Genomic DNA, 115,343 nt, shown 5'->3' on the forward strand with positions numbered 1-115,343 from the left:
GGGCTAGAAGATACAGGGGCAAATACAACCTTGAATTAAATGGAATATGGGTAACGTTCCCCTACAGTATTCTTCATCTGGAAAACTTAGAATCGCAACTAATAAATCAAACAAATCATGAAAAGTCAGCCGTGTAATTTCTAATGGCTGACTTTTCATTTTAAGCAAAAAGAGTTTCTTAGATACATTCATGGTTCTTCCTGACAAATTACTTGGAAGAGTTTTCAGGTGTTTGTTGAGTGTATTTCTATGCTTTCGTCAATAAAGATCATAATCGTGGAAATTCTCATTTTAGGTAATATTTATTTGAAATTCAGAATTGTCTATGCTATGTTTATCCTATACAACTCGAATGGAGGGTTACGTGTGATAGATTTTTCCCGATAAAGAAAGTAATGCAGACAATGCAGTTTTCTATTCAACTCTGCCTGTAAACAGAGTAATCGGGATTGACATGCCTATCTACGTATACCTTGTTACTTATGTAAGAAGTGAGAACCTTCTCCTAAAGAAATTCGGGGGCAGTTTTTTGCTTGCATATATGGTCATTGGGTATTCTATTTCCGGTTACGTTCAGCACAGGCAGCGATATGCCTGTGCTTTTTTGTTTATTTCGTAAAAAGGAACAGCATTGTTATAGCATCAATAGTAAACGGATCAGAAGAGGTTTTGCGTTGAGTTGAAAGAGGCCGGTTATGGGTTCCTCAAGCTTAAACGATCAGACAGACGAATGAGAAAGAGCGGGTAATGAGCGTAAGATGCTAAACTTAATAATGCAAATAAAGGAGAATAGATATATGACACGTAAGAGTAAAAAAGAACGCGTATGGTTCATTACAGGGGCAAGCAAGGGTCTTGGATACGCATACACCTGTGCTGCACTGGAAGCAGGGGATAAAGTTGTAGCTGTCGCAAGAACCATTGACAAATTGGAAGAGCTAAAAGATAAGTATCAAGACAGGGTATTGCCAATGAAACTCGACGTTACAGATAGGAACGCCGTTTTTTCCACGGTCACAGCAGCAATGGAACATTTCGGGCGGCTTGATATCGTGGTTAATAACGCAGGTATAATGGTTTTAGGTATGATTGAAGAACTGAGTGAAACTGAGGCCAGGAGCCTGATGGAGACCAACTTCTTTGGTGCCCTTTGGGTTTGTCAAGCAGTGATGCCCTACTTACGGTCTCAAGGCTCTGGACATATCATACAAATTACGAGTATTGGAGCCTTGATTTCGGGTCCTATGTCTGGCATGTACAGCGCAAGTAAATTTGCTTTGGAGGGGATGAGTGAAGCTTTAGCCAAAGAAGCCGCTCATTTCGGTGTGAAACTTACCATGGTGGAGCCTGGCGGATACTGGACGGACTTGTACACAACAATGGGTTACAGCACCCCATTGGACTCGTACGGATCTCTTCGGGAGGAATTGGCTAAACAGTATTCCGAAGGCTCGATCGACAGTGATCCCCGCTTGGCGGCAGAGGCACTCATGAAACTAGTAAATAGTGATAATCCTCCTCTGCGGCTTATCCTTGGTAGCGTGGTCTACGACTTGGCTATGAATACATATAATGAGCGTATGGCTACTTGGGAGCAATGGGAAGCAGTGAGCCGCGCCGCTGAAAAGGGGATTCCTGCACCTGAAGGATATGGGGTCCAGAAGGATTAAAACCTGCAACCAGCTTCAAACGAAAAGTTCTTTTCGTAATTTTTTCGATTATCGAGAATGCACTAAATATTTTTTCATCAGATGTTATGATATATGTGAAAGCCTTGATGAATGAAGCTCTTGTGTTCGTAGAAAAGGGAGTTATTCAAGAGAAAAAGGATGTTTTTATTATTAATGATTAGCACTAGGTTAACAATTGCTTCTCGCTGTAGTCTTCACGTACTCGTTTATAGAGGTCTTCAGAGACTCTTTTAGTAGGAATTAGAGTAATATACTCAGATTAGTTAATAAAATAAAGATATCAATGTGTATAGGTAAGCGATTCTGGAATGAGACGTTATCTACAAATCGTATTTAGTTGAGTCCCAGAAAAGAGATGAAACTGAAGTATTGATGAGTATTCATTTATTTGTTCAGAGGAGGTTAACATGAGCTCAGTAGGAACTCACATTAACACATTTCACGACGCATCCGGATTAATCACTGTATCGGTATTTTCACATAGAGGGAATCCTGCACAATCGCATTGGACAAATGAGGAAATACTAGTCGGTGATCCAGACATGATTGCCATCGGCGGCGGCGGTAGAGCCACGAATATTCCTGACGGTGCTTTTTTAACGGCTTCCTATCCAAATGGTGACCTATCTGGGTGGGTTGTTAGCTCCAAAGACCACGAAGTATCAAATCCACACGAGCTGATCACTTATGTCATCGGAATGAAGATAGCAGGGCTAAGTAGACAGCAGTTAATGGATTCAATATTCATCAGTCAGGCAGATAGTGGAGTTGCTCCCCATCCAGAAGCTGAAACCGGTGTTCCTTCTAATGATTTTGTCCTCATCGGCGGGGGGTTCAGGGTCGACTGGCATGGGGCTGGGAACATCGCAACAGCTTCCTTTCCTTCGACAGAGTTTTCTTGGAAAGCACGATCTAAGGAACACAGGATTCCAGACCCTTCCAATATCCGAGTGTTTGCCATTGGTATCCGACGAAATCTTCCAATTGGGTCGGTCATGATAGATATCAGAAAGGCCACTTCTGGACAGTCTCCTCATCCTGCAGCTGTCGCAACCGTGGCGCCTGGTTTCGCCTTGGTTGGCGGTGGAGCTGAAGTTCACTGGAATGGGGTTGGGAATCTTCTCTGGAAGTTAGAGCCCTCTACTTCACTAAGCCAGAGTTTCAGTGTAGCCTCTAAGGACCATGTTCATTCAGATTCGAGTACTATTACTGCTTTCGCAATGGGAATTCGAATCGGCTAATCCCGAAAATCGTTTTGATTGATTATTTCCGGACTTGTCAATAACCCTGTTGAGGATTCGAGTTGACTGAATACTTTATCAAAGAGTGAACGCAACTTTTTGACTCAGCAAGACACATAACTCAACTAAATCTCGAACCCAATGCTTACAACCTCAATTATCACATCTCAAAGGATTTGATGTTAAATGCAAAACTCCACAATAATAAATAAGCGGAAGAAAATGTTATACCCCCTGTCAATTATGGTTTTAATTGTTGGCTGCTTGTTTTTTTTGAATCTTCTTCATTCTAAAAACTACAAGCTTGCTGAAGAGCAATCCCAAGATTGTAAAGCAGCTGGAGAAATACCTGCAGTATCAAATACTTGGAGTGGGTTAGGATTTACAGTAACATGCAAAACAAAAGACACTTTTTAGATGGTGTTAATCAGATAATTTTATAAAAGGTGTGGCTTATGCTACACCTTTTTCCGTTTTGGAGTAAGCCTTCTATGAAATTTCTATGCTATCTTTGCGGAATGAAGATGGGTATTTGCTTCTAAGAAAACCGGCTATAAGTTAACCAGTTAAACAGGGGCCTCTTGTTGTTAATTTTTGAAGAATTAGAGATGTTGACACCTTCATGATGAAATTTAACAGCTAACAAAAAATAACGACTTTGTAAATAAGGTGTTAAATGGTTATTCATCGGTAGGGAATTATCTTTGGGATGATAGTGATTTTGTAAACCTTCCTATTATCTTAATGGAGTTGCATGTTAGCAGGTATAGGAATGGCAATATTCATTTTTGGTGGTACAACACGTTTGCTGCGAGTCAAGGATCAAAAAATGATGACCCATGTTTCTCTTCATCCCTGGAAATTAAACTCAATAATAAAATTGAGTAAGATCGCGAAATTAACGCGATCTTTTTTGTTTTGCAGGGAGGTTATGTCATAAGTACGATTTTAGATTTAGCTATTGCCATTTGCTTAACTGACTGTGTTTCAAGTGCTTCGCAACGGATTATTAGTCAAATTAAGCTGATGGAGCATGCCACAGATCAAGTACAAAGCAAGATGAACCGTTTAAAAAACATGGCCTTTGGCGGCGGTGCTTTTGCAGTAGGCGGAATCCTGGGATTTAATTTGATTGCTAACGCGGCAGACGAGGTTGTTACTAGAGCTGGTAACTTGCAAGTGATCATGATTGGGATTATAGCACAGAAATTTGGCTTATCGAGGAACGGTCTTTCGTTCTGAAGGTAGTAGTGAAGTATATATTAAGCATGAACGAAGAAAAAACGATTGGGTTCAAACGAGATATGCACATATAAGGGTAAAGTCTAGTGTAAAGAAAAACGAAGAGGTTTCAAAGGCAAAATTGGGCGAGAGGAGATACCGGTCAAGTAACAGCTTTTCATTTACATTTTGAAACACAGGAATCTTCGAAGGAACTTGTACAATGATAGCTTGCTATTAGGAATTGAACAAGATAAGATAAAAGGGATAAAGACCACTGCGTTCTTTGAGCGGGTGGACTACTTATTCACCCTCTTGTAAGGGAATGGAAATATTGGAGGTATATACATATGAAAAAAGGTCAAATTACCCTAGAAAACGGGAATAAGGTTGTTATTGAATTCTTTGATAAAGAAGCTCCTGGCACCGTTGCAAACTTCGAAAAGCTAGCAAATGAAGGCTTTTACAATGGTCTAAACTTCCACCGTGTTATTCCAGGATTTGTTGCACAAGGCGGTTGCCCGCACGGAACAGGAACTGGCGGTCCTGGATACACAATCAAATGTGAAACACAAGGCAACCCGCACAAACACGTACGTGGAGCATTGTCGATGGCACATGCAGGTAAAGATACAGGCGGCAGCCAATTCTTTATCGGCTATGATGCATTCCCACATCTAGACGGCGTTCATACTGTATTTGGACAAGTTATTGAAGGTATGGAGCATGTGGACAAAATCAAGCAAGGCGATAAGATGACTGAAGTGAAGGTTTGGGAAGAATAGTTGCAAGTCAATCATAATGAATCCCCTAGTAAAGGTGTTACTCTTTGCTAGGGGATTTATTTTTGCTTTCTTTTTTACAGATGGTCAGTTAAATATGAAATTCATTTCATCTTTTATAAAAAAAAGCCTATTTATCTGGATTAGTTACAAACTATCGTACCTCAATCCTTCCGACATTATATTAAATCCCTCCTTTCTACCTTTTAAAAATGAGATAAGAGATTTTAGATTTCGAATAAAAGCTGTCATTTTTTCTTATTTCAAAAAAAGCTTATTTTTTGTAAAAAAGTATTATTCAATCTAATAATTTTTATTGTTATTTACATATATACAATAAAGTTAGAATTAAGTTGAGAATAATAAAGAAATCAATGTAATTATTCACAAATTATGGAAGGGGATAAACATGAGTGTAACTTTCACAGCATTGGGGGAACTGATAAAGAGGAAAAGAATTGAAATGGGAATTAGCTTATCGGAATTAGGGAGAATGATAGGGATTAGTAAAGGAGTTTTATCAAAGATTGAATCTGGAGATACGAAACGTCCAGAGCTACGGACATTAAAACCGATTGCAGATACTTTAGAAATTCCTTATGAAGAGATCATTGAGTGCTATGTTGAAATAGAACATCGAATCGAAGTCTTAAATGATATATTGCAATTGTGTATTGAAGTCTCAAGTTCTTCTTTGACGACTAAGGTGGCAATGAAATTTCTTGAAAATTCTAGGGAAGAAACATATGTATCATTAGAGCAGGTATATAATCTTGCCAATCAAGCTGTAAACAATGAATTTAAATTGTCACTGTACAATACAATTATTAAATATGCAAGAGCACACGGCATTCCCATGTACATAGCAAAACCGTCATTACAAAAATACTTAATCGAAAGACAGGATTTAAAAAATATGGAGGAATCATTTAAAATTGGTGAAGAGGTTGTTCACTATGCAGATTTTTTGACTGAAGAGGAGCGGATCATTTTATATTGTGATCATCTTTTTTGTGGCAGTTAATATAACCATACTATTAGTTAGCAGAAGAAGCTGGAAAATTCCTGTTAAGAACAGTTATTATAATCCATTCTCTAAAAACATAGAATTGCTTATAGATAGTTTAGGGAATGTTCGATCTGCGTTATTAGTAATTAGCAGAGCAAAAGAAATTAGAATGAATATATTTTGTTGCTGATCATGTTGACACTGAATCATTCATAAAAATTACCAATAGATATTACTCTAAAATTGAAATCTTTTATTGCGGCAGTAAAAAACTATGGAAATAGAAGTTGACGGATGGGACAAAAAAGAATTAGAGTCTAATTTGTTACAATCATTAGTTGAAGACTGTGGTATCGAAGACGCTAGGGATTTATTAGAAGATTTTAAGGCGGATTTAGAAGATTATATGAGTGGTTTATCTATTCCAGAAGAGAGTCCTTAGAAGAAAAATTCAGTGTTCTTGATGATATTATTGAGCCATTAGAAGTCTATGAAGAAGCTGGAATTCATGGATATATTGATCGATTAGAAGATTGCATTCAAGAATTAAAATATACAACGAAAAGACCGTTATAAACGGTCTTTTTTAATGTTATAAAATTCAGGTTTTAATTAGTTTTGGTTACATATTATGTAGTATTATGCAAATTAAGATGATAAATCAATAATCTAAGTCTTGGATAATGGATTAGCGATCCTTCCAAACTATACATATCATCTTCACTTTTTTGCTACTTATTTGTCAAATGGAACCACTTGTATAAGAAAATTAAATATGAAAAGTTTCCATGATATATTTGGTTTATGGAGCGGAGGGTGCATATGCAAATCAAATTAAACATCGATGAGAATGTAAAGGAAACAGAAAGTCATATTCACAAATGCGTATACAAATGAAATTGAACAAATTATGAGGTATTTTGAGTCTTCTAACACAGAAGTAATTGATGGTTATTTACAACAGCAAATCTATATGTTGAAAATTACAGATATTTACTTTGTTTATTCAGAAGGGACTAAAGTTTATTTTTCAACTGATGAGTATGAATATGAATCAAAGCGTAAATTATATGAGCTGGAAGATTTATTAAAAAAGAACTTTGTCCGTGTCAATAAATCAACGATTGTAAATGTGCCTAAAATTGTCTCTATCAAGATGGATAATTAGGGATGATGCAGCTTGTGATGGACAATGGATCAACAGCTCATGTTAGTCGTATGTATTTAAAATTATTGAAGAAGCGGCTAGGAATTGGGAGGGATTCGTAATGAAAAAAATAATCCAAACTTCATTAATAGGGGCGCTTTGGTTAAGTACTTCTTATATCATTATGATAATTGTTTTATTACAAAATCCAACCAGAGTAATTAATGGGCAAGAGCTTCTGGTGGAGTCTCTTTTGGCAGTATTTCTAGGAGTGGGTTGTGGTCTTATTACACTTATTTTTTACTTAGATCGTTGGCCATTTGTAGTAAGTCTATCAATACATTATGTTGTGGTCTTACTACTTGTACTTATTTGTGGTGCAATTGGAGATTGGTATGAAAATCCAGCTGAGAATCCAGTCAGGTTTCTTATGTTTATTGTTATTCAATTCATTATTTATATCCTTGTCTGGGCGGGGGTATATTGGATGGATTTAAAAGAGATAAAAAACACTAACGATCAGTTAAAGAGGAAATAATTCCAAATCATATCCTGATCAAAAGAATGCAGCAAAAGGAATCATTCGACACCTTCAGCTGAAAACTGTAATTTTAGATTCGCAGCTAAAAAATCAAATAATGATGACAAGTCAGCCATGGAATTTCTAAGGGCTGACTTGTCTTTATAAGAAGATGGGTCCCTGGGGGGAATTTTAAACTATTCCTAGTAAATTTTTTTAAGAAGTTGTCAGATGTTTGTTAAGTGGTATTTCTATACCTTCGTCAATAAAGATCATATCGTTGAAATTGATAAAACTCATTGTATTTCTAATCCAATAGAGATTAGGTTCAATTTTAAACAAATGGGTGGCAGGTTGATCATCAAAAGTGATAATAAAATGCGGAACATGACGGCTGACAGTAAAGCTTGTTTGATATTCATCATTAAGCTGATAAGTACCTTCTATGCTATCTGTCCTGTTTATTCCCATGATAGTAGGGTGTTTTGGTGCTATAGGTCTTTCCATGTTTTGAGGAAAGCTCAAGAATGATAATATTTGTTGTTCATACATAGGGCTTATCTCTTCATTTGTTAAAAGAATGATTATTTTTTCATTTGTCAAAGAATATAAGCAATGGGCGGAGTATCCTACTTCCCCACCAGAGTGACCAAAAGAGTCGTCTTGAATTACGAATCCGTAGCCATAATTGTTAGATAAAGGGGAAGGGAGTAGAGCACGTTTTACCAATTCGGGGGATACCAGTTTTCCTTGAATAAATCCCTTTAAAAACTGAGCAATTTCCTTTGCTGTAGAGTAGATGCCACCATCACCATAGAAGCCGCATAGTTTATCAACATAATGAAAGATATCATCTGTTACAGCCATATATTTTCGATTGACATAATCGAAAAGCTTTCCGACAGCAATTTGTTCAGCGTTTGGTTTCGTAGTTGTATGTGTAAGGTGAAGAGGGGCTACAATCATCTTATGTAGATAATCCTCATAGGAGAGATTGCTTATATACTCGATAATTTTTGCTAATAATACATAGTTTGTATTGGAATAAAACGATCCGCTGCCTGCAGGGAAGTATGGCTCTTTGGTATGTAAGATTTCTTCAATGTCTGTTACTGAAGGATTGCCTATATATTCTGGGATGCCGGATGTATGTGTTAATAAGTGTTCAATAGTTACATTTTTATAGGTAATCGTGTTAAACCATTTCGTCAGTTGATCTTCAAGATTAATAGCTTTTGTGTCTATTAATTGCAATATCATTACGGCGGTATACATCTTACTTAAAGAAGCAATATCGAACAGTGTATTTTCCGTTATAGAGACGAAATTATCTATATCTTTATAACCTAATGTAAGGCTAAGGCTTTCGTTATTACTTGTCTCTACATAAAGGGCACCATTAAATTGTAATTTTTGTAACGTAGAATAAATAGTATTGTACATATTTTAGTCTCCTTATTAAATTAGTTATCTAACATATTTAGCGTGAGGAAATCACAAGAACTCTTTTATGGCGATTTCCTGTAATTTCTTTGTGATTCGTTCTAATTCATTAAGCTCTGAAAGCGTCAGTTTAGAAAATAAACGATCAGCCACAGCTCGTTCTACATACTCCTGCTTGTGGAAATATTCCCATCCTTTTTTATCTAATGTAATAAATATTTCACGACGATTATCTGGATTAATAGTACGACGGATTAACTGATTTTTCTCCATCTTAGAAATAAGCTGACTTACTGCGCTAGAGCTAACATTCATTTCTAAAGCAATTTCACCTACAGAAATTTTTTTAGCATAATAAACAATATCTAGCAGCACAGCTTGTTGTGTTGTAACAGAACTAGCTAGAAGTTTTTTGTAATATTTGTAAATCAAACGGTTGATTGCATAATCGGCTTCATTAATTTGTTTTACTTGGGTGTACAAATCCAAACAGATCATCCTTTAATATGTTAGTTAACTAATATAATAGCGAATGATTTAAAAAAAGTCAATTTTCTGTCATTATATAATATAAAAAAGAAGTTTCTTTTAATTAAGGATAGGGTATCTAGGTAGGAAGTAATTCGCGTCAGTAGCTTGTTCAATATGTCCACAATTTGAGTCAGGTGAACGTATCCGAAATGAGGTGACGAAAGAAATAATATCATGTGATGCTTTTGTTTTGCTTGATATAAAATAACCAAATCAATCTGTTAGTGCTACTGAAGCAAAGGTTATTGGTAAAGATTTACTCCTTATTGTTTCACCCACCTTAAGTTCCCTTACAATCAAACTTTAAATAAAATTTTCTGTAACCCAGGCTGCAAGTAATGGATTAAAACCCTTACATCCTAGTAGGGTAAAAAGGAGGCCTATTGATATGAAAAAATGTAATACTTCATTTGTATTATCTTTACTAGCAAATATAGGATTTTTACTATTTATAATCGCAGATTTTTGCTTTGATTTCGGACATGTTTATTGGTTACAGTGGGGATTACTTTTTAATTTTTTGAAAATGGTTTACTTTACTTCCCTTATGTTTACTTTTTATGAATATGTAAAGGGGGTAATTAATAAATCCTTTATTAGTGGTGTTACACTGAATATTTTCGGTTTTATTCTTTACTTAATTTATAGGAGTAGTTTATAGCCTAAAAAGAATGTTGACTGAGCAATCAGCAAAACTAATCCAAAAAAACGATTCGAAAATGGAAACTACCCGCCTCCTTGTATATATGGAAAACAGGTAGTCTCGATCCCGTTATCTATCTAAGTAATAATAGTGTGGTTTATCTGCGTGTTACAATTGGTTTTTATAAGCCAGCCTGTATGAAAGGCTAAACTGTTTAAGTCGAATGTTTGTTAAATACAACATAGAGGGACTACCTATCATTCTGCTATCAAAATGCGGCACTAATAATTATAAACATCAGAATCAACATCAATGGTAACAGTGTTATTGCTGTCGCGGGTTACTTTTGCGTGATCCTCCTGAGGGATAGAAAATTTATTGTTAGGGACAGGGGTGCCATCGACTTTAATGTTTGAATAGATGGCTCGATTTTTTCCCGTATTATTATCGGATACGACAGTAGAAAGTAGCTTCCAATTGGAGATTTTAGGTATATTCAATTTGTCAGCAGATTCAATGATGGTGATGGTGTTTGTATCGCCAGGTGCAGTGCATGCCCGCTCGCTGCAAATTGTGGTACCGTCCAGTTTCATGCGAACTTTTCCATTATAGTTATACCACAAATAAAGGTTTACATCGGAACCTGGCTTATATGCATTGCGATATTGTCCTTCTTTGTAGTTTGGATCGAAAACATCGCTTTTATAGGCTGTCCAAGCAGTGGCAGACGTTTTTTGCTTTACGATGATAAGAGGTTTCCAGCCTGTTTCCGTTTGCGATTTACCAACATTGGTATAGTAGCTTAATCCCATATCCGCTACCCATGAACCGATTGCTCCGCTTGTATTAGCCAGATAGAAAAAACCGCCATAATTGTATGCTGCCACTTTTTTATCAACCATCGAATCATGCGGGAGTGTAAGCTTTGTACTTAAATAGGTTCCACTTTGCGTGATTTCTTGCTTTCCACCAACGCCATCTGCTATAAAATCAGATGCTATCCCTTGTAATGGAGGCAGTTTAGAAGAGAGAGTCTCTGCTTTTCGGTTATCTGTATCAAAGATGATTAATTCAGGATTTGCAGAAGAGGCTTCTTCATATACATAAGATACTCCGTCCTCAAAGGCAATATAGCTGTATGTAGTATCTAATGCCTCAGCCCGTAAGCTGTTTTTTTTGTTCTTTTTTTCCTGAGAAATAGATTCCTTAGCTCTTTCAATCATTTCATTGACTTTAGAATCAGAAATGGTACTTGTTTCCTCATGTACGACCCCAATGTTTTTTCCATTTGTGCCTGTCCATTCTTTAGAGTCATCTGTTGCTGCAAATGCGGAAAATGACAAAAGGGGGAGACTAAGAAGACAAATCATGGTTATGGCTAGGTTAGCTTTTTTCAAAAACTTCAACTCCTAACATAATTTTGTTTACAGATACAATATATTACAAAAATTCAAAAAATAAAATAGATTTTATTGCTATGTGATGATTTTTATTATACTAAATTATTTCTTAAAAAATGATTGACAATAGCCTTTAAAGATTACTATAATACTAACAAATCAAACAAATGTAAAAGTTGTGATGAGGACAAGTAGAAGATAAGAAAGAACGATAGAGAGCCGTCCCGTAGAGCTGAAAGGATGGTCGTTATTTCCCTTTGAATATCACCTCGGAGCTTTGTTAACGAACGATCAATATATCGAGTAGGTAACAACGGAATGTCCACCGTTAAAAGGAACTAAGTCTATTTTTCAGACTTGATAAGTGTCTGCTTTTCGTGAGGAAGGCAGAAAGCTGAGTGGTACCGCGAAACTCTCGTCTCTGCAATCAAAATGTAAGTTGATTGTGGAGACGAGAGTTTTTCATTTTAATTTCATAAATAAAAAGCATTGATGAGGAGAAGTAGGGAAAGGATTAATGTGCAGAGAGCTGTCCCATGGCTGAGAGGATGGTCATTACGCCTTTTTTGAATATCACCTTTGAGCTTTGTTCCTGAAAGGACATCTGCCATTTGTCAGAGTAGGGAGCAACGGAAAATCACCGTTATCTGATGAGAGTCCATATAGACTTGCAGAGTCTGTTTTTCGCGAGAAGACAGAAAACTGAGTGGTACCGCGTATATCTTCGCCTCAGTAACTGATAGTAAAGTGTTTTAAATGAAACACTTGCTTGGTTGCTGAGGTGTTTTTTATTTTAAATAAAATAAGGAGTTGAGCTGGACAGTCTTTTCTTTACGGGGTTGATTACAAAAACACACAATTTCATAAAAGGGCTCGGTGTATTTGAAATCAAATTACAAGCCACTTTTTGGAACGTAGCACTTTTAATTCCTAGTATTCAGGGATGTAAACTTATATTTAGACAGGAGGGTGCACAATGGAAATTGAGATTCAAGCTACCGGCAAAATTGATCCAAATCATCTAGATAATGAATCATAGTGAGGAGAATTAATATGCAGAAGTTATCAAGAAAAGATTTACTGTTAGTAAGCTTTATGGTGTTTTCCTTATTTTTTGGAGCAGGAAATTTAATCTTTCCCCCTTTCTTAGGACAGTCAGCGGGAACTAACTTTTGGCAAGCAATGAGCGGTTTTATCATCTCTGCTGTTGGGTTACCTATCTTGGGAGTTGTTGCAGTAGCAAAATCTGATGGTTTGCACAATTTGGCAAAACGAGTACATCCTGTTTTTGCTTTTATCTTTACTCTTCTTATCTATTTATCAATTGGTCCTTTCCTTGGTATTCCACGTAATGGAAGCTTAGCCTTTGAAATGGGAGTGGCTCCTTTTTTACCAGTGGAATGGCAACAAACTAGCTGGGTTCTCTTTCTCTATACACTAGTGTATTTTTCCATTGCCTTTTGGCTTTGTTTAAATCCGGCTAAGCTCTCTGATCGATTTGGCAAGGTGCTAACACCATCGCTATTAATTTTACTTACAGGTATTTTCATTTATAGCTTATTTAAGCCTATGGGGTCTTTTACTAGTCCAATTGAAAGTTATACACAAACACCGTATTTCAATGGGTTTTTGGATGGGTATTTAACGATGGATACCATTGCTGCACTTAATTTTGGGATTGTCATTTCAGTAACTCTGAAGCAAAAGGGAATTAAAGAGAAGAAATCATTAATTGCAACTACTGTCTATGCGGGATTAATTGCTGGGGCGATACTAGTCTCGATCTATGTTCTACTGGGTTATCTAGGAGCGGCTAGCTCTTCGATGTTTGGAGTGACCGAAAATGGAGCCCAAACATTAACAAATGTGGTGTTGTATTTATTTGGTAAACCTGGAGTAATACTACTGGGTCTTGTATTTTCGTTGGCATGCTTAACTACATCGGTTGGACTTATCACTTCATGCAGTCAATACTTTACATCGCTTGTACCGAGAATCTCGTACAAGATGTGGGTGACTATACTTGCACTAACTAGTATGTTTTTTGCTAATATGGGCTTAAGTGGAATTTTATCAATTTCTGTGCCGATATTGTCTGCAATCTATCCGTTAGCAATTGCTTTAATTGTATTGTCGTTTACGAATGACCTGCTAAAAGGCGATTCCATTGTCTACACATGCAGCATGCTGTTTGTTGGAATTGTGAGTATTGCTGATGCTTTTGGTCAGGTAGGGATTCATTCTCTAGCTTTTGACCGTGTGCTGAGTTATTTGCCGCTGCATGAAAAAGGGCTTGGGTGGGTTATTCCGGGAATCATCGGTGCGCTGATTGGATATGTCATTTCATTTATAAAAAAGAAAAACACCAGTTTGGCTCCCCAGCCTACAGAATGAGCATTTCAAAAAAACAATTCCAGTCCGTAGCGGACGGGGTTGTTTTTTTGTTTTTGAATGAAAACATGGATAAAAATATACGGAGAGAAAAGAGGGAAGTTTTAATAAATATACAATTATCGAATTATTTTTTTAGTATAATTTAACATAATACTTGCAGGATTATCCAATTTGAAGTTAAATAATAGTAAAACAACAAATTACTAGTACGAGAAAAGGAATTTTTTGAGATAGAAGCACTCTTGTTTAGAATTTTTTAAATTTGGTTTTTATTTCGAAGTGAAAAATTATGATGCCTCAAGGTAAGTTTTTCATCTGGCGAAAACATTCATGGATGAATGTGTCACTAGGATAGTTTAGAAAGGTGTTGGGAGAGTTGAAGGAAAATCAAAATTCGTTTATTTCATTATGTCCCGTTTCATCGAGGGATAAAAATATTATTTTCAATCTTATGCCTCTATATTTACACGATTTATCAGCCTACACCAATAATCTTACCATTGACCAACAAGGCAGATTTGTATATGAGAATTTGGACCTTTACTGGGAAAGGGAGGCTCTGCTGCCTTATCTCATTAAATCTGAGGAGGATATCGTCGGCTTTCTGCTGCTTAATCGACCACCATTTGCCCCAACAGGTACAGATTTTTATGTGAATGAGCTGTTTATTCTCAATTATTACCGGAGAAAAGGGTTTGCTAGAAAGGCATTAAAGCAATGTTTTACAGACAATTCTGGGAACTATATGGTCGTGCAGATGATCAATAACAAACCAGCGATTTCATTCTGGCATCGACTGTATGAGGAGGAAGGGATTGTTTTCGAGGAAACGCAAGACGTTTTACAAGATGAACCGTGCTTACTGCAAAAATTCACAATCTAATTACGATTAAGGAAGGTGGCTCATAACTATCATGGTAGTCTTTAACAATAGAGTGAAGGAACAGGAACAATTTTGGCTGTCTAAGCTTGGCGGTGAGTTCATTCCTTCTATGGTCCCTGCGGATTATCCTTGCGTCGGTCAAACTATCTGCAAGGCTTCATTTCAAGGAATTGTTGAACAAGAAATAACAGACAGGCTCATTCAGGTTTGTAAAAACTCTGATTTGCTGTTGTATACCTTTTTGCTAGCAACAGCAAACATTTGGCTACATAAATATACCCAGCAAACAAAAATTTGCGTAGGTGCACCAAATCTTTCACCATCAACTAGGCTGATCCCGATCGTCTCGAATCCGGCCCCGCATCTAATCTCCAAGCAATTTATTATGGCTGTAAAGCAGTCTCTTGCGGAGTCATACAAAAATCAGGATTATCCGCTTCATCATATTTATGAAAAATTGGATATAAATCCACAGGGTTCAGCCTCTCCATTTATCAAGCTAGCTGTAGCTCTTGACAGGATACACGACCGAGATTTTGTTGTGGCTCAAGAGGTAGACCTTCTCTTATTTTTTACAAAATCTGATCACTCGCTTCAAGTAACTCTTCATTATGATAAGGCAGTTTATGAGTCACGGACATTGGAACGATTTTTTTCTCATTACATAAATATATTGCGCGCAATTGTCACAAACGTAAATATTGCCATCAGCGAGATCGAGCTAATGAATGAAACAGAAAAGGCTCAGCTTACTTCTTTTTCTCGAACACTTGAATCTTATTCAACAGATCATTTGGTTCATCAAGTATTTGAGAAAAAAGCTGAACGTTATCCAGACAAAGTAGCTGCAGTCTATCAGGAACAAAGGTTAACCTATCGACAGCTAAACGAAAAAGCAAATCAATTGGCGCGGCACTTACGAGAAAAAGGAATGGAACAGGACGAGGTAATTGCTCTGATGGTAGATCGTTCCTTAGAGATGATCATCGGAATATTAGGTATTCTCAAGGCAGGAGGTGCCTATCTTCCAATCGACCCTGAAAACCCTTCCGAACGTATAAGCTATATCCTTGCCGATAGTCAAGCGCGTTTCTTCTTGACTCAAAAGACAGGAGGAAGCGGTATAGCATTTGAGGGAGAAAGAATAAACCTAGATGAGGATGAGTTGTATGTAGGTGAAACGAATAATCTTACACCAAGTCAGACGCCGGCACATCTGTTATATGTCATCTATACTTCAGGTACGACTGGCAAGCCAAAGGGTGTAATGGTAGAGCATCGGAATTTAATTAATTATGTAACTTGGTTTAATAAACAGGCTAGCATTACTCAAAACGACAGTACAATGCTCTTATCTTCTTATGCATTTGATTTGGGATATACAAGTCTTTTTCCAGCATTGCTTAATGGATGCACCTTACATATTGTACCAAAAGATACATATCTGCACCCTGACAGCTTATTGAATTATCTAAAAGAGGAACAGATCAGTTTTATAAAACTTACTCCATCTCTATTTTCATTGCTGATACAAGCCATCGACGACGTACATACGCCTTATTTGCCAGCTTTGCGTCTAATAGTGACAGGAGGAGAGCCGATTCAGCCTATTGATGTTTATACATTTCATAGCTATTTTCCTCATGTAGCCGTCATGAATCACTACGGTCCAACAGAAGCTACAATCGGTACGTTGGCTGGGCAAATTAACTTTGATGAATGGCATAGATTTGAAAAACGTCCGACTATCGGTAAACCAATATCTCAAGCGGAGGTTTTAATCGTCAATCAGGACTTGCAGCTTGTTCCTATAGGAGTACCTGGTGAATTGTGCATTGCAGGAAAAGGACTTGCACGCGGTTATATTGGTCAGCCTGCTTTAACAAGAGAAAAATTTATTAACCATCCCTTTCATTCAGGTGAGCGTCTATATAAAACGGGAGATTTGGCACGGTGGGATGAGACAGGGAAGGTTGAGTTTTTAGGCCGAATGGATCAGCAGGTAAAAATCCGAGGCTATCGGATTGAAGTGGGAGAGATTGAAAAGCATATAATCACTCATCCGTCCATCCATGAAGCAATTGTACTGTCATTCCCTAATGATCAAAACGAAAATGAGCTATGCAGTTATTATCTTTCGGATGAAGAAGTGGGACAAAGTGAGCTTCGTCAATTTCTACAACAGAAAGTGCCTGATTATATGATCCCTATGTTTTTTATCCGAATAGAAAAGGTTCCTCTCACAGCAAATGGCAAAATCAATCGGCATGCTTTACCTAAACCAGATGAATGTAAGCTCGATCAGCATTCCTACGTCGCTCCAAGCAGTGAGATGGAAAAGCAACTGGCATTAGTATGGAAAGATATTTTAAAACGAGAGTTTATAGGGGTAACGGATAACTTCTTTCAACTGGGTGGACATTCACTAACCGCTATTAAATTAGCCCATAAAATCGGTAAAAAATATGGGATTCATGTCACATTGAATGATATTTTTCTGTATTCTACAGTTCGTGATCAGATTGTAATGATTGAGCAGTCAGAACAAAGAGTAGAAAGACAAATTGAGATTTCACAGAGAAGAGACTATTATCCACTCTCTTCTATGCAACGACGTTTATTTTTATTAAATCAATTTGAGGGCGTAAAGACAGCTTACAATATGCCTACGATCTGGCGGTTTTGCGGGAATTTAGATCTAAGAAAGCTGGAGCAGGCGTTTCAAACGCTGATCGACCGTCATGAAGCATTGCGTACATCGTTTCATGTGATTGGTCATGTACCGATGCAACGCGTTCATTCTAACATCAACTTTTCTCTATCATTTCAAGCAAAAACAAAATTAGAAGAGAAGCAGGCGATTGAGTCATTCTTCCAGCCTTTCAATTTAGAAGTGGCACCCTTATTTCGGGCAGGGGTAGTATCGCTATCTAATGATGAGTATCTTTTGATTGTTGATATGCATCACATTATTTCGGATGGAATCTCAATAAGCATACTAATGGCTGAGCTTGAAAAGGCTTATCGCGGCCAGAGTTTGCCACCATTACCGATTCAGTATAAAGATTATGCGGTATGGCAACAAAAGTGGGAACAATCAGAAGAGTATAAGCGACAAAAACAATTTTGGCTGACACAATTTTCTGATGAGCTCCCTGTTCTAAATCTGCCAACAGACTTTATACGCCCAAAAATCCAGAGCTTTAAGGGGGATATCGTAACCGCTGCGATATCAGGAAAACAATTCAATGCTATTAAACAGCTCTGTCAAAAAAACGGAGCGACCCTTTTTATGTTTTTACTCGCTGCATACAACATCGTGCTTGCAAAATATAGCAATCAGGAAGATATCGTTGTTGGAACGGCAGTGGCCGGGCGAAATGTCAGCGATCTGGAATCTGTAATCGGCATGTTCGTTAATACATTAGCAATTCGAAATAAACCAGTGACAAGTAAAACATTTACCGGTTTCTTAGAAGAAGTCAAGCAACAAACCATTCAGGCGTTTAACCATCAGGATTACTCTTTGGATGAATTGGTAGAGAATCTCGTGCTATCTAGAGATATGGGGCGAAATCCATTATTTGACACGATGCTAACGCTTCAGAACTATGAGAAACAGACCGTTGAATTAGATGGAATTACAATCAGTCCAATCATGAAAGAGCATGATGTTGCTAAATTTGATATTACGGTCGTCGCTGTAGAATATGAGGATCAATTACAGCTTTCCTGGGAATTTTCCACTGATCTCTGGAAGAAGGAATCAGCGAAGCAGATGGTAAAACATTTTATAACGGTTATGGAAAAAGTTTCTATGAAACCTGAGATAACCATTGGCGAAATAGAAATTTTATGTGAAGAAGAAAAAAACGAATTGCTAGCTATCAATCGTCAAACGGCGATTTCCTATGACAAAGAACTGACTATCATGGATTTGATTGAATGTCAGGTGAATTTGCATCCTGATCATATTGCTGTTGTATCGAATGGGAAAAAACTGTCATATCTAGAGCTGAATAAAGCAGCTAACCGACTTGCTAAGTATCTGCTCTTTAAAGGATTGAAGCGAAATCAACCTGTTGGTGTCATGATGGATCGTAGTCCCGAACTTATTATCAGCATATTAGCTATTTTAAAGGCTGGCGGTGTTTACGTACCAGTATCTACGAATTATCCCACAGAACGAATTGAATACATGTTAGAAGATAGTAAAGTTAGCTTGATAGTCACCAATCAGCATCCCCTGCCAGAGCTGCGCTTTGAGGGTGAATGGATTCGTGTAGATGAAGTAGCATCAGACGAAAATGATGACGATTTCACAAAGCTTACGAATGCAGATGATCTTGTTTATATCATTTACACGTCTGGTTCAACGGGAAAACCAAAAGGGGTCATGATTCAGCACAGAGCCCTACATCATTTCGTCATTGCCATGAATAAAGAATTCTTAGATGAAGTCAGTTATCAGGATCGTGTACTCATCTCTACAGATATATCGTTTGACGTTAGTTGCTTTGAGATTTTTCAGGCGTTGATAAACGGTGCAACACTTGTTCTTTTTAATGGACATAAATTTGATGTGACGCTTCTTGCAAAAACAATTCGGGAAGAAAAAGTAACGTTAGCTTACATACCACCAGCTCTGCTTAACCAGTTGTATGAGACGATCGCTGCTTCATCTGATCATTATGCATTACATAAAATGCTTGTTGGTGTAGAACCAATTAAGGATGAGGTGTTGGCCCGATATCTGTCTCTTCATCCTAACATGCGGATCGTCAATGGATATGGACCAAGTGAGGCTACCATTTGTTGTACCGCTTACCGCTATGAAAAAAGCGAGATAACAGGCAAATATGTATCCATTGGTAAACCGATAGGCAACATGCAGGTTTATATTCTTGATTCTGAGCTTCATCTGGTTCCAAAAGGTGTAACTGGTGAACTATGGATTTCAGGAGAGGGGTTATCTCTTGGTTATTTGAATCAGGCAGAGCTGACAGAAGAACGTTTTATAGCAAACCCCTTTGATTCTAATACCTTAATGTACCGAACAGGAGACAAAGCAAAATGGACAGAGGGGGGAAATTTGGAGTTTCTGGGTAGAATCGATCATCAGGTGAAAATTCGGGGTTACCGGGTTGAACTGGGTGAAATTGAAACTCTTCTGCTGCGTCATCCAGAGGTTAAAGCGGCACTGGTTATGACTAGAACAGATGCTTATGAAATTCCATATTTGTGTGCGTATGTTGTCTTTCAAAATAAGGATTGGATTTCAGCTTCAGATGCTACACAGATTCTGCATCAATGGCTTGCTGCTTTTTTACCTGATTATATGATCCCTAGCTTTTTTATTGCAGTAGATGAATTCAAGCTAACCCCAAATGGCAAAATCGATCGAAAAAGCTTGCCTGAACCAAATGGGAACGCGCCTCGAAATGAACAAAGCTACTTGGCGCCGCGAAACAGCTTTGAAAAGCAAATGGTACTGTTGTGGGAGGAAGTTTTAGAAGTTAAGCCGATTGGGATTATGGACAATTTCTTTATGCTGGGAGGTCATTCACTCAAAGCGTTTGTGCTGGCAAACCAGATTACGCAGCGTTTTGGGCTCAGCCTGCCTTTGTCCGATTTATTTAAGGCTCCGACTATTGCAGGCTTATGTGATCATTTACAGAAGCGAGAGGCTGTCCTGGGCAAAAATGTCATTCTGCTTAAAAAAGGAAACAGTAATGTCCCTCCATTATTCTTGATTCACGGTCAAGGAGGAGGAGTTATAACATTCACGCATTTAGCGCGTGAATTAGGGTGTGACTGTAGCGTTTATGGTATTCAAGCTGTTGGTTATGAGGGGGAAGCGGATGCTCTGACAACAGTTGAAGAAATGGCTGCTCACTATATTGCCTCTATTCGACGGATTACGTCAACAATGCCTATTCAGCTAGTTGGTTGGTCCTTTGGAGGTCTGGTTGCTTATGAAATGACTAAACAATTAGAGCAACAGGGAGAACAGGTCGAATTACTGGCTATAATTGACTGTCTGCCGCTGCTGGATACTGAGCGCATTTCGATAGACCAGAGTTATAAAGAATTGGACGCTGTCATTTTATATGCGCTTCTAAATGGGATAAATCAGGAGGAATTGGCAACAGTAGCGGAAGAAGAAAAAATGAGATTTTGCTGGGAAGAGGCATGCAAACAAAAATTGTTTCCCGACGAGGAGTATCGACCAGAGTTACTGTCTAAACTACGCATTCATGCAACGAACGGTTTGTCTATTCACAATTATCAGCTTTCTGGGCAGATTAGCACTGATCTGCACCTATTTCTTGCTTCAGAAGAATCGATACGGCATCAGGTTACCCCGAACAAAGAGGCGGCACGTTGGGAGCCATTTACTACGGGGCAGATAAGGTCAACATATTTTTCAGGGGATCATTACACGATGCTTGAAATGCCGCATGTTCAGCATATGGCTAAAATCCTTAACGAGCTGATGATCTGAGATAGAAGATGGTATTCTACTTATTAGGTGGAAGATCAATTTGGAAAGCAGCAGCGATTAAGCAGATTTATAAATACTGAAGGTGAGGGTGATTATTTTGACCGTTACGAATGAATACTATCCGCTTTCGCATCCCCAAAAACGAATCTGGTACATAGAAAAAACTTATCCTCACACCTCCATGTACAATATCGGGGGAATCGTTCAAATGAATGGCTCTGTTGATATTGCTTGTCTTACTCAGGCTATCAAGATTTTTATAAAAAAGCATGATGGGTTAAGGCTGCATATGCATGAAAATGAGAGTGATGTAAATCAATACATTGTAGAGCTGGATGATATTGAAGTACCTTTCTATGATTTTAGTCATTCGGAGCATGCCGAAGAAGAGGTGCTGAAATGGGCTGATACTGAGTTTAAACAGCCCTTTGTTCTAGTTGATCGTCCGTTATTTTCTTTTGCTACTTTTCGAGCTCATGAGAAATATACTGGATATTTTGTTAAGTTACATCATATTATTGCTGATGGCTGGTCTATCAATATTATGACAAATCAAATCAGCAGTATTTATCTAAAAATAAAAAATGGTCAAGATTTATCGGAAGAGGTTGAGTACTCATACGTAGATTTTTTGCAGCAAGAGGACAAGTATTTAACTTCCTCACGTTTTGAAAAGAATAAGAAATATTGGAATGAAAAATTCCATTCGCTCCCCGACAGCTTTTTGAATAAAAGCTCAGATCAGGTAGAAGGAAAGAGAAAGAGTATTGAGCTTGATCAAGACCTGTCAGCTCGTATAAATACGTTTGCTGCTAGTCATAATCTATCGCTAAATTCCCTGTTTATCATGCTCGTTTTACTCTATCAGTACAAAACGCAACAAAATCATGATCAAATACTCGGCATCCCCGTACTTAATCGTTCGGGAAATAAAGAAAAAAATATCTTTGGAATGTTTACGAGCACCATGCCATTTCGCATGGTGCTAGAGGATACGGAGACATTAGTAGGCTTATCTAAACGGATTCATAATGAAATGCTAAGTAATTTTTTTCATCAAAAATATCCGTATGATCTTTTGATTAGCGACTTGGAGCTGAAGAAAAAAGGCTATGACAGCCTCTTTCAACTTTGTGTGAATTATTATGGAACAAGACTAGTTAATGAGCTGGAAGGGATTCGTTTAGATAATCTGGAGTTTTATAGCGGGTATCAGGCTTATTCATTGCAGCTAGTCATAAAAGAATGGTCGAGTAAGAGCAAAATTACCTTATTTTACGATTACAAAACCAGTGATTATACAAATGAAAAAATAGAAGAAATCCACAATCGACTGATGTACATGCTTGAACAGCTCTTAGAACAACCAGAGAAGTCGATCAAGGAGGTTTCTCTTTTAAGCCTTCAAGAAAAACATGATCATTTGTATGGTCGAAATCAAACAGATGCGTTTTATCCAAAAGATAAGCTGATACATCAGCTTTTTGAGGAACAGGTAGCATTAACGCCTGATCGTGTGGCTGTATGTTTTCAAAATAACACCTTCACCTATCGTCAGTTAAATGAACAAGCCAACAGATTAGCACGCACACTTCGTGCAAAAGGTGCAACGCCAGATCAATTGGTTGGTATTTATATGAGGCATTCGTATGAGATGATTGTGGGCATCTGGGCGGTTTTAAAAGCAGGAGGGGCATACGTGCCGATCGACCCTGATATTCCGCTTGATCGTGTTTCATATATTTTGCAGGATAGTCAGGCCAAGCTTTTATTATCAAATGAAGATGTAAATATTGAAGGCTTCAAGGGAGAGGTTATCCGTCTTGATGATCCAGAAAACTATTCTTCAGAATCGCAAAACCTTGCAATCCTTAATCAAGTAAGTGACTTGGTGTATGCGATTTATACCTCTGGCTCTACAGGAAAACCAAAAGGAACATTGATTGAACACAGAGGATTGGTCAATTACATCCACTGGGCAAAACAAAAGTACATACAAACTCAAGATGAAACCTTCGCCCTCTATTCTTCCGTAGCCTTTGATTTAACGGTTACTTCTATTTTCGCTCCGCTTTTAAATGGAAATCAGGTGATTGTATATGTCGAGAATGGCTCTGAATTTGTACTAGATACAATACTTCGCGAGAATCGTGTCAATATTCTTAAACTCACACCAGCACATCTTGCTTTAATTAGCAGCAGGGATAATCACAATTCCGTCATCAAACGGCTTATCGTTGGTGGAGAAGACCTGAAGGCAACACTTGCTGCTAAAACCTACGAAAGCTTCAGCGGAGATATCTGCATTTACAATGAGTACGGTCCGACAGAAACAGTAGTGGGTTGCATGATCTATGAATATAATCCGCAGATAGATCGAATGGGTTCGGTGCCAATTGGTCGTCCAATCCATAACGTACAAATCTACCTGCTCAATGATGATTTACAGCCTGTACCTGATGGTGTTACAGGAGAGTTGTATATTTCTGGTGATGGAGTTGCTAGAGGATATTTGGCTAGAGAGGATTTAATGAAGGAGCGTTTCTTAGACAATCCCTTTAAGCAGGGATATCGTCTGTACAAGACGGGTGACCTTGCCCGAATGCTGCCTTCACAAGAAATAGAGTATGCAGGAAGAATTGATGATCAGGTAAAGCTAAAAGGATATCGGATTGAATTAGGGGAAATTGAGAACTGCTTAACTAGTTTCGCATCTGTAAAAGAGGCTGTGGTCATTGATCGATTAGAGGAGAACGGGCATAAATATCTGTGTGCATATTTGATTGCAGATAAAGATATTTCCATCGTTGAGATGCGTTTAAAGCTAGCAAGCAAGCTCCCTTCCTATATGATTCCAACGTATTTTGTTACGGTTGATAAATTTCCTTTAACCTCAAATGGAAAAATTGACCGCAATCAGCTTCCCGATCCGCTTGCTACAAATCGTGCTAATCAAGCAGGAAATAAACCGGCAAACGATACAGAAGAAATCGTAATGAAAATCATGAAAGAAGTACTGCAGACAAATGAAATTACAGTAGATTCTAATTTCTATTTTCTTGGTGGAGATTCGATAAAAGCGATTCAGGTTGTTAGTAAGTTAAACCAGATGAATCTGTGTGCAACCGTGAAAGATATCATGACTTTCCCAGTGATACATGAGCTTGCAGCAGCAATTGAACTGAACCAACAGCCTGTGGCTCCCCAAACTGTGATGAGCGGTACAATTAAACCGACACCAATCACCGCATGGTTTTTCTCACAGAATCTAATTAAACCCGAGCATTGGAATCAATCTGTTCTGCTTCAACTAAAAAAGACATTTTCAACGGAACAAATAAGTAAAGTACTCACTAAAATTGTCCATCATCATGATACTTTGCGACTGAACTATGATGGGAAGGCAGAAGTCCTCTACTATAATCAGAAGCATTTAGCTAATCCAGTGGATGTTCAAACCGTTAATTTGATGGGAATGCCTATTGATCAACAGCTCGAAAAAATGAAACAAATGGGTGAGCAGGTGAAAAGCAGTCTAGATCTAGAAGAGGGATTATTGCTAAAGGCAGTATTGTTCCAGTTAGATGAAGGGCAGACAAGGTTGTTGCTCACGGCACATCACTTAGTAGTTGATGGGGTTTCGTGGCGGATTTTATTAGAAGATATGGGAGTTCTTTTCGGCTGTATAGAAGAAGGACGTGATTTGCATTTACCAGCAAAAACTCATTCGTTTCAAAAATGGGCGGAGGAGCTGGAGGCTTATAGTAAAACAGGAGCAGTAAGCTATGAGCAATACTGGAAGAAAGCTCTCGGGGTTCCGGTATTGCAAAATAAAGCAAAAAATGAAGCAAAGGAATCCTTGCAAAATGGTGAAACACTGCATGCTGAGTTTAGCATAGAGTCAACGGAGCAATTGCTGCGCAGCGCCAACAGAGCATATCAAACACATGCACATGAGCTCATCATCATGGGAGTATGCTTGGCAATCAAATCCGCAATGAATGAAACAAACATCGTGCTTGAGCTGGAGGGGCATGGAAGAGAACAGTTGTTTTCTGATCTCGATGTATCGCGTACTATTGGATGGTTTACGTCAATGTATCCCGTCAGATTGCAGCTCCCTCAGGGGGATATTGCTCAGGTAATAAAAGACCTCAAGGAACAGATCAGAACTGTGCCTAATAAAGGCATCGATTTTGGAGTTCTTACCTATTTGACAGGTGCTCTTACCCAGCCTTCAGAAAAGCGAATTCGCTTTAACTTTTTGGGCGAGGTGGACAATCAAGTGGACAACCAGTACCTTACTTTAGCACATGAGAATACGGGAACAGATATCTCCTTAGAGAATCCAATGACATACCTCATAGAAATTAATGCCATGATCAAAGAGAAAAAATTACATGTTGCTCTTACCTACAATCGGAGCAACTATCAGCAAGTAGCCATGAAAGAATTTCTGGATAATATCATCATGAGCACAAACGATATTCTCAAGCATTGCTGTCAGTCAGAAGAGATACGAGATTTTACCCCTTCTGATTTTACTACTGTTACTCTCACACAAGATGATCTTGATGATTTATTCGGATAAGAAAGGAAACGAAACAGATGAACATGAAAAAATTGTTAAGCTTCCCCATTTTTCTGACATGGGTGCTTTCCTTTATTCTCTTAATGTATCCAGTTACTCAAACCAGTGCAGCTACTCTTTCTCTGTCATCACAAAGATTAGAGCAGATTGAGGAGTTCATTACAAAACAAATGAATACGGCTGAAATTCCTGGTCTACAGGTCATCATCGTGGAAAAAGACAAAACCATATATCAGAAGGGTTTTGGCTACGCAGATATTCTGAGCAATAAGCCTGTTACAAATGAAACGTTGTTTGAACTGGGATCGAATAGCAAGGCTTTTACCGGTCTTGCCATCTTAGAATTAGCTGATAAAGGGTTAATTGATTTGAATGACCCGGTAACAAAGTATCTTCCTTGGTTGAATCTTTCCTATAAGGGAAAGATTCAACCAATTACGATCAGACAATTCCTTTATCATACAAGTGGAGTTCCGGTCAAATCGATAGGTTTTCTTCCAGAAGGTAATGAAGAGGATGCACTTGAAAAAACGGTGCGAACATTGCTTTCACAGGAACTGAATCGTGAACCTGGTACAAAGTATGAATATGCGACTATCAATTATGATGTGTTAGGATTGGTAATAGAAAAGGTCTCTAAGCAATCATTTGAAACCTATATCAAACAAAATATCTTACATCCTCTGGAGCTTTCACATACATATGTTGGTGAGCAAAATGCTGATCAGACTCAAAAGGCCACAGGCTACAAGATAGGGTTCACGGAGCCTCAACATTACAATCCGCCCAGTTTCCGGGGAAATACGCCAGCAGGCTATCTCATAAGCAATGGAGTAGACATGGCTCGGTGGATGAAAATACAAATAGGGGCAACTGGCACAGGTAGTTTTAATCTTGATTTAATAAAAGCATCTCATGAGCCAGATCGTAAGGTAAAACCTAGCAGTAATGGGTCATCATATGCAGCGGGCTGGGAGGTTTATCAAAGTGGAGACGGTGAGATTTCCCACTCTGGAAGCAATCCAACGTTTAGCTCGTTTATAGTAATACGTCCAACTGAACAAATCGGAGTAGCTGTATTAGCCAATATGAATAGTAACTATACAGTTAATATCGGGCAGGGCATCATGAATATGCTTCTCGATAAAGAGGCACCTCCCATTCATTCCGACCTGAATAAAAAGCTCGACCAGCTGGCTTTTTCCATTATTTGTGTAGTTGCTCCGGTTTCTTTAGCAATTCTTTTTTTACTAGGCCGTATCTTTCTTGAATTAGGGAAAAAGCAACGAAAGCTTCAAGTGACAAAAAAGAATGTAATTGTAGGCCTACCGTTCCATCTGTTGTTGTTATGCATATTTTCGTTAACCATTTTTTATTTGCCGAACCTGCTATTTATGGAATTAACTTGGGAATTTATTAAAGTGTGGATTCCAGAGACGATTATGCTGGCTGTATATGGTGTTGCAATAGCATTTGTTCTCTATTTATTTTATTCATTACTTCTCTTGTTCTCTAAAAAAAAACAGGAAAACATTTATTTTTCCTTGATCGTTCTAAGCATTGTTAGCGGTTTTGGAAACGCCTTTATTATCTTCATTGTAAATGAAGCCTTCGTAAGAACGAATAATTTGGTTAACGGTTTATTGTTTTATTTTATCATCGGGATTTTTATGTATGTTGTAAGCCAAAAGATACTTCGTTCACGTCTTGTGACATTAACCAATCAGTTAGTTTATGAAAAACGGATGGAATTGGTTGAGAAAATGCTTCAAACTAGCTTTAGCAGTTTAGAACAAATAGAGCATGGACGTATTCAGGCTACACTAAACAATGATACAGAGGTTATTAGTCGAGCAATCAATATTATTATCACTTGTGTGACTAATCTAATCACTTTAGTGTGTTGCTTTATTTATCTAGGAGTCATGAATTTTTATGCATTTGTACTTTCCGCTCTGATCATCGGGCTTGTTGCAGCGATCTATTATTTGATTGGGGAGAAGGCAAATAAACTGTGGGAGAAAACACGTGATATTCAGAATGTTTTCTTCAAATTTATCAGCGATATGACTAGTGGATTTAAAGAACTGACCTTGCATAGAAGGAAACGTGAAGAATTTCATCTTGCCGTTCAGGAAAGCTGTGCGGAATATCGGGACAAGCGTGCTGAGGGCGATCTTAAATTTGCCAACGTATTTATTATTGGAGAATTACTGTTTATTATTGTCATTGGTTGTGTCGTATTCATCTTTCCTGAGATATTTAAACAAATGGATGTTGATATGCTGCGGAACTATGTTTTTGTTTTCTTGTATATGACCGGCCCTGTCAATGGTTTATTAAATGGACTCCCCCAAATTGTAATGATTCGTATTAGCTGGAAACGTATCACTAACATGATCCAAGAACTGGCGTTAGCGAAGGACAAAGAGCAAGATAAGGTGATATTGCCGGAGAACATCAAGCAACCGGTTCGGATGATCGTAACGGATGTTTCATACGATTATAAAGCTCAAGAGGAGCGAGGCTTTAGCGTTGGCCCGATTAATTTTGAATTTGCATCTGGAGAAATTATTTTTATTACAGGCGGAAATGGAAGTGGTAAGTCGACGCTCGCGAAGCTACTAACCGGTCTGTATGCTCCGGTAAAAGGGGAAATTTCTATCAATGGCAGCAAGGTCTCGCATGCTCAATTGAATCAATATTACTCTGCCATTTTTGGCGATTTTCACTTGTTTGATCGCCTTTATGGAATTGATTTTAAGAAAAGTGAAAAAGAGATTGAGCGTTATCTAGAGGTCTTAGAGCTACAGGATAAGGTGAAAGTGGAAAATGGGGTTTTCAGTACAACCAAGCTTTCAACGGGACAAAAAAAACGTCTTGCTCTTTTCATTACCTATCTGGAAGATCGGCCCATTTGCCTTTTTGATGAATGGGCTGCTGACCAAGATCCTGAATATCGGCGCTTTTTCTACCAAGTATTATTGCCAGACATGAAGCAAAAAGGGAAATGTATTATTGCCATTACACATGATGATCAATACTTCCACATCGCGGATAAGGTGATTAAGATGGATGCAGGACAAATGAAGCGCCCAGTTAGCGTGTGAGCAGATGATGCATTCGTTTCGTAATTCATAACAAAGAGACTCACTTTTTACTAGTTCAAGCAGAAAGTGAGTCTCTTCCTTTACAAAATCAGAATAATTATGTACTAGACAACAGGGTTCATCATCAGGCATCCAGGTATACCTAGGTTAAATCTATAACAGAGATTAGTAGGCTACATTTTTGGAGATAAAACCGACAACCACGTTGCCATTTGCGTCTTTACTGGAGCCGTAGTACCAAGTCTGATTTTCTCCGACAACGGACACTTCAGCATGAAGAGGGGCTGAACCACGGGCTTTACTTTTAGTTGATGGTGTTGCATAGAAATAACCTTTATCTGCTTGGATGCTTACTTTTTTTGGGCTAATCACAGTATATTGGGTTAACAGCGTTCTAGAGAGATAGCCTTGCTCAAGGGAGGCAAAATGAGTTGAACCGCCTTTATCCTTTACCTCATAGCCATACCATAGGGTTGTAGATACAGAAGCAGAGGTTGCTGGAGCACTATAGACAGGTGCTTGATCGACTGCAACGATGGTTTTTTTCTGGACGACTGGGGCTTTGACAGCAGGCTTCGCGGTTGGAGCAGTGCTTTTACCAGGTGCTTTAGCTTTGGCAGGTGCTTTAACTTTGGCAGGAGATGTACCTTTGGATGAACTGGAGCTACCACCATTATGGTAATGGTATTCTCCATAAGAAAGGCCCCATTTTTCACAGTTGGTGCGGCAGGTATGCCCACCGTTCTTGTCTGTACGACCAGGATGTGCTGAGGTTTGTTGGAAAGGAACAGCTAGCATAGCTATAAACAGAAAGAATAGTAGTGCTTTTTTCATAGAACATTCCTCCTATAATAATCTCGACTCTATCATAGCATAAATCCAAAAAATGGAAAGTTATGAATTTTTGCTGAAATATTGCTAGTAAAAATAGAAATGCATACAGCAAAAAAGAGAGGGACAGCCCTCCTCTTTTTTTGCCGAATGTATCGCAATCATCGGTATTCATTTCTTATTTGGTGCACTCGTAATTCATCTCGTGGTATTCTTTAATTAGTTTTTTTAGAAGGATGCTTTCATAAGTGTTTAGACCTTGCGAATTCTCCAACATAATGAGGGAGTGAAGGTCGTTCTCTAGCATTAATTTCCTGCGGTCTGTACTCGTTAGTGCCATGGGGGTCTTCCCAACTCCTTTATTGTTAGATTGGTAATAAGTATATCGTTATTTCACGTTATGGTAAAACATGGTAAACAGCAACCTCTCTTGATAATATAGCTTCTCATGGTCTGAGCGAAGCTGACTTAACCTATCCCTACAATTGCGCCAGTATAATGCTAAATACAGCCAAATACGGCTCTTTGGGTAGAAATATGAGAAGCAGGTATGATTTTTGTAATCATGGATTTCATCTAATTAAAGAAGGTATTTAGGAGGAGTTACACATGAATATGGCTGTAGAAGCTGTTCTATTAGCAACAAAAGCACATGCCAATCAACAAGATAAAGGGGGACAGCCGTACATACTACATCCCTTGCGCGTTATGATGTACATGCCTTCGGACGAAGCGAGAGCCGTTGCTGTCTTACATGATGTATTAGAGGATACTGATGTGACTGCAGAGGATTTGCGAGTAGCAGGGTTTCCAAAGGAAGTTGTGGAGGCTGTTGTGATTCTTACTAAAAATCCAAAAGAGGAATATGACAGCTACATTAAAAGGGTGAAACAAAATCAATTGGCGCGAGCTGTAAAGATTGCAGATATCAAGGATAATTTGGATTTAACTCGAATAGCCGAACCTACAGAGGATGATTTGGCCCGCATAGAAAAATACAAGCGTGCACTCAAAGAATTAGAGGCTGAAGATGAGAATACTCAAAAGGTAAAAAAGCAGGGGGCTAGTGCAGCAGCAACAGCACAAGCAGAGGTAGGAGAAAAAAACGAAGAAGGCACTTCTAGTGAATCTGCAAAGGAAGACGATTCTCAAACAGAAGCGGTCGCTAATGACCTACAAGATAAAGCGGAATAAAAAACACAATAATTTAATTGAAACTGCTTGGGCTTGTGTCATTCTCTTAAGGCTGTTATTCTAATGAAACAGTGTATTTTTGCACAAGCGACCTGCCATAAAGGAATGTGCAAGAGAGAATGAAGGAGGGCTCCATGGGCTTATTTCACTTTGACCTAAACACGCTCCCATTCCGGGTTATTGCGTTCGTGATAGCCTTTTCCATGCATGAATGGGCACATGCGTTTATTGCCTATCGCTTAGGTGATAACACAGCGAAAAATGAGGGGCGTTTAACACTTAATCCAATTCCGCATCTTGATCCATTCGGGCTCCTGATGATTTTGTTTGGACCATTTGGATGGGCCAGACCTGTACCGTTTAATCCATATAATTTTAGAGGGAATAAACGCTTGGGAATTGTGTATGTTGCAGCAGCAGGACCGTTCATAAACCTAGTATTAGCATTTTTCTTTTCGTTTTTATGGTTTTATATTCAGACCCCATTCTGGGTAGATTTGATGGCTTCATGGCCTGCCAAAGGGATAGAAGCTGTTTCCTTAACCTTACAGTACTGTATTTTGATTAACTGCGCTATGTTAGTGTTTAACATGCTTCCCATAGCTCCATTAGACGGTTCTAAAATCCTGCGCTACATTTTGCCTCAAAAATGCAGCGGATTTTTTGATAAATTAGATCTGTATGGACCATGGCTGCTATTGTTAATCGTATTCTTGCCACCGTTGCGAGGATTGCTAAGCGTACCGCTCAACATAGTATTGTCCTGGATTGAGAGCACGACCCGATATGTGGTTATTCAGCTTTTTTTATAACATGATTGCAATGAAGTAAGGCGGGATTAGCGTTGTCATATAGTATTAAATTGGATTCGTTTGAAGGGCCGCTCGATTTGCTTTTGCATTTGATCGACAAGGCAGAGGTGGATATTTATGATATACCCATAGCTGTGATTACCGAACAGTATTTGGATACCATTCATACGATGCGTGAGCTTCAATTGGATGTAGCTAGTGAGTTCGTAGTCATGGCTGCTACTTTGTTGGCCATCAAAAGCAAAACGCTGCTTCCGAAAAAAGAGGAGCTACATTTTGAACCATTGCACGATGATTATGGTGAAGAGGAAGATCCTCGCGATGAACTGGTACAACGCTTATTGGAATATAAAAAATTCAAACGCGTGGCCGAACAACTACGCGAAATGGAGACAGGGCGTAGTCAGGTATTTACTCGACCGGCTGAAGACTTAACGCCATATGTGCGTGAGGAAGAGCCCGGAGTCGCCGATGTAACCCTATTTGACATGCTTCACGCTTTAGAAAAATTGTTTGCTAGATTACAAACAAAAGAGCCTGTAGCCAAGGTTTCACGGGATGAAATCTCCATAAAGGATCGGATGAAAGAGATTCGTCAGCTCATTAAGGTTGGAGGAGGGCATGTTCGCTTCTCTCAATTGTTTATCACAAATGTTACTCGTACTGAGATTGTAACAACGTTCCTTGCCTTACTGGAATTGATGAAGGGAAAGGTTATCACGTGTGTTCAAAATCAATTATTTACGGACATCTTGATCAGTGAGGGAAAGGGAGAAACGGAACATGGATTATGATAAATTAAAATCGGTGATAGAGGGGCTTTTATTTATCTCCGGTGACGAGGGGATAGATGCAAAGCAGATTGCGGAAATCATTGAGGTCTCTGAGGAGGTAGTCGTTGATCTACTAGAAGATATGAAGGCGGACTTTTACCGATCGAAAAGAGGCATTCAGCTAGTTGAAGTGGCGAAAGCTTATCAATTGACTACCTTGCCCGAACACATGATATATTTTGAAAAGCTGGCTACTTCCCCTACCCACTCGTCTTTATCGCAAGCGGCACTGGAAACCTTAGCTATCATCGCGTATCGCCAGCCGATTACTCGCTCTGAGATAGAGGAGATTCGCGGAGTTAAATGCGAAAAAGCGTTACATACCCTGACATCAAAGCTATTGATTAAAGAAATGGGACGTGCAGAGGGGATCGGACGACCGATTCTATATGGCACAACTAAAGAATTTCTAGAGTATTTTGGCTTGAAAGGAATTGCAGATTTACCAGAACCGCCAGTTGATTTTTCATTTGATCAGCAGGATGAGGAAATGGCTCAATTGTTTCGCGGAAAGGAATCTGCTGGAAACGACTAGGACCCGATTAAGATTGGGGTATATCATAGGTCTTGTCTCCATATACTTGGTACAAACCCATTGTAAACCAAGCATGAGGAGGACACTATGAGATACCAACGAATAATCGGCGTACTCGTCGTTTTTCTTTTGTGCGTTAGCTATTTAGGCCCACAACCTCGTGCATGGGCATCGCTGGCACCTAAGATTTCGGCGGAAGCAGCAGCTGTGATTGATGTTAAATCAGGACGTATTCTGTACCAGAAAAATGGAAACAAGAAAATGAGAATTGCCAGCCTGACGAAGACGTTAACAGCCATTGTGGCAATAGAAGCAACCGATATAACAAAGGTGGTTACTGTGCCAGACAAGGCCGTAGGAGTGGAAGGCTCCTCCATTTATTTAAAAAGAGGGGAGAAGCTGACCCTAGAAGAATTGCTATACGGCTTGATGCTTCGTTCTGGCAACGATGCCGCTACTGCGATTGCTTTGCAGGTAGGGGGCTCCATTGAAGGGTTTGCCGCAATGATGAATGAAAAAGCTATGTACATTGGCATGGATCAAAGTAATTTTATGAACCCCCACGGATTAGACGATAGCAAGGAGCACTATTCTACTGCAGTAGACATGGCTAAATTATCCGCCTATGCCTTACAGAATCCACAGTTTCAGCAGATTGTCTCCACGAAAGTAAAAAGTATTTCCTGGGAAGGCGAGAAATGGGATCGCAGGCTGCAAAATAAAAATAAAATGCTCCACCTCTATGACGGAGCAGATGGTGTCAAAACGGGCTATACAAAGCTTGCCAAACGTTGCTTAGCATCATCAGCGACTCGAGATGGACGTCAAGTCGCTGTTGTTACGCTTAATGCACCTGATGATTGGAATGACCATGCTATCCTACTCGATTATGGCTTTCAACTGTTCAAAGAAAGCTCTTTAATTCACAAGGGCGAAAAATGGGATGCTCCTCAATCTATTAAATTGGGGGACAAAGGAAAGGTTGAGTTGGTTTCATTAGCTGACTTTACATACCCGCTTAAAGATGGAGAAGAGCAGCATGTGAGTAAAAAGGTTCAACTGTTTCAAAAGAAAATAGGACAACATGATGTAAATAAGCATGTTGGGTTTGTTGAGATCTACTTAGGCAAAAATTTCATTGGTAAAATACCACTTACCCTACGAGAAATGAAAGTAACGGATACTTTTCAAAACAACACACCAGGTGGTATCTGTAAGCATGTCTCCCAATTGCTGAAGGGAGGATTACCTGATGCTTAACATTATTTGGTTATTTTTAATTATAATCAGTGTGATCGTAGCAGCCATAAACGGACGTATGGAAATTATAAGTCAATCAATATTTGAAGGTGCCAAAACAGGCGTTACGGTCTGTTTTGGTCTTCTCAGCGTCCTCATCTTCTGGATGGGGATCATGAAAATTGCCGAAAAATCTGGACTTTTGCAGCTAATCTCAATCTGGCTATCACCCATTGTACAAAAGCTTTTCCCCGACATACCTAAAGGACATCCGGCTATTGGCTACATTCTCTCCAACATGAGCGCAAACATCCTCGGGCTTGGAAATGCTGCTACTCCTATGGGAATTAAAGCAATGGAGGAGCTACAAAAATTAAACCCCCACAAAGATATCGCAACCCCAGCTATGTGCACCTTACTTGCCATCAATACAGCCAGCATCACACTTATTCCTACTACGATGATCGCCATTCGCTTGCAATATGGTTCAACGAATGCGTTTGAAATCGTGGGAACAACGCTGCTCGCCTCCTTTATTGCAACAGCTTTTGCCCTGCTGCTTGATCGTGTTTATCGTCTGCGCTACAAGCGCAAATCCCGTTAAAGGAGGGAGATAGCTTGTACTCACTGATCAATGTCGTCTCGCTTTGGGCAATTCCAGTATTTATTTCCTTTGTTTTAACTTACGGATGGTATAAAAGGGTGCAAGTCTATGACACATTTGTAGAAGGAGCTAAGGGAGGACTTGTAACAACCATCAAAATATTACCTCATTTAGTGGCGATGATGGTGTCCATTACGTTGTTTCGAGAGTCAGGTGCATTAGATATTTTGCTCCGAGCGATGAAGCCTGTACTCCACATTCTTCATATTCCCTCTGAAATTGTTCCATTGGCTTTGCTGCGTCCTTTGTCCGGTACAGGGTCACTCGCTATCACAACGGATTTAATTGCCCAATTTGGACCAGATTCAATGATTGGTAGACTCGCTTCCACGATGCAGGGAAGCACTGATACAACCTTTTATGTGCTGACCGTCTACTTTGGGGCAGTGGGTGTCAAAAATGGCTTGTACGCATTAAAGGTAGGGTTATGGTCAGATTTGATTGGTGTAGCTGCTTCACTAGTGGTTGTTTCCTATATTTTTTCCTAAAATGTCTCGCATAAGCGTGCTTCTACATCTGTAACTGAATGTTTTAAAGCTTGTGTCAAATGATTGCTGGTAATCTGTGATACAAGCTTTTTTCGTTGGTATGTTCTGTTGCAATCTTTATAGACAATCAACAACATATTTTTTAATCCTATAAGACAAGACTAATAATCATACCAGAGTGGAGAATTCATTACGTTTTCTTTCCGAATAAAACTGCTCATGTATGAGTGATTTGCAATCTTTGTCAACCGTGCTCTTGTCCAACCTGCTGGAAATAGGTAGAATGTGTGAGGGGTGGTCTATATGGAAGAACGCTTGCAGAAGGTGCTGGCACAAGCAGGTGTCGCCTCGCGTCGCAGCTGTGAAGAACTGATTAAGCAAGGTAGAGTAAAAGTAAACGGACAAGTGGTAACCGAGCTTGGTACCAAGGTAAATGCCTCCGTCGATCAAATTCTGGTTGATAATAAGTCCATTGCACAAGAAGAACATGTCTATGTCTTACTTAACAAACCTACAGGAGTCATTACAAGCATGAGTGATCCTGAGGGACGTAAAACCGTTCGTGATCTGGTTAAACAAATTCCACAGCGGGTTTATCCAGTGGGCCGTTTAGATTTTGATACATCGGGTCTTCTTATTATGACAAACGACGGGGAATTGGCTAATCGTTTGGCTCATCCGTCATTTGAGATGGATAAGGTATATCGGGCTTGGGTCAAAGGAATGCCTACATCGGAAAGTGTCTCTCGACTAGCTAAGGGGATTAAACTAGAGGACGGAATGACCTCTCCTGGGAAAGCTAGAATTTTGGAACGAGATGTCAAGAAGAACCGCACCTTAATTGAGCTGACTATTCATGAAGGCCGCAATCGTCAAGTGCGCAGGATGTGTCAAGCAATTGGACATCCCGTAATTACCCTGCAACGAATTCAGGTTAGCTTTCTTACACTAGGCAATCTTGGTCTCGGTACATATCGGTTATTAAAAAAGGAAGAAGTAGAGCGATTGCAAAATGAATTAAAAAAAGTCCAAAAGAAACCGAACGAACGTTTGTGAGGAATAGCACATCGTTCAAAAGTTGTTCAAAATATCCAACTCGTTTAAAATAGCGGCAAGCTATAATAAAGAAGGAATGAGTAATAATTGGAATGATTCTGAACAAAGTCAGGTGAACAAATGTGAATAAACAAAAAAGAACATCAATGCGGGTTGCTATTTTGGGAGTTTTGTTAGTTGCTCTCGTTTTTGCTGTGTACACAAGCTTTGCTAAGCCAAATGAAATTAAAAAAGGGGATAAGGCGCCTAATTTCAGTTTGCAAAGCTTAGATGGTGAAACGATGACATTGGCTGATCTAAAGGGGCAGGGAGTCATCCTTAATTTCTGGGGATCTTGGTGTGAACCCTGTAGAAATGAAATGCCCGACTTAGAAAAAGCATGGCTAGCCAATAAGGATCAAAACATTGTAATCGTAGGCGTCAACGTGGGAGAGTCGGAGGTATCTGCTGAGCAATTTGTCCGTCAGGTAAATACCACGTTTCCCATTTTGATGGATAAGCAAAAAGAAGTAACAAAAGCATATAACATCGGAAAAATGCCTAGTACGTTTTATATTGATCAGGATGGCATCGTTCAAGAAATCATCATTGGAGAAATGAATGAAAAAAGAATAAATTTCGGGCTAGAAAAGATTAGACCTGTGAAGACAAACTAAACCGTAAGCGAGGACACGAACATGGATCAGAGAAAATGTGAGTGCGGACACACCAACCCGGTGGGGACGCTTTTGTGTGAATCCTGCGGTATACCTCTTTTGCAATCTGTTAAAGAGTTAGATGAAAAGAAAGCGTTTCCTGATATGCGTTATGAAGGAACAGCGCGTCGTTCCCAGACTTATTCCACCACGGTGGTGGACAAAGTCTGGAACTTCTTTTCGTCTGTAAAAATCGCAATCATCATAATAATCGTTACCTTAGTGATGGCAGGAATTGGCACCATCCTGCCGCAGTTGGAATACGTACCAGTCCCGTTGCTGGATGAACCAAGCAAAGCTTTGTTTTACGAACAAACATACGGCTTTTTTGGCAAGGTATATTATGCATTAGGTTTTCATGAGATGTATGGGTCCTGGTGGTTTGTTACCTTGCTGGTAATGATCGGGATATCATTGGTTATTTGTAGCTTAGACCGGGTCATTCCGCTGTACAAAGCTTTGAATAAACCACGTCTGAATCAGCACCTGTCGTTTTATAAAGGGCAGAAATTACATGCTGATACGGTATTGCCTGAGGGACTTTCCGTTGAAGAAAAGCTTGAACAAGTCCGGAGCTGGTATAAGAAAAAAGGTTATCGCGTTTACCGGGAAGGTAATTCTCTATTGGGAGAAAAAGCAAGGTTTAGCAGATGGGGCCCTTATGTGAATCATATTGGACTGATTATTTTTTTGTTAGGTGTTTTGCTGCGCGGCGTCCCACAATTCTTTTTAGAGGATACGATTTGGGTGCGTGAAGGGCAAACCGTAAAAGTGCCCGGAACAGAGTTCTATATTGAGAATTTGGATTATAAGACTGAATATTATACAAAGGATGAATTTGCTGAAGATCTTCCTTTGCAAGAAGGGCAAGTAATCCCGAAGAATTACCAGACTGATGCCGTTTTATACAAAAATGAAAATGAAGGGCTAGCGGGGGCCGAGCCTAAATTGGCGGAGGTCAAGAGAGGATCGATTACTGTTAATCATCCGCTGACTTACGAGGGTATCCTTTTATACCAATTGGATCGTCGAGAACAAATGCTGGGTGCCCTTAATTTTGATTTATATGATGCTAAAGAAAAAGTAAAGGAAAAAAGAATAGGTTCGTTTAAGATTGATTTGTATGAGCCGAAAAAGGAACAAAAGGTAGGCAATCATTACGTTGTTCGTGTCATGGATTATTTCCCGGATTTTGAGTTGGGCAAAGATGGATTACCAACGACCAAAACGACTTTACCAAATAATCCGATGGTTGCATTGGAAATTATTGATTCCAACACAAATGAGAGTGAACGATTAGCATACGTAGCTGGTGGTTTCATCGAAAATACAAAATCGCCTCGCTTCATTTTAGAGGTACATAAGCCTGATATCATTGATTCAAGCGGCTTATTGGTGCGTAAAGATACGATGATTCCGTTAATCTACAGCGGTGCTTTTATTACGATGATTGGCTTAGTCATGGGCTTCTATTGGCAACATCGTCGTATTTGGGTGCATGTTACAGATCATGAGCTGTATCTAGCTGGTCACACCAATAAAAACTGGTTTGGTTTACAACAAGAAGCTAAGAATCTGGTGAAACAGTTGGAGTTACCATTGGAACTCATTCTTGAACAAGATAAACAAAAATCGAAGAAGAAAGCGTAAAGAAAGGGGTTCTCACGATTGATACAGGTAAGTAGCAATCTATTATTGATGGCCTTTGTGTTGTATTTGATCGCTACGATCGTATTTGCAGTAGCAATCACGGGAAAACGTTGGTCTAACAGGGATGCAAAGGCGCACCAGGCACGATATGCAAAGATTGGCGTGGGAATCACTGTAATCGGATTTTTAGGCCATTTGGGGCAGTTTATCATAAGATGGATCGCGTCTGGACGCATTCCTACCAGTAATATGTTTGAATTTATCTCCTTTTTGTCAATATGTATTGTAGCCGCATTCTTACTGCTTTATTACATCTACAAATTAGGGGTGCTTGGTGCCTTCGCGATGCCGCTGGCAGCTATTATGCTAGCTTATGCAAGTGTATTCCCCAAGGAGATCACGCCACTTATTCCACCGTTACAAAGCTACTGGTTAAAGATTCATGTCACGACAGCAGCGCTTGGGGAAGGAATTTTGGCGGTTGGTTTTGCTGCGGGGCTCATGTACTTAATTCGCACCATTCCACAAATCCAAAAGTCAGCAAGCACCTTTTGGCTAGAATTTTCCATCAGTGTTGTTTTAATGATGGTTGGATTCATTGTTGTTTCGGCATCCTTTTCCTCACCAAGCCTCAGAACAACCTTTGAGTTTCCGGTTTATGACGAAAATAATCCGGCTATTGTTAAAAATATGCAGCAGGTCGAGTATAAATTGCCGGCAATTGTGGCACCACAAGAGTATAAAATCGTCAAAGAAGGTCCAATCAAGCCATTATTTGAAGCGCCCACCTTTATGCATGGGAAGGATGCAGCTCGTAAATTTAATACGATGATTTGGTCTGTGCTCTCAGGTATTGTGTTTTACGGATTGCTTCGATTGATTTTACGGAAACGGATTGCAGCAGCGATCCAACCAGCTTTAGAAGACATTGATCCAGAACTCATTGATGAGATCAGCTACCGTGCCATTGCCATTGGATATCCGATTTTCACTTTGGGAGCGCTTGTTTTCGCTATGATCTGGGCAAATGAAGCATGGGGACGCTTCTGGGGCTGGGACCCGAAAGAGACGTGGGCGTTGATTGTATGGCTGTTTTACAGTGTCTATTTGCACCTGCGTCTGTCGAAGGGATGGATTGGAGAAAAATCTGCTTGGATGGCAGTACTAGGGTTTGTTATTATATTAGTAACACTGGTTGTAGTAAATTTGGTGATTGTAGGCTTGCACTCTTATGCAGGTGCTTAACTCTAAAAATTTGCTAACAAGTTAAAAAAGCTGGTTGCACGCCAGCTTTTTACTTGTACTATCAAGATGTATAGGCTATTTTAGATTAAGTAGGTTGTACTCATTTTAACAATTAATTTCAATGTTGTAGCAGAGGTGATCTGGGTGGAGAAAGAAAGAATCCTCATCGTAGACGACGAAGAAAGAATCCGTCGCCTGCTAAAGATGTATTTGGAGAGAGAGAATTACTATATTGATGAGGCAGAGCATGGAGAAGAAGCCTTGGATAAGGCATTAAATCAAGATTACGATATTATCTTGCTCGATCTGATGCTGCCTGGTATGGACGGAATCGAAGTTTGTACAAAAATTCGTGAGCAAAAAGCGACGCCAATCATCATGCTGACTGCGAAAGGAGAAGAGACCAATCGTGTAAATGGTTTCGAGGCTGGCGCAGACGATTATGTAGTAAAGCCGTTTAGTCCGCGTGAGGTTGTATTCCGTGTGAAAGCGATTTTGCGTCGTTCTTCTGCCACTGCCTATTTAAAAACGGATACGGTATCCAGTCACTCCATTCTGGTTTTTCCAGAGTTGACGATTGATCATGATGCTCATAAGGTCACCGCAAATGGTGTTGAGGTAAATCTAACTCCAAAAGAGTATGAGTTGTTGCATTATTTAGCATTATCTCCAGATAAAGTATTTACGCGGGAAGAATTACTAAAAGATGTTTGGCACTATGATTTTTTCGGGGATTTGCGGACCGTGGATACGCATATCAAACGCCTGAGAGAAAAGCTAAACAAAGTATCTCCTGACGCTGCTCAAATGATTTCAACCGTTTGGGGCGTAGGTTATAAACTCGAGGTGCCAAAATAAGTGGATAATATACTGCGAAGTGTTGTCGGAAAGCTTTGGATGACAATCATAGCGTTATTCGCGGTGGTACTTACAATTTTCAGCCTCCTGCTCGTTCAGTCCTTTGGCAGTTATTATCTGAAAAAGCAGTCGGCTGATTTAGCTCTTCTTGGAACAAAAGTTGCAGCCGATCTGGAAACTGTGCGTGATCAAAAAGAAATGCTGAAGATGGCTTCCAAAATCTTGACAGTCTACCATACGGGTCTGCTTGTTGTGGATGAGCAAAAACGCGTTCTTGCTCATGAAGCGACGGATGAAAAGCAGCCTTCCCTTACGCTGGATAAGCTGCTAAACAGCGGAGGATTTCCTATAGCTGATGCTTTTGCAGGAAAGCAGGTTGGCCCAAATCGTTTGATTTTTGGAGATAAAGCTTCAGACAGTCTTGAACACACGCAGTTTCTGGCTATGGCTATTCCTTTTTCTTTTGATGGAAAACAAAAATCGGCACTTATTTTATATCAAGCCATCCAAGAAGTGAATGGTACTTATCTCGAGATCAGACAGCTTATTTTTGTTGTAGGTGTCATTGGATTTATTTTAACAACGGTATTCGCGTTCTTTCTATCTTCGCGTATTACTTCCCCATTGCGTCAGATTAAGCAATCTGCCCAACGCATCGCTGAAGGAGAATTTAATACGGAAATACCGCTTCGATCTACTGATGAAATCGGTGAGCTTGCTGCTGCCTTTAACGTCATGACACTGAAACTCCGTAATGTAGTAAACGCTCTGTCGCATGAAAAGGAGCAAATGGCAACTGTTTTACGTAGTATGATTGATGGCGTTATCATGCTGGATCAAAAAGGGCGTGTCGTATTAACAAACCCTCAGGCAGAAGATTTTACTCGGGACTGGGCGTATGAGAATCAAGGCCGTCCTTTACCGATTCAGGAATTGTATCAAAAAATGTTGCTTTCAGAGCAAGAGGTTATGGAAGATTTTGAAGCACAAGGGCGTTTCTGGTCTGTTGTGATGGTACCGCTATACGATCACAATCAAGTTCGAGGGGCTGTCGCTGTACTGCGGGACATGACTAAAGAGCGGAAACTGGACAAATTACGCCAAGACTTTGTTGCAAATATTTCGCATGAATTAAGAACGCCTCTGTCCATGCTGCAGGGTTACAGTGAAGCCATTGTAGATGGCATTGCTTCCACTCCAGAGGAACATAAGGAGCTAGCTAAGATTATTTATGATGAATCTGTGAGGATGACAAAGCTGGTAAATGAATTACTAAGCTTGGCACGTATGGAAGCAGGGCATGTGGAGCTCCATGAAGAATTAACAGAGCTTCTTCCTTATTTCGAACGTGTGTTACGAAAATTTGCCAACAGAGCGGCAGAACGTAATATCGAAATCCAGCTCGATATGCAAACAGATTATGACGCGATTTCTTTTGATCCGGACAAAATGGAGCAGGTACTGACTAATTTAATTGACAATGCTATTCGTCATATTCCTGACGGTGGACTTATTACTGTTCGTATAAAGAATGAGGATGCAGGAAAAATAACCATTGAAGTAATCGACACAGGCAGTGGAATTCCGCAAGAGGATTTGCCATTTGTCTTTGAGCGTTTTTACAAAGCAGATAAAGCTCGAACGCGTGGTCGAGCTGGAACTGGATTAGGTCTAGCAATTGCAAAAAATATTGTAGCAGCCCATAACGGAAAAATTTCTGTCCAAAGTAAGATGAGGGAAGGAACAACCTTTACCATTACAATACCGGTCATCACATAGATAGAGAGTAAGATGGATGAGAGAATGGAGTGTTTTTTGGGGATGAACAAAACGATTTTATTTGATGTGGATGGTGTATTTCTAAGCGAAGAGAGATATTTTGACGCCTCTTCTCTGACCATTTGGGAAATGCTATTTAGCGAAAAATATTTCGGAATAGAAGGGCAAGATTTTGGGCCGGCTCCTGAGGAAAAGGTGATTAGACGTGTCCGCACCGAGATTTTTGCAAATGACCAAGTGCTGACCTTTCTGAAGGCTCAAGGCATTAACTCTAACTGGGATATGGTGTACTTAGTTGTTTCGTACCATCTTATTTGCCTTGTTGCAAAATTACAGGAGATGAAGGAAGAAGAAGTTCGTGAGCTGTTAACGAATCAGATTGGGCGAGCAGAGATTAAAAACATTCAAGCTTTGCTGAAAGAAGCAAAACTTTCCTTTGTACCTGACTATGCAGCTTTTGTTTCAGATTTCGCAAAAGGAAATGTAGAGAAGAGTGAAATGCTACTCTATCTCAACCAAATCGCTTATGAAAAATGCGGAATAACAACGAACATTTTCGCGCGTACCAGCACGCTGTGGGAACTATGTCAGGAGACATTCCAAGAATGGTATCTGGGCGACGGGCTGATTGCTGATTCCATAGGCAGAGCGGCCCATCAGCCAGGGAAAAGAGGATTTTTGTCCGACGAAATTCCGATTATTGAACCAGCCGTTATGAGAGAAGTGCTACAAGGCTTACGTGATCGTGGGTATCGTTTGGGAGTAGGTACAGGACGTCCTTCAATCGAAACATATGTCCCACTAAAAGAGCTTGGTATTTTAGAGTTTTTTAACCCGGATTGTATTGTAACAGCCTCGCATGTATTGGAAGCTGAACAGCAATTCCCAGAAACCGCCCCACTCTCCAAGCCTCATCCATATTGTTACTTTCAAGGTTATTTGACGAGAGGAAAAGGTGTTTCCGCCGCGCTTTCCTGCCAGCTAACAGAAGAAGAACGCAAGAATTTGCTAGTTGTTGGAGATTCTGTTGCTGACTTAATGGCTGCTAGATCAATTGGTTGTCAGTTTGCAGCTACTTTAACTGGGCTGACAGGAGAGGAAGCACGGGAGAAATTTGAAAAAGCGAATGCAGAATTTATTTTGCGTGATGTAAGCGAGATTGCAAAAATCGAGTTTTAATCGAATTTTTGATTGAGAAAGAGCATGTGAGCAACTACGGTTGTTTTCATATGCTTTTTTCTTTTTATAATAGACAATAAAAAATGGAGACATTTACCTCTAATAATGAAACTAATAAAAGGAATAGTAAAAAAAGTATGTGCTAAGGGAGGAAAAAACCGCATGATCATCATCTCCATTGTTACTTTTGGAAAGGTTATTGGCTAATAAATATGGAAGACAAAAAAACATGGGACCTTATTTCTGTGGCATCCATTCCTTTAGTCATGACACTGGGTAATTCTATGCTTATTCCAGTTTTGACCATAATGGAAAAGAAACTCGGTATTTCCTCTTTGCAGGCCAGTATGCTTATTACTGTGTATTCTCTGGTAGCCATTCTACTTATACCGCTAGCCGGTTTTCTATCAGATCGTATGGGGAGAAAAACAATCATTATACCGAGTTTATTGATTGCTGGCTTAGGGGGACTGCTTTCAGGCTGGGTTGCTTGGAAAATGACTAATCCTTATATGATGATCCTATTCGGTCGTACGTTACAGGGAATAGGAGCAGCTGGAGCGTTTCCTATTGTTATGCCATTAATAGGGGACATGTACCGGAATGACAAGGAGGTTAGCTCCGGTCTAGGTCTCATCGAAACATCCAATACCTTTGGTAAAGTGCTATCTCCTGTATTAGGTGCTTGGTTAGCTTCGGTGATCTGGTTTTTACCTTTTTTTGCAACCCCTTTCTTTTGCCTACTTTCTCTTTTACTAGTAGCTTTTTTTGTGAAAGCGCCAAGAGAGAAAGAAAAATCTAAAAGCTTTGGCGAATATAAGAAGTCCATTCGGGCTATTTTTCATGCAGAAGGGCGTTGGCTGTATGCGGTATTCGCGATTGGATGTATCTCCATGCTTGTATTATTTGGCGTGCTTTTTCATTTATCGTCGGTGCTAGAGGATCAATATAAGTGGGAAGGCATAAAAAAGGGGCTTGTGCTAGCCATACCATTAGCTGCCCTGTGTTTCGTATCCTATGTGACAGGGAAAGTAATTGGTGAAAATAAACTGTTGATGAAATGGTTGTCCTCTTCGGGAATGTTGATCCTGTTAGGCAGTATGGTTTGGATTAGCTTTAGTCAGCCGCATAACCTATATCTGTTCCTCATTCTTTTATGTGCCGGTGGGGCAGGGATAGGGGCAACGCTGCCCAGTTTAGATGCTCTGTTGACGGAACGCTTTGATAAAGCAGAGCGAGGAACCATTACAGCATTGTACAATAGCGCGCGGTTTGTTGGAGTTGCCGTAGGACCGCCTTTATTTGCTTATTTAATTGCATTTTCGCATCGTTTATTATTTTTGACGGTAGCGGGAATCTGTTTAGTGGCAGTAATCCTTTCCTTATTTGCCATTAAACCAGAAGGGACAAAGAGCCAAAAAGAAGATAGAAGCTGCCAGTCAAGTATTAGAGGTAGGAAGCGTAAAGTAAAAACGTAACGAGCAGAGGAATAGAAGATACGTAGTGTAAAAAAACAAGTGTTCATATGGTTTAGTTGATAAATTTCAATAAAAGCCAAGGCGATGGGAATTCCTTCCTAAGCACTTGGCTTTTATACTGCGGAATACATTTTTTGGGATTCCTGTTACTCGTTCCAATGCAGCGATTCTAGACAATGAAAGCGGAAGGCTTCCGTTAAAAATTTCAAATAGTAATCATTGCGAACGATAATTTCAAAGACTCCTTGCTGATCGGTATAAAATAATGCGTCTGTATAGTCCTTATCGTTGTTTAGATAGTTACGCAATTCTTTGATACGATCTCGCATTTCCTCCGATTTTATTTCTACACGAAAGGTAACATCCTTCTCGTTAGGGGTTTCTTCAATGCGGATGGTTGTTTCATTATACGTATACGTAATCATGATTCTTCCTCCTTTTTTATATGAAATAAACTAAATACAGGTAGAGATTAGACATCAAGATGGAAAGGAGCATGAGCGGGAAAGCGATCTTCATGAAGCCGAGAAAGGTAATGCGGTAACCGTCCTTCATGGCCAATCCAATCACAATAACGTTAGCACTAGCGCCGATCACCGTTCCATTTCCACCTAGACAGGCTCCAAGTGATAAACTCCACCAAAGCGGTTCTATATTTTCTATACCCAAATGGCCTAACCCCTTAATCAAGGGTATCATCGTCGCTACAAATGGAATATTATCGACGAAAGCTGATGCTATCGCACTTAACCAGAGAATCAGAAAAGCTGAGCTCATAGCCTCTCCACCTGTTAGTGACATAACTTTCTTCGCCAGTAAATCAACTACTCCTGTTTCTACTAATCCACCAACCAAAATAAACAGCCCTACAAAGAAAAACAGGGTTGTCCATTCTATCTGTGACAAGGCATCCTCTAAATAATTTTCTCCAGTTATTAATAATAAAAAGAATGCACCTGTTAAAGCGATAGAAGCTGTTTCCAATCCCAGCAGATCATGAATAACAAAGCCTGTGATGGTAAGACCTAGTACAATCAAAGATTTTACTAGTAATCGGATATCGGTCAGCTCTTCCTTTTCATTCAGTTCCATAATTTTGTCTTGCAGGTCTGGAGTTGTCACTAACTGCTTACGAAAAATGAAATACAATAAAGCAAGTGTTGCGAGCATAATGAGGATAACGATCGGAGCCAGATTTGTTAGAAAAGCCATGAAGTCTAGGTTGGGAACAGCACTGCCGATCATAATATTGGGCGGGTCGCCAATTAATGTTGCGGTGCCTCCAATATTAGCGGTTAAAATTTCACTTATCAAATAAGGAATGGGGTTTACTCTAAGGGAATGAGCGATACTAAAAGTAATAGGAACAATCAGTAAGACAGTGGTTACGTTGTCTAAAAAAGCGGAAGCCAGCGCTGTAATCAAGCTAAGGTAGATCAGAATCACGGCGGGTCTGCCCTTCGCTAATTTAGCAGCTTTAATCGCCATATACTTAAAAAGGCCAGTTTGAGAAGTGATGGCTACTAGGATCATCATGCCAATCAACAGCCCAAGTGTATTAAAATCAATGTAATGAAGCGCATGTTCTTGGCTGACGATGCCTGTTATAATCAGCAGGACAGCGCCAACCATTGCAATAATGGTCCGGTGAATTTTCTCACTGATGATACATGCGTACGTGAAAAGAAAGAACGTAAGCGCAAGACAGGCCTGGCTGCCCATTCTGATTTCCTCCCAGCCTTTTTGTATATGCTTGAAATTTATCTTTTGGGGAAAACAGCCAAAAAGGCAGAATCTCTACCAGTTTGGCTGTTTACAGGTTTATCTATACTTTACCTGGATTCTTCTATTGTTATAACTCAATTTGGGTTACGCTAGAGATTTCAAGAGATTGACCTAGTTCATCCAAGAGCTCAGCGCTGAGTGGTTTATCAACTGTCAGCATCATAATGGCATCCCCACCTACATCCTTGCGACCGACCTGCATGGTGGCAATATTGACACCATTTTGTCCAAGCACGCTGCCAACATAGCCAATAACACCCGGACGGTCATGGTGCTGAACGTACAGGAGGTAGCCTTGAGGCTGTACATCAATGGTGGATTGATCAATTTTGACAATTCGATCACCAAAGCCATTTAAACGCGTACCAGCAATCGTTCTTGTCTCTAGATTGGAGCGAAGTGTCACGGTAATTAAATTGGTAAAACCACGAGATATTGTTGATTTTTCTTCCGTTACCGAGATATCCCGCATTTTTGCTAGGTAGGGCGCATTAATGTAGTTAACTTCGGCACCTAGTCGATAAGCTAATAAGCCTTTTAAAATCGTGCGAGTTAATGGAGAGGTGCTCATCTCAGATAATTCGCCGCTATACGTAATTTTCACTTCTTGCAACGCACCGATTGTTAGTTGAGCTAAGAATTGTCCCAATTTTTCTGATAGGGAGAAGAAAGGCTGTACTCGTTCCATTAAATGAGCGTCTACAGTAGGTAAATTAACTGCATTTTTGAAAGTTTGATTACGTAATGCTTTGAGTAACTCTTCGGATACATCAATTGCAACGTTCTCTTGGGCTTCCACAGTAGATGCCCCTAGGTGAGGAGTTGTAACAACTCGTGGATGACCGATCAATGGATTATTGACAGGTGGCTCTTCTTCATATACATCAAGTGCAGCTGCAGCAATTAGTCCGTTATCTAATGCATGCAACAAAGCCTTTTCATCAATGATTCCGCCACGCGCACAGTTAATCACCCGAGTGGTTGGTTTCATTTTAGCGAACTGCTTGGCGTTTAACAGATGCTTGGTCTCTTTCATTAATGGAGTATGCACGGTGATAAAATCTGCTTGTGTAACAATATCATCTACAGTACCGTTTGTTACACCAAGCTTTTGAGCGCGTTCGTCTGTCAAATAAGGATCGTAACCGATAACGTTCATCTGAAAAGCCTTTGCTCGCTTCGCTACTTCAGAACCAATTCGACCCATTCCAATAATTCCTAAGGTTTTATTGTGAAGCTCTACACCCTGAAAGCTTTTACGGTCCCATGCTCCATCAACCAATTTTTTATGAGCTTGAGGAATGTTGCGAGCCACAGCCATAAGCATTGCAAAGGAGTGCTCAGCCGTGGATATTGTATTACCGTCTGGTGCATTGATAACTACAATCCCTGCTGCCGTGGCTGCATTAATATCAATATTGTCGACACCAACACCTGCACGACCAATTACCTTTAGTTTCTTAGCAGCATGTATGACTTCAGCAGTCACCTGTGTTTGACTGCGAACTAATAAAGCATCATATTGCTCGATAATCTCTAGTAATTCATCTGGAGATAGAGCTGTTTTTTGTTCAACGATCACATCCTGTGCGTCCAGCAATTGCTGAATACCTTGTTCACTTAATGGATCACTTATTAATACGCGAAATTTATCCATGCTGAATCAATACCTCCTGAGCCGCTCGTACACCGGCACCTAATGTTATTTCGTAACCAATCTGTTGCAAAGAGATTTCAATGAGTGAAATGACTGTCAATACGTCCTGCGGATCACAATAGCCCATATGACCAATCCGGAAAATCTTTCCTTTTAAATGCTGCTGCCCACCAGCAATGATCACATTATATTTGGTGCGCAATATTTTACGTAGCTCCTCAGCATCAAATAAATCGCCAGGATCTACGGATGTAACAGTAGGAGAGGCGTAAGCATCCTCAGTCATTAACGGTAATCCTAAAGCTCTCATGGCAGCCCGCGTCATATTTTTCATAAGCTCATGGCGAGCGAATACCTGAGGAAGCCCTTCTTCATCGAGCATTGCTACTACTTCCTCTAATCCAAAGACAAGGGATACGGCAGGGGTATAAGGAGTTGTCTGATCTGCCATGCTTTTTCGATAAGCCTTAAGATCAAGATAGAAGGCTTGTGGAGTGATCTGTTCAATACGTTTCCAGGCCTGTTGGCTAACGGCAATAAAAGCAAGTCCAGTAGGCAGCATAAAGGCTTTTTGCGAACCTGTTACAACGATATCCAGACCCCATTCATCCATTTCGCAAGGCACAGCCCCTAAGCAACTGACCGCGTCTACAATAAATAAAGCGTTGCTATGCTTTTTGACGACCTTCGATAATTCAGGTATTGGATTTAAGACACCAGAGGATGTTTCGCAATAGGTAGCAAATACAGCTTTTGCCATCGGATGCTGTACGAGAAAATCTTGCAAGAGTTCAGGGGTAATTGCTTCTCCCCAAGCAACCTCCAGACGGTGAACTTTGATTTGATACCGTTCGCAGATTTTTGCGAATCGTTCGCCAAAAGCGCCGCTAATCGTGACGATTGCTTCATCCCCGGCTTGCAAAGTATTAACCACGCTCATTTCCAAAGCGCTTGTGCCGCTTCCGGCAACGACATACACTTGCTGAGCTGTACCGAAAACCGGTTTTATTTTCTCAGCTACGTCAGAAAGCATTTGAGAAAATTGACCACTGCGATGACCGATCATGGGACGGTTCATTGCTTGCTGCACACGAGGTGGGATTGGGGTAGGGCCAGGTATACGTAATATGATTTTCTCTTTAAACATGATTCTCATCCTCCTAAATATCTCTATGGCTTCTTTACTTGTAGAAATTTTGTCTTTTGAGCATATAAAAAAACTTCTCAGCCTCCCCACTACAAATCACATGATGTAGTGAGGGGCGAGAAGTTATATTCGCGGTACCACCCTCATTTGTTCTTCTTTTCGCAAAAAAGAACCTTACCAGGTAACAAGACCTGAGAGATAACGGATCATCCGTTCAAACCTACGACCGCAAGCGGGCTGGGTTTGCCAACTCGGAAGTGCTCATCTCTTAAAGGAATCACCGGTTCGCAGCACCCACCGGCTCTCTGAGGATTTCCTGTAAAAGCATCTCTTCGTCAAAGTTGTTTTGTATGTAGCTGTTAAAGTTAGAATTTACTTTATCACCGTACAACAGTAGCGTCAAGAAGAAAAATTGAAAAAGAAAGAACATTGCTTTTACGTACTGTCACTGTTGTTCGTAAATAAGTGGAGGAGATACATAATCTTGTTGTAAAAACAGGTGAATGTACGGTTTTTGTAATATGAAGAAAAAAGAGGCAAATGATAGAAATTAATAAAAAATGAGAGATTGTTCAACCGAGGATAAGAGAGTCAAAAATGAAAATGTTATGGATAAATATTCGGATTTTAGCAAGCAAGCTTTGTTTAAAAAAAGAAAATTTTATTGAGATAAAATAAGATTTGGACAGAAGAAAAACCACCCATACTGCTAAAGCAGAGATAAGTGGTTTTGGTCTTCCTTATTTGATTGCAATCGATTATTCGTCGATTTTAATAGAGTCAGTTGGGCAACCGTCTGCTGCATCACGAACGTCATCGTGCAGAATCTCAGGGATCTCAGCAGTGTTTGTATTGTCGTCAATCGTGTTGAACGCCAAACCTTCATCGTCGTAATCAAATACATCAGGAGCTGTGGCGCCACAGGCCCCACACGCAATACAGGTATCTTTATCTACCCATGTAGTCATTATGGTTTCACCTCCTGCCCCTTGATAGTACGTCCAGCTTACACAATTATTGTATAATTACTTTATGCCGATTACAAGAATGAATCGCGTCCAAATATGTACCTAGAACACGATTTATTTATGATAAATCGGCACTTCAGGCAAGGTGAGGGCAGGGTAGATCTTCTTGTTTAATTGTACAAAATCTCCAGCATGTACCCCATTGCTTGCAATCAATACATTAACACCAAACGGGATGTTTTTCCAGCCTAATTTCACTGTCTCTTTATTTTTTATACGAGCATCGATAGAAGCCGTCAAATCCTGAGGGTAGAATTGAGGTATGCTTCTAATATTCTCCATATATCGTGCAGATATGTAATTGCGATAATGAAAAGGCAGTGTATCCCATGCTGCAAATGTCAGCGAGGTAATATCGACATCACCGATAGAGTGTTGTAGTACATAGATTTGTTCCCACATAGCAATTGCATGATAAAATTTTGTTTGAGCTTGTAAATATTCTGATTGAAAGTCTTTGGCATGACGCAGGGCAGCGATGTCTTCGGAGGAGTAGTGACTGCCTTTCGTGTCTGCCATGGCTTGCGTTAAACTATTATGTAAGGTATGCAGGCTTCCAAGAAATTGATTTTTAGACGAGACCAACAAAGGAGAACGCTCACTGATATATACTTTTTCTAGCTGTTTGATTTTAGTCTCTACGACTTGTTTGAGTTGGTTATGAACTCCTTTTTGTTCTTGCAATGTTTTTCCCTGTAAGTTGGCTACATAATAAAAATAGTCTGTTTGAAAAGTGCTGAGTGGTTCATAAAAGCTGTAGTAATAATGGGTGAAATCTTGCTCGGGGTATAGTTTCTTTTCACGAATGAGTTTTTCCTGATTATGTGTTTGTTGTGTTAATTGCTGGAGCTGGGTCAGTTGTTCATTCATTTTCGATTGAACTACATTTGCTCCCCAAAAAAATCCGACAACCAAACATGTTAATGATAAGATAATCATGTATGTAACAATGTACTCGTGCTTGGACAAACGCTTTGTCATAGGTAATCCCTCCGTCTAAAGCAAAAACATTACAATCAATTTTTGTCACTGATTTCATGATAAAATAAATAAATTAATCAAACGTGAAGGAGAAACTTTGATCCATGGAGGAACAAGATTTCCAATTTTTTGAATCCCTCGTATTGAAAGGTCTAGCTGTGTTGCAAGGGGAACGTACTCCTCAATCTCTCTACTACATGGTAAAAGGACGTAAAGCTAATCAAGTATGGCAGGATGTGAATAATTTTAACCTCCATTCCTATTATCGGCTTTTCCCTTGGATTACAAGAGGGCTGTGGGAGCAAATCATCCAAAACCTCATGGAAAAAAAGTGGGTCTCAAATACTAATACAGCGCAAAAGGATGGTATATCAAGCTTTAAGCTCACTCAATTGGGGAATCAACAACTTTGTGAACAAAATAAAACCTATCAATTGGAGCGGTGGTTATCTGGAATTAATGGGATGTCGATAACGGAGCAAGCAACGTTATTTCGCTTGCAAACCTTGCTCATGGTTCAAACGATTTCACAGCTTTTGCATGACAACTCTCATTTTTCGCCGATTGTGCAAAATAAAGAGATTCAACGTAGAGTCAAGCAACTGCTGGCAAAGCCGGATGACCGATCGGCATGGCTTAATGGATTGGCAGACGAGCTCTATCTGTTTCTGGATATGCTTGAGCCTACGTTGCAGCAGCAGTTTTTTTTGCAGTGGACGGGAGCTTCACAAGTAGGCCTCACAGCTCGGCAAATTGCCTACCAATTTCGTGAATCCTGTCTATTTACGGAGGTAAAGCTGTTGTCGATTTGGAGTAGCTTGTATTGTGAGGTAAAGGAGAACAAATCAGGTCGATTCCCATTATTACAAAGACTATGTCAGCTTCAACCAGCACAAAAGCCGCCAATTAGTATGAGCGCTTGGGAAACATATAACATGCTTCAAAAGGGTATGACGCTTGAAGAGGTTGCTTCTAGGCGCGCCATTAAGTTAAATACCGCAGAGGATCATCTGATTGAAGCTGCTTTAAAGGGTCTGCCTTGTAAGTATGGTCGTTTTGTGAGCGAGCAGCAAATTCAATTCGTTCATGAAGCAAGCGATCGATTACATACAAAGCGATTGCGACTGTTAAAGGATGAACTGGGCCATGACTACAGTTATTTGCAAATACGACTGGCTTTGGCCCTTAGAGGAGCGTCAGCATGGAAACAAATATGAAAAACATTCGTCTTATCTTGCAACAGTACTTTGGTCATGCCGCGTTTCGCACAGGACAAGAGGAGATTATTAGTCGAATCTTACATGGGGAAAATGTGCTTGGCATCATGTCTACAGGTGGTGGAAAATCGCTAACGTACCAGGTGCCTGCATATGTGCTGCCTGGTATCACACTTGTAGTATCCCCGCTCATTTCCTTAATGGTCGATCAGGTTCAGCAATTGTTAAAAAACGGACATCGGCTAGCGACATACATAAATAGCTCCTTGGATCGTGATGAAATTCGCTTGGTAATAGATGAGCTGGAAGCGGGGAAATACAAGCTTGTCTATATTTCCCCAGAAAAATTGCAACAACCTTCGATTATTCGGCTCCTCCAAAAAAGAGGTGTGTCCTTGGTAGCGATTGACGAGGCACATTGCATATCACAGTGGGGCCATGACTTTCGCACGGATTATTTGAAATTGCCGTCTTTGATTAAAGCATTGGGAGAACCTCCTGTGCTAGCTGTGACGGCCACTGCTACTCATAACGTGGCGCAAGAAATTGCTGATCTGTTTGACATTGCTTTAGATAATCAAATCCGTTTAAGTGTAAATCGTTCTAACATTGCCTATGATCTCTATCCAGCCAGCGATGAGGCGGACAAAAAAACACGATTGCTTGCTCAATTGCGTGAATGTCAAAAGCCGGGCATCGTATACTGCAGTACAAGGCAAGCAGTAGAACAACTCGTCTTACTGTGCCAGCAAGGCGGAATTCAGCGGGTAAGTGGCTTTCATGGTGGAATGAACCCGATGGAGCGTATTTTGATTCAAGAGCAATTTATTGCAAATCAATTAGATGTGATTATTGCTACGAATGCATTTGGAATGGGAATTGACAAGCCAGATATCCGCTTTGTTATTCACTATCATCTTCCTGCAAGCATAGAGGCTTATACACAAGAGGTTGGACGCATTGGACGTGACCAGCAACCTGGATATGCTTGTTTGTATGTACAGGAAGAGGATGTGCATATTCACCACCGTCTTTTCCAAAATGAATATCCAACAGACGAAGAATTAGTTGCCTTTTTAGAACTGCTACCTAACTCAGTTCATCGAGCTGATTCTCACGCTCTCACCAGAGAGGGCCATGAGCAAAAAATCACACATGAGGAACTTTTTGCCGCTATTGGCATTGGCGAAAATGTAACAAGGCTCCTATTTTACTATGCACAGGAAGCAGGAGCGGTTCATAATGTTCAACTGGGAAAAAACGGGTATACCTACTGGGTTCAACCGCATGACCCCAAGCTCGTCTATGGTACAATGAAGCAACGAATACAGCTAGTAAAGCGTTCTAAATATGCGAAATTAGGGACTATGCAGGAGTGGATTCAGACATCTGGTTGTTATCGCGAAGCGTTGCTAGCCTATTTTGGGGAGAGGCTGGTAAACAAACCAGAGTCGTGCTGTAGAACCTGCGGAATCAACAGAGATCTTTATCACGAGTCTGCAAAGCAGAAAAGGATTACTCGTGAAGCAATCTGGAATCTTCAGGAAGCCGTGGAGCGATTGTTGCCCCGTCAATCGCCAAATGAAGGAGGTTCCGCTTCGTTGTGAGTAGAAACAATAAGCTAGATCAGTTAGATGACCGTACGCTGCTACTTAATCTGTGGCTCACACAAGGGATTGCTCTTTTGATTGCCTTATTAGGGTCATGGTTTCTTTATACGAAAACAGAATTATGGCAGCTTTTATTTACGATGCACCCTTCTTATCTTGGCTATGCTGTTCTTTTGATTGTCCTTGTTGTGGCTAGTAATATTATTATTGAAAAAACAGTTCCGCCAAGCTGGGTAGATGACGGCGGGATAAATGAACGGATTTTTCATTCCCTTTCGATTCCAACTACGTTTTTACTCTGTGTAGCTGTAGGGATTAGTGAGGAATGGCTTTTTCGCGGTGTAATTCATGAATTGATCGGTAATGTGTGGACAAGCATACTCTTCACAGCTATTCATTTTCGATACTTGCAAAAACCCATTCTCATTGGAATGGTATTTCTAACTAGCTATTTACTGGGCGTACTTTTTACCTGGACCAATAGTCTGATCACAGTTATGTTTGTTCATGCTACTATCAATTTCATTCTTGCTTTATTTTTAAAATATAAGTCAAGATCAATACATTCACAGAAAGATATGTAACAAGAAGGGGAGGAAATAAGATGGAAGGTAGAGATGGTGACAAGCAAACAGCGGAGCAGCAGGACACCCTGCTTGGCTTACCTCCTAGAAAAACGAGGATCAAAAATAAAAAACAAGCCCAAAAAAAGCAAGCAAGTCGCATAAGCGCAGAAAAACAAGCAGCAAAGAGTGAGAACGAAGTGTCTAAGGAGCAAGTAAAAGCCTCGTCTACACTCGCAAGTGGAGGGGGATGGAAAATCATTGTTCCGTTAGCGGGAGCAATAGTCGTGGCAGGTGTATTATTCATCTGGAAGGAGATGAATTCGACACAACCGGCGTTAATTTTTAGCGGTCACCAGACGCGGACAGATGCGATTGCTTCGGGAACAGGAGTTTCCGTAACAGGACCTGAACCACTCGTAAATAAGGAGGGTACAGATCAAGCAAATGTGACAAAGCCTGAAATGCAGCCGCAGCTAGAGGTTAAGAAACCAGCAAATAATTCAGCACCTGGGCAGGAAGGGGATAAAGGGGGGGTAGGTACACAGGCTGCTGTTACATCTGCGGCTAAACCTACTAGTACCTCGGCCCCAACCACTAATAAAACTACTGTTGAGCAGAAAACTAGCCCAGCTTCAGTTCTAGCTCCGGCTTCAAGCAAGCCTGAAACAACGATAAGCGAGGAAAAACCTGCTAAAAAAATTAAAAGTAAATTGTACAAAGTTAAAAGAGGAGATAATTTACATAAAATTTCCCGGGCTTACTATGGAAATAATAATGGGGTAAAACGAATCGCAACTTTTAATGGTCTTGATACAGAAGCCCCATTAATAGAGGGAAAAACACTTTACATTCCTGTAGATTAGTGAAAGGTAATCATGTTAATCGCCTAAAATGGTTACTCTAGAGAGAGAAACTGTTAGGAGGGACTCATGATTTACGACACCATCGTGATTGGAGGCGGAATTGCTGGCTTACAAGCAGCAATTCAGCTCTCGCGAAGCTTACATAAGGTTTTAGTTATTGATAAAAAATCGGGGAGATCGACTTTAGCGCGCAAATACCGCAACATATTGGGTTATCCAGAGGGTGTCAGTGGATTGGAACTGAGAACGCAGGGAGAAATTATGGCCAAGCGTTTTGGAGCCACATTTATTCAAGATGAAGCAACATTTTGTGAGCAGAATCAGGAGCATATTTTCTGCGTGACCACAAGAGAACATAAGGAAACCTTTATGGCAAAGACATTACTAATTGCCACGGGAATTACTGACCCATTGCCGGATATTCCAGGATTGGCTGAGTGTTTAGGAGAGTCCATTTACATTTGCCCCGATTGTGATGGCTATGAAGTCCAACAAAAGCGTACAGTAGTAATTGGTTCTGGCAAGCAAGCTTTGCAAACGGCACAGGAATTAAAATACTACACACAAGATATCGTGATTATTAATCATTCGCTAACATCGCTGGATAAGGAGGATCAAATCAGGGCTAATGAATGGGGGGAATACTATAGAGAGGATGAGATCGTTTCTATAGAACAGCAGAATGGTCAATTATCATTAATTAAATTACGCTCTGGTGAAGCAATTACAGTAGAACGAGGTTTTTTAGCTTTTGCCGGAGCACATGTTAATTCAGACCTACTCCAAGCTTTTCAAATTAAACTATTACCCCAAGGACATGTTCAGGTAGATCCACGAACCAAGGAAACAAATCATCGCAATATCTGGGCAGCAGGAGACGTCAATGCTCACTCTCAACAAGTTACGATCTCAATGGGAGACGGCTCTCAGGCTGCTATTTGGATACACAAGCGTTTATTGGAGCTGGCACAAGAATAAAACATCGCCATAATATGGGCTTATGATATGACGTTATAATCTTCCGCACTTGATGAGAAACGATGAGGAACAGGCGTTGGGAAAAAGCTCATAAGTTTTCTGGAAGCAGTAACGTCATTTTTTTTGTCCCATGCATATTGTGGAATAAAAGATCATATTGAACATGATGCAATGAGTTGTATAAATACATATCAGTTGGGCATATTCTCTTTACATGAAACGAACTGCTAGAATATTACGTATAAGTATATAAATGAGTCTGTCCTAGATGTTTATTCTTTCCTGGGAAAGCGCAACTTTTGACAAGAATACCTCAGATTTCCGCTAGATTGACGATTTATGTCGGAAAGAGAGTAGTAGGAAAAACTCCAATATCTATGTTCTTGTCTCACAATGTGGTATTATACAAGAATGGATGAATTATAATTACAGCAGGATTATAGCTTAAGGAGAGTTTGTCTAGTAAGAATGAAATAGATATTTTTTTAAGCCAGATTATTCTATTTATAGATGTATGTACGGAACAATTACATGCTTCTTAACATACGTTGTAATAGGACTGGATGGTGAGGAGGGACAGTCATGCGAGTTGAACGCCTTGGCCAAGACAAGATAAGAATTTTTTTAACCTTTGACGATCTTACGGAGCGAGGTATTGAAAAGGAAGACATGTGGCGTGACATTCCTAAAGTTCATGAGCTGTTTAATGATATGATGGAGCAGGCTTATGATGAGCTTGGATTTGAAATATCTGGTCCAGTTGCTGTAGAAGTCTTTGCTTTACCTGCCCAAGGAATGGTAGTCATTGTCACTCGTGGCAAAACAGGAATCACTGCTGAAAAAGATGAAGAAGATGATGTATACGAAATGGAAGTTACTTTAGAAGAGAGTGACTTAATCATATATGCTTTCCGTGATTTTGAACATGTCGTAGAGGTAGCTCACAGAATTAATGCCTTTTTAACATATGGAGGCAGCTTATATTCTTATCAGGATAAATACTACCTTGTGTTAGAGGATGTAGAGCTTGAACAGGAGCGTTACCAGCACCTCATTGCGATTTTATCGGAATATGGTGAGGCAAATCCGATTACTGTATATGTGTTAGAAGAATACGGAAAGTCGATTATGCCTGATGACGCTGTTAAAGAAATCGCTCGATATTTTCGTTAATATGAAGAGAAGGACACCTATGTGCGTAAGTTATATGGTGTCCTTCTTTTTTATGCTGTCATTTTTTTATTGGATACCGGCAAACAAGTCTGATTCTTTTTCTGTAGGCTGATAGTTGGGCAAGTTGTGCCATGCCAATAGATAATAATTAGTGGTTGGTACGTTTTTATAATCATGAGAGGTTATGCCTGGAAAGACTCGCTCGACAGATAAATGCTGGGTTTTATGTGCTAGTAAAGCTTTCGCTATCTGCTCTCTATAGGGCTTTTGATCGATGATAGTTGTAATATCCTCCAGTAAATCTCCATTGGTAGGCGTACCATTTTTACTCGTAAAGGGAGCAGTTAACGGGATGGTTGCATGATATAGCTTACGTACACTTGAAGAATCGTCTAGCAGGTGATCCACAACATACTGAGTAGCCTTAGACATCGCTATATGATCAGGATGACCCGATATCCCATGCGGAGCAAACGTAATTAAAATTTGTGGTTGCTCCTCATCAATCATTGCTTTTATATGGGCAGCAAGCTCTTCGATGGGAGAATTGCCTACCAGTTTATCCTCGTAATCTAATACCGCAACCCGATCCACACCTAAGATGTCACAGGCATGGCGTAATTCGGCTTCTCTATATGCGGGCAGCTCCTCTTGTGTGCATAGTGGTGGTGACCCCGCTTTGCCTGCCTGACCTCTTGTAGCACACAGGAGAGTTTGGCGTACATTTCCTTGGTCCGTATAAAAAGCAATCGTGGCACCGGAGGCAAATGTCTCGTCGTCTGGATGTGCATAAATTAGTAGAATTCCTTTTTGTGTTGTCAACAAATTCACACTCCTAATAGCCTTTTCTATTTGTTATTATGACATAGGTTTGCCCAATCGAATACAAAAGAAAGCACATTGAAGTGCAAGTAACCCTTTTCATTTTAATAAAAGAGGAGTATGCTTTGGCTGTAGGAAAGTTTAGTGACAAGCGAGAATTTCTGTTTTTTCTAGAAAGTTCTTATAAATAAGGAAAAAGCAGAATTTTTACTTCTCTTTCAGGTATTGACCGTGTATACTGAACGATGGATTTACTGAACATAACTTTTTGAGGTGATTATACAATGGGGAATCACGAAATGGTAACCAACAACACTGAAACTGCGCAACAAAAAGAAAGTATGAATCTTTTGGCTTCGACGCAGACGGTGATTAAGGAAGCACTAGAAAAACTAGGTTACCAAGAGTCGATGTACGAACTGTTAAAGGAGCCTTTGCGAGTCCTGACTGTTCGCATCCCAGTTCGAATGGACAATGGCGAGACTAAAGTGTTCACAGGCTATCGTGCACAACACAATGACGCTGTAGGTCCAACAAAAGGCGGAATACGTTTTCATCCTGAAGTTACAGAGGATGAAGTGAAAGCGCTTTCCATCTGGATGAGCTTGAAAGCGGGAATTGTTGATTTGCCTTATGGTGGAGGAAAAGGCGGAATTATTTGTGATCCGCGTGAAATGTCCTTCCCTGAATTAGAGCGTCTTAGCCGTGGTTATGTACGCGCTATCAGTCAACTAGTTGGACCAACGAAAGACATTCCTGCTCCAGACGTATTTACCAATTCACAAATCATGGCTTGGATGATGGATGAGTATAGCTGCATTCGTGAGTTTGACTCTCCAGGATTTATTACAGGTAAACCTATTGCATTAGGTGGTTCTCATGGTCGTGAAACCGCTACAGCAAAGGGAGTAACGATCTGCATTCGTGAAGCTGCTAAGAAAGCAGGTATCAACCTGGAAGGTGCTCGAGTGGTTGTACAAGGCTTTGGTAATGCAGGAAGCTATTTATCTAAATTCATGCATGATGCAGGTGCTAAAGTGGTAGGTATCTCTGATGCTTATGGAGCTCTATACGATCCAAATGGTTTGGATATTGATTACCTTTTAGATCGTCGTGATTCCTTTGGTACCGTTACCAAACTATTTACTAATACCATTTCCAATAAAGAACTATTGGAATTGGATTGCGATATTCTTGTACCGGCTGCTATTGAAAACCAAATCACAGCCGATAATGCACATAACATCAAAGCTTCTATTGTAGTAGAAGCAGCCAATGGACCAACTACTTTGGAAGCTACAAAAATTTTGACAGAACGCGGCATTTTGTTAGTGCCTGACGTACTGGCTAGCTCTGGTGGTGTAACAGTATCGTACTTTGAATGGGTACAAAACAACCAAGGGTACTATTGGACAGAAGAGGAAGTAGAAGAGAAGCTAGAACGTGTGATGGTGCGCTCGTTTGAAAACGTCTACCAGACTTCTCAAACGCGCCGTGTAAATATGCGCTTAGCTGCTTATATGGTAGGCGCTCGTAAGATGGCGGAAGCATCACGTTTCCGCGGATGGGTGTAAGATATTATGAAGAGCCTTCTTGGTTTAATGCCAAGAAGGCTTTTTTTATCATTTTAAATGAGCAGAGATGAATGGTAGAATAAACCAAAAGAGCCGCGCAGAAAGGAAATATCTATTTCTACGTGGCTGTTATCCATATACACTAAGCTTTTAGTGATCGAAGCAATCCTGCAATTTGGTTGAATCAACGGTTTGCTGCAAGGCTACCAACAGCTTTAAACGGGCCTTTTGTCCATTTAATCCGTTTGAAAAGATCATACCCATGTCTTTTAATTGACGGCCTCCGCCTTCATATCCGTATAGGTCTTGTACCTGTCCATTGTAGCAACGAGAAACTACTACAATAGGTACATTTCGCTGTAATAGCTCCTTTAATACAGGAAGGATCATTGGAGGCAGGTTTCCTAATCCGAATGCTTCAATTACCATTCCGTCAATTTTTTGGTCTAATAAAAAGTGAAGCCAGGCAGGGTCCATACCAGTGACCGCCTTAATAAGCGGTACATTTCCATCCGCATGCGATATTTCATAAAACTCGCGTGAAAGTGGAGCATGATGGTACTGGATGGATTTCTTTGAGATAGTTCCAATCGGCCCGTAGGAGGGGGATTGGAAAGTAGCTACATTAGAGGTATGGGTCTTGGTTACGTGTCGGGCTGCATGAATTTCGTCATTAAAAACAACAAGTACACCTTTGTTGCGACTGCTTGGGTCGATAGCCGTGCGAACGGAAGAAATTAGATTGACTGGACCGTCAGCTCCTAATTCGTTGCTAGATCGCATAGCGCCTGTTACGACAATCGGCACGGTTACTGGCAGAGTAAGGTCAAGGAAGTATGCGGTTTCTTCGAGGGTATCGGTACCATGAGTAATAACGATGCCGTCGTAAGTATCCTGTAACAGCTCTTGCTCAATGATTTCCCGTAGTTTATTCATAATAGCAGGCGTCATGTGTGGGCTTGGTAGATTAACGAAATCTTTCATGACAACATCAGCATATTTACTTAAATAGGGAAGATTGTGATTTAGGACATGCTCGTCTAACGGTTTAACGCTTTCTGTACCTTCTTCAACTGACATTGCAATGGTACCGCCTGTATTTATCACTAGCACTTTTTTCATAGGGCTCTCTCTCCTGTTGCGGGTTTTCATATATTATCTTTCATGGTACGATGAATAGGGAACCTATGTAAAGGAGCAAACAAGAAATATGATTCCGTTAATTGGTGCAGCTTTGGCGCCAGGACTTGCTTTGCTGTGTTATTTTTATTTGCGCGATAACTTAGAGCCTGAGCCAATTTCAATGGTGGTGCGCTCTTTTATTTTTGGTATCTTGCTTGCTTTTCCCGTAATGGTGTTGCAATATATTTTTCAAAATGAGTGGGGCATCGATTCCGTCTGGTTTAACACGGTAATTTCACCTGCGGTTGTGGAAGAATTTTTTAAATGGTTAGTTGTATTTCATACCGCATATAAGCATGTAGAGTTTAACGAGCCGTATGATGGTATTGTCTATGCTGTAGCGGTTTCCCTTGGTTTTGCGACGCTTGAAAACTTTTTGTATCTCGTGATTAACGGAAAGCAAGTTGCCATGTGGCGTGCATTATTACCAGTTTCTAGCCATGCTTTGTTCGGTATCTATATGGGCTATTACATGGGTAGAGCCAAATTTGCAAATGCCAACGAGAACCCACTGTGGTTATTATTTGTCTCTTTAATGCTGCCAATGTGTTATCATGCGATTTACAATTTTATTTTTCTATCTGTTAATTATTGGTTGTTTATGGTCGTGCCATATATGGCAATACTTTGGTGGTTTGGAATGAAAAAAGTAGAACTGGCTCACGATATCAGTTCTAAAAATATATACAATCGTCCACAATAAAGGTTGTGAGGAGGCGACTGTAATTGTTCAAAACCCAGCGATCTAAAATCATGATACGGTGCAACCAATGCGGCGAAAGATTTATCTTGCGTGGTCGCCCAGGCATGGAAGGAAAAGTTGACACAGGATTTAAGCAATGTATCTGCGACAATCAAGAAAAATTCGATATTACCCATCTGGAAGAATGAAAGAGACTGGTATTTACTGGTCTCTTTCTTTTTGTATAAACATGATTTCCCTCACGAACAATACAGACAAGGAAAGGAAATTTACCGGTCTGAAGGAGGAAATCCAATGAGGAGTAAAGAGGTCAAAACATGGAGGCTAATGGTTGCAAGTACTGTTGTAGTGATCTGTACGGCATTCTATTTAATACTTGCTACTACCCCACCCCAAGTGGTGCATCAGCACGCAGTTCAGCCGATTGAATCCAAGGTAACACCAGTGGCAACTACCACAGCACAAAAAACGTTTTCAGCTTCACAGCTATCAGAAAATGACCTTAAGCTAATGGCAAATGCGGTCTTTGGTGAAGCGCGTGGAGAACCTTACATCGGGCAAGTAGCGATTGCGGCCGTAATCATAAACCGGACAAAGAGCTCATCGTTTCCCAATACGCCCTCCGCTGTTATTTTTGAACCTCGTGCTTTTACTGCGGTAGCAGATGGTCAGATTTACTTAACCCCGAATGAAAATGCGAAAAAAGCCGTGAAGGATGCTTTAAAGGGGTGGGACCCTACAGAAGGATGTACCTATTATTTTAATCCCGAAACAGCTACATCCAAATGGATATGGGGGCGTCCTCAGGTAAAAAAAATCGGTAAACATATATTCTGCCGCTAACCAATACAACAGAAGAAGGAGGATCTAGAAATGGTTTATGGTGCAATTTCACGAGTGCTGTTTCCAGTATGTTTAATCGGATTGGTCGGTGTTGGTGTTTGGGGCTATCAGGAACACAACGAAAAGAACAGCATACTAATCAAAGCAGAGAATCAATACCAAAGAGCCTTCCATGATTTAAACTTTCATATGAATAAACTGCATGATGAGTTAGGAAAATCTGTTGTATTAAACACACGCAAGCAATTAGCTCCGTGTCTTACGAACGTGTGGCGTTTAGCCTATACCTCGCAAAACGACGTCGGTCAACTTCCTTTGACGCTAATGCCATTCAATCACACAGAAGAATTTTTGTCCAAGGTAGCAGATTTTTCTTATGAAGTAGCCGTGAGAGATTTAAATCAGCATCCGTTGAGTGAAAAAGAGTATAAAACACTCAATAAACTGTACCAGAACTCTAAGCAAATCCAAAAAGAATTATCTGGTGTGCAAACGAAGGTTATTGATAGTAAATTGCGCTGGATGGATGTAGAAACAGCCTTGGCTAAACAGCAACAGCCTGGTGATAACACCATCATTGACGGTTTTAAAACGATTGACAAAAAAGTGCAGGAATTCCCTGAAATGGAATGGGGCATGACGGTTCAAAATATGGAAACGAAACGCCAGCAACGCATTAAGGGCATATCAGGAAAACCAGTTAGTGAACAGCAAGCGATCGATATTGCCAAAAAATTCGTTGGTAAAAATTCGTCTGGTGACAAGGTTTCTGTAGAAAAGAACGGAAAAGGCATGCAATACAATGCTTACAGTGTCCGTATAACAGGTAAAAATGCGAGTCCAATCAATATGGATGTAACCAAAAAAGGCGGAAAGGTTGTCTGGTTATTAAACGAAAGGGAAGTCAAACAAGCAAAATTGAACTTAGATCAGGCGGAAAAAAGTGCTAAGAAGTTTCTAAAAGAAAAGGGATACGGCGACATGGTAGCGACGGAACGAGATACATACGGAGGGATAGGGGTATTTACGTTTGTGCCAAAAGTGGAAGGCGTACTCATTTATCCTGATTCCGTAACGGTCAAAGTAGCGCTTGATAATGGAGATGTAAATGGGTTTCATGCTGTCGAATATTTATTTAATCATAAGCAGCGCATAATTCCAAAAGCAAAGGTTTCCGCCAAGCGCGCAAGAACTATGATCAATCCGCATGTTAAGGTTAACGATTCTAGACTTGCCATGATTCAAGGAAAAAATAACGGGAAAGAAGTATTGGCATATGAGTTCTCTGGACAATTTGAAAATGATGTCTATATGATCTATATCAATGCCCAGACAGGTGAAGAAGAGGATGTAATAAAAATGAGTGTAGGCGAGCAAAATATGCCAAATTATGGCGAAAATGCTTAAGAGGATAAGAAAGAGCACAAAGAAGTTTGTCTAAAGGCAAACTTCTTTGTTTGCTGTATGGATATCAGCGTGTGTATAATGTTGGAAGAGGGTGAGAAGGGGAGGAAATAAGAGTGAGTGTGCTACCTCAAGTAGGACAAGTGATGCGTCTATCTCTCGCGTCCTTGTCAGAAGAGCAAAGCAAGATAGTGTATAAGACTAGAGTAGCAGATTATTCTGAAAAGAACTTTGCAATTGAATTACCCATCGACGAGGAAACAGGCAGAACGAAGCCGCTTCCAATTGGAACGACCTGTTTGGTATGGTATGTTGGACAGGATGGCTCGCGTTTTGATTTTGAAACCAAAATTGTTGGTACCAAACAAGAAAATATTCCAATGCTTTTAATGGAGAAAGTGCCAAAGGAGCAGATTGTCCGCACGCAACGCAGAGGCTATTTGCGAGTACCTGCAAGCTTTGAGGTCTCTGTTAGCTACCCAAGCTTTCGAGGAAAACAGAAGTTCCTAGCCAAGACGCTGGATATTAGTGGTGGTGGTCTAGCCTTTGCATGTCCTAAGAACCATATCTTACAAGAAGAGCAGGAAGTAAATATGTGGATTAGTTTGCCAGCTAAAGCAGGGACTGTTAGTCATGCCTTTGCCAAAGCGCAGGTAGCACGCGTTCAGGAGCAGGAGCTGAGTGACTTTAATTGGATATCCCTGCAGTTTACAGCCATATCGGAAGCAGATCGAGCTAAAATTGTTCGTGTATGCTATGAACGTCAATTGGAAATAAGACAAAAAGGTATAGTTGAATAACGATTGACTATCAACAGAAGAGGAGCGTTACTCCATGAAAAAATCTACGTTTGATGCTCGCTTTATATTGCTGTCCAGTCGTTTAGAGAGATATCTTATCAAAGCTATTATCATTTTTATTACTTCTTTACTGTTGGCTCAAACTATTTTAACATGGGGTACCATTCGCCCTTATTTCGTTCGCGTTGAGAGATTGGAGGGCATTCCAGCCATCCGCTAATTTGCTTCATATGCGCTACTGTGGTACAATATACCATAGCTTGGCTTCGACGAACTGTCTTCGCTCGAGGCTTTTCTTCATTATTAACGTATTTAAACTCTAGTAGGTGAATTTACATAATGAATATTGCAATTGATGGACCTGCTGGTGCAGGGAAGAGTACCGTAGCACAACTTGTGGCTGCTGCATTACAGTACGTTTATATTGATACAGGAGCGATGTATCGAGCTTTGGCTTGGGCTGTATTAAAGAACGGCACTGCAATTGAGGATCAGGAATCCGTTGCAAGCCTCCTACAGCAAGCCAAGATTGAGCTGAAGCGCACAGAGGAAGGACAGCGTGTGTATTGGGATCATGAGGATATCACTCATCAAATTCGCACACAGGAAGTTAGCAATTATGCTTCGGTAGTGGCGAGTTACCCAGCGGTTCGTGCTACGATGCTGATTCTACAACGTGAGATGGCTCAGCAAGGAAACGTGGTTATGGATGGACGTGATATAGGTACTCACGTGTTACCTGAAGCAGAGGTGAAGATCTTTCTGACAGCTTCCATAGAAGAGCGGGCTACACGTCGTTTTGGCGATCTTCTTGCTAAAGGAGAGCAACCTGATATAAACGAATTACAAAAGGAAATTGCAGAGCGTGATAAACGTGACCGTGAGCGAGAAACAGCCCCACTCAAGCAGGCAGATGATGCTATCTTATTAGATACCACGGGCATGCCGCTAGATGAGGTTGTTAATAAAATTCTTGCGCTTTGCAAATGATTGGGTGAAATACATTGATTCTTTATAAATTTTTTCGAGTTATCTTCCGTATTGTGCTTAAAGGATTATACCGGTATGAGTCGATTGGATATGAGAATGTGCCAAATGAAGGTCCAGTCATTCTATGCTCTAATCATATCAGTAATTGGGACCCGCCCTTACTAGGATGTGGAATAGATAGACAAGTCAGTTATATGGCAAAAGAAGAATTGTTTAGGTTTCCTGTTTTGTCCCACGTATTGAAAAGCTTTAACGCTATTCCCGTTAAGCGCGGTGGTAATGACCGTGGTGCGATTCGTGCTACGCTACAGGTTCTGGAGCAGGGAAAGGTCTTTGGTATTTTTCCAGAAGGAACGCGAAGCAAAACCGGAGAATTAGGCGAGGGAAAGACGGGAGTAGCGATGTTTGCTCTCAAATCAGAGGCAGCTATCGTCCCTGTGGCAATCATTGGACCATACCGTTTGTTCCACAAAGTAAAGGTCGTGTATGGAAAGCCAATTGATATCTCGAAGTACCGAGAGGCAAAAAGCAGCAGTGAAACGATGCGCGAGGTAACGCAGGTGATTATGAGCGAGATTCAAAAATTGAAAGATACTCATCAACAGTAGCACAGTTACATTTCTGGAATTTGTATGATTTTTCCAGTATCGTCATATACTAATAGCTACTCTCCTGCTTAAAATTTGGAAGACCACACGCCATTGGCGGGGTTTAATATATTTTGTTCACAGATTGGCTTCAATAACACTTACATGTCAATGTTGGCATTCGAGGAGGTTTGTTCAATGGTCGATGGCACAGATAACAACGTAAGTCTAACAGATGTTCAAACTCTGTCCGTAGGGGACATTGTGAAGGCAAAAGTGACAAAGGTAGAAGAGAAACAAGTATTGGTCGATGTAGGCTACAAATATGATGGTCTTATCCCAATCAGTGAGCTTTCTGGTCTTCATGTGGAAAAAACTTCTGATATTGTTTCAGAAGGCGATGAGTTTACTGTAAAAGTAACAAAACTGAATGAAGAAAAAGAAGAGCTGGTTGTTTCGAAAAAAGCGGTGGACGCTCAAATAGCATGGGAAGAACTAGCTAAAAAGCAACAAAACAATGAAACGATCGAAGCAGAAGTGAAAGACGTAGTAAAAGGTGGACTTGTAGTTGATGTAGGTCTGCGTGGTTTTATCCCTGCTTCTATGGTAGAGCGTCATTTTGTAGAGGATTTTAGCGATTACAAAGGACGTACGCTCACGCTAAAAGTTATGGAATTGGATCAAGAAAAGAACAAGGTGATCCTTTCTCATAAAGCTGTATTAGAAGAAGAGGCCAAAGCGAGCAAAGGCAAAGTGCTGGATAGCATCGAAGCTGGAAATATTCTTGATGGTACTGTGCAACGCCTGACTGATTTTGGCGTATTTGTTGATATCGGCGGTGTAGACGGGCTGGTACATGTGTCCGAATTAGCTTGGGAGCATGTAGAAAAGCCTGCTGACGTAGTAAAAGAAGGCGACAAGGTCAAAGTGAAGGTTTTGAAGGTGGATAAGGAAAACGAGCGCATCAGCTTGAGCATGAAAGAAGCGCAACCAGGTCCTTACCATGATATTGCTGAGAAGTTCAAAAAAGGTGACGTGATTACTGGTACGGTGAAACGTTTAACCGGTTTTGGTGCATTTGTAGAGATTGCTCCTCATGTAGAAGGCTTAGTGCATATCTCACAAATCGCAAACCGCCGCGTCAAATCACCTAGCGAGGTATTAAAAGAAGGGCAAGAAGTAAATGTAAAGGTCCTTGAAATCAATCCTGCCGAGCAACGTGTAAGCTTAAGCATTCGCGCGGTACAAGAAGATCGCGAGGAAGAAACGGAACGTATATCTCGTAAAGAACTGCAACAATATACACAAGACAACAATCAACAGGGTATGGGTGTAACGCTGGGTGATTTGTTCGGCGACCTACGTGACAAGTTAAAATAAACACGTAAATACCGTAATATACGAGAAAGAGGCAAGTACTCGTTAATCATTAGATTAATGGAGTGGCTTGTCTCTTTTTTAGTAGATTTTTCCAAATGGGGTTACTTGGCCTGCATCTGAGTCATACTAGGATTACTTACCTATTAAGCCTAGTTAACTAATGAAGGTGTTGTCAGATGAATGATGGAACAATAGCCATGATTGTAGAGTGGACGCTGCTTTGCATGGTATGGATGGGACTTACTGACCGTTTTTTACATCAAATGGGCTGGAAGCGTTCAACAGCGTTGTTGATTCTAACGGTTTTTCTTGCAACAAGCTACAGTGAGTGGCGACTTTTTCTTCTGCCTGTAGAGGTAAATGTGAGCGGGATGCTTCTCCCATTATTGCTGGGAGGGACATTATGGTACCATCTCAAAAAGAAACGGCGAAAGTATATGATAACGAGTGCTATCCTTCTAGCCTTTGCTCTGTTTTTGTTGCGTAAATTGTTTTTTTGGGACCCGGTGCTTTTATTCATAGATGAGGTAATGATTTTACCGGTTCTTTGTGTCATTTTGTGTTTTATTGTGACTAGGTATGCCATCTACCATTGGTTTTTACTGTGTGTCGCTTTTCCGTTATCAGATGCGTTATATCAGGCTTCTTTTCTATCCCTTACAGAGCGCTGCATTATTGGAGGAGAATACCAGCAGGATTTATTTTGGACGGCATTCGCCTTGTGGTCAGGCTGTTATTTGGTGATTCAATTTCTTCAAAAAACGGGTGTGGCCTTGCGCACAAGAATTGCCCCTTTGATTCGGTTTAAATCAAAATCTCCTACGAACAGGTGAAACAACATATGATCAAAGAATTGCTTTCAAATGAGTACGTAGTCCCCCTTTTGCTTGGAATTCTCGCTGGGATTATCACACGGCTGTATTTACTGCGGACCGATTATCGGCAATATCCTACCTATCCTCATGGTAAGCTAATTCATGTCGCGTTAGGAATTATTGCTTCTGGATTAGGTGCGGTTGCGGTACCATCCTTTTTAAAGGAGGACTACACAGCGATTACGTTTTTAGCCCTTGCTGCTCAACAGTTTAGGGATGTTCGGAACATGGAACGAGCAACCTTGTCAGAAATAGATAAGCACGAACTCGTTCCACGGGGAGGGAGTTATATTGAAGGAATTGCGATGGTTTTCGAGGGACGTAATTATCTGGTCATTTTCGCTGCATTTTGTACTACGTTCGCTACAGTGTTGTTCAATTGGTACGGAGGAGTATTGGCAGGGATAGTCGTTTTATTGATTTCTCGTTCGTTTAAATCGGGAAAATCATTGAAGTACATAGCGGACGTAGTACCATCATCTATTCGTCTCGATGGCGTGAATTTATATGTAGACGACATTTATATGATGAATGTAGGGTCACCCGAAGCCCAGGCCATCATTAGGGAGCGAGGTGCAGGGTATATACTGATTCCTAAGAATGCCAATGCAAAGGTAACGATTGCACATCCAGGACAACGCCAGGCTATTCTTCACGATGCCTCAACCATTTTAGGAATTTATTCAGACGAGGGGGAGCCTTCTCTTACTCCTTTGGTAAAACGAGATTTGAAATCGGGTCGCATGGGGATTTTCCTGTTACCCTATGAGCAAGGAATTGAAAAAGGGAAGAGTGTACTTGAAAATACGCCTGTTATTGAAAGTGCCATTCGCATGCCTAGTGAAGCTAAGGTAAATCAGCCAAAGGGGAGTTCATCATGAGTGCTGGTATTGTGGCGGTCATTACAACTAGAAAAGGAGATATAGCAGGGGGAGCGCCTATCTTTTTTGCCAAGGATAATCAAGAGATGCAAGATATCGCGTTTACACTAGAAAAAATAACAGATGCAATGATTCATCAAATTACACCAGAAATCCTGGTCATTGTTAGGCACAAGTAGAATATGGTATGATTAATAGATGAAATAAGCTAGCAGAGAGAGAGTGTTGTGTAGTATGGGATTACCAGTAGTTGCAATCGTAGGCCGCCCAAATGTAGGGAAGTCAACGATCTTTAATCGATTGATCGGCGAAAGAGTTGCTATCGTAGAAGACAAGCCAGGGGTTACACGTGACCGTTTATATGGAAAAGGTGAATGGTTAAATCGTGAATTTCACGTCATTGATACAGGTGGAATTGAATTTGCTGAGACGGATCAAATTTTAACGCAAATGCGCTATCAGGCAGAATTGGCTATTGATGAGGCGGATGTTATCATTTTGATCGTTGATGTACGCTCTGGAGTCACAGATGCTGATTTAAATGTAGCTCGTATGTTAAACCGGACAGGAAAGCCAATTGTATTAGCTGTCAACAAAGTAGATAATTTTGAGATGCGTAATGATATTTATGAGTTTTATCAATTGGGCGTAGGAGAACCATTCCCAATCTCAGGATCGCATGGTCTTGGTTTAGGCGATATGCTAGACGAGGTTTTCCATCACTTGCCTCCTGTGGATGCAGAGGAGAAGCGGGATGATGTGATTCGTGTGTCTATCATTGGACGTCCTAATGTAGGGAAATCCTCTTTAACCAACGCAATTTTGGGTGAAGAGCGGGTAATTGTCAGCGAGATCGCAGGAACAACACGCGATGCGATTGATACGCCGTTTGAACGTGATGGGCAGGAGTACGTGCTAGTGGATACAGCCGGTATGCGTAAAAAAGGCAAAGTATACGAGGGCACCGAGAAATATAGCGTAATGCGCGCGCTTAAAGCGATAGAGGATTCTGACGTTGTATTGGTAGTAATCAATGGAGAAGAAGGCATCATCGAGCAAGACAAGAAGATTGCCGGATACGCACATGAGGCTGGTCGTGGAGTTATCATTGTAGTGAACAAATGGGATGCCTTGGAAAAAGATGATAAAACCATGCAACGTTTTACAGAGCTGATCCGCGAAGAGTTTAAATATTTATCGTATGCACCGATTCTTTATGTTTCTGCGAAGACAAAACAACGTGTTCATACCATTTTACCTAAAGTAAATGCTGTAGCAGATTCACATACAATGCGAGTGAACACTTCGGTCTTAAATGATTTGATTACGGATGCTACAATTATGGCACCTCCGCCAACAGACAGAGGAAAACGTCTTAAAATCAATTATACGACACAGGTTGCTGTTAAACCACCAACGTTTATCGTGTTTGTAAATGATCCTGAGTTAATGCATTTCTCCTATGAAAGATATTTAGAAAATAAAATTCGCGGTGCGTTTGAATTTGAAGGAACGCCAATCCGTATTTTAACCCGCAAGAAAACATAGGGAGTGGAGAATGCAATGATGGTATTGATTTCTCTGGTCATCAGTTATTTGCTTGGTTCTGTCAGTTTCAGCTATTTAGTCGCAAAAAAAATAGCTGGTATTGACATCCGAAGTCATGGCAGTGGGAATGCCGGAGCGACTAATACGCTTCGTGTTCTAGGTAAAGGACCGGCGATTGTGGTTTTACTTTTGGATCTGCTAAAAGGCGTGATAGCCATGTACATAACTCATTGGCTTACTGATGGAGATAGTGTGGCGTATGCTTTTTCTGGAATATTAGCGATCGTTGGGCACAATTGGCCCATTTTTTATGGATTCCGTGGCGGCAAAGGCATTGCTACAACTGTTGGGGTAGCTTTGGCCTTATCGCCACTAGCATTTTTGATTTGTACGATTCTGACTATTATTTGTATTGCTATTACCAAGTATGTCTCTGTGGGGTCGTTGCTTTTTGTTACTTTATTTCCTATCTTGATTTGGTTTTTTAAACAGGACATTTACATTTTCTTGATTACCTTAGCCATTCCTGCATTGGCTTATTATCGGCATTATTCCAATCTGGTTAATCTATGGAACGGAACAGAACGTAAACTTGGTGATAAATCGAATAGGAAACTAAGCTGAGTGGAGGGAAGAATGTTGACCAAGCGCATAGCAGTGATTGGAGCAGGCAGTTGGGGCACAGCCCTAGCTTCAGTCTGTGCAGCGAATGATTTCCAAGTGACATTATGGGTTCGAGATCCCAAAAATGCACAAGAGATCAACACAAACCATACCAACGAAAAGTACTTACCAGGCATCACCTTACCCGACACGATCGTTGCAGATACAGACCTACAACAAGTGGTTGCAGAAAAAACTGCTATTATCTTGGCATTACCTTCAAAGGCAATGCGTGAGGTAGTAAAGCAAATATCTCCGTGGCTAAACCCTGATGTGACGCTTATTCATGCAACCAAAGGCTTTGAGCTGGAGAGCCTAAAACGCATGTCAGAAGTGATCAGAGAAGAGGTGCCTAAGGAAATTGGCGATCGCGTTGTGGTGTTAACAGGACCAAGTCATGCTGAAGAAGTAATTCAAAAATCACCAACAACAGTCGTTGTAGCTTCCGAGTGTGAGGAAAGCATGCTTAAAGCCCAGGATATTTTAATGAATTCCTACTTCCGTGTATACACCAATCCTGACATGATCGGTGCTGAAATTGCAGGTGCCTTAAAAAATATTATTGCACTCGGAGCTGGTCTTAGCGACGGTTTAGGATATGGAGATAATGCCAAAGCTGCATTGTTAACCCGTGGTTTGGCCGAAATAGGACGTTTAGGTGTAAAATTGGGTGCTAATCCTTTAACGTTTGCTGGACTTGCAGGAGTAGGAGACTTGGTGGTGACGTGTACCAGTAAGCACAGCCGTAACTGGCGAGCTGGTTATATGCTAGGCCAAGGAAAAAATCTTGATGAAGTTCTTGCTCATATGGGAATGGTTGTCGAAGGAGTGCGCACCACTAAGGCTGCAAAAGCACTGGCTGAAAGAGAAGGCGTGGAGATGCCCATCACCAAGGTGTTTTATCAGGTGTTCTTTGGGGATTGCTCCCCCCGTCAGGCAGTAGAAGAGCTGATGGGAAGAGGGCGCAGACTTGAGCTGGAAGATATCGTTCGTTATAAGGATAAATAGGCATTACACCAATTTTGCTCCCGCTTCATACGCTAAAGAGAGTACCCATTGTGATAATTGGGACGTATGAGGAGGAGTTACACATGAATAAGCGACTATCTAGAAGTTTGTTGAACAAGTTAACGGGCAAGACGAACATTGATCAATCGCAGCTGTTCCAGCTTGCTAGTTCTTTTAATAAAGAGGATCTACAAGATGATCAGAAGCTGCGTCAGTTGATTCAGATGGTTTCCGTGATGAGCGGAGTTGCCATAAGTTCAGACAAAGAAGAAGAGATTATGGGAATGGTTCAAAATGGCTCCTTTAATCCGGATGATCTCTCCGGAATGCTTGATAAAATGAAATAGGCTCCTTTTGTTCATAAATGGGCCACTGAGCTAGTTCCCAGCCTTCTACAATCACATAGAGTAAAATAGGAACAATCATGGCTCTACAGGGACATGGCTGCTCTATCCAATCAAGAAAAAAAGAGGGGGAATATTACCCCTCTTTTTTTCGTTTGCCAGAATCGCTTGATGATTGAGTTAAAAGACTTTGCACCAGAGGTGATTGCAGCAATCCCAGCAATTGGCCGATGTCTAGTCCGCTAAATGGGTTTGACGTATTCTCTTGAGCGGGAGCTTTTTCTTCCATCTCCTCCTCATCGTCAAAGAGGAAGGCAGATTCATGTTGTTGCTTTTTATTCGAGCTCTCTTCACTCGCTGATTTTACGTCCTCGCTTTTATTTACCTTCCTAAACGATTCCAACATCTCCATCGCACCGAAGATCGATTCCATTGTATCTTCCATCTGGCGAATAGTTGAGCTAATCCCTTTAATGTTGCTTCTCACCTTGGTGACAGAGGTGCGCAAATCAAGGTTGCTTAGGATATCCAGCGATGGCAGCTTTGATAAAAGTCCCTTTTTTTGAACAGTTTCTGCCACTACAGGTTCTTTTACAGCGATATTAACATTTTCCTTTACTTTTTTGGCTTTATTGGCACTCGGACGAGAAGGTTTTTTATTAATGGTGACATAAGGATTTCGCCATTTTCGCTTACTCATGCAGCTCCCTCCATATGGGCGTGGATTATCTCAATATCCTATGCGACTGCTCTTAAATAGGTTCTTGACCCGGATAATTATGCTATAATCAGGCTAAAAAGAAAAAGTAAAGGACGCAGAAGAATATGTACATTGACCCCATGACTAAAATGAATATTTCGCTTCTTGCGATTTTTCTTATGTTTGTGTGCAATTTACTCTTGTTATTCTCACGTAAAAAAGCGGGGACATTCCTAGGTATTATTCTGAAAATCTTGGCATTTTTCATGCTGTTGATTGTGTTTGGAATGATCTTAATCGTATTACTAGTCTAGGAGATGGTAGAATGAAAGAATTGACATTGGTTACCAAGCTTGGAGAGTCTCATGAAGTCATAATTGAAAAAAATATGACTATTGTAAAATTGGCAAAAAAAAATAAAATCCAATGGGGTCATGCATGCGAAAGAGGTATCTGCGCACAATGCCGTACAAAGGTTTTGGAAGGAGCAGAATTTCTTAATGAAGTCACAAAAGAAGAAAAGCTGCGTCTAAAAAAAGCAGAGCGTCAGGACCATTATCGTTTGGGGTGTCAAATCCAAGTACAGGAAGAGGGCCCCATTCGATTGTGGCATGTCCCATATTAAAGTGAGGGAGCAGATATGCCAAAAGTAACATTTTATCCGAGTAAAAAAACCATAAAAGCTCGTCCTGGGCAAACAGTATTGCAGCTCTCCCGAGTAGCTCGTGTAGCGATACCTACCCGTTGTGATGGAAATGCTGCTTGTTTGTTATGCAAAGTAACGATTGAGAAGGGAGCAGTCTCACCGTTATCAGCTAGTGAAGAACGCAAATTAGCCGAGCGTGATAAAGCAAGGGGTATGCGTTTAGCTTGTCAGGCCCGCGTGCTGGAGGAAGACCTTGTAGTGCGTATTCCTGAGTCAAGATGGAAATCAGTTGTGGAGAAAGCCTTGGAGCGTCAACGCCTCGAGGAGGAAGAATGGTAGGAGGAACAGCATGATTCAGAAGAAGGTTATATTATTTACTCTTGTACTTTTGCTTTCCAGTTTCGTAAGCGGTTGCTTATACCCAGCAGATCGAAAATCGGAGAATCAGGTACCGCATCCAATTTATGTAGAACAAACGCAAAAAGCAGTAGAACAACTTCAAGAGCAATCCGGAGTGTTACCTATTGTCACGAAGGATGCATCAACGCCTTACTTTGAAAAGTATGAGGTGGATTTTACCAGACTGGTTCCAAAGTACATGCCAGATGCCCCGGCCAATGCTTTTGAAAAAGGGGGGAACTTTAAGTACGTCTTGATTGATGTGGAAGAAAAACCATTGGTAAAACTCATTAATTTACCTACAGTTAGTCTCGTGGCGGATGTTCAGCAAGCAGTTATTCGCTATCAAATTTCTCAAGATAAGCTACCTATTAAGGAGCATATAAGCAATGGTTATTTTTCCATTCGCTATGACCTTATCGGCATAAAAGAGCCCGTAATTCATAGTCCCTATACACAAAATACTCTCTCATTAATCGTGAATGCGAAAGGTGAAGTGGGCATCGATTACGCCATTGATATTGCAACGCTGCTACGTGAGAAGAAATGGAATGTGCCAAAGGGTACAGATCCACGTTATGTATTAGCACGGGAAACATTTTTCGTACCTGTGAAGTCCTTTCCTTACAAGCTGGTGAATCAAGAACCAGAATTATTGCAATTATAAGCCATAGTAGGAAAAAGACAGGAATAATGAACGGGCGTCTGCATATTGCAGGCGTCTTTTTTTAGTTCTAAAAATAGTTTCTATTCATATATTGATACTGTCCACAACACTTGTACAAAAAAGATTATTAAAAATGTTCGAAATCAGGGATAAATAAGAAAAAGAGCCATAGATTTAAATAGACAATCACAAGGAGGTTTTCGATGGTGGAACGAATCGATATCTTTAAAGACATAGCAGAACGTACGGGCGGTGATATTTATCTTGGCATTGTGGGTCCTGTCCGTACTGGGAAGTCAACATTTATCAAACGTTTTATGGAGCAAGCGGTCATTCCTAATATTCCATCCGAGGCAGATCGTATTCGTGCCACGGATGAACTACCGCAAAGTGCTTCCGGCAAAACCATCATGACGACCGAGCCTAAATTTGTTCCAAACCAAGCTGTACAAATAAACGTAGCAGAAGGGCTTAATATAAATGTACGCCTTGTGGATTGCGTAGGATATACAGTAGCTGGAGCAAAGGGGTTTGAGGATGAGAATGGTCCTCGCATGGTTAATACGCCTTGGTATGAAGAACCAGTCCCATTTGAAGAGGCGGCGGAAGTAGGAACGCGGAAAGTCATCCAAGAGCATTCCACCATCGGAATCGTCGTTACAACAGATGGTAGCATTGCTGAAATACCTCGTGAAGGCTATGTGGATGCCGAAGAGCGTGTAGTATCTGAATTGAAGGAAGTAGGCAAGCCTTTTGTGATCTTAATTAATTCCACCCGCCCCCGCTCGGAAGAAACCCAAGCATTACGTCTCGAACTTCAAGAGAAATATGATGTTCCGGTTGTGGCTCTCTCTGTTGATTCAATGACAGAGTCGGAAGTTCTCTTGATTCTAAAAGAAGTATTATTTGAATTCCCTGTACATGAGGTAAACGTAAATCTGCCAAGCTGGGTCATGGTGCTTGAAAGCGGCCATTGGTTGCGTCAGAACTATGAGGAAGCAGTAGGAGAGACCGTTAAAGATATTCGTCGTCTGCGCGATGTGGACCGTGTAGTAGGACAATTTAACGAATATGAGTTTATTGAAAAAGCCGCATTAGCCGGTATGGATATGGGACACGGTGTAGCAGAGATTGATTTGATAGCTCCTGATCATCTGTATGACCAAATCCTGATGGAAATCGTTGGCGAGGAGATTAGTGGCAAGGATCATTTATTACGAATTATGCAAGAATTTGCCCATGCAAAACGAGAATACGATCAAGTTGCAGAGGCACTGCATATGGTTCGTTCCACCGGCTATGGAATTGCGGCTCCATCCTTGCATGAAATGACATTGGATGAGCCAGAGATGATTCGGCAAGGACCGCGCTTCGGCGTTCGTCTTAAGGCTACAGCTCCATCTATTCACATGATTCGTGTTGATGTGGAATCTGAGTTTGCCCCGATTATAGGAACTGAGAAGCAGAGTGAAGAGCTGGTCCGATACCTGATGCAAGATTTTGATAAAGATCCGCTGGCGATTTGGAACTCCGATATTTTTGGCAGGTCCCTGCATTCCATTGTACGAGAAGGTATCCAAGCCAAGATTTTGATGATGCCTGATAATGCTCGCTATAAGCTGCAAGAGACTCTTGGACGTATTATTAACGAAGGCTCTGGAGGACTCATTGCCATCATCTTATAAAGGTAAAGGTGAAACCAGTATAGATAGACCCTGTTCTTTCTTTGTAGAATGAGAGAGGAGAACAGGGTTTTTTGCTATGGAAGAAAGAAAATATAAATCGACAAATGGAAGGAATCCCATATATATTATTTTTTGAGTTTGATTGAAAAAGCAACAGATTTTTTCATTTTTTAAATAATAAGTGATGAATGTTTTTTAGGTGCTATCGTGTTTTTTTAACCAGTGTTCTCCTGCTAGAGAACTGTTTTTCGCATTTTGATGTGGAAAAGTCTTGTAAAAATAAAATCTCTGTATTACTATAAGCTTGTCAGAAGGCATAATTACGCCATTCTGCGTATAAAATTAGCTGAATCTGTTAAGACATGTAATACCATCTGTGCAACTCCAAGTTTTGAGGGGAGGTGAATGTAATGAATAAAACAGAACTCATTGCAAAGGTAGCTGAAACGTCTGAACTAACGAAGAAAGATGCTACAAAAGCAGTTGACGCTGTTCTTGATGCGATTTCTGATGCGCTAAAAGAGGGTGACAAAGTTCAATTAATTGGCTTTGGAAACTTCGAAGTGCGCGAACGTGCTGCTCGCAAAGGCCGCAACCCACAAACAGGGGAAGAGATCGAGATCGCTTCCAGTAAGATTCCTGCCTTCAAACCTGGTAAACAGCTGAAGGATTCAATCAAATAGATTGAAGCTCCAAGATCTTACATATAAAGGTCCCAAAGAGAAGTAGCTGGCAATTTGCTACCTTCTTTTAGGGGCCTTTTTTGGCGATTTCAATAAGAAAAGGCCTTTTAAACTCCCACAGTGCAATCCAACTGCTTCCCTAATCTGTAAATTGTTATTATAAAGGATGAAAAAGCAGTCTAATTAGGATATAGTAATAAGTAAGTTTCTACACATTCGTGTTTTGTATTTTTATATAGGGTATGATAAAATTGGCTTGTTCTTGTTGCGAAGGGTTTGAGGAGGCTGTCATTATGAATGTAGATCACGAAAAAATAAAACAAGCTGTTCGAATGATCCTAGAAGCTGTCGGTGAAGATCCAGACCGAGAAGGCTTATTGGATACACCAAAACGCGTAGCAAAAATGTACGCAGAAGCTTTTGAAGGCATGAATGTTGACGAAGAGACATACTTCGAAACCATATTCAGCGAAGACCATGAAGAAATTGTACTCGTTAAAGATATTCCTTTTTATTCGATGTGTGAACACCATTTAGTACCGTTTTTTGGAAAGGCGCATGTCGCTTATATACCAAAGGGTGGACGAGTTGTAGGATTGAGTAAATTAGCAAGAGCTGTGGAAACGGTAGCACGTCGTCCACAATTGCAAGAACGTATTACTTCCACTGTAGCTAACGCCATTATGAAGAAACTAGAGCCACATGGTGTTATGGTGATGGTAGAAGCAGAGCATATGTGCATGACCATGCGTGGTGTGAAAAAGCCTGGCTCTTCTACTGTAACTACGGCTGTTCGTGGAATGTTTGAAAAAGATGCTAATGCACGTGCAGAGGTTTTGCAATACATCAAAGCTTAGTATCCTGTCGCGAAGAGCGAGCCGATTTTACTTCCTATAATAACAAGGAAATGAAAACCCGTCTTTTCTTTACAAGGCGGGTTTTAGTGTGTGTTTCCATGAACTATTTTTGAAATGAACCCAATGCAACCCCAAAGCCCTTCACTCCTCATACATAGGATGTGTGGGCTTTTTTACATAACACTGATTCATTTAGATACGGTCATTATCTTATTGAATCACAACTCCAAATTAGGAAAAAAGAAGGGGGATCGGGAGGAGTAGTATAGGGGGGAAACAAACTTTAAGTTAAGGTGTAAAACGGAACCTATGGGTTACAAAAGAATTTTTGTTAGCTACCCAGAATAATGGTGTCATGTCATGTAATGACTGATTATGTGATACAAACTAGTTTGATTAGCTTGAAATGAAAAACGCACCGCCTGTAATGGCAGTGCGTTTTTAAAGAAAACTAGTTTGTACCTGTGGCCCAAATAGGTTTTTGAGCTAAGTATATAACCACGTTCCCATCATTTTGTACAATCAATCTGGCTCCAGGGTTATTGTGTGTACTGGAATGCCAAATTGCATGAGGATAACCGTAAATTACTAGATTGCCATCTGCTTGCATAATTAAGTTACTAGCAGCTTGACCGTGTGTATTAGAACTCCACAATGCTCTTCCTCTTCCATATAGGACGAGATTCCCGTCATCTTGCAAGATCAATTGATATTCACCATTTGTCGACTTCAGATACTGTCCTTTGACAAGCTTTTCACCCGGATCGAGGTGGTCTTCACCCGGAGCCGCGAAAGCCGGGATGCTTAGCAATAGCATCATGGCAAAGAGAAAAAATGAAGCAGTAACCTTTTTTAGCACATGAAACACTTCCTTTCATTTATTATGTTGATATGTGGAAATAATATCATATGATTCTAAAAATTACCAATATATTTTTTATTCCTACATTCATTATTGAGTTAGTCTTTTTGCTGAGTACCTTTATTTAGACCTAGCAAGTTGAATAAGATATCGTGAAGGAAGGAATCTCCGGAAACTTTGGAGTTTCTTTGTAGTGGGGAGAAAAGGAGCGGATGATAGAATGAATGGGGAATTAAATCAAATACATAACACTAATCCTATGGTTTATTTATATATTGGATATAGAAATACCTAACGAGATAACGAGAGGTAGAGGGGAGAATAATACGGGCAAGAAATCACAGATTCCTTTTTCGCGCAGTGGAAGGGTATTGTGGCTTCCTACGTGGAGGATGGATTGGATGCCTTTTAAAGTTTGTTGAATATAAACTCATCGTGATAACTGGGGGATTGAAATGAAAAAACACCGCCTAGAAAGGCAGTGTGCAAGAACTGCTGGCTCGTGCCAGTGGGCCATTGTTTTTAAAAATCTTTGTTATAGAAAACAATTTTTGTTCATAAGGTTCGAAATATAACAAAAATATAAATATTATAAGGAAGGAGGTTAAAGCCATGAAAAAAGTTTTAGCATTCTCACTTGCTTTTGGTTTAGTTTTTGGAATAGCTGGATATACTCCTACGCCGGCACAAGCCTCACAGCCCTCCGATCTAATTTGCATCCCACTTAAAGGCGGGCTATGGTTTTGTAATTATTAGCTTTTTTAGTTAGGAATCGTATATCGAAAGTGTAGCCAAAGAGAACATCAGACGACAACTTTAGGTGTCCTTTTTGTTCGTTTAATCGTTCAATAATGTCGGTAATATTCACGACTCGTATCGAATATATCCGCAGGCTTCTCGAATACCGTTTCATTTTTACTTTGTTAATTATTACAATATGCTATTGATATTCTGGGTACTGGAAAAAATACTAATTTATGTAAAATAATTAGTTTATATTTCCAAGGAGAAAATGAAAAAAGTGATTTTATCTAGTGCTCTTGTTTTATCAGTACTATCTTCATCTAGTATTCCTGCTTTTGCTATAAATGAACCTAATCAAATGGTTGAAGCAAAAACTCTTGAAGACAGTCAAGGAAATAGATATAAGATTGGGATTTTGGAGGATAATGACAGTGTAAGAGCAGAGAGTGAAAATGGAATTATCGAGGCTACAGATGATAAGATGAATCACACTATAGAATCCGATGATAGCACCATAATACAGGTCTCTATAGCAGATTCTGCCGAACAGGTAAAGAAAGAAAAACAAATGCAAAAACAGCCTAAAATAGCGGCTTTTGCAAAGAAAGATATCGTACAAGAATCACATGAAAAATACTATGGTTTTTATTATGTAATCGATAAAAGTGGCAGCAAAAGTACTGGGATATCGGAAACGGTAAAGAAGGAACCTGTGTAAAACAAACCTCTAGTAATAAAGATGATTTGTATCATTATGAGGATAAAGTTGATGAGTTAATGAAAGCTGAGGCTCTGTTAGTGGTGAACTCAACTGTTTCAGCCGCTTCATTTATGGCAAGTACAAAAGGAATTAAATCAGGTTGGGGCGCTGATAGCATGATTGCCTTTTTTGTAGGTGCTGGTTTTGGCTTGGCAGCGGTCGTTAATGCTGCGGATGTGGTTATAGCTGAGAGAAAAGCAGCACGTGCATTTGATAGTATTATGGAAGGAGAAAAGTAGTGGGTGAAATAATAGCAAGTATTTTTTTAAAAAAGTGGATTATACTTCTTTTACCTTTGTATATATTCCTAAACCTAGCATCTTACCTTTTCTTTTAAAGGGTAAATTCGAAAAGTTACGAAAAGTGCTCTATATTATAAATATTGTAGTGACGGCATATTCATTTATCATGTTTATATATTTTTTTATTCTATAATGTCCTTTTCCTTTTTTATACTATTACATTGGTAATTGTGGTGGTAGCGTTGGGCTTCTCGATCGCCGCGTTGGTACAAGCCGTCAAAAAGCGCAATTAGTCGTCGGATAGCCGGCGTTTTTTTGTATTTGGAAGGATTTTGAAATATTCTTATCGAAAGGTGTAGGAAAGGAGGATAGGGTGAATACACATAATGGTTCGGGTTGGAGTTTCAAAAGATTTCCGGAGTGAAACATAATGTAGACCCGGATTGGCATGATGCCCACGGCTATTAATATAGGGGGGGATGTGACATGGCTAATCCAGGATGGCATTACGATCCTGGACACTAATTGGATTAGGGAACCCTATGATGTACGATATTAATTGGGTTGACGACCCGCAAGGCATTGTTGTTTGGTTCGAGGACCCTAGACACTAATAAAAGGAGTGTACACGGCATGTTAGAACCAGAATGGCTTGATGACCCCGGATACTAAAACGAGGGAGGAATCACGTTTTGATTTATGATTGGACTGATAATCCACAAGGTATCGTTGATTGGATCGACAATCCCGGTCCCTAAATTAGGAGATTACGGGGTATGACTGAATCAGACTGGGCAGTACAACGTAATTCCAAAACGGGGGATCGGGGTTAGACTGACGGTCCCTGGTATTAGTCGTAACAAAGACCAACCTCGTCTGAGGACGTGGCTAGCGCTGGTAGTCTGTCCTTTCGGGCTATAAGGGCTAGAAAATTCGGAATTGACGAGGAATCTCTATGTCGAAAGTAGTAAGATGAATGGAAAAAAACTGACGCCTAAATTCATTAGTCGTCAGTTAAGGTCATTTCGATATTCTAGAAATTACATCAAAAAATATCTTTACGCTTACTTATATCTTTTATGTGTCTGAACAACCAAGAAAAGAAGCACGATATTAATTAAATAAAATATGCTTTGGGTTTCTATGGGATGATTATTTCCCCAGAAAAGTATGAAGTGTTTATTCTTTAGTCGTAAGTCTTAATCTGTCGTCTTTATAGAAATATTTTACATTATATTTATGTTGTAAGTCAGCCGAGTTTGAACCAGTACTAAAACTAAGCCAAAATTCATCCCATACTTGGAGGTTAACAGAATTCCAATCAGGCCCTTTGTCAATATATGCTCCTTGTGAGAATTGAAAACCCTTTCTGAAGGCAGCGAAATTATAGGGGTACATTGTCCGCACAGCGTGATTTGTTGACATGGAAAACTCATGTTTTAGCGTCAACGATGTAATGAAATCGGCTCATAAAGTAATATATTTATTAATAGCTATAGACATACCACTTTCCCCATTCATACTTTGAGGCTGTGGTTTATGCATCGATCCATCATATCTGGCTATCCATTGAGTTTTAATTTTTAGAGAATTTTAGTATAATTAAATTTAATTTTACAAAAACACCCAAATGGAGATGATTAAATTTGAAGAAAATTGTCTTATTGAGTGCTTTTGTATTACGATTGCCAAGTCTAGTATTTTTTTGCTGGGGATGTAGCTGTTGCAAGACACGCGATATCGAGTGCTAGAGCTAGTTGCCCAGATGTGAAAATATTAGCCCTTTTGCAGCATTAGGTTTTGCTGGGTGGGCTGGTTCAAATTTGCTTGATATTTTCCTCCAGGAAAGAAAGGTTAAACGCGTATTCAGAGATGCGTATGATTCGGAATGATACTATTAAATATTATGTTTAATAAATGGGTTATTCTTTTTTATATAACTTTTCTCGTACTTGCACTTATTTTATTGTTTTTTTTAAACAATAAAAGGTTGCCAAGGATAAGAAAAATATTCAATTATATTGGCTCTTTTCTTCTCATTTATCTTTCTATTGGTATTATTATTTTTATTTATAACATTGTTTTAATGATATAGTGAAATAAAAAAGGAACCTCGGATTTCTTCCGGTTTTTTTATGTTCATCCCTTACTATGAAAATAAGCTCTAAAATGATTTTGGGAGCTTTTACTTGCCAAGAAAACGTGAACTGCTTGAATGTTACAACACATCAATACTGGTGCTGGGTATCTGGGACGGGGGCGAATTCCTAACGGTGAGGAGCGTTGCCAAGTTATTAGACACCGTTATGAAACAGGTAAAAATTGAGGAGGAAAACGGCGATTGGACGTGGGTTGATTTCAGGAACAACGTGTCCGTTACCGATTAAAATAGAAGAGACCCGAAGTGTCCCGGGTCTTTTTCTTCATTAATATATAGTTTTTGAACCGAGTTCCTACCCGAATTATGCTTACGTCAGTCGTAGTCTTGCTAAAAAAGTATTTTAAATCGTTGCTGTGTACGAACTGACCAGGTTAAGAGGCCGAATAATTTAATCCTAAAAAGCAATTATTATTCGTTCGAAAGTGATATAAACATCGATCCGGGGGTGTGCTATTTGGTATTGCGGGGGTGCGGGGCTGTGTGATATACTTTGAATAGTCGAACAATTAGACGCGACTGTTAATCATCAGAAAATCCCCGTAAAATCAACTCTTTACAACGTTATAACCTGACTAAAACATCGGGATGTGGCGCAGCCAGGTAGCGCGCACCCTTGGGGTGGGTGAGGTCCAGGGTTCGAATCCCTGCATTCCGACCATTTTGATTCTTACACTTCTTCAGCATTTCTATGCGAAGAGGTGTTTTTTAGTAATGTAGCCACTATGTATTTAATTACCTATAATAGGACGAATACTAAAAGTCATATATATCGAACCAGAAATCTTTTGTAATTCCTCCGTATTTAAACTCAAAATAACCCTCGCCTGATCTGTAAGGCTGTATCCATGCATAGTCATAGCCTGGTTGCTTGTTATAGTAAGCACCACCACTTTTGCCGATCGTTACGTCATTTGAAACCCATTTGGTTGAGCCATCAGAGAAAAGAGCTTTTATGTAGATATCAGTACTGTCTCCGTAATAAACCCTGCGCTCACCGAGTTCAACAACCAACCCTGTTACTTGAGCTTGAGTTGCTTGTACTTTATGATCTTGAACTGTTGGTGGGCTAACTTCTGCGGCTAATACTGAAGGGGACGCTATTACACAAAAAGCTAACATGGCAATGGTAGAGAGTAATGATTTTTTCAAAATATCCAAACCTCCTATAATATTATTTTATATACAAATTATAACATAATTTTATTCTAATTCAAATTTTGCGAATATATGTAAAGAGGAACGAGCCTGACTTTTTAAAGCAAATGCAAACTATGGTGCTTTGCATAAAACGCTACTCCTAGTCACTGACCACTAGATTATTGAAAGCACATCTATCAAATTATATGAATGATTGAGAGACCTTGATGATGTCTGTTAGTAGTACTGGAAGATGTTTTTACTTCCGATAGTATATTATGAATGTTTTACCATTTTTGTTTATTTATTAATTCAAGTAAAGAATTAAAAAACAATTTTTCTTAACAATCGGGCCTTTTTTCTCTTGGCTCTATGGAAAGCCTTCCCTTATAATAGAACATAAAAGACAGAGGAGAATGGATGATCTAATCGTGAAAATAGATAGTAATCAGCTTGTTAAATCCCTTGCATCTACTGGACAATTCACATCAAGTGATGTTACTCAGGTAGCACAATTCCAAGGGCTATTGGATAATCAGACAAATCCAAATGGACAAGATCCCTTGTTTTCTGATGTGTTTGAAAATGAACTGCAAAAATATCAGCATGTAATCTCAAAAGAACAGGTTCTAGCTGAATTAGATGGAACAAAGCAGCAAAATAGCTGGAATTCCTCTCTAATCTACTCTTCAACTCAATCTGATCTAACCTCTAATAAAGATGAATCCATGGCGTGGAGCCGTCAGCAGATTGTGGATAAAATTGAGCAGGTGAGCAAACGCTTCGGTGTCAACTCTTCCTTAGTGAGAGAGGTGGTCCGCGCCGAATCTAACTTTAACCCTACTGCTACCTCTCACGCGGGAGCAAAAGGACTTATGCAGTTAATGGACGATACTGCTCGAAGTGTAGGGGTACGTAATTCTTACGATCCCGATCAAAATTTGATGGGCGGAACCAAATATTTGGGTAAATTACTAGATCGATATGATGGCAATGTAAAGGTTGCCTTGGCTGCCTATAATGCAGGATCTGGCCGAGTCAGAAGAGCTGGAATTGAGACAGATGAAGACTTTGATCGTCTAGCAGCTAATCTTCCTCAAGAGACACAGCGCTATGTCGCTAAAATAACGTCCAAATTGCAAGCGGAAGTTTAGGTAGGGTATAGTAAAAAGGAGAAATTCTCTTAGGGGGACATGTAGATGGAACAACATCCACAACGGAGCAGTGGCAGCCAAGACTTTTTTGTCATTAAAGCAAAAGAAAACGGAGTACATGTTATTGGATTAACCCGTGGTACAGATACACGCTTTCACCATACAGAAAAGCTAGATAAGGGTGAAGTCATGCTAGCTCAATTTACTGAGCATACATCTGCTATCAAGGTACGTGGCAAAGCAATTATTCAAACCAGACATGGAGTTATTGATACAGAGGAATAATGGCAGAAAATGTAGAAGAGAAAGTGACCATGGGTCGCTTTTTTTCTTTTCCGGTATAAAAAGTGAAGAAAATGTTGTTGACGTTTATCAGCAAGGATAGTATGATTAACTATAAGGAACAAATGATAAAAGTAAGAACAAATGTAACAGAAATAATGAAAAGAGCCGCGGGCTAGATTCGTATGAATGTCATACGATCTAGCCCTTTTTTGTTTAGAAATGTTGGCTTTTTACACAAAAAGAGGGAAGAGAGACAGCTTAGATAGAAGGGAGAATCCACATGTCATTTTTGGAGATGGTGCAAACAGATCATTTGTTTATCTTTCCAGATGAAACCCGCCAAGACGTAATCCTAGAAACCATGGCGAAATCCTTATGGAGTAAGGGCTTTGTGCACGAGAGTTATGTAAACGCTGTCAAGGATCGTGAGCAGCATTATCCTACTGGATTGGAGTTGGCTGATGTACATGTGGCTATTCCGCATACGGATGCGTGTCATGTTAAACAGCAGACGATTGCATTGGGTCTAGTGAAACAGGGTACCAAATTTCAATGCATGGCAGATGCCAGCAGAACCATTTCAGTCAAGCTTATTATCATGCTAGCGATTGAAAAAAGTGAGTCTCATCTGGAGATGCTGGAAGAAATTATGACGTTCATCCAGGATGCCTCACGCTTGGAGGTACTTAGTCAGGCCAGCACACCAGTAGAATTTCTTTCCGTTATCCAGCCTGTTAACAGTTACAACCACTAATTTTAGGAGGAATTTATAATGGCAAAGAAAAAAGTTATGGTGATTTGTGGCACAGGAGTAGCAACTTCTACGGTGGTTATGCAGAAATTAAAAACGTTCTTCCAAGAAAAAGGATTAGAGGCTAATTTAGAGCAATCAAAGGTAAGTGATATTTTAAATAAAGGTGACCAGTATGATCTGATTATTTCTACTACAGCAGTACCGGCTCATTTACAGGATAAAGTGATTAATGCTGTTCCTTTGTTAACAGGAATCGGTAAAGAAAAAGTGTTTGCCGAAATTGAGAAACGGATGACCGCCGAATAGCCATTTTATTGAGTTAGGGGATGAGGAAATGGAGTATTTACAAAAAATTGTTAATTTAGGGCCAACTGTTGTTTTGCCCATCATCATCTTCATTTTTGCGATTCTCTTAAAAACAAAGCCTGGACAGGCATTCCGGGCTGGACTCACGATTGGGATTGGGTTTGTTGGGGTCAATCTGATTATCGGATTGCTAAGCAGTTCACTCGGTCCTGCCGCTCAAGATATGGTCAAAAATTTAGGAGTGGAGTTAACGATTATTGACGTAGGCTGGCCGGCTAGTTCAGCCATTGCGTTTGGGACAACGATTGGCGCTTTTGCTATCCCGATTGGCCTTGGGGTCAACCTAGCAATGCTTCTTTTCGGACTCACCAAGACATTAAATGTGGATGTTTGGAACCTGTGGCACATCGCGTTTACAGGATCATTGGTAACGGTTATGACCAACAGCGTACCAATGGGGCTATTAACAGCGATTGTTCATGCAATCGTGTTACTTGTACTAGCAGACATGTCTTCGAAGCATGTGTCAGAATTTTATGGTTATCAGGGCGTTACATTCCCGCATGGTACCTCCACTGCTTTTTATGTTATCGCCATGCCGCTCGAAAAATTATGTAACATGATCCCAGGGTTGCGCACCTTAAAAGCCGATCCAGATTCCATCCAAAAACGAATGGGAGTGCTGGGTGAATCAACTGTATTAGGTCTTATTTTAGGTATTATTATTGGTCTTTTAGCTGGATGGAGTGTAAAGGATGTTTTAACCTTAGGGGTAAATACAGCAGCCGTGATGCTACTGTTGCCTCGAATGGTAGCTGTTCTTATGGAAGGGCTGTTGCCAGTATCAGAAGCGGCTTCAGAATTTGTTCGCAGTAAGTTTCCAGATCGCGAAGTAAATATTGGGATGGACTCTGCGCTCGCCGTAGGACATCCAGCCGCTATAGCCTCATCGTTAATTATGATTCCTATTGTGCTGGCATTAGCGGTGCTTCTGCCCGGGAATAAGGTATTGCCCTTCGGAGATTTAGCGACCATTCCGTTTATTGTTTGCTTGATGGTTCCTGTGTTTAAAGGAAACGTAGTACGGACGGTTCTGGGTTCGACGATTGCTCTGGGAGTAGGTTTATTATTAGCTACCTACGTATCTCCGCTCATCACTACCGCGGCAACTATGGCAGGGTTTAAATTCCCTGAAGGTGCTGCTGCAATCTCTTCCCTGGTCGATGGTGCCGTTCCTACCACAGCATTATTTGTTTTTGGGGCTAAGCTGGGTTACTTCGGTATCATTGCTATTGGTGCTATTGCCATAGGTACAGCCATTTATCTAAGACGGCAGGACAAAAGAGAGATGCTGGAACAACGCGAGATGTGATAAAAATAAAATAATGAAAGATCACTTGTTCCTTACAAGTAAGGATAACCAGGAGAGCATAATCTCCTGGTTCGTCTACGTTTGTCTCGCACTTTTGTGCCTGTGAAGAACAATTTCTACCATTGGTATAGATGGAGTGATCGGTGTGGATCAATCTCAATAAATGAAAGGAATTGTGAGCAATTGTCAGGGATTCTGCTAAAAAGGGAAGGAATGGTGGCAAATGAAGAGACAGTTACTACAGATTGTAAAGGATGAGGATCCCAAAAATCCGCTGACTGACGAAGAGATTGCCGGAAAATTAGGAATTAGGAGAGATAAATGCACGTTATTGCGTCAGCAGCTTCAAATTCCTGATTCTCGCAAACGGCGGTTACCATTGCTAATGGCAGAAATGAACCGGCTTTTAAAGAAGCATTCACAGATATCAGATCGCAAGCTAACAGGAGAGCTACGTAAACTAGGTTTTGAAATATCAAAATTTACTGTGATGAATTTAAGGAAAGAACAGCAGGAAAATTGGCAAGAGATGCCCCTGGCTAGAAAGTCCAATGCTTCTTTAGACAAGGAACGGCCAGTACACCGAAAACTGCGGCAGTTTGCTGATTTGATCGAGAGTGACGGCTTCCTATTACCATTTGTACAACAGGTGAAGGCAGTCATTTTATATCCGTGCCAAAAGCTCCCCATTTTATTTCAGGGAGAAAAGGGAACAGGAAAGCGAGCTATGGCAGAAGCCGCCTTTTCTTTTGCGAAACAAGAGAAACAACTGAAATCAGAAGCCATTTTTACAGAAATAGATATACGAGAAATGACGCAAGGCCCATTATTTGAGCAACGGATCTACGATACATTGAGTAGCTATAACGATGTAGGTGGGGCATTGTATATTCGCGAAATCCAGCTTTTATCCCTTGAGTCTATAGAAGCGGTGCTTAAGCGTGTACGAGAGATGGACTCACCCGTATTCATTTTTGCGTCCAGCACAAATACAGCAGGCTGGGATAATCCTGACTTACTGCATCGTCTGTTTCCCATTCAGATTCACTTGCCATCCTTAGCTTCATGGCCGAGAGAGTCACAGCTTCGTTTAATTGATGATATGATTCAACAGCAGGCACAACAAGCAGGGTGTCCGATTCATAAGGATAAATGCACCGAGCGCAAAAAACTGATGAATGGGTATACGGCTAACATTACGCAGCTACGAGGAGACATTCGCGCTTTTGTTTGTAACGAATTCATAGATTGGTTAGTTGAACATTTTTCTCCTGTACAAGGTGATGAAAGAACGACACAAAGCGCTCTAACAGCATTAGCTCCTGACTCCATTTATCATTGGCTGCACATTCGATTTGCACAAATGAATCAACAGGGAGTTCGGCCTGAATTAATTCGACTCCGATTACAGCAGGAATGCCGCGAACGATTAAGAGAGGACAGTGGAAAACGAAAGTCAGATGCGGAACGTGCACGCAGTTTAAGTATTTTTGTCGGAGAAAAGGTCATGCAAATGGTAGAGCAAATGCTATGGATTGCAGAAAAGCACCTCGTGCTGGATCATGAAAAACTATTAATGGCTCTTGCTTTACATGTGAAAGGAATGCTAGAACGTTATCAGGTTACAGAGCCAAATCAGATTTATCATGGGGATCAAAAAAGTGAATCAGCTTCCTCCTATCTCTCTATGGAGTGGATTGTTGCTCAGGAGATGGCAGAGGTAATCAAAAGCACGTGGGGAATCAGCATTACGAAGTCAGAAACAGAAATGCTGGCTCGATATGTGAAGCATTGCACCCTCATTGAAAAAAATTCACCTACTGTAGGTATGGTGTTGGTTTCATACGGCAGTATTGCTGAGAGTATGGCAGAACAATTACATTCACTGTTTGGACAGCATCACATTCAAGCAGTTAGTCTCTCTGTAGATGATTCGGAGGAACGATTTTTATCCAAAGTCAGCTCTGCGATTAAGCGCGCAGATCATGGCATGGGAGTCGTTGTTCTGGCAGATGCGGGACGGATGGTAGGCAGTGAAGAGATTTGGCGAGAACATGTTCAAGTCGAAACATTGATATTTGCCCCCTTGAGTTTGCCATTTGCTATGGAGGTTATGCGTCGCTGTTTATATGCACCAAAGTCATTGTCTCATGTCGCCCAGGAAATTGTTCAATGGCGTATGCCAGTTTCCCCCTTTTTAGATGAGTGGAAAATAGTCAAACCCAAAGCGTTGATGCTGGTTTGTTTGACTGGGGAAGGGGCTGCACGTCAGCTTGGACAAATTGTGAGCGAGCATGTCGGTGATCGAGGTGGTGATCTGCATTATTTATTTGCTAATACTCATACGGTACGCTCCTCCTATACAAAGTGGAAAGAGGAATATCATATTTTAGCTGTTGCAGGCACGATTGATCCATTGGTAGAGGGACTGCCATTCATCTCCTTACAGCATTTAATTGAGGGAAGTGGATTTTCGTTTTTAGATCGCTTATTAATGGTCGGGGATTGGACTGTTGGACAAGCTTCTGTTGACCAACGAACACCCCTTCACATGCAGGATTTAATAGTGACCGACCTTATTTTTTCTGATTGCAACATTTCGAATAAAAAGGAAGCCATTTTGTTTCTTGCTCACAAGTTAGTAGAAAAGGGCTATGTAAAACCCGAATTCGTGCAAAAGGTGTGGGAACGAGAAAAGCTTGGGTCAACATCACTCGCAGGCGGTATTGCTATCCCGCATGCAGAACCTGCTCAGACTATTAATCCTGCCATTGCCATTTTGCAATTGGCTCACCCTCTGGAATGGGAACCGGGAATTCAGGTAGACTGGGTGATCATGCTGGCAGTTAATGATACATGCCAATTTGCTGTGGAAGAATTGATGGAAGCATTGGAAGCACCAGCGAATATCCAGAAGATTACAACCAGAGGTGGGGGGGAAGGGAAATGGAATCAATGAAAAGAGTGACTCCTGGTACAAAAATATATAAATTGTTTGAGCACGATAAATTTGTATGTGAGGGTACGGAAGAAGTATTTCTCATTTCCATTGAAAAATTGACCAAAGAGGAATTTAAAAAAAGATTGGAAGAAAACCCAAAGCTGTTAGAAGGATAGTCAGAGCAGAAAGTAATAGTTGACGGATATCAAAAAAGAGGTAAAATAAAGTTGTAGAACAAATGTAACTAATTGGAACAAGTGTAAAAAGGGCCTCGGGCCGAATGCTTACCTGTGTGGAGGCGTTCGGCCTTTTGTTTTTTCTAAAGAGCAAAGGAGGGTACAACATGATTGCTGCCTGGCAAATACCTAAGATGATTACGGAGCAAAAGTTAGTGGAATTATTACATCAAATGTGGGTCATACGCTTTTTTGATGAAAAGGTGGATGAATTTTTCGCAAAAGGATTAATTCATGGAACAACGCATCTATGTGTTGGACAAGAGGCAACAGCGGCAGGTGCAATCGCTGTGCTTCAACCAGAGGATAAAATTACGAGTACGCACCGAGGTCATGGTCACTGCATTGCCAAAGGTGCAGATGTTAATAAAATGATGGCTGAATTATTTGGCCGTGAAACAGGATATTGCAAGGGAAAAGGCGGATCAATGCATATTGCCGATGTAGAGAAAGGAAATTTGGGCGCGAATGGTATTGTCGGTGGTGGTATCCCTATTGCAGTTGGAGCAGCGTTAACCTCACAAATGAAGAAACTAGGCTATGTTACAATCAGCTTTTTTGGCGATGGAGCGAGTAATGAAGGCAGTTTTCATGAATCACTAAATATGGCTTCCATCTGGAAATTGCCAGTTATCTTTTTCTGTGAAAATAATCAATATGGAATGTCCGGTCCTGTAACGGAAATGGTGAATATCGAAAATATTGCGGATCGGTCAAAAGCATATGGTATTCCTGGTGTAGTAGTAGATGGAAACGATCTTGTGGCAGTTATGAATGCTGTAGCTGAAGCAGCAGAACGAGCTCGGCGCGGTGAAGGGCCTACTTTAATTGAAGCAAAAACATATCGTTATAAAGGCCACTCTAAGAGTGACGCGAAAAAATATCGTACCCCCGAGGAAGAGCTGGATTGGCGGAAAAATCGCGATTGCATCAAAAGATTACAGGAGAGCTTGATAGAAAAAGGTCTGCTTACACAAGAACAGGCCAAAGAAATAGAACAGCAGGCAAAGAAGGAGATCGAGGAAGCAGTGATATTTGCAGAAAAAAGCCCGATGCCTTCTCTAGATACGTTGGAAGAAGACGTCTACGCATAACGGATAAATAAAGAAGGAAGGGAACCTCATGAGAGAGATTACGTACCTAGAAGCGGTCCGAGAAGCGATGAGTCAGGAGATGCGTGTCAATCCAGATGTTTTTTTGATGGGAGAAGATATTGGAGTATATGGAGGAGCGTTTGGTGTGTCGCGTGGGATGATTGAAGAATTTGGTCCAGAGCGAATTCGCAACACACCGATTTCCGAAGCAGCGATTGCAGGAGCCGCTGTTGGAGCCGCTATGACTGGCATGCGGCCCATCATGGAGCTACAATTCTCTGACTTCATAACCATTGCAATGGACCAGTTGGTAAATCAGGCTGCGAAAAATCGCTACATGTTTGGCGGGAAAGGGAAGGTGCCGATGGTCGTGCGTACACCATCTGGTTCGGGTACAGGTGCCGCGGCGCAGCATACACAAAGCTTGGAGGCATGGATGGCCCATATTCCCGGGCTAAAAGTGGTACAGCCCTCAACTGCTTATGATGTAAAGGGGTTATTAAAGGCAGCCATCAACGATCATAACCCAGTGATTTTTTATGAGCACAAGCTCCTCTATAAAACATCGGGGCATGTCCCAGAAGAATCATACAGTATTCCGCTTGGTGTGGCAGATGTAAAACGTGAAGGCACAGACGTAACAATCGTAGCGACTGCCATTATGGTGCACAAAGCATTAGAAGCGGCCGCCGTATTAGAAAAAGAAGGCATCTCTGTGGAAGTTATCGATCCACGGACATTGGTGCCGTTAGATACCCAGACCATTATTCGGTCAATGAAGAAAACAGGGAAGCTGATTGTAGTTCATGAAGCGGTCAAGTTCGGCGGATTCGGCGGAGAGATTGTTAGCATGATTGCCGAGAGTGAAGCCTTCGATTATATAGATGCTCCTATTAGACGATTGGGCGGTAAGTGGATACCGATGCCTTATAATCCAGTCCTAGAAAAGGCGGCAATCCCGCAGGTGCCCGATATTATACAAGCAGTAAAAGACACAGTGGCACATCGTTAGAAGGGGGAGAGGAACATGGCAACAGGAATCTTCATGCCTAAGCTTAGTATGACAATGGAGACGGGAACCATTTTGCAATGGTTTAAAAAAGAGGGAGACCTGGTAGAAGAGGGAGACCTGCTGCTAGAGGTGATGACAGACAAGATTAACATCGAAGTAGAGGCGTATGCAACAGGTACGTTGCTAAAAATTTATGATGATGTGAACGCGATTGTACCTGTACAAAAAATCATCGGGTACATTGGAGAGCAGGGAGAACAAGTTCCAGACACGCCGCCAGAGATAGAGAGAGAAGAAACACCTGCTGATGCAAGCAAAGCTAGTGAGGAGAACGAAGCTAAAAAAGAAGCTTCTACTTCTGGAGAAGAAACAAATAAAGTGCGTGCTACACCAGCGGCTCGACGTCTTTCACGAGAATACGGTGTCGCATTATATGAGATGAAAGGGCGTGGAACAAATGGGCGCATTCATGCCGAGGATGTAGAAGCTTATGTTAAATCAGTTCAAGAGAGAATGGTGACACCTCTAGCGAAAAAAATTGCCTCGAACACGGGAGTTCAGCTAAACAGCATACAGGGGTCAGGCGCTAATGGAAAAATTACGAAACAAGATGTTCTGCAGGCTCCTCCTAATTGTTTGCAAGCAGCTATGAACAGCAGTGTAGCAAACAACACAAAAGCTGTGGAGTTATCTCGTGTGAAATTGGGGGGCATGCGTAAGGTTATCTCTGAGCGAATGACCCGAAGTGTTACTACAGCACCGCATGTCACGCTTGTAACGGAAGCAGATATGAGCAATGCAATCAAGCTTCGCAAAAGCTTACTCTCAGTCATTGAGAGCCAGACAGGATATCGGTTGTCTTATACAGAGATCGTTATAAAAGCGGCTGCAATTGCGTTGCGCCAACACCCACAGATGAATGCTTCCGTTGAAGGTGACTACATTATCTATAAACAGGAAGTCAACACTGGTCTTGCGGTTTCAGTACCAAACGGTCTCATGGTGCCAGTTGTCAAACATGCTGATCAGAAAGGCTTGGCAACATTAACAGCAGAGTGTAAAGAGCTAGGGCGATTAGCAAGAGCAGGCAAATTGCTGCCTGATCAGACGCAGGGAGGCTCCTTTACCATTAGCAATCTCGGAATGTACGACATTGATGCCTTTACACCAATTATTAATCAGCCAGAGATTGCCATATTAGGGGTTGGCCGTATTACGGAAAAAGCAGTTGGGATTCACGGAGAGTTAAAACTTCGTCCGCAGATGACTTTAAGCCTTTCCTTTGACCATCGGATCGTGGATGGAGCACCAGCAGCAGAATTTTTACAAAGCATAAAACGCTCTCTTGAAGAACCATATCAGCTGCTAGTCTAGGGGGAACAACATGAAAACCTACGATATTGTGGTCATTGGAGGAGGGCCGGGCGGATACGTAGCAGCCATTCGCGCTTCAAAAGAAGGAAAGAAAGTGGCGCTTATAGAGCAGGACCATTTAGGAGGAACCTGCTTGAATCGGGGATGTATTCCATCTAAAGCATTATTAAAGCATGCTGAAATGATTCATGCCATCAGAGATGCGTCCAAATACGGGATTGAGGTAGGAGAAATAAGGCTCTCCTTGCCAAAAATGATGCTGAGAAAAAATCGGGTTATCAACCAGCTCCGTGGAGGAATTGCCCATCTATTACGAACGGGAAAAATTGATTTATATCATGGTAAGGGTGAGATTCAATCAGACCAGATCGTGGAAATTACAGGTGATAAACCAGAGAGAATTAAGGCCGGGTCAATCATTATAGCGACAGGCTCCTCTCCAGCCGTACCTCCGATTGAAGGATTGGAACAGGTAGCATATCACACAAGCGATACCATTTTTGATTTAGAGGAAATTCCTGCGTCCCTTGCAATTATTGGAGGTGGTGTTATTGGTGTAGAGTGTGCCAGCATTTTTGAAAGTTTGGGAACAAAGGTAACAATCATTGAAAAGGCAGATCGCATTCTGGCTACTGAAGATGAAATGGCTTCACAGTTATTAACAAAACATGCAAGCAAAATGGGAATTGCGATTCGAACCAAGGCGAAAATAGCTGCGGTTAAAGCACTCGGCTCGCAAAAACACCTTATGATTTACAATGAAGCTGGAACAAAACAGAATGTTGTAGCGGAAGAAATACTAGTCGCAATTGGACGTCGCCCGAATCTGTCGGCATCTGCTAACCTATCACTTGATATGGATGGTCCATTTATTAAAGTAAATGCACGTATGGAGACAAGTGTGCCAAATCTATATGCAATAGGTGACGTGGTTGGGAATTGGCAATTGGCTCATGTAGCAAGTGCAGAAGGAATTGTAGCTGCTCTGAATGCGTCAGGGCAAGCTAAAGATATGAAATACCATATCGTACCAAGATGCATCTACACCTATCCTGAGATTGCAAGTGTAGGGCTAAGCGAGCGTGAGGCAAAAGAAAAGGGTTTTCAGGTAAAAACCTCAATGCATCAGCTCGCAGTAAACGGTAAGGCCTTAGCAAGCGGACAAACAGAAGGCTTTGTAAAGCTGATTGCAGATGAGACCTACGGGGAAATAGTAGGGGCTGTGATGGTCGGGCCACATGTAACCGAGATGATTTCACAAATCTCTGCTTATATGCAACTGGAAGGAACCGTTGAAGAAATGGCAAATCTGATTTTTCCACATCCAGCTGTATCAGAAGGATTACATGAAGCGGCAAGCGATTGGCTAGGAAAAGGTATCCATTCGTAAAAGCTTTGATATCTGTAGAGCAGCTTACATGGGACACAGCATAAAAGAAGAACTGGGGACGCCCATCCTCAGTTCTTTTTTGCTCCTCTTATCTTGATGATTTATGGATTTTTTACGGTGGTACAGGAATTTGTAATCTTTTTAGCGCTACTATGAGTTTATGTTTATAATAGATGAAGGATGATAGATGTAAAAGAGGTGAGACGATGGATTGGGCTGAAAAAAGGGAACTCGTGCGCGTCGCTAAACTTTATTATTTTCAAGGACTAACCCAAGCAGAAATCTCTAAAAAGATCGGGGTTTCCCGCCCTGTAGTATCCAAACTCCTACAAAAAGCAAAAGATGCTGGAATTGTAGAGATCATTATCAAAGATGAAACTGTAAACGTAGTGGAGATTGAACAAAAGCTAGAAGAAATGTTTTCTTTAGACGAAGCTATTGTTGTGCCAGTGAACGGAATAGAGAATCAGGAATTAATCAAGCAACTAGTAGCTAAGGAAGCAGCCATGCATCTATCTAAATTGGCTAAAAATGTAAAAAGCATCGGCTTATCATGGGGGACTACCCTATATCATATGGTAAATGAATACCCGTACGAACGAAATCCAGAAATGATGGTGTACCCTCTAGTCGGAGGGACAGGACGAAAGCACGTAGAAATCCATTCTAACCAATTAGCCTATGAACTCTCAAAACGAATGGGAGCAAACTGTGAATTTTTATATGCGCCGGCATTGGTAGAAACAGTAGACCTCAAGGAACAGATTCTGCAATCAGAATCCATCCGAGTTTTACTAGATCAAATTCGCAAGGTGGAAATTGCCCTGTTAGGAATCGGTATTCTGGAAGAATCAACATTGTTTAACATGGGATATTTAAAAGAAGAGGAAATGAAAGAGCTAAAGCAAAATCAAGCAGTAGGGGATATAGGCTCCCGCTTTATCGACAAGGATGGCAAACAGATTCATATACCATTGAACAATCGTGTTATTGGGCTTGACCTGCTAGATTTGTTTCAAATTCCCACTGTAATTGCAGTGGCGACTGGGTTAGCAAAGGTTACAGCAATCAGGGCTGCTTTACATGGTGGTTATTTCCATAAATTGTTTGTAGATGAGCGCACAGCTCGAGAATTAATTGCTAAATACGATGATAAAGGCAACAGTGAGGAGTAAGGAGGGAACGGATTTGGAAGAGACAGTGATTGAAACAGAACTCTACTGCATAACTTGTCTTGGTCAAGCACCGCATACTGTCACATATGTACATGATATTTTATATATGGTTAAATGTGAGCAGTGCGGAAAAGAGAGCGTTATGGAACCAGATTTGTTGAAAGAAATTTATTCGCAGTATGTTGACCGAATTATTTCGAAGCCGCAACGGATCACTCAGGAATTCAAAGAAGATTTAAGTCATTTTATCTCAACCATGCCGTACCGTGTTATCAGCAAGCCTTTTCGTACGTATAAGGAGCTAAAGGGTATTTTCCGCTATAGAAAAAAAGGGTACAGTGATTCATCAAAGATAGATAAATAAATAAGAGAAATCGTTCCAACTCCTTAGAAGGCATTACCAGCATTTTTCTTTCTGGCAGGCATAGCCTGCTTTTTTCTTATGTAGAATGGAAAAGAAGGAGGAATGTGTAACATGCCACGGCGATTTTTATTTGCAATGATGATTTCAGTAGGTTTATCTTTGATGCTGTCAGTGTTGCCGGTTTTTACGAAAAAGGAACCTGCCGCTGATGTACCGACCTTTCGAGAAATTCCTAGACTCACAGTAAATTCACACAATCTTGTGGATTTATTTACTTTACTGGAAACTCATTATAAGATAAGTCATGTAGAGTGGAATCAGCCTTCCATCATGCTTACGCTGTCCTTACCTCAGGACCACAAGAAAGTAAATGACCTCATGTATCATGATGCCTATTCAATTGTTTATGTACTGATGAATAAGACGACGAATGTTAAGCATGTCACCCTCCAATTCACTCGATCCAATGAACAAAAAACACACAGCTCAGCTACGCTTCTGATCCAAGCAGATCGAGCGCAAATCGGACAAGAAGATAAATGGAAAAGCCCAGCTGAACTAAGCGATGCAGAGCAGTATGTAAAGCGGCATTTTTTTGTTAAAGAAGCAACCTGATTACAGCAGAAAATTATTCCTTCCTTTAAAAGTGTGATATACTGTATGGCGATGGATTACTGCGTACCATTTTTTTGTGTTCAAAAACATTACATTCTTTGTAAAAAATGGGGACAGTGATGGAGCTTCAACGCTTTAAATGGAGGAGGCATAATGGGCACAGATCGAAATGCATATTCACAGGAATTAAAAGCTATCATCGAAGAAATTCAAGGTCGAATACAACAAACATATATTCAACAATATGTGGATGTCCCAGCTATGGGTGAAAATCGACTAGCTCTCTTATTCTTCTTTTTACATGAGAACGGCTTTACAAAAGAACGAGCTCATCTACTCTCGGTAGCAACTGGTTTAGTACAATTGGGCATTGATACCCATGAAACCGTACGGAATCATTATGAAAAAACGTTGGTTTCCGAACGTAATAGACAGTTAACCGTTTTAGCGGGGGATTACTACAGCAGTCTTTACTACAATATGCTCGCCGACGCTAATGAGATTGAAGCAATTCAAGTTTTGGCTGTAGGTAACCAACTTGCTCACGAAACGAAAATGAAGCTATATATTGCTCAGAAAGAAAATAAATTGACACAGGAGACGTATCTTAGCTTGCGCAAAAAGATTGATACGGCTCTTTATGTAGCTTTTGTAGACAAATATGCAAAAAGTGACTCAGTGCGCGAATTTTGGACCAGCTTGTTTGAACAGACCTCAGCCTTTGAACAACTGATCGGGGAATGGGAGCAGTTACAATGGCAAGAGCAAGCTCCAAACGGTTTGACACAATTTTTGCTGCAGAAACCAGGCTCAACAATCGCCAATGCAGTCGAAATGATTGAAGGGAAAGTCATGGAATTATTGCATATCTGTGAGCAATTGATCGTTACCTTAAAATCGGGCGAAACACAAAGCGAATTAGCGTGGATGACTTCACGCTATACAAATCGCGTACAACGGTTAAAGCGGGCAGAGGAGATGTAGGCTTTGAACACAAATGGACAACCATCGAAAGCGGAATATGTTCATTCCGTTTTTGAGAGCATCGCGAATGAATATGACCGCATGAATAATGTCATCAGTTTTGGCAGCCATTCATCATGGCGCAAGTATACGATGAACCAAATGCAGGTGAAGCCAGGAGATGCTTGTCTGGATGTTGCCTGCGGGACTTGCGATTGGACCATTAGCTTGGCCAAAACAGTAGGTCCTAATGGGAAAGTAGTTGGGCTTGATTTTAGCCAAAATATGTTGAATGTAGGAGCGTACAAGGTCGAAAAGGAAGGGCTAAGTCAAGTGCAATTAGTAAATGCTGATGCCATGAAAATGCCCTTTGAAGACAATACGTTTGATTTTGTTACGATCGGATTTGCCCTACGCAACGTGCCTGATGTACAAACAGTGCTTAACGAAATGACACGCGTGGTAAAGCCCGGGGGCAAGGTTGTGTCTTTGGAGGTATCGAAGCCACCATTTATCCCATATCGTAAGTTATTTTATCTTTATTTCTATAAAGTGCTGCCAATTGTTGCTAAAATGGTAGTCAATAAGTATGAAGAATACGCTTGGTTACCTCAGTCTCTTACGAATTTCCCCGACAGCAAAGAGCTGGCTGAGATGTTTAGAAAAGCGGGGCTTGATCATGTACAGGTAAAATTGTTTATGGGCGGTGTCTCCGCCCTGCATATCGGTACAAAAAATCCATAGCCTATCCGCAAATAGAATGGAAGTGCAAGTCAAAATGGTCTTTAATAAAGTGAAAATCATTCTCGAAATGATTAAATTTGAACACAGTATTTTTGCATTGCCATTTGCTTTTATTGGGGCAGTACTAGGCAATATAATTATAGAAGGTACATGGCCTACCTGGGGAGAAATCTTCTGGGTTACGGTAGCGATGGTAGCGGCAAGAAGCGCAGCGATGTCACTGAATCGTTTGATAGACCGTGTCATTGATGCAAAAAACCCGCGAACAGCGAAGCGTGCCATTCCGGCAGGATTGCTGTCTGTTGCTGAAGTGCTTGTTTTTATTATTGTTTCATTCCTGGTCTTATTCGTTGCTGCATGGCAACTAAACCCATTAGCAGTTAAGCTTTTACCACTTGCAGTCTTTGTGTTAGTCTTATATTCCTATTGCAAACGATTTACGTGGCTCTGCCATTTTATCTTAGGTGTAGCGCTTGGCTTTGGGCCATTGGGCGGTTGGATTGCAACCACAGGTCAAGTAAATGGAACTGCAATGCTACTGTTCTTTACAGTCATGATCTGGACAGCCGGTTTCGATATTATCTATGCTTGTCAGGATACAGAGTTCGATGTTAAGGAAGGGCTTTACTCTGTCCCTAGTCGGTTTGGAATTAAGAATGCACTGATAATTGCTCGCTTCTGTCATTTGTTAACCATTCTAGGTCTTCTCTTGATGTATATGACGACTAATCTATCCGTATGGTTTCTTGTCGGGATTATTGCTGGGGCAGCGATTTTATTCTATGAGCACAGTCAAGTTAAACATAACGACCTGTCTAAAATTGAAATTGCTTTCTTTGCAATGAATGGCATTTTTAGCGTAGTGATATGCTGCTTTACTGTTCTGGACTTGGTGATTCTATGAAAAAAATGAAGCTGGGTGTAGGCATAACAGGAGCAAGTGGCGCCAAATATGGAATTCGACTAGTTGAAGAATTGCTAAGAGCTGGACATACGGTTCACTTGATGATAACAGAAGCTGGTTGGCAGGTTTTTCATGATGAATTGGATTTTGCACCTGCTGCGGATGAACGTGAGACGTTTTTACAGGGGTATTTTGAAAAATATTCCGCAGGCGAGCTTCATTATTGGACATTGCGAGATTTTAATTGTCCAATGGCGAGTGGCTCGTATAAGAGTGATGGGATGATTATTATCCCATGCTCGATGGGAACACTTTCGGGTATTGCTCACGGTGCTTCCGGCAATTTATTAGAACGCTGTGCTGATGTAATGATTAAAGAGGGACGCAAGCTCGTGCTGGTCCCGCGTGAAACACCCTTTAACGCGCTACATTTAGAAAATATGCTGAAACTAAGCCGTATCGGAGTTAAGATTCTCCCTGCGATGCCTGGTTTCTATCAACGCCCGCAAACACTTGATGACCTAGTGAATTTCGTGGTTGGCAAAGCGCTTGACCAACTTGATGTGGAAAATCATTTGTTTACGAGATGGGGAGAGGGCCATGAGTAAAAGACAACTACAGGTCGGACAGATCTTATATACAAACACGCTTCCTGTCTATTTTTATGTAAATTTAGACCGCTTTTTGGGGAAAGCTGATTTTATCCAGCAATATCCCGCACAATTAAATAAAGCAATGGCAGAGGGGATCATTGACATAGGTCCTATATCCTCCTTCAGCTACGCGGAGCATGAAGATCAATATGTGTTAATGCCAGATGTATGTGTTGGTGCTAAAGGTCCTGTAGGTTCTATTTTCTTATTTAGCAAATATCCAATTGATCAACTGGATCAAGCTCGTATTGCATTAACGAATACCTCTGCTACCTCCGTTAATTTGTTGCGGGTCATCTTGGAAAAATTTAAGGGCATGAGCCCTGAATACGCCACAATGCGTCCTGATATCAAGGCGATGATGGAGGAACACGATGCTTCCCTGCTAATTGGAGATGAAGCAATTCTAGCCCGTCAGCAGGATCTGGGATATTATGTGTACGATTTAGGACAGCTTTGGTATGAGCATACAGGATACCCAATGACGTTTGCTGTATGGGCCATTCGAAGAGAAGCTGTTGAAACACATGGTAAATTGTTGCATCAACTTCATGAAGAATTTGTTCGTAGCAAAAACAAGAGTCATGCCGATTGTAGTGAAATCGTTCAGTATGCTCACCAGCATTTTGGTGGCGACGCATCTTTCTGGGAAGGGTATTTTACTGGACTCATTCATGATTTTACGCAGGAACAAATTATGGGATTGGAACATTACTATGCTTGCACGGCTGATCTTGGTCTATTGCCCAAGCCGGTGAAGGTAGCATTTTGGGCAACGGACAACATTACTACTATGTCAACGAGTTAGGTGGATGAAATGAATCTGGTCGATATCTATATGCAAGTAAAAAGTGATGTTTCATATATCGAACGAGAACTGGAACGAGCCATTAATCCAGAGTCTCGTGAACTCTACCAATCTTCTACCCATCTTCTAAAGGCAGGCGGAAAGCGAATCCGCCCTGTCTTTGTGTTGCTAGCGGGTAAATTTGGAGATTATAATGTGCAAAATTTATCTCAAGTAGCTGTACCGCTTGAGCTTATTCATATGGCTACACTTGTCCATGATGATGTGGTGGATGATGCAAACAAGCGCCGAGGCAGAGACACCGTACGTACGAAATGGGACAACCGAGTGGCGATGTATTCCGGGAACTACATACTAGCAAGAGCTTTAGCTATCGTAACGCAATTGCCTAATCCAGCGATCCATCAAATTCTCTCCAAAGCCATTGTGGAGATGTGCAAAGGAGAGATTGAGCAAGTTCGTGATTTGGGAAATTGGAATCAGGGTCTGCGCAATTATCTGCGACGGATTAAACGCAAAACAGCGCTTTTAATTGCGATTAGCTGTCAACTCGGCGCAGTTGCGACTAATGCGTCGGCAGATGTTGTGCGCCGTATGTATCATTTTGGATATAATGTTGGAATGGCTTTTCAGATTACAGATGATATCCTAGATTTTACGGGAACAGAAAAACAGCTAGGTAAGCCGGCGGGAAGTGACTTGCGCCAAGGAAACGTCACTTTGCCTGCTCTTTATAGCGCTTATCAGGGGAGTACGAAGGATATCTTTCAAGAGTGGATTCGTAAGGGTGAAATCAACTCTCGTATTGAACAGGCAATTCCTCTTATCCATCAGGGAGAAGGGATTGCTTATTCACAAGCGTTGGCTGAACGCTATATCAAAAGAGCCAAAATAGCATTAGCAGATCTGCCTGCATCTTCGACCAAAAAATCATTAATACAGATTGCTGATTATATTGGTGGGCGTAAATTTTAATCCAGAGTCGATGAAGAAGCCTCTTTCTTGTGGGAAAGGGGCTTTATGTATAAGGGAGGATTGCATGATTAACAAATGCATGCCTCTTTTTATATGAAAATAACAACTTTTCCATATCGATCAAATTTATTGAAGTTTCTGCAATTGAGCGGTTGCTTGTACGACCTACTTCTGATAAAATTTTCGTTGGTACAAATATACATAGAGGTATGGAGGGCATTCGAATGGAAAAAACTTTTATCATGGTAAAGCCAGACGGCGTGCAACGTAATCTTGTAGGAGAGATCGTTGCCCGTTTTGAGAAAAAAGGCTTTACTTTGGTTGGCGCTAAACTAATGAATGTGAGCCGTGAAAAAGCGGAAGAGCATTATGCTGAACATAAAGAGCGTCCTTTCTTTGGTGAATTGGTGGACTTCATCACTTCTGGTCCCGTATTTGCAATGGTATGGGAAGGCGACAAGGTGATTAGCACTGCCCGTAACATGATGGGAAAAACGAACCCAGCAGATGCAGCACCTGGTACAATCCGTGGTGACTATGCAGTATCTGTAGGCATGAATATCATTCACGGTTCTGATTCTGCTGAAAGTGCAGAGCGTGAAATTGGTCTTTGGTTCTCAAAGGATGAAATCGTTTCCGTAGAAAAAACGATCGCTCGTTGGATCTAATATGACAAATTTCGTAAGAAGGGCCTTCTTTTGAAGGTCTTTTTTTCGTATCGTAGCAGGATTTGACGAATAGTGTAACGAATCGCTTGGAGTAAGGCAAAAGGGGGATACACACAGTGGAGGATAAAGACTTCTTGCAATTTATTGCACTGATTAAAAAGAAAACAGGGATTGATCTAGCGTTATATAAAGAAGCGCAAATGAAACGCAGATTAACCTCATTACGAATCAAGCGAGGGTATAACAGCTTTGTTTCGTATTTCGAGGCCCTGAATAAAGATCAGGATTTATTTTACGAATTTTTGGATCGGATGACAATAAATGTTTCAGAGTTTTTCCGAAATCCAGGCAGATGGGAGACGCTTGAAAATAAAATTTTGCCAAGATTATATGCAGAATCCCGTCGTTTGAAGCTGTGGAGCGCAGCGTGTTCAACCGGGGAAGAACCGTATACACTGTCACTCGTGTTAAAAAGAAAGCAATTGCTAGCGTCCTCAAGCATCCTTGCTAGCGATATTGACGAGGGAGCGCTTGCGAAAGCGAAGCAGGGTATATATTTGGAGCGGTCCTTACAGGATTGCCCTAAAGATTTATTACAGAAATATTTTCATAAGGACCAGCTCACTTATCGTTTGGATCAAGAAATTAAAAATGCCGTCAACTTTAAAAAGCATAATCTGCTTGCTGAGTCTTTTGATACAGGCTTTGATCTAATTATTTGCCGAAATGTCTTGATTTATTTTACAGAAGAAGCGAAGCATGAGCTATATCAAAAGTTTAGTCGTGCTCTGCGGCCCGGCGGCGTATTGTTTGTGGGAAGCACAGAGCAAATTTTCCAACCGCAACAATATCAGTTTGAAGTAGAAGATACGTTTTTTTACAAAAAAGCACTGTAAAATCGTAACGAAAGATGCATACCAATGATTTATTTATTGAACAATAGCTACTAGGAAGACAAACATTTCCAGATGGAGGCAACGTGTCAATGGATAAATCAAAGGTGATTGAAGCGTATCGACTTGGACTCATCAATTTGCAAGAGTGCGGACAAATTCTAGGAGCGGAAACTCGCCAACTGGAAAACCTAGTAATGCAGAAGCGACTCTACTATCGTGAGCAGGCTGATCGACTGATAACAATCGATCATCTATAGAGATGGCAGAATGCTTCTCCTTATTGTGAGAAGCATTTTGTCTATTTTTGTTTTCATCTTAGGCTATGTATGATATTATATCGCTTAAAAGTGTTAAAGGATTTGACTGGAGGAGAGAAGAGTGAGATATATAACCGCAGGAGAGTCACACGGACCACAATTAACAGCTATTATTGAAGGAATTCCCAGCAATCTCCCCTTTTCATTTGACGAAATAAACAAACAATTACACCGTCGCCAAAAGGGACATGGCCGAGGTCGCCGGATGCAGATTGAGAAAGATACTGTTCAGGTCGTATCTGGTGTTCGTCATGGTTATACAACGGGGGCTCCTGTTACGTTGATTGTTGAGAATAATGACTGGACCCACTGGCAAAAAATTATGAGTGCTGCACCTGTTCCAGAAGAGGATGAAGCACGTCGTCGTGTATCGCGTCCGCGTCCTGGTCATGCTGACTTGAATGGGGCTATTAAATATCACCAAAGGGATATGCGAAATATCCTGGAGCGCTCTAGTGCGAGGGAAACGACAATGCGGGTAGCCGTAGGTGCTGTGGCACGTCAATTGTTATCCCAATTCGGTATTCGGGTAGCTGGGCATGTTAAGCAGATTGGACAGGTAGTGGCCCAAGAACGTGAATTGCCCCTAGACGAGCTAATGCAAATAACAGAGGATTCGCCTGTACGCTGCATTGACCCTGCTGCAGAGAAAAAAATGATGGAGCTTATAGATCGTGCTAAAGAAGAAGGCGATTCTTTAGGCGGAATTGTAGAAGTAATTGTGGAAGGTGTACCGATTGGTTTAGGCAGTCACGTGCAATGGGATCGCAAGCTGGATGCAAGATTGGCGCAAGCTATTATGAGCATTCAGGCCTTTAAAGGAGTAGAGATCGGAATCGGTTTTGAAGCAGCAGGCTTGCCAGGCTCTCAGGTACACGATGAAATTGAATGGACAGAAGGAAAAGGCTACAGTCGCAAAACGAATCGGGCAGGCGGCTTGGAGGGCAGTATGACCACTGGAATGCCCATAGTTGTGCGGGGAGTAATGAAGCCTATCCCTACTTTATATAAACCGTTAATGAGTGTAGATATAGATACGAAGGAGCCGTTTGCGGCAACTATTGAACGTTCCGATAGCTGTGCGGTACCGGCAGCAAGTGTAGTCGCTGAAGCAGTCGTTGCTTGGGAAATAGCTCGTGCCATGTGTGAGAAGTTCCCGTCTGATGCTTTAGACGATATGGTGGCAAACGTAGAAGAATATCGAGCTTATACGGAGAGATTCTAATGGAAAAACGTACGTTGCTAGTTGACTTGAATGAAAGAGCTTATCCTATTCATATTGGGGCAGGTTTGTTGAGCCAAACACCTGCCCTGTTGCGGGAGGCAAACATCAAAGTCTCTCAAAAATTATTCCTCATTACAGACGTTCATGTGGCGCAGCATTATTTGAAGCCGTTGCAGCTTGACCTAGAACAAGCGGGTTACCAGGTTTTTTCCCACATTGTTGTAGCTGGTGAAAAAGCGAAGCAGTTTGCTGTTTATGAAGAGGTGATGACAGCCGCTATTGAGGCAGGACTTGATCGTAAATCTGTCGTGCTAGCGTTAGGCGGTGGAGTAGTAGGTGACCTGGCAGGCTTTGTAGCGGCTACATATATGCGTGGAATTGGTTTTGTGCAAATTCCCACAAGCTTATTGGCTCATGATAGCTCGGTAGGTGGCAAGGTAGCGATTAATCATCGTTTGGGTAAAAATTTAATCGGGGCCTTTCACCAACCCTTGATGGTTATTTATGATGTGGATACTCTGCAAACACTGCCTCGTAGAGAAATCTCCGCCGGCTTTGCGGAAGTGATCAAGCATGGACTGATTTCAGATGAGGGCTTTGTCGGATGGCTGGAGGAGCATGCGAGTGGCCTAATGGAATTGGATGCAAAACTGGTTAGTGAAGCCATCTATCGCGGCTGTGCTGTGAAAGCGGCGGTAGTAGCCAAAGACGAGACTGAGCAAGATATTCGTATGACGTTAAATTTAGGCCATACCTTTGGTCATGCCTTTGAGGCGTTAACTGGCTATGGTCAGCTTAATCATGGTGAAGCAATCTCGATTGGGATGGTTTTAGCCGCCCGTTATGCGGAATCCATTGGAATGTCTCCAGAAGGTGTAGCAAAGCGTACAAAAAAATTGCTTGCAGCCTTTGGACTCCCGACTCAATGGCCAAAAGAATTACATCCAGAAGATGTTCTAAGGGCAATGCATTTGGATAAAAAGGGCGTAGCAGGTACACTTACACTTGTTTTGCCAACATCTATGGAGCATGTAGAGATCGTGCCTAGAGTAAAAGAGGAAGATGTACTACGGTTTATGAGCGAAGAGTGGGAGGAATCACAAAAATGAGTAAGGTACGAGGGGTCCGGGGCGCAACAACGGTCACCCGAAATGATAAAACTGAAATCTTAGAGGCAACGGCAGAGCTTTTACGTGAAATGATTCATCAAAATGAAATTGAGACTGACGATATAGCAAGTGCTATCATAACGATGACAGAGGAGCTGGATGCTGTATTTCCAGCTCAAGCTGCCCGCGAGTTTTTAAAATGGGAGCATGTTCCTCTGATGTGTGGAAAAGAAATTCCTGTGGCTGGGAGTTTAAAAAATTGTATCCGTGTTATGCTTCACATCAATACTGACAAGTCTCCGCAAGAAATTACCCATATTTTTCTGGGGGAGGCAATTCGTTTACGCCCAGATTTAGTAAAAGAATAGTTGACAGTAGGGGCGAGGTTTTGTAAAGTAAGAGCAAGTTTTACTAGTTCAGAGCATGAAGGCAGTTAAGAGCAAGTTAGTAAGTTAGTCGAGAGCCGAGTAGAGTTGAGAAGAGATAGGTTGTATGAGACGAGGAGAGCTGAGACTGGTTTCGTTTTGCTATAAACCAACACCCAGACCTCTTTTCTGGGTGTTTTTGTCTTACATATGATCCCATCTTCTATACGACCATCCTCTTCTATCTAAAGAAGAGAGGTGTGTTGTCCATGATAGAGCCCACATTTCAAGAGGTGCAGCACTATGCATCTACACACAATTTTATTCCCATTCGCCTTACTTTGTTAGCTGATCAGGAAACACCGATCAGTTTGTATCAAAAATGTACGGAAGAAGCAGCTTTTTTACTAGAAAGTGTTGAAGGAGGAGGACGCTGGTCTAGGTACTCCTTTATTGGACTACGCCCCTTTATGCGAGTAGAAGCGATTGACCAGCAGGTGACGCTTCTGAAAGAATCGGGGGAACGAGAGCAGTATAACCGCAATCCCATGGAAGTGCTGCGAGAATTATGTCAGCAATACAGAGCGCCATCCATTGCTGAATTTCCACCGTTAACAGGAGGAGCAATCGGATACTTAGGATACAATACATTGCGCTATGTAGAGACGCAATTGCCTAAGCACCAGAACCATCCGCTTGATATACCGGATATGCAAGTCGTTTTTGTAGATGAAATGCTGATTTATGATCATGTAAAGCAAGAAATACAATGCATGGTACACATTAGGGTTTCAGAGGATGACACAAAAGAATCGTTGCAGATGAAGTATGCAAAGGCTGGTGCCCGATTGGTCGCTTTACGTGATCACATCCTGCATACGCCTGTACCGAAGGACACAAGGCTACAGCAAAATCAATTAAGTCAGCTAGACGAAGAGGTCAAAAAGCCAAAGACCAGTAGCTTGCAAAGCAACATGAGTCTCTCAGAGTATAAGACGATGATCTCCAAAGCAAAAGAGTATATTGCGAGCGGGGATATCTTTCAGGTTGTTCTTTCTCAGCGTATGACGATGAAGACGGATGTGGATCCATTTGCCGTTTATCGGATGCTAAGAACGACGAATCCATCTCCTTACCTGTATTATCTACCATTTGGATCAGCGACTTTGGTAGGGGCATCACCGGAAGTGCTGGTAAAGGTTCAGAACAATAAGGTTGAGGTTCGTCCGATAGCTGGAACTCGCAAACGCGGAGCAACCATCGAGGAGGATGTGGCGTTAGAGCAAGAATTGCTGGCTGATCCAAAGGAACTGGCGGAACATCATATGCTAGTTGATTTGGCCCGCAATGATGTAGGGAGAGTCTCCAAATACGGTACGGTAAAAGTGGAAAACCCTTTACATGTAGACCGTTATTCGCATGTGATGCATATTGTCTCAGACGTGTCAGGAGAGATGCGTGAAGATTTGGATTGTTTTGATGCTCTGCTTGCCGCTTTTCCTGCTGGTACTGTATCTGGCGCTCCTAAATTGCGAGCGATGGAAATCATTGCAGAATTGGAGCAAGATGCTCGGCACACGTACGCAGGCTCGATTTGTTACTTCAGCTTTACTGGAAATTTAGACAGTTGCATTACGATTCGCACCCTGTTGTTTACACAAAATCATGTGCATATACAAGCAGGAGGCGGCATCGTCGCTGATTCGACAGCGGAGCTAGAATATCAAGAAGCAATGAATAAGGCAGCAGCAATGGTCAAAGCGCTTGAAAAGGCAGAGCAGCATTTTCAACCAAAGGGGGTAGCGTTATGCTGACGACCTCCTTGGATAAGATTACCCGAAAGCAACACCTTGATCGTACGATGGCTCGATTAGCGATGGGTGAAATCATGGATGGAAAAGCAACACATGCACAGATTGGAGCATTTTTAGCGGCACTCAGGGTAAAAGGTGAACAGGTTGAAGAATTGATTGGCTTTGCAGAAGCCATGCGTGAACGCGTTAAAGCATTTCCTGTTGCTAAGCAAAATGTGATTGATACATGTGGCACTGGGGGAGATGGTGCTTCCACCTTTAATATTTCAACTGCCTCAGCCATTGTAGCCGCTAGTGGCGGTGTTAGTGTCGCCAAACATGGAAATCGTGCTGTTTCTAGCAAGTGTGGTAGCGCTGATGTGTTAGAAGCACTAGGGATTCCGATTCAACTGACACCTGAGCAAGCAGCGGAATGTCTGGAAGAAACGAACCTTTGCTTCTTATTCGCACCCCTTTACCATGAAGCAATGCGCCATGCGGCTGTACCGAGAAAAGAGTTGGCGATTCGGACGGTCTTCAATTTACTGGGGCCGTTAACCAATCCTGCTCGGGCTGATCGACAGTTATTAGGCTTGTACGATCGAGGATTGCTGGTTCCGATCGCCCAGACATTAAGTGAGTTAGGCGTATCCAGAGCCATGGTTGTGGCTGGACTAGACGGTTTAGATGAACTAACGATTACCGGAGAAAGCGAAGTAGCTGAATTAAGAGATGGTAATGTATCGGCGTATCGACTTGACCCGGAGCGGTTAGGATTGAGGCTTGGGACCTCAGCAGAGCTTGCAGGGGGAGATGCAGCAGAGAACGCCCTAATCCTAGAGCAAATTTTTAAAGGAGAACGAGGTGCGAAACGCGATATTGTGCTGCTCAATGCAGGTGCCATTTTGTATCTCACAGATAAAGTAAGTAGCTTGCAAAAGGGTGTCATCCGGGCTGCTGAGCTGATCGACAATGGAAATGCAATACGCAAGCTTGAACAACTACGTCAGGTAATGAGGAGGGTTCATCATGCTTCGTAAAATTGTGGAGCAAAAAAAAGGAGAAGTGGCGACCCTGCGTCAAGGAACAAGTCTTCAACAGATGCTAACGGAGATGAAAGCACTGCCAGCTACTCGCGGTTTTGTCAAGGCTCTTACCACAAGCTCTCGGAAGATAAGCTTAATTGCTGAGGTAAAAAAAGCTTCTCCGTCAAAAGGCATCATTCGTGCTAATTTTGACCCTGCGGCTATTGCTGCGTCTTATCAGGAAGCTGTTGTAGATGCGATCTCAGTTTTAACGGACGAAACGTTTTTTCAAGGTGAGCTAAGCTATCTACAAATCATCAGAGAATTGGTCCCTCAGCCGGTGTTGCGTAAAGATTTTATTATTGACGAATATCAGGTTGCTCAATCGAGAGCGAGTGGAGCGGATGCTATTTTATTGATTGCAGCCATTCTGGATTGTGAACAAATCAAGCACTTTTATCAAATGGCTGGAGAGATCGGACTAGATGTGCTAATAGAGGTTCATGATCAAACGGAACTAGAGCAGGTGATGTCGGCAGTAGAGCCTATGCTGCTCGGCATTAATAATCGAGATTTGCGAACCTTCACCACGAATCTACATACTTCCTTAGAGCTCTTGAAGCTGATTCCTAGCGGCATTCCTGTCGTAAGCGAGAGTGGAATAGCGACAGCGGAAGATGTTCATTTAGTCGGGATGGCAGGAGCGCGTTCCATTTTAGTAGGTGAGCAGTTCATGCGTCAGCAGGACGTTGTTCGGGCCGTTCGTGAGCTAATCCAAGATCAACATATGAAGCCTCAGGTGATTTTACGAGGTGACACAATATGACCGCCTTAAAAATTTGTGGGATTAGGGACTCGAATACACTGGGGTTATTGCAGAAGCTTAGCGTGGAATATGCAGGCTTGGTGTTTGCTGAAAGTAAGCGCCAGGTGACAGTAGAGCAGGCTAGGCTTTTGGTTGCAGAAGCTAAGAATTCAGCGAATCTAAAGGTTTCCGAAAATATGAACAGACCTTTCCCGCGTCTAGTTGGGGTTTTTGTGAATCCAGATGTATCTGAGCTTGATCGCATAGTGGACCAGGTCCCTCTGGACGTGATCCAATTGCATGGTCAAGAAACGCCGGAATTTTGTCAAATAGTCCAAAAACGCTTTGGCAAGCCTGTCTGGAAAGCGATTGGCATCGGGGCAGAGAGTGACTCCATTATAGAAAAGCTTGCCTCCTACAAAAATAGTGTGCAAGCTTACTTATTTGATACGCATGACCCAAAACAAGCGGGAGGTACGGGCAAAAAATTTGCTTGGGCCCACATTCCCGATTTGCAACGAATTGCAGCACCCCTACAAGCAATCATTGCTGGTGGTATTTCAATAGAGAATGTAGAGACTTTGCTTAACAAATATGCACCAGCCTTAATTGATCTTTCCAGTGGTGTAGAGACCAATGGTGAAAAGGATGCTTACAAAATAACAATATTAGCGGAAAGGGTGAAGCAGCATGGCACAAGCTACGAATGTACGAGATGAGTCTGTCCTACGATCAGGTAGATTTGGTGAATATGGGGGCAGATTTGTTCCCGAAACCTTAATGAAGGCTTTAATCGAATTGGAGAAAAGCTTAGTGGAAGCGTTGGAGGATGAGACCTTTCATGCAGAATTAAATCAATTTCTTCGCTTTTACTCGGGCAGGCCGACTCCCTTTTATCATGCTGAACGTCTGAGCGAGCATCTGGGAGGGGCTCACATTTACTTAAAACGAGAAGATTTAAATCACACAGGCGCTCACAAATTAAATAATGCCTTGGCGCAAGCGTTACTGGCTAAACGAATGGGTAAACAAGCTATTATTGCCGAAACAGGAGCTGGCCAGCATGGGGTAGCGAGTGCGACTGTAGCTGCACGTCTTGGACTTTCTTGCAAGGTTTTCATGGGAGCAGAGGATATTAAACGCCAGGAGTTAAATGTCTTTCGGATGAAGCTTTTAGGAGCAGAGGTTATTCCAGTATCATCAGGAACAGCCACGTTAAAGGATGCTACCAATGAAGCCATTCGTTATTGGGTGAGTAATGTGGAAGAAACCTACTATGTAATTGGTTCGGCGATGGGACCTCATCCGTATCCCTATATGGTGCGGGAGTTCCAAAAAATTATTGGAACAGAGACACGAGCCCAATCTCTGGAGCAGCTTGGGCGCTTACCTGATGAACTTATCGCATGCGTTGGAGGAGGTAGCAATGCCATTGGCTTCTTCTATCCATTTGTGGGGGATCAGGTGAGATTGACTGCAGTAGAAGCAGCAGGAGAAGGCGTGGATACAGACAAGCATGCGGCAACATTAACAACAGGACGTCCTGGTATTATTCATGGCTCTCTTACATATCTGTTGCAGGATGATGATGGGCAGGTGCAGGAAGCTCATTCCATTTCGGCTGGACTTGATTACCCAGGTGTTGGCCCCGAGCATTCCTATTTGAAAGACTGCGGCAGAGTGGAGTATGTGGCAATTACTGATCAGGAAGCTTTGGATGCTTGCCAATTGCTTACGAAATTAGAAGGGATACTGCCAGCCTTAGAAAGCTCTCATGCTATAGCGGAGGTTATAAAGCGCGCTCCGGGAATGAGCTCCGATCAAATCATCGCTGTATGCCTTTCTGGACGTGGTGATAAAGACGTTCATACCTTGCAAAACCATCTGAACAAGGAGGAGAATTAACATGCAACATACCATGACAAGAATGGAAGAGTTGTTTGCTGATCGGACAGTAAAACGATTCATTCCTTTCATTACGGTAGGAGATCCTTCTTTAGATGTAACCTATGAACTGGTTCACAAGCTTATTGAAGCAGGAGCCGATGTCATAGAGCTTGGGGTACCCTATTCTGATCCTTTGGCGGATGGGCCGATTATTCAACGAGCTTCACAGCGTGCCTTAGCTCAGGGCGTGAAATTAAAAGACGCTATTCGATTAGGAGAACGGCTACGTGCATCAGGGGTAAGCATTCCGCTGGTGATCTTTACATATTGTAATC

Annotated in this window: 108 protein-coding genes, 1 tRNA gene, 2 pseudogenes and 3 other annotated features (1 of these 114 only partly in view); of the genes and pseudogenes, 95 read left to right on the forward strand and 16 right to left on the reverse strand. The window is 41.0% G+C overall.

Annotated features, from left to right (window positions below; translation table 11 throughout):
• The first annotated feature begins 797 nt into the window (after positions 1-797).
• Positions 798-1,670, forward strand: coding sequence for an SDR family oxidoreductase (locus QZ995_RS02150; RefSeq protein WP_301802441.1), 873 nt, complete (start codon positions 798-800; stop codon positions 1,668-1,670).
• A gap of 77 nt (positions 1,671-1,747) precedes the next feature.
• On the opposite strand, the pseudogene QZ995_RS02155 reads toward QZ995_RS02150, so the two are convergent.
• A pseudogene (locus QZ995_RS02155) lies at positions 1,748-1,950 on the reverse strand (hypothetical protein); the annotation flags it as partial.
• Between the two features lie 148 nt (positions 1,951-2,098).
• On the opposite strand from QZ995_RS02155, the gene QZ995_RS02160 reads away from it, so the two are divergent.
• The 7 genes and pseudogenes from QZ995_RS02160 to QZ995_RS02190 all read left to right on the forward strand — a co-directional run bounded on the left by QZ995_RS02160 (position 2,099) and on the right by QZ995_RS02190 (position 7,629).
• Positions 2,099-2,932, forward strand: coding sequence for a hypothetical protein (locus QZ995_RS02160; RefSeq protein ID WP_301802442.1), 834 nt, complete (start codon positions 2,099-2,101; stop codon positions 2,930-2,932).
• Between the two features lie 918 nt (positions 2,933-3,850).
• The gene (locus QZ995_RS02165) at positions 3,851-4,174 is read left to right on the forward strand and encodes a hypothetical protein (RefSeq protein ID WP_301802445.1); all 324 of its coding nucleotides are present in this window, start codon (positions 3,851-3,853) and stop codon (positions 4,172-4,174) included.
• Between the two features lie 329 nt (positions 4,175-4,503).
• On the forward strand, positions 4,504-4,938 hold the full coding sequence (locus tag QZ995_RS02170) for a peptidylprolyl isomerase (protein WP_301802447.1): 435 nt from the start codon (positions 4,504-4,506) through the stop codon (positions 4,936-4,938).
• 406 nt (positions 4,939-5,344) lie between these two features.
• A pseudogene (locus tag QZ995_RS02175) lies at positions 5,345-5,932 on the forward strand (helix-turn-helix domain-containing protein); the annotation flags it as partial.
• Positions 5,933-6,218: 286 nt separating this feature from the next.
• On the forward strand, positions 6,219-6,386 hold the full coding sequence (locus QZ995_RS02180; RefSeq protein WP_301802448.1) for a hypothetical protein: 168 nt from the start codon (positions 6,219-6,221) through the stop codon (positions 6,384-6,386).
• A 468-nt stretch (positions 6,387-6,854) separates the two neighbouring features.
• Positions 6,855-7,112, forward strand: a complete 258-nt coding sequence (locus QZ995_RS02185) for a LytTR family DNA-binding domain-containing protein (RefSeq protein WP_301802451.1) — start codon at positions 6,855-6,857, stop codon at positions 7,110-7,112.
• Between the two features lie 100 nt (positions 7,113-7,212).
• Entirely contained in the window at positions 7,213-7,629 is a 417-nt protein-coding gene (locus QZ995_RS02190) for a DUF3021 domain-containing protein (RefSeq protein WP_301802453.1), read from the forward strand.
• A gap of 198 nt (positions 7,630-7,827) precedes the next feature.
• On the opposite strand, the gene QZ995_RS02195 is transcribed toward QZ995_RS02190, so the two are convergent.
• From QZ995_RS02195 to QZ995_RS02205, 3 genes are all read right to left on the reverse strand, one after another.
• Complete coding sequence (locus QZ995_RS02195) at positions 7,828-9,054, reverse strand: serine hydrolase domain-containing protein (protein WP_301802455.1); 1,227 nt, start codon at positions 9,052-9,054, stop codon at positions 7,828-7,830.
• Positions 9,055-9,105: 51 nt separating this feature from the next.
• Positions 9,106-9,543: a MarR family winged helix-turn-helix transcriptional regulator gene (locus QZ995_RS02200; RefSeq protein WP_437124706.1), complete on the reverse strand. Its 438-nt coding sequence runs from the start codon at positions 9,541-9,543 to the stop codon at positions 9,106-9,108.
• Positions 9,544-10,509: 966 nt separating this feature from the next.
• Positions 10,510-11,625, reverse strand: a complete 1,116-nt coding sequence (locus QZ995_RS02205) for a YrpD family protein (RefSeq protein ID WP_301802458.1) — start codon at positions 11,623-11,625, stop codon at positions 10,510-10,512.
• A gap of 172 nt (positions 11,626-11,797) precedes the next feature.
• Positions 11,798-12,054 (forward strand) — a binding site (T-box leader).
• Positions 12,055-12,108: 54 nt separating this feature from the next.
• Positions 12,109-12,363, forward strand: a binding site (T-box leader).
• Positions 12,364-12,681: 318 nt separating this feature from the next.
• Between QZ995_RS02205 and brnQ the strand changes: the two genes are divergently transcribed.
• From brnQ to QZ995_RS02230, 5 genes are all read left to right on the forward strand, one after another.
• A complete protein-coding gene (gene brnQ, locus QZ995_RS02210; protein WP_301802462.1) occupies positions 12,682-14,022 on the forward strand; it encodes a branched-chain amino acid transport system II carrier protein in 1,341 nt (446 codons plus the stop codon).
• A 376-nt stretch (positions 14,023-14,398) separates the two neighbouring features.
• Positions 14,399-14,905 (forward strand): GNAT family N-acetyltransferase, encoded by a 507-nt coding sequence (locus tag QZ995_RS02215; protein ID WP_301802469.1) that lies wholly within the window; start codon positions 14,399-14,401, stop codon positions 14,903-14,905.
• A gap of 31 nt (positions 14,906-14,936) precedes the next feature.
• Positions 14,937-21,410: an amino acid adenylation domain-containing protein gene (locus QZ995_RS02220; protein WP_301802472.1), complete on the forward strand. Its 6,474-nt coding sequence runs from the start codon at positions 14,937-14,939 to the stop codon at positions 21,408-21,410.
• 88 nt (positions 21,411-21,498) lie between these two features.
• Complete coding sequence (locus tag QZ995_RS02225) at positions 21,499-26,001, forward strand: amino acid adenylation domain-containing protein (protein WP_301802473.1); 4,503 nt, start codon at positions 21,499-21,501, stop codon at positions 25,999-26,001.
• A gap of 17 nt (positions 26,002-26,018) precedes the next feature.
• Positions 26,019-29,111, forward strand: coding sequence for a cyclic peptide export ABC transporter (locus tag QZ995_RS02230; protein WP_301802475.1), 3,093 nt, complete (start codon positions 26,019-26,021; stop codon positions 29,109-29,111).
• A gap of 165 nt (positions 29,112-29,276) precedes the next feature.
• Here QZ995_RS02230 and QZ995_RS02235 read toward each other — a convergent pair whose 3' ends face one another.
• Complete coding sequence (locus tag QZ995_RS02235; protein WP_301802479.1) at positions 29,277-29,945, reverse strand: YHYH domain-containing protein; 669 nt, start codon at positions 29,943-29,945, stop codon at positions 29,277-29,279.
• 606 nt (positions 29,946-30,551) lie between these two features.
• On the opposite strand from QZ995_RS02235, the gene QZ995_RS02240 reads away from it, so the two are divergent.
• The 15 genes from QZ995_RS02240 to QZ995_RS02310 all read left to right on the forward strand — a co-directional run bounded on the left by QZ995_RS02240 (position 30,552) and on the right by QZ995_RS02310 (position 45,647).
• Positions 30,552-31,136: a guanosine-3',5'-bis(diphosphate) 3'-pyrophosphohydrolase gene (locus tag QZ995_RS02240; protein WP_301802482.1), complete on the forward strand. Its 585-nt coding sequence runs from the start codon at positions 30,552-30,554 to the stop codon at positions 31,134-31,136.
• A 134-nt stretch (positions 31,137-31,270) separates the two neighbouring features.
• Positions 31,271-31,948, forward strand: a complete 678-nt coding sequence (locus QZ995_RS02245; protein ID WP_301802484.1) for a site-2 protease family protein — start codon at positions 31,271-31,273, stop codon at positions 31,946-31,948.
• Positions 31,949-31,980: 32 nt separating this feature from the next.
• Positions 31,981-32,742, forward strand: coding sequence for a segregation and condensation protein A (locus tag QZ995_RS02250; RefSeq protein ID WP_301802486.1), 762 nt, complete (start codon positions 31,981-31,983; stop codon positions 32,740-32,742).
• Positions 32,732-33,316, forward strand: a complete 585-nt coding sequence (gene scpB / locus QZ995_RS02255) for an SMC-Scp complex subunit ScpB (protein ID WP_301802488.1) — start codon at positions 32,732-32,734, stop codon at positions 33,314-33,316. The genes QZ995_RS02250 and scpB overlap by 11 nt, the downstream gene beginning before the upstream one ends.
• An 87-nt stretch (positions 33,317-33,403) precedes the next feature.
• Positions 33,404-34,576 carry a D-alanyl-D-alanine carboxypeptidase family protein gene (locus QZ995_RS02260; RefSeq protein ID WP_301802491.1) on the forward strand — a complete coding sequence of 391 codons (1,173 nt, stop codon included), beginning with the start codon at positions 33,404-33,406 and terminating at the stop codon, positions 34,574-34,576.
• Entirely contained in the window at positions 34,569-35,159 is a 591-nt protein-coding gene (locus tag QZ995_RS02265; RefSeq protein ID WP_301802495.1) for a nucleoside recognition domain-containing protein, read from the forward strand. Before QZ995_RS02260 ends, QZ995_RS02265 begins: the two co-directional genes overlap by 8 nt.
• Positions 35,160-35,173: 14 nt before the next feature.
• Complete coding sequence (locus QZ995_RS02270) at positions 35,174-35,707, forward strand: spore maturation protein (protein WP_301802497.1); 534 nt, start codon at positions 35,174-35,176, stop codon at positions 35,705-35,707.
• A gap of 303 nt (positions 35,708-36,010) precedes the next feature.
• Positions 36,011-36,763, forward strand: a complete 753-nt coding sequence (locus QZ995_RS02275; RefSeq protein WP_301802498.1) for a pseudouridine synthase — start codon at positions 36,011-36,013, stop codon at positions 36,761-36,763.
• Positions 36,764-36,885: 122 nt separating this feature from the next.
• The gene (gene resA / locus QZ995_RS02280) at positions 36,886-37,419 is read left to right on the forward strand and encodes a thiol-disulfide oxidoreductase ResA (protein WP_301802499.1); all 534 of its coding nucleotides are present in this window, start codon (positions 36,886-36,888) and stop codon (positions 37,417-37,419) included.
• A gap of 21 nt (positions 37,420-37,440) precedes the next feature.
• Entirely contained in the window at positions 37,441-39,108 is a 1,668-nt protein-coding gene (gene resB / locus QZ995_RS02285; protein ID WP_301802500.1) for a cytochrome c biogenesis protein ResB, read from the forward strand.
• Between the two features lie 18 nt (positions 39,109-39,126).
• Positions 39,127-40,353, forward strand: a complete 1,227-nt coding sequence (gene ccsB, locus QZ995_RS02290; protein WP_301802502.1) for a c-type cytochrome biogenesis protein CcsB — start codon at positions 39,127-39,129, stop codon at positions 40,351-40,353.
• Between the two features lie 144 nt (positions 40,354-40,497).
• Positions 40,498-41,211, forward strand: a complete 714-nt coding sequence (locus tag QZ995_RS02295) for a response regulator transcription factor (RefSeq protein WP_031414445.1) — start codon at positions 40,498-40,500, stop codon at positions 41,209-41,211.
• Entirely contained in the window at positions 41,212-42,990 is a 1,779-nt protein-coding gene (locus QZ995_RS02300) for an ATP-binding protein (RefSeq protein ID WP_301802510.1), read from the forward strand.
• Positions 42,991-43,032: 42 nt separating this feature from the next.
• Positions 43,033-44,169, forward strand: a complete 1,137-nt coding sequence (locus QZ995_RS02305) for an HAD family hydrolase (protein ID WP_301802511.1) — start codon at positions 43,033-43,035, stop codon at positions 44,167-44,169.
• A 212-nt stretch (positions 44,170-44,381) separates the two neighbouring features.
• Positions 44,382-45,647 (forward strand): MFS transporter, encoded by a 1,266-nt coding sequence (locus tag QZ995_RS02310; RefSeq protein ID WP_301802513.1) that lies wholly within the window; start codon positions 44,382-44,384, stop codon positions 45,645-45,647.
• A 146-nt stretch (positions 45,648-45,793) separates the two neighbouring features.
• On the opposite strand, the gene QZ995_RS02315 is transcribed toward QZ995_RS02310, so the two are convergent.
• From QZ995_RS02315 to QZ995_RS02340, 6 genes are all read right to left on the reverse strand, one after another.
• Positions 45,794-46,072, reverse strand: a complete 279-nt coding sequence (locus tag QZ995_RS02315; RefSeq protein ID WP_301802515.1) for a hypothetical protein — start codon at positions 46,070-46,072, stop codon at positions 45,794-45,796.
• Positions 46,073-46,088: 16 nt separating this feature from the next.
• Positions 46,089-47,369, reverse strand: a complete 1,281-nt coding sequence (locus QZ995_RS02320; RefSeq protein WP_301802518.1) for an ArsB/NhaD family transporter — start codon at positions 47,367-47,369, stop codon at positions 46,089-46,091.
• Between the two features lie 130 nt (positions 47,370-47,499).
• Entirely contained in the window at positions 47,500-49,089 is a 1,590-nt protein-coding gene (gene serA / locus QZ995_RS02325; RefSeq protein ID WP_301802521.1) for a phosphoglycerate dehydrogenase, read from the reverse strand.
• The gene (locus QZ995_RS02330) at positions 49,082-50,236 is read right to left on the reverse strand and encodes a pyridoxal-phosphate-dependent aminotransferase family protein (protein ID WP_301802523.1); all 1,155 of its coding nucleotides are present in this window, start codon (positions 50,234-50,236) and stop codon (positions 49,082-49,084) included. The genes serA and QZ995_RS02330 overlap by 8 nt, the downstream gene beginning before the upstream one ends.
• A 108-nt stretch (positions 50,237-50,344) precedes the next feature.
• Positions 50,345-50,584 (reverse strand) — a binding site (T-box leader).
• 410 nt (positions 50,585-50,994) lie between these two features.
• Entirely contained in the window at positions 50,995-51,204 is a 210-nt protein-coding gene (locus tag QZ995_RS02335; RefSeq protein ID WP_301802525.1) for a ferredoxin, read from the reverse strand.
• 114 nt (positions 51,205-51,318) lie between these two features.
• Entirely contained in the window at positions 51,319-52,245 is a 927-nt protein-coding gene (locus QZ995_RS02340) for a hypothetical protein (protein ID WP_301802526.1), read from the reverse strand.
• 104 nt (positions 52,246-52,349) lie between these two features.
• Between QZ995_RS02340 and QZ995_RS02345 the strand changes: the two genes are divergently transcribed.
• The 6 genes from QZ995_RS02345 (at position 52,350) to QZ995_RS02370 (ending at position 58,652) form a co-directional block, all read left to right on the forward strand.
• A complete protein-coding gene (locus QZ995_RS02345) occupies positions 52,350-53,462 on the forward strand; it encodes a helix-turn-helix domain-containing protein (protein WP_301802529.1) in 1,113 nt (370 codons plus the stop codon).
• Entirely contained in the window at positions 53,447-55,069 is a 1,623-nt protein-coding gene (locus tag QZ995_RS02350) for a RecQ family ATP-dependent DNA helicase (RefSeq protein ID WP_301802532.1), read from the forward strand. The genes QZ995_RS02345 and QZ995_RS02350 overlap by 16 nt, the downstream gene beginning before the upstream one ends.
• Entirely contained in the window at positions 55,066-55,656 is a 591-nt protein-coding gene (locus QZ995_RS02355; RefSeq protein WP_301802534.1) for a CPBP family intramembrane glutamic endopeptidase, read from the forward strand. The genes QZ995_RS02350 and QZ995_RS02355 overlap by 4 nt, the downstream gene beginning before the upstream one ends.
• A gap of 20 nt (positions 55,657-55,676) precedes the next feature.
• A complete protein-coding gene (locus tag QZ995_RS02360) occupies positions 55,677-56,501 on the forward strand; it encodes a LysM peptidoglycan-binding domain-containing protein (protein ID WP_301802537.1) in 825 nt (274 codons plus the stop codon).
• A 66-nt stretch (positions 56,502-56,567) separates the two neighbouring features.
• Positions 56,568-57,479, forward strand: a complete 912-nt coding sequence (locus tag QZ995_RS02365; RefSeq protein ID WP_301802539.1) for an NAD(P)/FAD-dependent oxidoreductase — start codon at positions 56,568-56,570, stop codon at positions 57,477-57,479.
• Positions 57,480-58,061: 582 nt separating this feature from the next.
• Positions 58,062-58,652 (forward strand): genetic competence negative regulator, encoded by a 591-nt coding sequence (locus QZ995_RS02370; RefSeq protein ID WP_003338497.1) that lies wholly within the window; start codon positions 58,062-58,064, stop codon positions 58,650-58,652.
• 66 nt (positions 58,653-58,718) lie between these two features.
• Here QZ995_RS02370 and QZ995_RS02375 read toward each other — a convergent pair whose 3' ends face one another.
• The gene (locus QZ995_RS02375; protein WP_301802553.1) at positions 58,719-59,477 is read right to left on the reverse strand and encodes a PIG-L deacetylase family protein; all 759 of its coding nucleotides are present in this window, start codon (positions 59,475-59,477) and stop codon (positions 58,719-58,721) included.
• A gap of 296 nt (positions 59,478-59,773) precedes the next feature.
• Between QZ995_RS02375 and QZ995_RS02380 the strand changes: the two genes are divergently transcribed.
• Positions 59,774-61,048, forward strand: coding sequence for a Glu/Leu/Phe/Val family dehydrogenase (locus QZ995_RS02380; protein WP_064017164.1), 1,275 nt, complete (start codon positions 59,774-59,776; stop codon positions 61,046-61,048).
• Between the two features lie 150 nt (positions 61,049-61,198).
• Here QZ995_RS02380 and QZ995_RS02385 read toward each other — a convergent pair whose 3' ends face one another.
• Entirely contained in the window at positions 61,199-62,170 is a 972-nt protein-coding gene (locus QZ995_RS02385) for an asparaginase (protein WP_003338500.1), read from the reverse strand.
• Positions 62,171-62,258: 88 nt separating this feature from the next.
• Here QZ995_RS02385 and prsW point away from each other — a divergent pair, with 88 nt between their 5' ends.
• The 16 genes from prsW (at position 62,259) to QZ995_RS02465 (ending at position 74,259) form a co-directional block, all read left to right on the forward strand.
• Positions 62,259-62,933 carry a glutamic-type intramembrane protease PrsW gene (prsW, locus tag QZ995_RS02390; protein WP_301802558.1) on the forward strand — a complete coding sequence of 225 codons (675 nt, stop codon included), beginning with the start codon at positions 62,259-62,261 and terminating at the stop codon, positions 62,931-62,933.
• A 23-nt stretch (positions 62,934-62,956) separates the two neighbouring features.
• Complete coding sequence (locus QZ995_RS02395; protein ID WP_197490605.1) at positions 62,957-63,121, forward strand: hypothetical protein; 165 nt, start codon at positions 62,957-62,959, stop codon at positions 63,119-63,121.
• Positions 63,051-63,776, forward strand: coding sequence for a cell wall hydrolase (locus tag QZ995_RS02400; protein WP_301802562.1), 726 nt, complete (start codon positions 63,051-63,053; stop codon positions 63,774-63,776). Before QZ995_RS02395 ends, QZ995_RS02400 begins: the two co-directional genes overlap by 71 nt.
• A 30-nt stretch (positions 63,777-63,806) precedes the next feature.
• Positions 63,807-65,183 (forward strand): germination protein YpeB, encoded by a 1,377-nt coding sequence (gene ypeB, locus QZ995_RS02405; protein WP_301802563.1) that lies wholly within the window; start codon positions 63,807-63,809, stop codon positions 65,181-65,183.
• Positions 65,184-65,296: 113 nt separating this feature from the next.
• Entirely contained in the window at positions 65,297-65,980 is a 684-nt protein-coding gene (locus QZ995_RS02410) for a flagellar brake protein (RefSeq protein ID WP_301802565.1), read from the forward strand.
• 34 nt (positions 65,981-66,014) lie between these two features.
• Positions 66,015-66,200, forward strand: coding sequence for a DUF5359 family protein (locus tag QZ995_RS02415; RefSeq protein ID WP_301802568.1), 186 nt, complete (start codon positions 66,015-66,017; stop codon positions 66,198-66,200).
• 119 nt (positions 66,201-66,319) lie between these two features.
• Positions 66,320-66,970 carry a (d)CMP kinase gene (gene cmk / locus QZ995_RS02420; protein WP_003338507.1) on the forward strand — a complete coding sequence of 217 codons (651 nt, stop codon included), beginning with the start codon at positions 66,320-66,322 and terminating at the stop codon, positions 66,968-66,970.
• Between the two features lie 14 nt (positions 66,971-66,984).
• The gene (locus tag QZ995_RS02425; RefSeq protein WP_301802571.1) at positions 66,985-67,578 is read left to right on the forward strand and encodes a lysophospholipid acyltransferase family protein; all 594 of its coding nucleotides are present in this window, start codon (positions 66,985-66,987) and stop codon (positions 67,576-67,578) included.
• 177 nt (positions 67,579-67,755) lie between these two features.
• On the forward strand, positions 67,756-68,937 hold the full coding sequence (rpsA, locus tag QZ995_RS02430; protein WP_301802574.1) for a 30S ribosomal protein S1: 1,182 nt from the start codon (positions 67,756-67,758) through the stop codon (positions 68,935-68,937).
• 176 nt (positions 68,938-69,113) lie between these two features.
• A complete protein-coding gene (locus QZ995_RS02435; RefSeq protein WP_301802576.1) occupies positions 69,114-69,770 on the forward strand; it encodes a YphA family membrane protein in 657 nt (218 codons plus the stop codon).
• A gap of 8 nt (positions 69,771-69,778) precedes the next feature.
• A complete protein-coding gene (locus QZ995_RS02440; RefSeq protein ID WP_301802578.1) occupies positions 69,779-70,693 on the forward strand; it encodes a YIEGIA family protein in 915 nt (304 codons plus the stop codon).
• Positions 70,690-70,872 (forward strand): capping complex subunit for YIEGIA, encoded by a 183-nt coding sequence (locus tag QZ995_RS02445; RefSeq protein ID WP_301802579.1) that lies wholly within the window; start codon positions 70,690-70,692, stop codon positions 70,870-70,872. The genes QZ995_RS02440 and QZ995_RS02445 overlap by 4 nt, the downstream gene beginning before the upstream one ends.
• 55 nt (positions 70,873-70,927) lie before the next feature.
• Complete coding sequence (gene der, locus QZ995_RS02450) at positions 70,928-72,241, forward strand: ribosome biogenesis GTPase Der (RefSeq protein ID WP_301802580.1); 1,314 nt, start codon at positions 70,928-70,930, stop codon at positions 72,239-72,241.
• An 18-nt stretch (positions 72,242-72,259) separates the two neighbouring features.
• Positions 72,260-72,865, forward strand: coding sequence for a glycerol-3-phosphate 1-O-acyltransferase PlsY (gene plsY / locus QZ995_RS02455; RefSeq protein WP_301803175.1), 606 nt, complete (start codon positions 72,260-72,262; stop codon positions 72,863-72,865).
• Positions 72,866-72,877: 12 nt separating this feature from the next.
• Positions 72,878-73,912, forward strand: a complete 1,035-nt coding sequence (locus QZ995_RS02460; RefSeq protein ID WP_437124707.1) for an NAD(P)H-dependent glycerol-3-phosphate dehydrogenase — start codon at positions 72,878-72,880, stop codon at positions 73,910-73,912.
• A gap of 83 nt (positions 73,913-73,995) precedes the next feature.
• The gene (locus QZ995_RS02465; RefSeq protein WP_301802582.1) at positions 73,996-74,259 is read left to right on the forward strand and encodes a stage VI sporulation protein F; all 264 of its coding nucleotides are present in this window, start codon (positions 73,996-73,998) and stop codon (positions 74,257-74,259) included.
• A 133-nt stretch (positions 74,260-74,392) separates the two neighbouring features.
• Here QZ995_RS02465 and QZ995_RS02470 read toward each other — a convergent pair whose 3' ends face one another.
• A complete protein-coding gene (locus QZ995_RS02470; RefSeq protein WP_301802584.1) occupies positions 74,393-74,956 on the reverse strand; it encodes a hypothetical protein in 564 nt (187 codons plus the stop codon).
• A gap of 149 nt (positions 74,957-75,105) precedes the next feature.
• Here QZ995_RS02470 and QZ995_RS02475 point away from each other — a divergent pair, with 149 nt between their 5' ends.
• From QZ995_RS02475 to folE, 7 genes are all read left to right on the forward strand, one after another.
• On the forward strand, positions 75,106-75,270 hold the full coding sequence (locus QZ995_RS02475) for a DUF2768 family protein (RefSeq protein WP_301803181.1): 165 nt from the start codon (positions 75,106-75,108) through the stop codon (positions 75,268-75,270).
• A gap of 11 nt (positions 75,271-75,281) precedes the next feature.
• Positions 75,282-75,581 (forward strand): 2Fe-2S iron-sulfur cluster-binding protein, encoded by a 300-nt coding sequence (locus QZ995_RS02480; protein ID WP_301802586.1) that lies wholly within the window; start codon positions 75,282-75,284, stop codon positions 75,579-75,581.
• Positions 75,582-75,596: 15 nt separating this feature from the next.
• Positions 75,597-75,941, forward strand: a complete 345-nt coding sequence (locus QZ995_RS02485) for a 2Fe-2S iron-sulfur cluster-binding protein (protein WP_301802587.1) — start codon at positions 75,597-75,599, stop codon at positions 75,939-75,941.
• A 10-nt stretch (positions 75,942-75,951) separates the two neighbouring features.
• Positions 75,952-76,668 (forward strand): hypothetical protein, encoded by a 717-nt coding sequence (locus QZ995_RS02490; protein WP_301802589.1) that lies wholly within the window; start codon positions 75,952-75,954, stop codon positions 76,666-76,668.
• A gap of 206 nt (positions 76,669-76,874) precedes the next feature.
• Positions 76,875-78,353 carry a stage IV sporulation protein A gene (spoIVA, locus tag QZ995_RS02495; RefSeq protein WP_301803185.1) on the forward strand — a complete coding sequence of 493 codons (1,479 nt, stop codon included), beginning with the start codon at positions 76,875-76,877 and terminating at the stop codon, positions 78,351-78,353.
• A gap of 410 nt (positions 78,354-78,763) precedes the next feature.
• On the forward strand, positions 78,764-79,036 hold the full coding sequence (locus tag QZ995_RS02500; protein WP_003338529.1) for an HU family DNA-binding protein: 273 nt from the start codon (positions 78,764-78,766) through the stop codon (positions 79,034-79,036).
• A 290-nt stretch (positions 79,037-79,326) separates the two neighbouring features.
• A complete protein-coding gene (gene folE, locus QZ995_RS02505; protein ID WP_301803188.1) occupies positions 79,327-79,893 on the forward strand; it encodes a GTP cyclohydrolase I FolE in 567 nt (188 codons plus the stop codon).
• A 451-nt stretch (positions 79,894-80,344) separates the two neighbouring features.
• On the opposite strand, the gene QZ995_RS02510 is transcribed toward folE, so the two are convergent.
• Positions 80,345-80,752 (reverse strand): lectin, encoded by a 408-nt coding sequence (locus QZ995_RS02510; protein ID WP_301802594.1) that lies wholly within the window; start codon positions 80,750-80,752, stop codon positions 80,345-80,347.
• Positions 80,753-81,367: 615 nt separating this feature from the next.
• On the opposite strand from QZ995_RS02510, the gene QZ995_RS02515 reads away from it, so the two are divergent.
• The 5 genes from QZ995_RS02515 (at position 81,368) to QZ995_RS02535 (ending at position 85,320) form a co-directional block, all read left to right on the forward strand.
• Positions 81,368-81,511 carry a hypothetical protein gene (locus QZ995_RS02515; protein WP_158642141.1) on the forward strand — a complete coding sequence of 48 codons (144 nt, stop codon included), beginning with the start codon at positions 81,368-81,370 and terminating at the stop codon, positions 81,509-81,511.
• A 256-nt stretch (positions 81,512-81,767) separates the two neighbouring features.
• Positions 81,768-82,217 carry a geobacillin-26 family protein gene (locus tag QZ995_RS02520; RefSeq protein WP_301802601.1) on the forward strand — a complete coding sequence of 150 codons (450 nt, stop codon included), beginning with the start codon at positions 81,768-81,770 and terminating at the stop codon, positions 82,215-82,217.
• On the forward strand, positions 82,187-82,498 hold the full coding sequence (locus QZ995_RS02525) for a geobacillin-26 family protein (RefSeq protein WP_301803191.1): 312 nt from the start codon (positions 82,187-82,189) through the stop codon (positions 82,496-82,498). Before QZ995_RS02520 ends, QZ995_RS02525 begins: the two co-directional genes overlap by 31 nt.
• 2,192 nt (positions 82,499-84,690) lie before the next feature.
• On the forward strand, positions 84,691-84,888 hold the full coding sequence (locus tag QZ995_RS02530) for a hypothetical protein (protein ID WP_301802604.1): 198 nt from the start codon (positions 84,691-84,693) through the stop codon (positions 84,886-84,888).
• A 355-nt stretch (positions 84,889-85,243) separates the two neighbouring features.
• Positions 85,244-85,320: transfer RNA gene (locus QZ995_RS02535), tRNA-Pro, on the forward strand.
• A 95-nt stretch (positions 85,321-85,415) separates the two neighbouring features.
• Here QZ995_RS02535 and QZ995_RS02540 read toward each other — a convergent pair.
• On the reverse strand, positions 85,416-85,811 hold the full coding sequence (locus QZ995_RS02540) for a hypothetical protein (RefSeq protein WP_301802607.1): 396 nt from the start codon (positions 85,809-85,811) through the stop codon (positions 85,416-85,418).
• Between the two features lie 404 nt (positions 85,812-86,215).
• Between QZ995_RS02540 and QZ995_RS02545 the strand changes: the two genes are divergently transcribed.
• The 32 genes from QZ995_RS02545 to trpA form a co-directional block, all read left to right on the forward strand.
• Positions 86,216-86,953 (forward strand): lytic transglycosylase domain-containing protein, encoded by a 738-nt coding sequence (locus QZ995_RS02545; RefSeq protein WP_301802609.1) that lies wholly within the window; start codon positions 86,216-86,218, stop codon positions 86,951-86,953.
• A 45-nt stretch (positions 86,954-86,998) separates the two neighbouring features.
• On the forward strand, positions 86,999-87,238 hold the full coding sequence (mtrB, locus tag QZ995_RS02550) for a trp RNA-binding attenuation protein MtrB (protein WP_301802612.1): 240 nt from the start codon (positions 86,999-87,001) through the stop codon (positions 87,236-87,238).
• Between the two features lie 280 nt (positions 87,239-87,518).
• Positions 87,519-87,992 carry a PTS sugar transporter subunit IIA gene (locus tag QZ995_RS02555; protein ID WP_301802615.1) on the forward strand — a complete coding sequence of 158 codons (474 nt, stop codon included), beginning with the start codon at positions 87,519-87,521 and terminating at the stop codon, positions 87,990-87,992.
• Between the two features lie 18 nt (positions 87,993-88,010).
• Positions 88,011-88,298 (forward strand): PTS sugar transporter subunit IIB, encoded by a 288-nt coding sequence (locus QZ995_RS02560; RefSeq protein WP_301802618.1) that lies wholly within the window; start codon positions 88,011-88,013, stop codon positions 88,296-88,298.
• 28 nt (positions 88,299-88,326) lie between these two features.
• Entirely contained in the window at positions 88,327-89,670 is a 1,344-nt protein-coding gene (locus QZ995_RS02565; RefSeq protein WP_301802621.1) for a PTS galactitol transporter subunit IIC, read from the forward strand.
• Positions 89,671-89,893: 223 nt separating this feature from the next.
• Positions 89,894-92,629, forward strand: a complete 2,736-nt coding sequence (locus QZ995_RS02570; protein ID WP_301802623.1) for a PTS sugar transporter subunit IIA — start codon at positions 89,894-89,896, stop codon at positions 92,627-92,629.
• Entirely contained in the window at positions 92,617-92,787 is a 171-nt protein-coding gene (locus QZ995_RS02575) for a hypothetical protein (RefSeq protein ID WP_003338539.1), read from the forward strand. Before QZ995_RS02570 ends, QZ995_RS02575 begins: the two co-directional genes overlap by 13 nt.
• 167 nt (positions 92,788-92,954) lie before the next feature.
• Positions 92,955-93,941, forward strand: a complete 987-nt coding sequence (locus tag QZ995_RS02580; RefSeq protein WP_301802627.1) for a thiamine pyrophosphate-dependent dehydrogenase E1 component subunit alpha — start codon at positions 92,955-92,957, stop codon at positions 93,939-93,941.
• Positions 93,942-93,969: 28 nt separating this feature from the next.
• Positions 93,970-94,953 carry an alpha-ketoacid dehydrogenase subunit beta gene (locus tag QZ995_RS02585; RefSeq protein ID WP_301802629.1) on the forward strand — a complete coding sequence of 328 codons (984 nt, stop codon included), beginning with the start codon at positions 93,970-93,972 and terminating at the stop codon, positions 94,951-94,953.
• A gap of 15 nt (positions 94,954-94,968) precedes the next feature.
• Complete coding sequence (locus QZ995_RS02590; protein ID WP_301802632.1) at positions 94,969-96,327, forward strand: 2-oxo acid dehydrogenase subunit E2; 1,359 nt, start codon at positions 94,969-94,971, stop codon at positions 96,325-96,327.
• Positions 96,328-96,337: 10 nt separating this feature from the next.
• Positions 96,338-97,717 carry a dihydrolipoyl dehydrogenase gene (lpdA, locus tag QZ995_RS02595; RefSeq protein ID WP_301802634.1) on the forward strand — a complete coding sequence of 460 codons (1,380 nt, stop codon included), beginning with the start codon at positions 96,338-96,340 and terminating at the stop codon, positions 97,715-97,717.
• Positions 97,718-97,923: 206 nt separating this feature from the next.
• Positions 97,924-98,892, forward strand: coding sequence for a sugar-binding transcriptional regulator (locus tag QZ995_RS02600; protein ID WP_301802636.1), 969 nt, complete (start codon positions 97,924-97,926; stop codon positions 98,890-98,892).
• A gap of 13 nt (positions 98,893-98,905) precedes the next feature.
• Entirely contained in the window at positions 98,906-99,256 is a 351-nt protein-coding gene (locus tag QZ995_RS02605) for a hypothetical protein (protein WP_301802638.1), read from the forward strand.
• A 111-nt stretch (positions 99,257-99,367) separates the two neighbouring features.
• Entirely contained in the window at positions 99,368-99,871 is a 504-nt protein-coding gene (locus QZ995_RS02610) for a hypothetical protein (protein WP_301802640.1), read from the forward strand.
• 153 nt (positions 99,872-100,024) lie between these two features.
• Positions 100,025-100,855: a heptaprenyl diphosphate synthase component 1 gene (locus QZ995_RS02615; RefSeq protein WP_301802643.1), complete on the forward strand. Its 831-nt coding sequence runs from the start codon at positions 100,025-100,027 to the stop codon at positions 100,853-100,855.
• A gap of 3 nt (positions 100,856-100,858) precedes the next feature.
• Positions 100,859-101,578 (forward strand): demethylmenaquinone methyltransferase, encoded by a 720-nt coding sequence (locus tag QZ995_RS02620; RefSeq protein WP_301802646.1) that lies wholly within the window; start codon positions 100,859-100,861, stop codon positions 101,576-101,578.
• Between the two features lie 34 nt (positions 101,579-101,612).
• Positions 101,613-102,482, forward strand: a complete 870-nt coding sequence (locus QZ995_RS02625; RefSeq protein WP_301802648.1) for a UbiA-like polyprenyltransferase — start codon at positions 101,613-101,615, stop codon at positions 102,480-102,482.
• The gene (locus QZ995_RS02630) at positions 102,479-103,090 is read left to right on the forward strand and encodes a UbiX family flavin prenyltransferase (RefSeq protein ID WP_301802649.1); all 612 of its coding nucleotides are present in this window, start codon (positions 102,479-102,481) and stop codon (positions 103,088-103,090) included. The genes QZ995_RS02625 and QZ995_RS02630 overlap by 4 nt, the downstream gene beginning before the upstream one ends.
• Entirely contained in the window at positions 103,083-103,943 is an 861-nt protein-coding gene (locus tag QZ995_RS02635) for a menaquinone biosynthesis protein (protein ID WP_301802650.1), read from the forward strand. The genes QZ995_RS02630 and QZ995_RS02635 overlap by 8 nt, the downstream gene beginning before the upstream one ends.
• A gap of 9 nt (positions 103,944-103,952) precedes the next feature.
• Complete coding sequence (locus tag QZ995_RS02640; RefSeq protein ID WP_301802652.1) at positions 103,953-104,918, forward strand: polyprenyl synthetase family protein; 966 nt, start codon at positions 103,953-103,955, stop codon at positions 104,916-104,918.
• Positions 104,919-105,142: 224 nt separating this feature from the next.
• Positions 105,143-105,586: a nucleoside-diphosphate kinase gene (gene ndk / locus QZ995_RS02645; protein WP_031414523.1), complete on the forward strand. Its 444-nt coding sequence runs from the start codon at positions 105,143-105,145 to the stop codon at positions 105,584-105,586.
• 116 nt (positions 105,587-105,702) lie between these two features.
• Entirely contained in the window at positions 105,703-106,482 is a 780-nt protein-coding gene (locus tag QZ995_RS02650; protein ID WP_301802661.1) for a CheR family methyltransferase, read from the forward strand.
• Positions 106,483-106,571: 89 nt separating this feature from the next.
• Positions 106,572-106,739: a hypothetical protein gene (locus tag QZ995_RS02655; RefSeq protein WP_003338558.1), complete on the forward strand. Its 168-nt coding sequence runs from the start codon at positions 106,572-106,574 to the stop codon at positions 106,737-106,739.
• Between the two features lie 121 nt (positions 106,740-106,860).
• The gene (gene aroC / locus QZ995_RS02660) at positions 106,861-108,024 is read left to right on the forward strand and encodes a chorismate synthase (protein ID WP_301802666.1); all 1,164 of its coding nucleotides are present in this window, start codon (positions 106,861-106,863) and stop codon (positions 108,022-108,024) included.
• Positions 108,024-109,133, forward strand: a complete 1,110-nt coding sequence (gene aroB, locus QZ995_RS02665) for a 3-dehydroquinate synthase (protein ID WP_301802669.1) — start codon at positions 108,024-108,026, stop codon at positions 109,131-109,133. The genes aroC and aroB overlap by 1 nt, the downstream gene beginning before the upstream one ends.
• Complete coding sequence (gene aroH / locus QZ995_RS02670; protein ID WP_301802673.1) at positions 109,130-109,501, forward strand: chorismate mutase; 372 nt, start codon at positions 109,130-109,132, stop codon at positions 109,499-109,501. Before aroB ends, aroH begins: the two co-directional genes overlap by 4 nt.
• 266 nt (positions 109,502-109,767) lie before the next feature.
• Positions 109,768-111,312: an anthranilate synthase component I gene (gene trpE, locus QZ995_RS02675; RefSeq protein ID WP_301802675.1), complete on the forward strand. Its 1,545-nt coding sequence runs from the start codon at positions 109,768-109,770 to the stop codon at positions 111,310-111,312.
• The gene (trpD, locus tag QZ995_RS02680; protein WP_301802678.1) at positions 111,306-112,331 is read left to right on the forward strand and encodes an anthranilate phosphoribosyltransferase; all 1,026 of its coding nucleotides are present in this window, start codon (positions 111,306-111,308) and stop codon (positions 112,329-112,331) included. The genes trpE and trpD overlap by 7 nt, the downstream gene beginning before the upstream one ends.
• Positions 112,321-113,142 (forward strand): indole-3-glycerol phosphate synthase TrpC, encoded by an 822-nt coding sequence (trpC, locus tag QZ995_RS02685; RefSeq protein WP_301802680.1) that lies wholly within the window; start codon positions 112,321-112,323, stop codon positions 113,140-113,142. Before trpD ends, trpC begins: the two co-directional genes overlap by 11 nt.
• Positions 113,139-113,840, forward strand: coding sequence for a phosphoribosylanthranilate isomerase (locus QZ995_RS02690; RefSeq protein WP_301802681.1), 702 nt, complete (start codon positions 113,139-113,141; stop codon positions 113,838-113,840). The genes trpC and QZ995_RS02690 overlap by 4 nt, the downstream gene beginning before the upstream one ends.
• Positions 113,812-115,026 carry a tryptophan synthase subunit beta gene (trpB, locus tag QZ995_RS02695; RefSeq protein WP_301802683.1) on the forward strand — a complete coding sequence of 405 codons (1,215 nt, stop codon included), beginning with the start codon at positions 113,812-113,814 and terminating at the stop codon, positions 115,024-115,026. The genes QZ995_RS02690 and trpB overlap by 29 nt, the downstream gene beginning before the upstream one ends.
• Before the next feature lies 1 nt (position 115,027).
• Positions 115,028-115,343, forward strand: partial view of a tryptophan synthase subunit alpha gene (gene trpA, locus QZ995_RS02700; protein ID WP_301802685.1) — the beginning only. 503 nt of this gene lie beyond the right edge of the window; the window shows 316 of its 819 coding nt (coding positions 1-316); it begins with the start codon at positions 115,028-115,030; its stop codon lies off the right edge, out of view.

It is taken from the genome of Brevibacillus laterosporus, assembly GCF_030489605.1.
Lineage (GTDB): Bacteria > Bacillota > Bacilli > Brevibacillales > Brevibacillaceae > Brevibacillus_B > Brevibacillus_B laterosporus_E.

What these genes read in the sequence shown, in the direction of transcription:
- QZ995_RS02150 (WP_301802441.1), top strand. Translation starts at nt 798, where the DNA reads ATGACACGTAAGAGTAAAAAAGAACGCGTATGGTTCATTACAGGGGCA.
- QZ995_RS02160 (WP_301802442.1), top strand. Translation starts at nt 2,099, where the DNA reads ATGAGCTCAGTAGGAACTCACATTAACACATTTCACGACGCATCCGGA.
- QZ995_RS02170 (WP_301802447.1), top strand. Translation starts at nt 4,504, where the DNA reads ATGAAAAAAGGTCAAATTACCCTAGAAAACGGGAATAAGGTTGTTATT.
- QZ995_RS02180 (WP_301802448.1), top strand. Translation starts at nt 6,219, where the DNA reads ATGGAAATAGAAGTTGACGGATGGGACAAAAAAGAATTAGAGTCTAAT.
- QZ995_RS02185 (WP_301802451.1), top strand. Translation starts at nt 6,855, where the DNA reads ATGAGGTATTTTGAGTCTTCTAACACAGAAGTAATTGATGGTTATTTA.
- QZ995_RS02190 (WP_301802453.1), top strand. Translation starts at nt 7,213, where the DNA reads ATGAAAAAAATAATCCAAACTTCATTAATAGGGGCGCTTTGGTTAAGT.
- QZ995_RS02195 (WP_301802455.1), bottom strand. Translation starts at nt 9,054, where the DNA reads ATGTACAATACTATTTATTCTACGTTACAAAAATTACAATTTAATGGT.
- brnQ (WP_301802462.1), top strand. Translation starts at nt 12,682, where the DNA reads ATGCAGAAGTTATCAAGAAAAGATTTACTGTTAGTAAGCTTTATGGTG.
- QZ995_RS02220 (WP_301802472.1), top strand. Translation starts at nt 14,937, where the DNA reads ATGGTAGTCTTTAACAATAGAGTGAAGGAACAGGAACAATTTTGGCTG.
- QZ995_RS02230 (WP_301802475.1), top strand. Translation starts at nt 26,019, where the DNA reads ATGAACATGAAAAAATTGTTAAGCTTCCCCATTTTTCTGACATGGGTG.
- QZ995_RS02235 (WP_301802479.1), bottom strand. Translation starts at nt 29,945, where the DNA reads ATGAAAAAAGCACTACTATTCTTTCTGTTTATAGCTATGCTAGCTGTT.
- QZ995_RS02240 (WP_301802482.1), top strand. Translation starts at nt 30,552, where the DNA reads ATGAATATGGCTGTAGAAGCTGTTCTATTAGCAACAAAAGCACATGCC.
- QZ995_RS02245 (WP_301802484.1), top strand. Translation starts at nt 31,271, where the DNA reads ATGGGCTTATTTCACTTTGACCTAAACACGCTCCCATTCCGGGTTATT.
- scpB (WP_301802488.1), top strand. Translation starts at nt 32,732, where the DNA reads ATGGATTATGATAAATTAAAATCGGTGATAGAGGGGCTTTTATTTATC.
- QZ995_RS02260 (WP_301802491.1), top strand. Translation starts at nt 33,404, where the DNA reads ATGAGATACCAACGAATAATCGGCGTACTCGTCGTTTTTCTTTTGTGC.
- QZ995_RS02265 (WP_301802495.1), top strand. Translation starts at nt 34,569, where the DNA reads ATGCTTAACATTATTTGGTTATTTTTAATTATAATCAGTGTGATCGTA.
- QZ995_RS02275 (WP_301802498.1), top strand. Translation starts at nt 36,011, where the DNA reads ATGGAAGAACGCTTGCAGAAGGTGCTGGCACAAGCAGGTGTCGCCTCG.
- resB (WP_301802500.1), top strand. Translation starts at nt 37,441, where the DNA reads ATGGATCAGAGAAAATGTGAGTGCGGACACACCAACCCGGTGGGGACG.
- QZ995_RS02305 (WP_301802511.1), top strand. Translation starts at nt 43,033, where the DNA reads ATGAACAAAACGATTTTATTTGATGTGGATGGTGTATTTCTAAGCGAA.
- QZ995_RS02310 (WP_301802513.1), top strand. Translation starts at nt 44,382, where the DNA reads ATGGAAGACAAAAAAACATGGGACCTTATTTCTGTGGCATCCATTCCT.
- QZ995_RS02315 (WP_301802515.1), bottom strand. Translation starts at nt 46,072, where the DNA reads ATGATTACGTATACGTATAATGAAACAACCATCCGCATTGAAGAAACC.
- QZ995_RS02320 (WP_301802518.1), bottom strand. Translation starts at nt 47,369, where the DNA reads ATGGGCAGCCAGGCCTGTCTTGCGCTTACGTTCTTTCTTTTCACGTAC.
- serA (WP_301802521.1), bottom strand. Translation starts at nt 49,089, where the DNA reads ATGGATAAATTTCGCGTATTAATAAGTGATCCATTAAGTGAACAAGGT.
- QZ995_RS02330 (WP_301802523.1), bottom strand. Translation starts at nt 50,236, where the DNA reads ATGTTTAAAGAGAAAATCATATTACGTATACCTGGCCCTACCCCAATC.
- QZ995_RS02335 (WP_301802525.1), bottom strand. Translation starts at nt 51,204, where the DNA reads ATGACTACATGGGTAGATAAAGATACCTGTATTGCGTGTGGGGCCTGT.
- QZ995_RS02340 (WP_301802526.1), bottom strand. Translation starts at nt 52,245, where the DNA reads ATGACAAAGCGTTTGTCCAAGCACGAGTACATTGTTACATACATGATT.
- QZ995_RS02345 (WP_301802529.1), top strand. Translation starts at nt 52,350, where the DNA reads ATGGAGGAACAAGATTTCCAATTTTTTGAATCCCTCGTATTGAAAGGT.
- QZ995_RS02350 (WP_301802532.1), top strand. Translation starts at nt 53,447, where the DNA reads ATGGAAACAAATATGAAAAACATTCGTCTTATCTTGCAACAGTACTTT.
- QZ995_RS02360 (WP_301802537.1), top strand. Translation starts at nt 55,677, where the DNA reads ATGGAAGGTAGAGATGGTGACAAGCAAACAGCGGAGCAGCAGGACACC.
- QZ995_RS02365 (WP_301802539.1), top strand. Translation starts at nt 56,568, where the DNA reads ATGATTTACGACACCATCGTGATTGGAGGCGGAATTGCTGGCTTACAA.
- QZ995_RS02370 (WP_003338497.1), top strand. Translation starts at nt 58,062, where the DNA reads ATGCGAGTTGAACGCCTTGGCCAAGACAAGATAAGAATTTTTTTAACC.
- QZ995_RS02380 (WP_064017164.1), top strand. Translation starts at nt 59,774, where the DNA reads ATGGTAACCAACAACACTGAAACTGCGCAACAAAAAGAAAGTATGAAT.
- QZ995_RS02385 (WP_003338500.1), bottom strand. Translation starts at nt 62,170, where the DNA reads ATGAAAAAAGTGCTAGTGATAAATACAGGCGGTACCATTGCAATGTCA.
- prsW (WP_301802558.1), top strand. Translation starts at nt 62,259, where the DNA reads ATGATTCCGTTAATTGGTGCAGCTTTGGCGCCAGGACTTGCTTTGCTG.
- ypeB (WP_301802563.1), top strand. Translation starts at nt 63,807, where the DNA reads ATGGTTTATGGTGCAATTTCACGAGTGCTGTTTCCAGTATGTTTAATC.
- QZ995_RS02415 (WP_301802568.1), top strand. Translation starts at nt 66,015, where the DNA reads ATGAAAAAATCTACGTTTGATGCTCGCTTTATATTGCTGTCCAGTCGT.
- cmk (WP_003338507.1), top strand. Translation starts at nt 66,320, where the DNA reads ATGAATATTGCAATTGATGGACCTGCTGGTGCAGGGAAGAGTACCGTA.
- rpsA (WP_301802574.1), top strand. Translation starts at nt 67,756, where the DNA reads ATGGTCGATGGCACAGATAACAACGTAAGTCTAACAGATGTTCAAACT.
- QZ995_RS02435 (WP_301802576.1), top strand. Translation starts at nt 69,114, where the DNA reads ATGAATGATGGAACAATAGCCATGATTGTAGAGTGGACGCTGCTTTGC.
- QZ995_RS02440 (WP_301802578.1), top strand. Translation starts at nt 69,779, where the DNA reads ATGATCAAAGAATTGCTTTCAAATGAGTACGTAGTCCCCCTTTTGCTT.
- QZ995_RS02445 (WP_301802579.1), top strand. Translation starts at nt 70,690, where the DNA reads ATGAGTGCTGGTATTGTGGCGGTCATTACAACTAGAAAAGGAGATATA.
- der (WP_301802580.1), top strand. Translation starts at nt 70,928, where the DNA reads ATGGGATTACCAGTAGTTGCAATCGTAGGCCGCCCAAATGTAGGGAAG.
- plsY (WP_301803175.1), top strand. Translation starts at nt 72,260, where the DNA reads ATGGTATTGATTTCTCTGGTCATCAGTTATTTGCTTGGTTCTGTCAGT.
- QZ995_RS02460 (WP_437124707.1), top strand. Translation starts at nt 72,878, where the DNA reads ATGTTGACCAAGCGCATAGCAGTGATTGGAGCAGGCAGTTGGGGCACA.
- QZ995_RS02465 (WP_301802582.1), top strand. Translation starts at nt 73,996, where the DNA reads ATGAATAAGCGACTATCTAGAAGTTTGTTGAACAAGTTAACGGGCAAG.
- QZ995_RS02470 (WP_301802584.1), bottom strand. Translation starts at nt 74,956, where the DNA reads ATGAGTAAGCGAAAATGGCGAAATCCTTATGTCACCATTAATAAAAAA.
- QZ995_RS02475 (WP_301803181.1), top strand. Translation starts at nt 75,106, where the DNA reads ATGAATATTTCGCTTCTTGCGATTTTTCTTATGTTTGTGTGCAATTTA.
- QZ995_RS02480 (WP_301802586.1), top strand. Translation starts at nt 75,282, where the DNA reads ATGAAAGAATTGACATTGGTTACCAAGCTTGGAGAGTCTCATGAAGTC.
- QZ995_RS02485 (WP_301802587.1), top strand. Translation starts at nt 75,597, where the DNA reads ATGCCAAAAGTAACATTTTATCCGAGTAAAAAAACCATAAAAGCTCGT.
- QZ995_RS02490 (WP_301802589.1), top strand. Translation starts at nt 75,952, where the DNA reads ATGATTCAGAAGAAGGTTATATTATTTACTCTTGTACTTTTGCTTTCC.
- QZ995_RS02500 (WP_003338529.1), top strand. Translation starts at nt 78,764, where the DNA reads ATGAATAAAACAGAACTCATTGCAAAGGTAGCTGAAACGTCTGAACTA.
- QZ995_RS02515 (WP_158642141.1), top strand. Translation starts at nt 81,368, where the DNA reads ATGAAAAAAGTTTTAGCATTCTCACTTGCTTTTGGTTTAGTTTTTGGA.
- QZ995_RS02520 (WP_301802601.1), top strand. Translation starts at nt 81,768, where the DNA reads ATGAAAAAAGTGATTTTATCTAGTGCTCTTGTTTTATCAGTACTATCT.
- QZ995_RS02545 (WP_301802609.1), top strand. Translation starts at nt 86,216, where the DNA reads ATGGATGATCTAATCGTGAAAATAGATAGTAATCAGCTTGTTAAATCC.
- mtrB (WP_301802612.1), top strand. Translation starts at nt 86,999, where the DNA reads ATGGAACAACATCCACAACGGAGCAGTGGCAGCCAAGACTTTTTTGTC.
- QZ995_RS02555 (WP_301802615.1), top strand. Translation starts at nt 87,519, where the DNA reads ATGTCATTTTTGGAGATGGTGCAAACAGATCATTTGTTTATCTTTCCA.
- QZ995_RS02560 (WP_301802618.1), top strand. Translation starts at nt 88,011, where the DNA reads ATGGCAAAGAAAAAAGTTATGGTGATTTGTGGCACAGGAGTAGCAACT.
- QZ995_RS02565 (WP_301802621.1), top strand. Translation starts at nt 88,327, where the DNA reads ATGGAGTATTTACAAAAAATTGTTAATTTAGGGCCAACTGTTGTTTTG.
- QZ995_RS02570 (WP_301802623.1), top strand. Translation starts at nt 89,894, where the DNA reads ATGAAGAGACAGTTACTACAGATTGTAAAGGATGAGGATCCCAAAAAT.
- QZ995_RS02575 (WP_003338539.1), top strand. Translation starts at nt 92,617, where the DNA reads ATGGAATCAATGAAAAGAGTGACTCCTGGTACAAAAATATATAAATTG.
- QZ995_RS02580 (WP_301802627.1), top strand. Translation starts at nt 92,955, where the DNA reads ATGATTGCTGCCTGGCAAATACCTAAGATGATTACGGAGCAAAAGTTA.
- QZ995_RS02585 (WP_301802629.1), top strand. Translation starts at nt 93,970, where the DNA reads ATGAGAGAGATTACGTACCTAGAAGCGGTCCGAGAAGCGATGAGTCAG.
- QZ995_RS02590 (WP_301802632.1), top strand. Translation starts at nt 94,969, where the DNA reads ATGGCAACAGGAATCTTCATGCCTAAGCTTAGTATGACAATGGAGACG.
- lpdA (WP_301802634.1), top strand. Translation starts at nt 96,338, where the DNA reads ATGAAAACCTACGATATTGTGGTCATTGGAGGAGGGCCGGGCGGATAC.
- QZ995_RS02600 (WP_301802636.1), top strand. Translation starts at nt 97,924, where the DNA reads ATGGATTGGGCTGAAAAAAGGGAACTCGTGCGCGTCGCTAAACTTTAT.
- QZ995_RS02610 (WP_301802640.1), top strand. Translation starts at nt 99,368, where the DNA reads ATGCCACGGCGATTTTTATTTGCAATGATGATTTCAGTAGGTTTATCT.
- QZ995_RS02615 (WP_301802643.1), top strand. Translation starts at nt 100,025, where the DNA reads ATGGGCACAGATCGAAATGCATATTCACAGGAATTAAAAGCTATCATC.
- QZ995_RS02625 (WP_301802648.1), top strand. Translation starts at nt 101,613, where the DNA reads ATGGTCTTTAATAAAGTGAAAATCATTCTCGAAATGATTAAATTTGAA.
- QZ995_RS02630 (WP_301802649.1), top strand. Translation starts at nt 102,479, where the DNA reads ATGAAAAAAATGAAGCTGGGTGTAGGCATAACAGGAGCAAGTGGCGCC.
- QZ995_RS02635 (WP_301802650.1), top strand. Translation starts at nt 103,083, where the DNA reads ATGAGTAAAAGACAACTACAGGTCGGACAGATCTTATATACAAACACG.
- QZ995_RS02640 (WP_301802652.1), top strand. Translation starts at nt 103,953, where the DNA reads ATGAATCTGGTCGATATCTATATGCAAGTAAAAAGTGATGTTTCATAT.
- ndk (WP_031414523.1), top strand. Translation starts at nt 105,143, where the DNA reads ATGGAAAAAACTTTTATCATGGTAAAGCCAGACGGCGTGCAACGTAAT.
- QZ995_RS02655 (WP_003338558.1), top strand. Translation starts at nt 106,572, where the DNA reads ATGGATAAATCAAAGGTGATTGAAGCGTATCGACTTGGACTCATCAAT.
- aroB (WP_301802669.1), top strand. Translation starts at nt 108,024, where the DNA reads ATGGAAAAACGTACGTTGCTAGTTGACTTGAATGAAAGAGCTTATCCT.
- aroH (WP_301802673.1), top strand. Translation starts at nt 109,130, where the DNA reads ATGAGTAAGGTACGAGGGGTCCGGGGCGCAACAACGGTCACCCGAAAT.
- trpE (WP_301802675.1), top strand. Translation starts at nt 109,768, where the DNA reads ATGATAGAGCCCACATTTCAAGAGGTGCAGCACTATGCATCTACACAC.
- trpD (WP_301802678.1), top strand. Translation starts at nt 111,306, where the DNA reads ATGCTGACGACCTCCTTGGATAAGATTACCCGAAAGCAACACCTTGAT.
- trpC (WP_301802680.1), top strand. Translation starts at nt 112,321, where the DNA reads ATGCTTCGTAAAATTGTGGAGCAAAAAAAAGGAGAAGTGGCGACCCTG.
- QZ995_RS02690 (WP_301802681.1), top strand. Translation starts at nt 113,139, where the DNA reads ATGACCGCCTTAAAAATTTGTGGGATTAGGGACTCGAATACACTGGGG.
- trpB (WP_301802683.1), top strand. Translation starts at nt 113,812, where the DNA reads ATGGCACAAGCTACGAATGTACGAGATGAGTCTGTCCTACGATCAGGT.